We start from the raw sequence: 115,343 nt of genomic DNA, 5'->3' as shown, positions 1-115,343 counted from the left end.
ATAAATTATCAGATAATTAAATTATTTAGCGGTGGAAGGTTTAAACTTTCTTGTAGGTGGAATAATAATACTACCAATCAATCATAAGGAGTGTTGATAATGAGTTTACAAGAATATATTGAATCGATTAATGAGATGTTAGAGAATGCAAAAGAAGAAACGGTTGAAAAGTTATCTTAAATCTATGTATCTATAAATTAAAAAGACTAGAATGAAACTCCCTTTAGCGAATAATTCATTAAAGGGAGAATTTTTTGTCTAACGATCACATGAATTTTGGGTGGGGAAGTTCTTTATGGCTTGTTTGTATTGAAGGTGGTATGTTGATTAAACAAGTGATAAAATAACGTAAGCAAATGGAAACTATAGAAGGTGACGATATTGAAGTATTCGATTAAAGCCCCAGCGAAAATTAATTTGACGCTTGATACATTGAAAAAACGCTCAGATGGTTATCATGAAGTAGAGATGATTATGACAACGGTTGATTTAGCTGATCGACTTGATTTATCCGATCGAGAGGATGGAAAGATTGTCATTGATGTGTCTGAAGGTTTTGTTCCGAATGATCATCGTAACTTAGCCTATCAAGCAGCTGATATATTAAGAAAGCACTGTAACATTACTCGTGGTGTTTCGATCTATATTACAAAAAGGATCCCTGTATCTGCTGGATTAGCAGGTGGAAGTAGTGATGCGGCGGCTACTCTAAAAGGTCTCAACCAACTGTGGTCTCTAGGTCTTAGTTTAGATGAACTTGCAGAGCTAGGAGCAAAAATTGGTTCTGATATTCCTTTTTGTATTTATGGTGGTACCGCTTTGGCTACAGGAAGAGGAGAGAAAATTGAAAAGATTGCCTCGCCTCCACCATGTTGGGTAATATTAGCTAAACCGCCTATCGGTGTATCCACAGCAGACATATACAATCGTTTAAACGTGGGTGAGATTGTACACCCTAATACACCAGAAATGATACAAGCGATAGAAAATCAAGACTTTCAAAGCATCTGTGCGGGGCTTCATAATACATTAGAAAGTGTGACCCTTGATTTATATCCAGAGGTGAGAAAGATCAAAGAGCAAATGCTTAAATTCGGGGCTGATGGTGTCTTGATGAGTGGAAGTGGACCAACTGTTTTTGGGCTTGTGCAAAAAGAGTCTCGTTTAAATCGTGTATACAATGGATTAAAAGGATTTTGTAGTGATGTGTATGCGGTTCGTCTACTTGGCTAAAAGACTTGATAAAATCCGTACATTAATGGTATGTTTATTATAAATATTCGGATTTCGTGGAGGTATTATGAAAAAACTGAAAAGAAGTGGAAGATTAGTGGACATGACCTATTTTCTTCTACAACATCCACACGAGGTAATTTCACTTACTCATTTTGCGGAGCGTTATCAGTCGGCGAAGTCTTCGATCAGTGAAGATCTAGTAATCGTCAAAGATATATTTGAAGATGAAGGTTATGGCTCTTTATTAACGATCCCAGGAGCAAGTGGGGGAGTAAAGTATATTCCTAAAGTAGGCAAGGAGGAAGCGGTTGAATTAGTCAATACAATCATTGAACAATTGGCTGTTTCTGATCGAATTTTACCTGGTGGATACTTGTATATGATGGATGTGTTAGGAAGTCCACGATTTAATAAGGCGGTTGGTCGCTTATTTGCCGGGGCTCTTGCTAATAAAAAAATCGACGCCGTTTTAACAGTCGCAACGAAAGGAATTCCTCTCGCTTATGCGGTAGCAGACTATTTAAATGTTCCTGTAAGTATCATTCGTAGAGACCATCGAGTTACAGAGGGATCAATGGTTAGTATTAACTATGTTTCTGGCTCTTCTAATCGAATTCAAACGATGACTTTAGCAAGAAGAAGTATTGCTCCTGGAGCTAGGGTTTTTATTGTTGATGATTTTATGAAGGCTGGTGGTACGATCCGTGGTATGATCGATTTATTAGCTGAATTTGAAGCGGAATTAGTTGGAATCGGTGTTCTCGTTGAATCAGTAGAGGTAGAAGAAAAATTAGTTGATGAATATATTTCGTTAACTAGAATTTCTGATATAAATGTACAAGAAAAAATGATTAAAGTTGAGGCAGGCAATGTATTGGACCAGCTTGCTTCTATACCAAAGGGGGATAATCACTCATGAAGAAAGTTTATACGAAAGAAGCACCAGATGCGATTGGACCATACTCACAAGGAATTGTCGTCAATAATTTATTTTTTAGTTCAGGTCAAATTCCGTTAAAGGCAGATGGCGATTTGGTAAATGGCGATGTCCAAGAACAAACTCATCAAGTATTCCAAAATTTAAAAGCAGTTTTAAAAGAAGCGGGTTCTTCACTTGAACAAGTAGTGAAGGCGACTGTGTTTATTAAAAATATGGATGAGTTTCCGTTAATTAATGAAGTGTACGGAGAATATTTTTCAGAGCATAAACCTGCCCGCTCTTGTGTAGAAGTGGCAAGACTCCCTAAAGATGTGCTAGTGGAGATTGAGGTTATTGCACTTGTGACAACATAAATTATCATAATTAGGCTGTGCTAAGGTCATTAAATGGACTTTAGCACAGCTTTTTTTGGTTATTAGTCCATATTGATTAGGTCCAAAAATAAAAAATTGATAAAAAAGGAGAATTTTTCTCATTTTTAAGAAGGATTTCCTAAATTGATCTCGAAATGTAATTACAAGAATAATCAAAATATAGGTGGTGGCCCCAACATGCAAGTAACTGACGTGAGATTACGTAGAGTCAACACAGAAGGCAGAATGCGTGCAATTGCCTCGATTACGATAGACCATGAGTTTGTTGTCCATGATATTCGTGTTATTGACGGCAATAATGGATTATTTGTGGCAATGCCTAGTAAACGTACTCCAGATGGAGAATTTCGTGATATTGCTCACCCAATTTCTTCTCAAACACGTGAGAAAATTCAAACAGCTGTGTTAGAAGAGTATGAAAGAGTTGGAGAGTTTGATGGAATTGAATATGAAGAAGCCGGTGCTTCTTAAACAATAAGTCTCACTATTTACAGTGAGGCTTTTTTTTGCTTAGTAATATGTGGTAGTGGGATACCGGAAGACTCCTGTAGAAATAGTGATATACTAGAAGGAGTTTTCAGTGGTTTATCCTAGTTTGGTATAAATTCAAATTATTAGAAGAGTTACTTAAATTAACCCTATATATGTATTTTGCGTGACACTGTACTCACCAAAAAAAATCAGGTTCGCTTTCACCTTGAAATAGAAGCGATTTTGAGATATATTCGTAATGGAAAAAAAGGTTCGTTTGGGAGGATGCAATGAGTAATCGATATGCTATTATATTAGCAGCAGGTCAAGGTACACGTATGAAATCGAAGCTGTACAAAGTCCTTCATCCTGTTTGTGGAAAACCAATGGTTCAGCATGTAGTGGATCAAGTAAATCGTGTAGGCTTTGACGAAAAGATAGCCATTGTAGGTCATGGTGCAGAAGTCGTTCAAGAAGTGCTTGGTGATCAAGTTTCTTATGTTGTTCAAGAGAAGCAATTAGGGACCGGTCATGCTGTGATGCAAGCGGAACAATTATTAGCGGATAAAAAAGGTACAACAGTTGTTTTATGTGGAGATACACCACTTTTAACAGAAGAGACGATTGACCAGTTACTACAAGCTCATGAAAAGGAATCAGCAAAAATTACTGTATTAACGGCCATTGCTGATGAGCCTACTGGGTATGGAAGGGTCATCCGAAATCAAAAAGGATTTGTTGAACGAATTGTTGAACATAAAGATGCGTCAGAAGCAGAAAGAAAAGTGAACGAAATCAATACAGGGACTTACTGTTTTGATAATGAAACATTGTTTGCGGCCTTACAAAAAGTGGGGAATAACAATGCTCAAGGTGAATATTATTTGCCAGACGTCATTGAGATTGTTCAATCAAATGGTGGTAAAGTTGCCGCTTATCAAGCCAACACGATGGAAGAAACAATGGGTATTAATGACCGTGTCGCTCTCAGTGCGGCAGAAGCGGTTATGAAAAAAAGAACAAATGAAAAATGGATGAGAGCTGGGGTTACGATTATCGACCCAAATCAAACGTATATTTCAACAGATGCTATGATTGGTGCAGACACGGTTATTTATCCAGGAACGATGATTGATGGTGAGACGATTATTGGTGCGGACTGTGTAATTGGACCTAATAGTGAATTAAAAAATAGCCGTATTGGAAATAGGACGGTCATAAGACAATCCGTTGTTTCGGATAGTGAGATTGGTGAAGAAGTACAAGTTGGTCCTTTTGCCCATATTAGACCTCAATCTATTTTGAAAGATGAGGTAAAAATAGGGAATTTTGTTGAGGTGAAAAAAGCAACCATCGGTAAAGGAAGTAAAGCCTCCCATTTGAGCTATATTGGTGATGCCGAAATCGGTGAAGATGTGAACTTTGGTTGTGGAGCGATTACGGTTAACTATGATGGAAAAAGCAAGTATTTAACCAAGGTTGAAGATAGAGCATTTATTGGTTGTAATGCTAATTTAATTGCACCCGTTACAGTTGGGGCGGATACATTAGTTGCTGCAGGATCAACGATTACGGATGACGTACCAAGTCATGCGTTATCGATTGCGCGTGCACGACAAACAAACAAAGAAAATTATCAGAAATAACTTTATCTGAACGAAAATTGTGGAGGGAACGACATGCCTAAATATAGCGATCCAAGTTTAAAGGTTTTTACGTTAAATTCTAATAAAGGGTTAGCCCATGAAATAACTGAACATATTGGTGTGACAATGGGTAAAAGTTCAGTTATGCGTTTTAGTGATGGGGAAGTTCAAATCAACATTGAAGAAAGTATTCGTGGTTGTGATGTTTATTTAATCCAATCGACGTCAGCTCCGGCAAATGAGCATATTATGGAACTATTAATTATGATTGACGCATTGAAGAGAGCATCGGCTAAAACGATTAATATCGTCATGCCTTATTATGGATATGCACGTCAAGATCGTAAAGCTCGTGCTCGTGAGCCAATTACTTCTAAACTTGTAGCGAACTTATTAGAGACGGCTGGTGCGACTCGTGTTTTAACTTTGGATTTACATGCCACTCAAATTCAAGGATTCTTTGATATTCCAGTTGATCAATTAATGGGTGTTCCTATTTTATCTGATTACTTTAAAGCAAAACAATTAGAAGATGTTGTAATCGTTTCTCCTGACCACGGTGGTGTAGTACGTGCTCGTAAAATGGCGGACCGTTTAAAAGCACCGATTGCGATTATTGATAAGCGTCGTCCGAAACCGAATGTATCTGAAGTTATGAATATCGTTGGTCACATTGAAGGAAAAACCGCGATTATAATTGATGATATTATTGATACAGCTGGAACGATTACTTTAGCTGCAAATGCTTTAATTGAGCATGGGGCAAAAGAAGTATATGCTTGCTGTACACACCCTGTTTTATCAGGTCCAGCAATTGAACGTATTAAAAACTCTAAAATTAAAGAGCTAGTCGTGACTAATTCAATTGTTTTACCAGAAGATAAACAAATCGATAAAATCACACCGTTATCGGTTGGGCCACTTATGGCAGAGGCGATTATTCGTGTCCATGAACATGCTTCAGTCAGTACATTATTTGATTAAGCACTAGAAACTTCCAGTATTTTTTTGAAAACGGGTTTGAATCTCATTGATTAGGGGAACACATATGTAGAGAGAATATTTGTGTAAATCTAACTTGAGGTGATAAAAATGGCTACAGTATTAAAAGCAAATCGACGTGAAAACTTACAAGGTTCTACGACAAGAAAGTTACGTACAGAAGGCTTTTTACCAGGTGTTTTATATGGAAATAAAATTGATAGTCAACCCGTATCCGTCGAGTCTGTTGAATTTTTAAAAACAGTTCGTGAAGTGGGGAAAAACGGAATTTTCTCATTGGACGTAGATGGAGGCAAAAAACATCAAGTCATGCTATATGATTTACAGACGGATCCTATCAAAAATGAGTTTGTTCATGCTGATTTTTTTGAAGTCGATATGACATCTGAAATTGAAGCTGAGGTTTCCATTCATTTAATAGGAGACTCACCTGGAGCAAATGCAGGTGGAATCGTTGCTCATATGATGCATACTGTTGTTGTACATTGTTTACCTTCAGACATTCCAGAAAACATCGAAGTCGATATTTCATCTTTACATATCGGTGATGCCATCCAAATTGCCGATATCCGTGATCGAGTTTCTGTCGACATTAAAAATGAAGATGAGGAAACGATCGTAACCGTCCAGGCTCCTGCAGCAGAAGTCGATCCAGACGAACCAGTAGAGGCTGAGGCAGAACCAGAAGTAATTAATGAAAAATCTGACGATGAATAAGTAACATTTACTTAAAAACATGATAAAATAAATCGTAAAAGGTATAGTCTTCTGACTATACCTTTTACTGAATGAACGAGTGTTAGGGGCGGTATTCAATGAAGTTAATCGTTGGGCTAGGAAATCCAGGCGAAAAATATGCAGGAACAAGGCATAATATTGGTTTTGATATCATTGATTCGTGTGCGAAAACATTAGGGATTGAACTGAATCAAGCAAAATTTAAAGGGATCTATGGTACCGGTGTCGTTAATGGCGAGAAGGTGTACTTATTAAAACCGCTTACATATATGAATTTATCAGGTGAATCGGTTAGACCTTTAATGGATTATTTTCAGATTCCACTAGAAGATCTAGTGGTTATATATGATGACTTAGATTTACCTGCTGGAAAAATTCGTTTAAGAAAAAAAGGAAGTGCTGGTGGGCATAATGGTATTAAATCATTAATCCAACATTTGGGAACACAGGAATTTAACCGAATTCGTGTTGGGGTAGATCGACCGAAAAACGGGGAACCAATTGTTCAGTATGTTTTAGGGAAGTATCATCCAGATGAACGTCAAGCCATCGCTGAATCGATTGAACAAGCAACTAAGGCGGTTGAAGCTTGGACGAGTGCTTCTTTTTTAGAAGTGATGAATAAGTTTAATTAAGTGGTCGAATAGCCTCCGTAAAACTAGTTCATACTAATCATAAAAAAACTTCTTTCAAAAAAAGAGACAGTAATAATGTTTACTGGATTCATTCGTCTAACCATCTATTTGCGAATAATAAACGTACAGATGGAAGATTCACTTTATTTGCAAGGGGGAACTAGTTATAATCAAAGGAGGGTTGCCAATGGCGATCTTTTACCAATGCCGCCATTGTGAGATGAAAATTGGCCAAATTGATGAGAAAAAAGTGGATAGTTTAACTCTTGGTTTTGATCAGCTAAATCCAGAAGAACGAGAGAACGTGTTAGCTTATCAAACAAATGGAGATATACAAGTGAAAACGATTTGTGAAGATTGTTTTGATGCGTTAACGATTAATCCAACCTTCCATGAAATCGATTCATTTATTCAATAATCTGTAACGATTCTAACTTTTTCGTCATGTACGGGAATAAGTAGAAGAGCAGAGAAGCTTTGGCAAACAAGCCAAAGCGTTTTTCTGTTCATTTGTCGCACTATTCATTCTTTGATAATAAAAGGGTTTATCTAAGCAAAAAGGAATATATATAAGCTTTAAAGAGTACGTTTTATGTATCAGCACAGGTTAAAAAAGTGTAAAAAAATGTTTGTTTTTCTAGTGTTGAAAAGGAATGTTAGTAGGGAATGTGGATGTCTTTTTATAAAGCGATCGAATCTAAAGATTGAGGAATCATGTTGAAAGCAGGGGGAAAAGGATGTTAGGATTGCAAAATTATATTAGGAATAATGAGGAGATTAGAGCGGTTGTAGATGGAATCGATTCTAGCTTAAGAGAACAGTTGCTTTCAGGGCTATCTGGTTCGGCAAGAACAGTTGTCATGGCAACGCTTTATCGAGAAACAAAGCGTTCTCAATTAGTTGTGACCCATAATCTATACCAAGCTCAAAAGTTATATGAGGATTTAGTGGAGCTTATGTCAGAAGAAGAAGTTCTGCTCTATCCAGTTAATGAATTAATATCAGCTGAAATCGCGATCGCCAGTCCAGAGATGAAAGCTCAGCGAATCGATGTTTTAAATAAATTAATAAGTGGTTTTAAAGGAATCGTCATCGTGCCTCTTGCAGGGATGAGGCGTTTATTACCTCCGGCTTCATACTGGCGTCTGAGCCAGCTTCATTTAAAAAGAGCTGATGATATTGGTGAAATTCATACTTTGTTAGAAAAGTTAATTACCATAGGTTTTGAACGTGTTGATATGGTGAGTTCCCCAGGTGAAGTCAGTGTTCGTGGTGGGATTGTTGATATATATCCTTTAACGGAAAGTGATCCGATTCGATTGGAGTTATTTGATACAGAGATTGACTCAATTCGAACATTTTCCATTGATGATCAGCGTTCAAAAGAAGAACTTGCAGAAATCACAATTGGTCCGGCTGAAGAAATCTTATTATACAAAGATGATTATGAGCGTGCGAGTGTAGCCTTATCGGAATTAATGCATGCAAGTATTAAAAAAGTAAGAAAAACGGAAACAAAAGAAAAGATCTCTCGTCATATTTCGTATGAAATTGGACAGTTAAAACAACAGACTCCATTTCAAGGTATGTATAAATATATGGCTATTTATTACGATGCCATTCATTCGATTATTTCGTATATGGAAGAGGATACGGTCGTCTTTGTGGACGAGATGAGTCGGGTCAAAGAAATGGCAGAATCCTTACAAAAAGAAGAAGCGGGGTGGAGTACCGCTTTATTAGAGCAAGGAGAAATTGTTCATGGTGTAACATTATCAGTCGATGCCATTGAAGAATTAAGAAAGTCAACTTTTCCACTTAATTATTTATCGTTATTTATTAAACATGTGCCATCAACGAATCCACAAAATATTGTTAATTTTAATTGTAAATCGATGCAGCATTTTCATGGACAGATGCAATTGCTCGAATCGGAATTAAAAAGGTGGCAAGTGGCAGGATATGCGATTGTTTTTATGGCCGGAACAAAAGAGCGAGTGAATCGTTTATCCTTGAATTTAGAGGAAGAAGGAATAGACGTTCGAGTCGTTGAGCAAAAAACAGAGCTCACAAATGGTATGGTTCATGTTATGACGGGAACGTTGCATAGCGGATTTGAACTCCCTCTTCAAAAGCTGATTGTCATAACAGAGGAAGAAGTGTTTACAAAACAGACGAAAAGGGCCCCAAGAAAACAAAAAATCTCCAATGCCGAACGTATTAAGAGCTATTCAGAGTTAAAAGTTGGTGATTTAATCGTTCATACTAATCATGGGATCGGAAAATATTTAGGGGTCGAAACATTAGAGTTTAATGGTTTGCATAAAGATTATTTGCATTTACGTTATGCAGGTAACGATAAGCTCTATGTTCCAGTTGAACAAATTGACCAAGTTCAAAAATATGTCGGCTCGGAAGAAAAGGAGCCGAAAATTTATGCTCTTGGTGGGAGTGACTGGAAAAAGGTTAAGAAGAAGGTCCAATCCTCTGTTGAAGATATTGCCGATGATTTAATTAAACTATATGCGGAAAGGGAAGCGAGTAAAGGATACGCTTTTAGTAAAGATGGTCCTGAACAAGCGGAATTTGAATCGTCCTTCCAATATAGGGAAACCGAAGATCAGTCAAGAACGATCGAAGAAATTAAAGAGGATATGGAAAAAGAAAGACCAATGGATCGTCTTTTATGTGGCGATGTAGGGTATGGAAAAACGGAAGTCGCAATTCGAGCGGCTTTTAAAGCAATTAATGATGGGAAACAAGTCGCGATTCTTGTTCCAACAACGATCTTGGCTCAACAGCATTATGAAACAATTAAGGAACGTTTTTCGGAGTACGCAATTAACATTGGCGTCTTAAGTCGTTTCCGTTCAAGAAAAGAACAAACAACGACATTAAAAGGCTTAAAGGCTGGTTCAATCGATCTCGTCGTTGGGACGCACCGACTTTTATCCAAGGACGTCGTATTTAAAGATTTAGGTTTATTAATCGTCGATGAGGAACAACGATTTGGCGTTACGCATAAAGAGAAAATTAAAACGTTGAAGGCGAATATTGATGTTTTAACATTAACGGCGACGCCAATCCCAAGAACATTGCATATGTCGATGTTAGGAGTACGTGATTTATCTGTTATAGAAACACCTCCAGAAAATCGTTTTCCCGTCCAAACATACGTTGTTGAAAATAATGCAGCCCTTATTCGAGAGGCGATTGAACGAGAGTTGACACGTGGTGGCCAAATCTATTTCTTATATAACCGAGTGGAAGACATTGAGCGAATGACGGAGCAAATCTCAAGCTTAGTCCCAGATGCCAAGGTTAGTTATGCTCATGGTCAAATGAATGAGCGTGAGTTAGAAGCAGTGATCCTTGATTTCTTAGAAGGAAATAGTGATGTGCTCGTGACGACGACGATCATTGAGACAGGTGTAGACATTCCGAATGTAAATACGTTGATTATTCATGATGCTGATAAAATGGGACTATCACAGCTTTATCAAATTCGTGGACGAGTTGGACGATCTAATCGGGTCGCGTATGCTTATTTTACGTATCAACGGGATAAGGTTTTATCTGAAGTCGCCGAAAAAAGATTACAGGCGATCAAGGAGTTTACGGAGCTCGGCTCAGGATTTAAGATTGCGATGCGTGACTTAACGATTCGGGGAGCGGGTAACTTGTTAGGTTCCCAGCAACATGGCTTTATTGAGTCGGTTGGTTTTGATTTGTATTCTCAAATGCTCAAAGAAGCGATTGAAGAACGTAAAGGCGATAAACCAAAGGAAAAACCATTCCATGTAGAGCTCGATGTCAAAATAGACGCTTATATTCCAGAGTCGTATATAAAAGATGCGAAACAAAAAATTGAGATGTATAAACGTGTAAAAGGAATCGAGGAAATAAAAGAACTTCAAGATTTACAAGATGAAATGATTGACCGCTTTGGCGACTATCCGAAAAACGTCGAATACTTATTACGTTTAACAAAAATTAAGCTGTTATCAAACGATTTAAAAGTAGAACAAATTGTAGAGAGCAAAGATTCGATTCAGATGTTATTAGCGGAAGAGAGCTCAAGTATGATTGATGGAACGAAATTGTTTGAGATCGTCAATAAATTAGGTCGAGAGGTTTCATTAGGAACATCTGGTCAGAAAATTAAATTTGCGATTAAAACGAAGACGTTAAATGATGACCAGATTGTCGACTATCTTGAACAAATTGTCGTTGGAATTCAAAAGGCTCGTAAAAGAAAAGTACAGCAATCGTCCTAAAGTTTCTGTTTAGAGCACTAAATGATGTTGGTGTTTCCTAGTTTTGTAAGAAAATGTGGTTAAAAAACGCAAAATAAGAAAACAAATTCATAAATTGGTGAATAGTTCTTCCGAGTAGAAAGATAATAAAGGCAAGAACTGAAAAGATTCACATATTTATATTTGACAGCTAGGACATTACATCTTTAGAAAGCGAGGCATTGTTGCATGAAAGCTACAGGAATTGTACGACGCATTGACGATTTAGGTCGAGTGGTTATTCCAAAAGAAATCCGTCGCACTTTAAGGATTAGAGAAGGCGACCCTCTTGAGATATTTGTTGATCGAGACGGAGAAGTCATTTTAAAAAAATACTCCCCCATTTCGGAACTGGGTGATTTTGCAAAAGAATATGCAGAAGCCCTTTATGATAGCTTAAAGCATAATGTATTAATTGCTGATCGTGATACATATATTGCGGTAGCTGGGGCATCCAAAAAAGAATATGCTAATAAAAGCATAGGTGAGGTTGTTGAAAAAGTTCTAGAAGATCGACAATCCAAATTAGAGACGAACAGTGGAGAATATCAACTCGTTGGAGAAAATACAGAATCATTAAAGGGTTATGTCATTGCTCCGATTATTGCGAGTGGCGATCCAATCGGTGCCGTCGTTATTTTCAGCAAGGAACAAGCCTTTTCCGGTGCTGTTGAGCAAAAGTTAGCAGAAACGGCTGCCAGTTTCTTAGCTCGACAAATGGAACAATAATCGTAGGTCTCCTAGAAAGACCTTAAGTCAAGTAGATGAGGAATGTGCGAGAGCCTCATCTACTTTTTATTATGGCTATTTAAATATGCGTTATGAGGTGGTTTGGTGTTGTGTCGTGTCGTAAAGGGTGAATAGCGTCCTGGTTTCGATGACAATTACATAAATGATGTCGTGAAGGGTGAGAAGTGACCGAATTTGGATGAGGATTCCATAATTGATGTCGTAAAGGGTGAGAAGTGACCGAATTTGGATGAGGATTACATAATTGATGTCGTAAAGGGTGAATAGCGTCTTGATTTGGATGAGAATTACATAATTGATGTCGTAAGGGTGAGAAGTGACTGAATTTGGATGAGGATTACATAATTGATGTCATAAAGGGTGAATAGCGTCCTGATTTGGATGAGGATTACATAATTGATGTCGTAAAGGGTGAGAAGTGACCGAATTTGGATGAGGATTACATAATTGATGTCGTAAGGGTGAGAAGTGACTGAATTTCGATGAGAATTCCATAATTGATGTCATAAAGGAAGAATAGCGACCCAATTTAAAAGAGAATTACATAATAGCCGTCGCATCTAGTGATTTGTACGGCGATTTCCTGCTTCTATCAAAAGTTTTACGTCAAATCGTCCATCCTTAGGAAGTCAAAGAGAGACTTCCACGGCTGGCCTTATTTTTCCTCGCTTCTAGGCACGCGCCCTCCGCCTTTCGGTGTCTAGCTGCGGGCGTTACAAGTTCGAGAAAAATCGTCCCATATCATAAAGTCAAAAAGCGACTTCCAAGGCTGCCCTTATTTTTCCTCGCTTCTAAGCACACGCCCTCCGCTTTTCGGTGTATGATAGGGGGGAGTGTTTGTTAGGGGGATTTGGAGTGCGAGGTGTTAGACAGGCTGATAAGGGTGAGGATTTTTTGCGTGGAGCCCTGTTGTTATCAATTGCGGCGATTGTGGCGAAAATATTAAGTGCGGCTTACCGGATTCCTTATCAAAATATCGCCGGTGATTTAGGTTTTTATGTGTATCAACAAATATATCCGTTTTATGGGTTAATGGTGACCTTGTCTATGTATGGATTTCCGGTGGTTTTATCAAAACAAATTGCGGAATATAGAGCGAGTGGGGAGCGAGAGGGACTAAAGGCTTTTGTATCGCTGGCTTTTTATGGATTACTTTTAGTGGCCGTTTTAGCAACAATTTGTCTTTATTTTTTTGCACCGGCAATTGCTCATCTAATGGGGGATGTGGCGTTAACGGAACCATTACGTGCGGTTAGTTTCGTTTTTTTATTAATGCCGTTTTTAAGTATAGGGCGTGGTATTACGCAGGGACAGCAGAATATGCTACCAACTGCTTTGTCTCAAGTAAGTGAGCAGTTTGTCAGGGTTGTTGGGATACTTATTTTTGCGATTATTTTATTATCATTAGACTATGGACCTTATGGAGCGGGAGTGGGAGCTGCATATGGGTCATTGGTTGGCGGAGTTGCGGCGATTGTTGTTCTTTTCTTTTGTTCAAGGAAGATTGTGTGGTCGGATTGGTTTCAATTGAAAGAGATTCGATTTGGAGTGTTCTTAAAACAAAGTATCTCCTTTTTTAAGCAAAGCTTTTTTATTTGTATGGGGGCGTTGACGTTTATCTTTTTTCAATTTGTCGACGTATTTTCAATGATTCGTTTGCTAGAAGGGTATGGATTAGATTCGGCTGCAGCTTATTATACAAAATCTTTATATGATCGGGGTCAGCCTATTTTACAGTTGGGAACGATTGTGACGACAACGTTCGCTCTTGCTTTAGTTCCACTATTGTCAAAAGCACGCTCGGAAAAAAATCAGAAACAAATGGTCTTTTACCGAAATTTGACGTTAAGAGTGACGATTTTAATAGCAGGGGTGGCGACTCTTGGATTAATCGTTATTATGGAGCCGTTGAACAGCATGCTTTTTACTGATCGGATCGGCAGTGATGTCCTTAAGGTCTTTTCGCTTGCTGTTTTTACGAGCGCTATATATATGACGGGCGCAGCGATTTTACAAGGGTATGGTCAGGTTCATTTACCGGCCATTGCGGTTGTGATTGGTGTTGGGTTAAAACTCTTATTAAACCTTATGTTTATTCCATTGTACGGTTCTTATGGTGCTGCTTATGCCACGGTCTTTTCTTTTGTGGTAATGGCAAGTAGTATGCTGTATGGAATATATAAGCATGATCAGTCGTTGTGGGGAAAAGGCAAACCGTATGCGGCTGTCCTCTTAACATTCGTTGCCCTTTATGCGACAACCACCATTTGGGGAACCTTTTTAGGCGGTTTACTTGAGCCAAGTCGATTACATGATACAATATTAGCACTCAGTACTGTTGTGATCGGTGCAGTGACTGTATCTATAAGTGTAATTGTTTTACCCGTTTTTAATGATAAGGAATGGGAATCAATCCCGAAATTAAATAAAATGAGAGCTCGGTTTCGTAAAATTTAGCTACGCCTGTTAGAAGCTCGAGAAAAATCGGTTCGTCTTATGAAGACAAAAAAGCGACTTTTTAGTCAGCCCTGCCCACAGGATGTGGGTACAAGGCGTTGCGACAGGACGTCGCGAACTTAGCGTTGTTCCTTAGTGTACTCACTTCTGAGCAAACGGACTTCGCTTTTTAAATAAGGAGTGATTAGATGAATAAAATTAGGGTATTAGGATTAGGGGCAGGAGACCTTGAGCAAATGCCGTTAGGGTTATATCGTCAATTAGTAAAGGCTAAAAAAGTCTATGTCCGGACAGAAGATCATCCGGCTGTGCAGCAATTAAAAGAAGAAGGTCTTGAAATGATTTCGTTTGATGCTATTTATCAAAAGCACGATCAATTTGAGCAAGTATATGAGGAGATTGTTGCGACTCTTTTAACAAAAGCTGCCGAGGAGGAAGTGTTGTATGCCGTTCCAGGCCATCCGTTTGTCGCAGAGCGAACCGTGCAGTTACTCGTCAATAAGGCAGAGAGCGGAAAAATAGAAGTTGAATTTTTAGGTGGACAAAGCTTCTTGGATCCAATGTATAATGCGTTAAAAATAGATCCGATTGAAGGGTTACAAATTGTCGATGGTACGGCGCTGCATCGTGATGAATTGCAAATTAGACATCATCTCATTATCGTCCAAGTGTATGATGCTTTTATCGCCTCAGAAGTGAAATTAACTTTAATGGAGCTTCTACCAGATGATTATCCAGTCTATATAGCAACGGCTGTTGGTTCAAGTGAAGAAGTCATTCAAGAGGTGCCTCTATATGAGCTTGACCATGTAACGACTTTAAATAATTTAACGGCTGTCTATGTACCACCTGTGCAGGATGCGGCACTGTTGTCGAAAGAATTTAGCCAATTACGTACAGTGATTGCAACATTACGGGGTCCTGGTGGATGTCCGTGGGATCAAAAGCAAACACATGAGTCGTTAAAAAAGTATTTACTTGAAGAGGCATATGAGCTTCTTGAAGCCATTGATGAACAAGATGATGAACATATGATTGAGGAACTTGGTGACGTCCTTTTGCAAGTAATGCTCCATGCTCAAATTGGTGAGGATGACGGCTTATTTTCGATTCAGGATGTGATTCAATCGCTTACGGAAAAAATGATTCGCCGGCACCCACATGTATTTGCTGATACAATCGTGCAAGATGAAGAAGAGGTCTTATCCAATTGGGAAGACATTAAACGTTCAGAAAAAAGCGATGAAGAGGCGAATGCTTCGATTATGATAGAAAAACCTGCCGGGCTGCCTGCGCTTATGACAGCATTAAGTATTCAAAAGGCTGCGGCGAAAGTGGGCTTTGACTGGGCCGATCCCAAACCAATGTGGGAGAAGCTGCAAGAAGAAATCGATGAATTTTTAATTGAGGTGAAGCAGGAAAATAAGGAAGAGATGCTGAAGGAATTAGGGGACATTCTTTTTGTTATCGTTAATTTATCGAGATATTATCAATTAGACCCTGAGGATGCGCTGCGTCTAGCTAATCAAAAGTTTGTCAATCGATTTAAAGAGATTGAAAAAGAGTTGGTTCAAAGAGGAAAAACGTTAGAAGAAGTAACATTAGAAGAAATGGATGAAATTTGGGAGCAGAGTAAAGCAAAATTTAAATAGAAGGTGATAGCATGAGGTTAGATAAGTTTCTAAAAGTATCAAGATTAATTAAAAGGCGGACATTGGCAAAGGAAGTATGTGATAAAGGAAGAATTGCTGTAAATGGTCAAGTCGCTAAAGCCGGTACAAACGTTAAACCAGGGGACGAGCTTGAAGTGAGGTTTGGACAAAAAATCGTAACGGTAAAAGTGGATGCGATTAAAGAAATGGTCAGAAAAGATGAAGCGGCCATGATGTACACCATTATTAAAGAAGAGCAAGTTAATCCATCTTAAAATGAAGTCCGAGTGGCATGAAACTAAGCCCGTTTGAATACCTTTTCTTCAAAGTGATAAAATTGTCCGTCCGAAGTTAAAACGATTTTATCTCAACTATTTCTATTTAATCTAGCTGCGTCCGTTAGAAGCTCGAGAAAAATCGTCCGACCTCTAAAGTCAAAAAGCGATTTCAAAAGCCGCCTGCCCACAAGGCATTGCTCCTTAATATTCTCACTTCTAGGCAAACGGACTCCGCTTTATATTAAAGGGGGGGTATTGTTGACGGTTGCTTATCCGTTTTTTAATCATTTGCCACAGCTAACGACATTACGGACAAGATTAAGAAAAGTAGAAGCCGCGGACCGACTCGATCTCATTTCATTAAGTTTAGAGCGGCAATCTAGCTTTGTGTCAGCCGAGCAAATTGTCAGAATGAAACATGAGTCAAATGAATATGTAGATTATCTACTAAATTGTTATAAGAAGGGCCAACCTGCACCTTGGGGAATTTTTGCTAAGGAATCAAATCGCCTAATTGGCGTATGTGGGTATGTGAATTGGCTGCCTAAGGAAGGCGCTGCAGAGATTGGCTATCAACTTGATCCAAATTATTGGAAACGAGGGCTCATGTCTGAAGTTGTGCAGGAAGTGATTGATTTTAGCTTTAACCAACTCGGCCTTTGCCGGATTGATGCCAAATGTTTGGCGAGCAATTTAGCATCGATTAAATTATTACATAAAGTCGGGATGATAAAACAGGAACAAAAACCGTCCTATGTTTGGTCCAAAGGGCACTATGAAATGGTTGAATTTTATTCAATTGGAAAAGATGTATTTAGAAGCAAAAATGGGGTATAATCTTCATTTTAATTATCTTTGTAAGTAAGGAAGGTTCTAATATGTGGAAAGAGTTTAAGGAATTTGCGATTAAAGGAAATGTAGTCGATTTAGCGGTGGCTGTTGTAATAGCAACAGCATTTGGAAGTATTGTTTCGGCGTTAGTAGATAATATTATTATGCCATTTGTCGGAGTGCTTGGTGGCGGAGTTGATTTCTCTAACTTAAGTTATTTGGTAGGAGATGCTGTCATTCAATACGGCCTCTTCATTCAGGCGATTGTTGATTTCTTTATCATCGCTCTTGCGTTATTTGTTTTTGTAAAAGTGATTAATCGTTTAAAACGCAAAGAAGAGGAAATAGAAGAGGAAGAAGTGGACCCTCAAGTAGAACTTTTAACAGAAATTCGAGATTTGTTAAAAAAAGAACAGAGTCATTAATTAGTTAGAAAGGGCACAAAGTTTACCGATGGGTAGGTTTTGTGCTTTTCAAGTTTTTGCAGGCGTGAGTGCTATTAACTTGCAGCGGTAATACTTTATGCTTTTTAGTCTTTGTCGTTTGATATACTCCTCTCACTGCGTACCCTAGGCTTTCCGCGGATGATTATGAGTCACTTAGGGGCACGTTCCCTATTATTGAGTTCACCGGAAAATATCTATCTCTTAGAGAAGATGTATCATTTAGTCTACTCCGCCAGCTACATACCCAACGCGTTCCGCGGGTGAACCGGGAGCCTCCTGATATGAACGAAACTGTCAAGGGCCCTCCTCATAACCAAGGTTTTATCCGTTTTTGGCCAATCTTAACTAGAGAAGCGGTATTTGCTTCTTAAAAATGGATGGCTTGGAGCCTTTTAGGCTTTCAATGTCCTTTCTTTAGCCTAACTACTCCACTTCAACTCTTAGGAGGTCTGTCAAGCGGGTTCCTTGACTGGCCTTCTAAGTAGTTGAGACACTTAAGGTTAGCTAAAGATAATCGTCTTTTATTCCCTCCTAAAAGTCGGATCTTTGTGAAGAAAAGGACACGGCACGAAGGCAAAAACGTTAACGACGATTTTCATCCTGATATCCGTGGGTTTTCACATAGTATCTTTCCGTATAAAGGCCATTCCACTAACTCGCGGCGTGCGTTCTCCCTAAAACGGGATAGCACAGAGGAGGCACGTGGATTTTCCTTCCCGGTGTTACTCTTTGCCTTCGAGCCCTATCCTTCTTATCTAGTTGATATTGATTTCTCTATTTTGTTGATTTCTTATACTTTGTTTAGTTGGCTTTGAGCGGCGGTGCTAGGCACATGTCGGCTAACAGCCCAAATAAATCCTGCTAACTCTCTTGCCACCGCTGTTATGACTTTCCCACTTTCTTTTCCACGCGATAATAAACGATAGTAGCGCTGGTTCAGTCGATTCTGTGCTTTCCACGATAGAGCTTGTATGGACGGATCAAGCTTCTCCAACCTCTTTTTCAAACGACCTTTTACCGCTGGTTGGTAACGATAACTCCAGGCCGATTCTACTAATAAGCGACGGACATGACGATTTCCCGTTTTGGTAATCTTCCCTTGGTACCTTCTATCTCCGCTTGAAGATTCACTCGGTACTAAACCGACATAGGACATGAATTGCCTTGGGGTGGCAAAGCGTTCAAAAGATCCTATTTCTGCCACGAGACTCGCAGCCGTGATTAAAGCAACCCCTCTGAGAGATTGTAACGTTTGAATAGCTGATGCATGAACGCCTTCTTCTGCTTCTTGTTCGATTCCTTCCTCATATCGTTTCAATCTTTGTTCCAACTCTTTTAACTGATGGTAATACTCTTGAAAAACGAGATTTAAGTTTGGGTGCTCAAATGTCAAAGCATCTAACCAAGCGTAATACTTCTTCGTCCACTTTTTCACCCCTTCAGGTGGACGCTTTTCATTACGCAAGAGAAACTTTGTTAAGCGATGTTTGGAACGTAATTCATCTTCTTTGGCATCTTCACGTGCTCGAACTAAATCACGTAACGCTTCATCTTCAGGCGTCGGAATGTAGATGTTCGTTAGTTCTCCCGCACGATAAAGTTGGGCGAGCCTTAAAGAATCCCTTTTGTCCGTTTTGACTCGGTCTCCTGCTTTTTGGGGGATCAAGGAGGGAGCGATCACCTCACAATAGACCCCTAAAGATACACATAAGCGATACAGCCCATATCCAGTCGGTCCCGCTTCGTAACAAAAACGGAGCGTGTCGACCTCTCCTAATTTTTTGATAAGCTTTTTAATCGCCTCTGGTGTATGCGGAATCATCCCCATATAACGAGGGGCATCCCGACCTTCTTCCGCCACCGCTACCGCAATTTTTTCTTTTGATACGTCTAAACCAACGTATTTTATGGTATCCTTCATAATAACTAGCTCCTTTCGTAATGTAGCTCTGATTTGGTTTGGTTAATTCTTCTGTTAATCATTCTAACCAAATTAACCTACGCTGTTACGAGTAAGGGGCTAGTTTCGTTCATGATAACTCGCTTATCGCTGCGGGGTCTCCCGTCCTTCACTATTCCCGCAGGATTCTCCGGGTGTTACATTGCCTCCGTTTTGCCTACTGAACTTGTTATTGTTTTTTAACAGATAACTCAACTTTCGCAGCGTATAATTGACCCTTAACCGTTGATAGAGATTAACTTTAGGGAGATACAAGACTCAAATTGACTTTACATGAACGGTTCAATCGTTGACAGTCTGAACACATCATCTCTTCGTAGGCTGTTGAAGGAAACTGTGCAGTAAAATTAAGTGCTTCGGCGGTCGCTCCCAAAACCGTGTCTGTTTGGTAGCGACCGCCGGAGGGCATATTTTTTTTCTTACTGCGCAATTTATCCGTTTTGTGTGATAGTACGTTCTCGCTTTTCAAACATGTCAAGGGCATTTGTTTAAGAGCTTCCCTTTCGCTCTGCCAACTAGTTGAACGGATTTTCTCGATGCGAAAGTTGAGCAGATAAGAATAAGACTGCAAGGAACGTGCGGTTGAGTCAATTGGTTAAATCGAATTAAAAAGGAAGGCTTGTTCTATTTTATTCTTCTTGCTCATAAAGTGTAACAAATGCATGTACGAGGAGGAGATAACGTGGATCAATATCAATTTGGCTCACCGATGGGACAAGAAAGACAGTCAAATGATCATGATATTATTTTAAAAAGCAGAAAGCATTTAGATATTACAGGGGTAAAGCAAGTAGAAAGCTTCGATAATGAAGAGTTTTTACTTGAAACCGTTATGGGCTTTTTATCGGTCAGAGGTCAAAATCTTCATATGAAAAACTTGAATGTGGAACAGGGGATCGTTTCAATAGAAGGAAAGATTTTTGACTTTGTTTATTTGGATCAAAACAGTCAAGATAAATCTAAAGGTTTTTTTGGGAAGTTATTTAAGTGAGTTTAACGGTCCAATTTTATACGATGCTATCGATGTTTGCTTTTGGCCTTTGGGTCGGAGCATCCATTGATACGTATCGCCGATTTTCTAAGGAAAGGTCCTCCTTCCATTGGCTGACTGCCTTAAATGATTTAGTGTTTTGGCTACTGCAAGGCTTTTTACTCTTTTATGTTCTTTTACAAGTGAACAATGGAGAAATCCGTTTTTATGTATTTTTAGCGATCTTATGTGGTTATGCAGCCTATCAAGCTTTATGCCGTCAGCTCTACTTAAAAGTATTAGAATGGTTGATTCAAGCATTCATTTCCATATACAAATTTATGACAAAACTCTTAACGATCTTATTGATTAACCCGATAAAATACGTATTGAAACTCCTTTATTCCTTATGTATGATGATAATAACTACATGTCTAACCATTATATTCTTTATTTTAAAAACGGTTTGGAAAATAATTAAATGGGTATTAAATAGTATCTTAAAAGTGACGATGCTATACAAATTAACAGATAAACTCCAAATTTGGCTCAAACCGTATGTAAACAAAATAAAGGATTTATGGGAAGCGATGGGGAAGAAGTTGAAGAAGAAGAAGGATTAGGGGGTGATTGAGTGATCTCAAATCAGAAGTCAACCATTCGTGAAATTGATTCAGCTTATAAGCAACAACGGGAACAGGAGCTAGCGATTCAACAAAAAAAACGTCGAGGTTTAATGAAGCGCCTAACTGCTATTGGGATCCTGGGGGCACTATTTGCTGCTATTGGTGGGATCTTACTTTATAATCAAATGGTTTTAACTACCGAAAAAAATGAGGAAAAAGCTGCACTTGAGCTTGAATTGGAACAGTTGAAAGCAGAGCAGCAATACTTAGAACAGGAAATCGTCAATTATAATGACTTAGATTATATTGCTGAGATTGCCCGCAGAGATTATTTCTTCACGAAAAAAGGTGAAACTCTTTTTACTCTGCCAAATACATCCTCGGATTGACACCTTTTTTTCTCATCGGGTATAATATATTCAAATGAACATTTCTAGATTTCTTAAGGAGGATCTATTTTTTCATGTCAATTGAAGTAGGCAGCAAATTACAGGGTAAGGTTACAGGGATCACTCATTTTGGAGCATTTGTCGAGCTGCCGGGTGGTTCAACAGGCCTTGTACACATCAGTGAAGTAGCTGATAATTATGTCAAGGATATTAACGAGTTTTTAAAGGTAGGCGACGAAGTACAGGTTAAGGTCGTAAACGTCGAAAAGGATGGAAAAATTGGTTTGTCAATTCGTAAGGCGATAGAGCGACCAGAAGGTTCAGAACGTCCAGAAAGACCAGCCCGTTCAGAACGGCCAGCTCGTCCGCAAAGACCAGCTCGTCCAAGTCGTCCTTATCAATCTTCACAACGCTCACAAGGTCAAGGGGCACGTAACAATCATCGTCCAGGTCCATCTTTTGAAGATAAGGTGAGTCGCTTCTTAAAGGATAGCGAAGAACGCCTAACGACATTGAAACGTCAAACTGACTCCAAGCGTGGTGGTCGAGGCGCTCGTAGGGGGTAATTTGTTGCCAGATCCTATTGAACGATAAATGAACGGGAGCCTAGATGGGCTCCTGTTTTTTTTGTGTGAAAAAAGATGGAGAGTGAAGGAAGGTACAGACTTAAGGCTAGCCATTTTATATTATCTTAAAAATACTATTGACTTCCTCGTTTAAAGGATGTATATTAATACTTGTCGCAAATGACATTAACAAATATGGCGGTGTAGCTCAGCTGGCTAGAGCGTACGGTTCATACCCGTGAGGTCGGGGGTTCGATCCCCTCCGCCGCTACCAAATATAACAAGTACACTTCATCATAATAGTGATGAGGTTTTTTTGTGTCTAAATCGGTCTATTATATTATGGTCGACTCTAAAAAAATGAAACCTTGAACAATATAGCTAAACGCCGCTCTCCTTCGACAAAGAAACTTCCGCTTTTACCAATCTAGAGCTAGTAAAAAACCTTTGTCTACCCCCATTATTAAAAAATCAACCATTAATTTTAAAAGTATTCATTTTTTCTCTCCACAGCATTCATCAGTAAACGTACAAATCCATCAATAAATTTTCTGATTTCTTTGACATTTGTGTGTTGTCTTGCGAATTAAGATGAAAACAAGCCGAAAGGAGTCGAACACTTTTTTGATTCGACTTTGTCATTTTGACAAAAAATGAGAGTTTCATCTGTTTATAATAAAACCACATTTCAAAAAGGATGGTGGTTCGTAATGATGAAACGAATGACAAAAGGTTGGTTGGCATTAAATAAGAGTTCGATGGTCTATGATAGAGTGGCAAATGGAATGGGAATCGTGGCGGAGAAAACAGAAAATATCATTCATAAACTATTTTACCAGTGGGGATTGTTAGTGGTGATAGTAGGTTTTTTATTAGGACGAGCCATGATTTTATCCGAACTAACCCCTTTTGTGCTCCCTTTTTTAGCAGCGGTTTTTATGATAAAGCGGGAACGGGCGGGGGTGGCATCTATCTCATTGCTAGCAGGGGCCCTCCTCAGTTATCATGGTGAATTTATATTCGTCCTCTGTGCAATAATCGGGTACGTCCTCATTCAGAAACTAGTCACGAAATTTTCTGATGACCCAGTTAAACTCCTTCCTTATACCGTGTTTGTGACTAGTATCTCGACAAGGTTACTGCTTGTCTTTATCATAGATGGTTCGATTACAAACTATGCCCTCATGATGGCTACTGTAGAAGCGGGATTAAGTTTTATTCTCACGATGATTTTTATGCAAAGTGTACCGCTTGTTACTTCTAAAAAGCTTCAACATCCGTTGCGTAACGAAGAGATTATATGTCTCATTATTCTCCTAGCTTCTGTTATGACAGGAACAGTCGGCTGGTCCTTTTATGAGATGTCGGTTGAACATGTATTAGCACGTTATCTAGTCTTGATCTTTGCCTTTATTGGGGGGGCAGCGATTGGATCAACTGTAGGGGTGGTGACAGGACTTATCTTAAGTTTGGCTAGTGTCGCTAGCTTGTACCAAATGAGTTTGCTTGCATTTGCCGGGCTACTCGGTGGTTTATTAAAAGAAGGAAAAAAGGTAGGGGTTGCCCTTGGTTTATTAGTTGGAACTCTTTTAATAGGAATGTATGGTGACGGAGCGGCCGATATAACCGTGACGTTATTAGAGTCTTTAGTGGCCATTCTCATCTTTATGATGACGCCAAAAGAAATGATCTCTAAATTAGCCCGCTATATTCCTGGTACAACTGAATATTCAAAAGAACAGCAGCAGTATCTGAGGAAAATTAGAGATGTGACTGCTGGGAAAGTCGAACAGTTTTCGACCCTTTTTCAAACGTTATCACAAAGCTTTCAGACTGGAGCGAATGACGCTGTTTCTTTAGAGGATGAAGAACGTCAATTTGATTATTTCCTCAGTCAAGTCACCGAAAAAACGTGTCAAACATGCTTTAAAAAGGATCGTTGTTGGGTGCAGAATTTTTCTAAAACGTATGATTCGATGCAAAATTTGATGCTCGAAACAGAGAAAAATGGACATGTCAAAGACAAGGTGTTACAAGCTGAGTGGAAAAAATATTGTATTCGTCCTGAAAAGGTGATCGATACAATAAAGCAGGAACATAGCTCTTATATGGTTAATCAGAAGCTTAGAAAGCAGGTGATGGAAAGTCAAAAACTTGTAGCGGATCAACTACTAGGTGTATCACGAGTGATGGGTGATTTTGCAAAAGAAATTCAAAAGGAGAAGCAGGCGTTTCATAATCAAGAGGAAAGCATTTTAGAAGCGTTACGAAGTGTGGATTTAGAAGTAGGGCATGTGGATGTATATAGTTTAGAGAAGGGGGCTGTTGAAATTGAGATGAGTGTCGCTTTTGACGAAGGGCACGGTCAATATGAAAAGGTTATTGCTCCGATGTTATCGGATTTATTATCAGAAACGGTAATGGTAAATAGTGAAGAAAGGGCGGTATATCCGAACGGCTATAGCCATGTTACGTTTGTATCAGCAAGGAGGTTTGTTGTGGAGACCGGGGTTTCCCATGTGGCAAAAGGAGGTGCTTGGATATCGGGTGATAGTTATTCGACGATTGATTTAGGTTCTGGAAAGCATGCAATTGCGATCAGTGACGGAATGGGCAATGGCGAGCGTGCTCATTTTGAAAGCAATGAAACATTACAGCTTCTTCAGAAAATCTTACAATCTGGAATTGAAGAGACAGTGGCCATTAAATCTGTGAATTCGGTTTTATCGATTCGAAATAATGATGAAATGTTTTCAACTTTAGATTTAGCGATGATTGATTTATATGATGCTCATGCGAAATTTTTAAAAATTGGATCGATTCCAAGCTTTATTAAGCGAGGTTCACAAGTGATTAAAATTGAAGCGAGTAACTTGCCGATGGGCATTATTCAGGAGTTTGACGTTGAAGTTGTTTCGGAGCAGTTGAAGCCAGGTGATTTATTAATTATGATGAGTGATGGTATTTTTGAAGCTCCTAAACACGTTGAAAATAAGGATGCATGGATGAAGAGGCTCATTAATGAATTGACGACACATGATCCACAAGAGGTGGCGGATGTCATTTTAGAAAAGGTGATTCGTTCTGGTAGGGGGGCGATAGAAGATGATATGACAATCGTTGTATCAGAAATAAAGAGCAATACACCAAAATGGGCTTCGATCCCGATTTATAAACAAACGAGAACGATGAGGAAAAAAGCTCAGTAAAGGTTCTTACTAATATAAAAGCGGTAAAGGTGGTGGTTTGTTTCATTGCTTTATTACAGGTCAAAATGGTCAGCATAAGGTATATTTCCTTTACTAGTGGTTAAGGATGGTAACAACGATCCACTAGGGAGGGAAAAAACGAGATGTCAAAGGGCACATTAAGACAAATATTACTACTAACGGATGGTCATTCAAATGATGGAGAAGATCCAGTGGCTATAGCGGCGCTTGCACGAGAACAAGGCATAACGGTTAATGTTATTGGGATTGTCGACAATAACCATTTAAACGAGCAAGGGATGCAGGAAATAGAGGCCATTTCAGACGCAGGTGGTGGCGTTAGTCAAATCGTTTATGCTAAGCAGTTAGCGAAGACTGTTCAAATGGTTACGAGAAAAGCAATGACACAAACACTCCATGGAGTAATCAACAAAGAGCTTAGTCAAATATTAGGGAAATCACAAGAGATGGAAGACTTACCTCCTGAAAAAAGGGGCGAAGTCATGGAGGTAGTTGATGAACTTGGTGAAACGATTAATCTTGAGGTTCTAATTCTCGTAGATACGAGTGCTAGTATGAGAGAGAAACTTCCGATGGTGCAAGAAGCCTTAACTGATTTATCGATTAGTTTAACGTCAAGAATGGGAGAAAATCAATTTTCGCTGTATTCATTTCCTGGGAAACGAAAAGAAATTGATCGTCTAATGGATTGGACTCCGAGGCTCGGTGCTCTAACGGGTATTTTTCACAAATTATCATCTGGTGGGATTACACCGACTGGACCAGCTTTAAAAGAAGCAATGGGTCATTTTAGAAAAGGACGTTCAAGAAGGAGTTTGATGGAGAGTGAAGAGCAACTCTTTGAAGAACCGGGCAGCTAATTTACCATCAGGCTTTACTCTTGTCGGCAAATGGCACTCGAATCCATATACAATTAGACGGAAGCTTGGGTCAGGTGCGACAGGTACCGTTTATTTGGCGGAAGACGGGCTGTCGCAAATGGTTGCTCTCAAAATTGCTGTTGATAATATGGCGATTACATCGGAAGTAAATGTGTTAAAGCACTTTTCAAAAGTTGATGGAAAAAAACTTGGTCCAAAATTGTTAGATGTTGATGACATGATGACCGCAGATGGTACGTTGCCTTTTTATGTGATGGAATATTTAAAAGGCGATTCTATTATCCAATATTTAAATGGGAAAGGAGCTGAATGGCTAGGTTTATTTGTTGTTCAGCTTTTAGGTGATCTAGAAGATTTACATGTCGAAGGTTGGGTTTTTGGCGATTTAAAACCAGATAATTTAATGATTGTTGGACCACCACCGCGTGTACGCTGGATTGATGTCGGTGGAACGACCTTGCTTGGGCGTTCAATTAAAGAATATACGGAGTTTTACGATCGTGGTTATTGGGGACTTGGTACGAGAAAAGCAGAGCCAAGTTATGATTTATTTGCTGTTGCGATGATTATGATCAATTGTGATTATTCGAGTCGTTTTGATAAAGGCACGGATGCCAATCTTGAATTATTAGAAAAAAAAATTAACCAAAAGGAAAGGTTACAACTTTTTAAACCGATACTGTTGAGGGCATTGACAGGGAAATATCAACGAGCAAGTGAAATGAAGCAGGAAGTGGTTGAGCTTCTAGCTGCACCTAATAAAGAGAAGAGAATGACGCATAAAAAAAAGGTGAAAACGGTTAAACCCCAACAGGTAAAAAAGAAAAAAAGAAGAAAATCCAAAGGTTCCTCTTATATCGTTGAAATCTTTTTAATCATCTCTTTAATTATTTTAGTTTATATCCTATACTTATTTGGACAAACGATGTAAAGAGTAGGATGGAGGGACCCTTTACATGAAAGCAGATCGGATGATGGATATATGCTTGTTGGCCGGAGAGATTATGCTCACATACGGAGCAGAAACATATCGAGTCGAGGAAACATTAGAAAGAATGGCCAAAGCGTGCCATTTTAAAAATGTTCATTGCTTTGTCATGACGACCGGTATTTTCTTATCTTTTGAAGAAGAAGGTAAAGATGATGTGATGCAAATGGTTCGGGTCGATGATAGGCTGCAGGACTTAAATAAAATTTCGTTAGTCAATCAAGTTTCTAGGGAGCTTGTAGCAGGAGAGATTGATGGCGAGAAAGCGTGGAAGCAGCTTCAGAATATTGCGAAGAGCTCGATTAGCTACCCTCCATATTTAATTCATATTGCTTCGGGTGTCGCTGGCGGCACTTTTTCCTATTTATTTGGAGGGAATGTTTACGATACATTACCGGCTTTTATTGCTGGTTTTACGGCGAGCTGGAGTTTGCTTTTATTGCAGGAGTATTTTCAGGTTCGCTTCTTTGCTGAATTTATGGCAGCTTTTCTCGGTGGAGTGGTCGCTATTCTTCTTGTGATAGTTGGAATCGGAGAAAATGTAGACCAAGTGATCATCGGTACTTTAATGCCACTTGTTCCAGGGATTCCGTTAACGAATGCTGTTCGTGATCTCATGTCAGGTGATCTAATCGCAGGCTTATCGCGCGGAGCAGAGACATTTATAACAGCTTTATCAATTGCAACGGGGATTGCCCTTGCTATTGCTTTGTTGGTTTAGCTGCCCTGCGCATTTCGTGTCTAGCTGCGGGCGTTAGAAGTTCGAGAAAAATTGGTCTGTCTATAAAGTCAAAGAGCGACTTTTTAGCCATCCCTGTATTTTTTCTCACTTCTGAGCAAACGCCCTGCGCATTTCGTGTGTCTAGCTGCGGGCGTTAGAAGTTCGAGAAAAATTGGTCTGTCTATAAAGTCAAAGAGCGACTTTTTAGCCATCCCTGTATTTTTTCTCACTTCTGAGCAAACGCCCTGCGCATTTCGTGTGTCTAGCTGCGGTCAGTAGGAACTTGGGAAAGGAGTGGGATGAATGATTATTGAATTAATTGTTTGTTATTTTGCGACAGTGGCATTTGGGATTATTTTTAATGGTCCGCTACGAATTATATGGATTGGTGGAGTCATTGGTGCGATGTCATGGTTTATTTATTCCACTTTGCCGACTTTTGGAATTTCTTTCGTATTTGCAACAGCGGTCGCTGCATTGGTAGCAGCAACCTGCTCGCATTTGCTCGCGAAATGGTTTCGAGTGCCGGTTACTATGTTTAGTATTCAAGGAATTATTCCCCTTGTCCCAGGGAGCAAAGCTTATTATACGATGCTTTCCTTTTTAGATGGGGATTACATAGAAGGGATTCAAATTGGTATAGATACGATGCTTCAAGCGGGAGCTATTGCTGCAGGGTTAGTTTTTGCTTTAGCGGTCTTTTCATTTGGCAAAGGAGGGATTGGTCAGCGTTATGAAGCAAAGCGTTCATGATTTTGTAGCAAAGAACCAACTTTTTACACATATTGATCAAGTCATTGTTGCGACTTCGGGTGGTCCAGATTCGATGGCCTTGCTGCATTATTTATGGGAAAGACAGACCTTGTTTTCGATTAAGGTAAAAGCTGTTCATGCCCATCACCAGTTAAGGGGAGAAGAAGCCGATCAAGATGAACAAATGGTCTCTAAATTTTGTCAGGAAAAAGAAATTCCTTTTGAGACGAAAAGGTTAGAAGTGACTTGCTATGCAAAAGCCGAGGGTATCGCCACACAACTTGCAGCTAGACAGTTAAGATATCAATGGTTACAAGAGTTTGTTACGGCCGAGGATAGAGCGATAGTGACGGCCCATCATGCAGACGATCAAATTGAAACCATTTTAATGAAACAAATTCGTGGCTATATCCCATTACAGTCACTGGGGATTAAAAAGAAGCGACCATTTGGAAATGGATATCTTATCCGTCCTTTTTTAGGAATAACAAAGGAGGAAATTGAGAACTATTGTAAGGAAGAGCAGATTCCTTTTCGAGTCGATTCTAGTAATTATTCGTCCAAATATACACGTAATCGATATCGAAAAGAAATTCTTCCATTTATTAAAGCTGAAAATTCACAAGCTCATTTCCATATTCAAAGGCAAAGTGACTGGTCAGAGGATGATCATCACTATTTACAAGACCTTGCAAAGGACGCTTTTCATACGGTTGTGAGTAAAAAAGAAGAAGGTTTTGTCACGATTTCTCAAGAACGTTTTCAAGTGTTACGCATCTCTTTACAAAGAAGAGTGATTCATCTAATATTAAGTTATCTTTATGGGAAAAACTCACCATTTATATCCTCTATACATATTGAGCAAATAATTGAATTGTTCAATTCTAAAGAACCTTCTAAGCAAATTGACGTAGGACAAGGTTTAATTGTTTATCGAGACTATCTGGTGTGTCATTTTTCAAGGAAAGATACATATCATGTTGAGGCAGGCTCTTATTACAATCTAGAGGTACCTGGAAATGTACATACACAATTAGGTGATATTTTTGCTTATGAGTTACGAGAAGGGGAGCAAGATATAGTGCGGGATAAGTACTTTTTACAACTCCCGGCGAATATTCCAACCCCATTTTGTATTCGTACAAGGCGACCTGGTGATCGGATTGAAGCTAGAGGGATGAGTGGAACGAAAAAGCTTAATCGATTGTTTATTGATCGAAAAATTAGTCAATCATTACGAGACAGATGGCCGATTGTTTTAGATGCACATGGTCAAATCATTTGGGTTCCACTTTTGATGACAAGTCGGGTAGCTGATCTTGATAGTGAAGGAACGAAAAAAATTGGATTAATGTATAAACCAACGGATGAAATATTATCTCTGTTCGGTCGTAATTAACGGGAGGGTCATAAGAAATTGATGAAAGACGAGATTAAAGAGATTTTAATAACGGAAGAAGAGATTCAAGAAAGAGTTAAAGAATTAGGTCAAGCTATTACCGAGGAATACAAGGATAAGTTTCCTTTAATGATTGGTGTTTTAAAAGGTGCTATGCCGTTTATGGCCGATTTATCGAAACGAATCGACACCCATCTTGAAATGGACTTTATGGACGTATCAAGCTATGGAAAAGGAACAGTTTCTACAGGTGAAGTAAAAATAATTAAGGATTTAGATGCTTCTGTAGAAGGAAGAGATATTTTGATTGTAGAAGATATTATTGATAGTGGTTTAACTTTAAGTTATTTGATTAAACTATTTCTTTATCGGAAGGCAAAGTCTGTTAAGGTTGTGACTTTGTTGGATAAACCAGAAGGTCGTAAAGTTGATTTAGTACCTGATATTACTGGATTTACGGTTCCTGATGCGTTTGTGGTTGGTTATGGACTTGATTATGCTGAACGTTATCGTAACCTCCCTTACATTGGCGTCTTAAAACCTGAAATTTACGAGAGTTAATATTTGTGAATGAAATAACAAATGTGATACGATAAACGAAGCTTTATTGCACGCGGGAGGAGGTCAAACATGAATCGAATTTTTCGTAATACGATCTTCTATTTACTCATTTTCCTAGTCATTATTGGGATTGTCGGGTTATTTAGTGGTGATCAAACAAAAACGGAAGCTATTTCGTTCGATGAATTTACAAACCATTTAGAACAAGGGAATGTGACATCGCTCACAGCCAAACCAGAAAGACAGGTTTTATTAATTACTGGACAACTTGCTGGTGCTGATGAAGATGAATTTTTCCAAACATACGCATTGCCAACAGAGCAAAATGCGGAGTTATTAACGAGTGCCCCAGATTATGAGGTACAACCGGCTGACGAAACTAGCGGTTGGGTGACATTCTTTACGGGAATTATTCCGTTTATTATCATCTTTATTTTATTCTTCTTCCTACTTAGCCAAGCTCAAGGTGGCGGTAGCCGAGTGATGAACTTTGGTAAGAGTAAGGCGAAAATGGTAAGTGATGATAAGAAAAAAGCAAAATTTAAAGACGTAGCCGGAGCTGATGAAGAAAAAGCCGAGCTTGTTGAGGTCGTAGAATTCTTAAAAGACCCAAGGAAATTCTCAGCGATAGGAGCTCGTATTCCTAAAGGGGTTCTTTTAGTAGGTCCTCCAGGTACAGGTAAAACATTACTAGCTCGTGCCGTTTCTGGGGAAGCTGGTGTACCATTCTTCTCAATCAGTGGTTCGGACTTTGTTGAAATGTTTGTCGGTGTCGGGGCTTCGCGTGTTCGTGACTTATTCGAAAATGCGAAAAAGAACGCACCATGTATTATCTTTATTGATGAGATTGATGCTGTAGGTAGACAACGTGGAGCAGGTCTTGGTGGTGGTCACGACGAACGTGAACAAACATTAAACCAATTACTCGTTGAAATGGATGGATTTAGTGCAAACGAAGGTATTATCATTATTGCGGCAACAAACCGTGCTGATATTCTTGACCCTGCCTTATTACGTCCAGGTCGATTCGATAGACAAATTCAAGTTAACCGTCCAGATGTACGCGGACGTGAAGATGTTTTAAAGGTTCATGCTCGTAATAAACCTTTAAATGATGATGTTAACTTAAAAACGATTGCGAATCGTACACCAGGTTTCTCAGGTGCCGATTTAGAAAATCTTTTAAACGAAGCCGCTTTAGTTGCTGCTCGTGACGATCAAAAGAAAATTAGTATGATTCATATTGAAGAAGCAATTGACCGTGTCATTGCTGGTCCTGCTAAGAAAAGTCGTGTGATCTCTAAAAAAGAGAAAAACATCGTTGCTTGGCATGAGGCTGGTCATACTGTTGTAGGTGTTAAGTTAGAAAATGCGGATATGGTCCATAAGGTAACGATTGTTCCTCGTGGAATGGCTGGTGGTTATGCGGTCATGTTACCGAAGGAAGACCGCTATTTCATGACAAAACCTGAGTTGCTTGATAAAATCATTGGGTTACTTGGTGGTCGTGTCGCCGAGGAAGTTCAATTTGGTGAAGTGAGTACAGGTGCTCATAACGATTTCCAAAGAGCAACTGCAATTGCCCGTAAAATGGTGACAGAGTACGGTATGAGTGAAAAACTAGGACCGTTACAATTTGTTTCTGGTTCAGGTGGTCAAGTATTCTTGGGCCGTGACATTCAAAATGAACAAAGCTATAGTGATAAGATTGCTTATGAAATTGATTTAGAAGTGCAGCGTATCATTAAAGAATGTTATGCGCGTTGTAAAGAGATTTTGATTGAGAACAAAGCAAGCCTAGATTTAGTGGCTGAAACCTTATTAGAACTTGAAACGCTTGATGCTGAGCAAATCCAATCATTAATTAATGAAGGGAAGCTGCCGGAAAATCATCATTCCAATACAGTTCTTGATTCAGCTGATGATGAAGATTCGACATCAAAAGATAATGAATCAGATGTAAAAGTGAATATTCACTCGAAAAAAGAAGAGGCAGAAGAAAACGTTGAAAGCGACGAAAAACGCTCTTCTGATGATTCAAAAAAAGGTGAATAAACGATAAGCTGAGAGAGGGTGTCAAATTCGACAACCTCTCTTTTTTCATTCATAATAGGAAAAGGAAATGCGATGCCCCATGATTTTTTAAACATTATTTTATAAAAATGCGGTGATACGTAAATGATTTTAGTAATGGACATAGGGAATTCTAATATTGGGCTTGGAGTTTATCGGCAGGATAAGCTTGTCTTTAATTGGCGGATGGCTACAAATCGCCAAAAAACAGAGGATGAGTATGCGGTCACTTTAAAAAGTTTGTTTGACCAAGCAGAAATAACATTCCGTGATGTTGAAGGGATTATTATTGCATCGGTTGTTCCGCCGATTATGTATACGATGCAGCAAATGTGCAAAAAGTACTTTGCTCTTGAACCATTAATCATTGGACCTGGTATTAAGACAGGTTTAAATATAAAGTATGATAATCCAAAGGAAGTCGGGGCTGATCGAATTGTTAATGCGGTCGCAGCGATTGAAAAGTATGGGTCCCCACTAATCATTGTCGACTTTGGTACGGCTACGACCTATTGTTATATAAATGAGCATAATCAATATTTAGGTGGAGCGATTGCACCTGGCATTTCAATTTCCACCGAGGCGTTATTTAGTAAGGCGGCAAAATTACCGAGAATCGAAATATCAAAACCGCCCCATGTATTAGGAAAAAATACTGTACATGCAATGCAGTCTGGCATTTTTTATGGGTATGTTGGACAAGTAGATGGGATTGTGAACCGAATAAAAGCTGAATCTAAGTCAGTACCTAAAGTGATCGCAACAGGAGGTTTAGCAGAATTAATTTCGGAACAATCAAAGTCAATTGACATTGTTGATAAATATTTAACTTTAAGCGGTTTGCATAAGGTATATAAGAAAAATATAAAGTAAGGAGTTATTAGTATGAGTGATTATTTAGTAAAAGCAACAGCATTTGAAGGGAAAGTGAGAGCGTACAGCCTTGTAGCGACAGAAATGGTTAATATAGCTGTAACGAAACAAGATACGTGGCCAACAGCATCGGCTGCTTTAGGGAGAGCGATGATGGCTGGAACGATGATGGCAACGATGCTTAAGGGGGAGTCAAAGTTAACGGTTAAAATCGAGGGTGGCGGACCAATTGGAGCGATTATTGTCGATAGTAATGCCAAAGGACAAACGCGTGGTTATGTTACGAACCCTCATGTACATTTTGATCTAAATGATCATGGCAAACTTGATGTTGCTCGTGCGGTTGGTACAAACGGCTCGTTATCTGTCGTCAAAGATATTGGGATGAAGGAGCCTTTTACAGGAAGTGTTCCGCTTGTGTCAGGGGAGCTTGGAGAAGATTTTACGTACTATTTTGTTTCATCCGAACAAACACCATCTTCAGTTGGAGTGGGCGTACTTGTAAATCCTGATAAAAGTGTATTAGCTGCAGGTGGTTTTGTCATTCAATTAATGCCCGGTGCGGATGATGAGGTCATCACTGAAATTGAAAAGCGTTTGAGTACGATCCCACCAATTTCCAAATTAGTGGAGCTTGGAATGCCACCAGAAGAAATTTTGTATTCCTTATTAGGTGAAAATAACGTAAAAGTATTAGAAACAATGCCAGTAGAATTTTCTTGTTCTTGCTCACATGAACGTATTGCTAATGCCATTATTAGTTTAGGGAAGCAAGAAATTCGTGATATGATTGATGTCGATGGCGGGGCTGAAACTTCCTGTCATTTCTGTAATGATGTATATCAGTTTAGTAAAGAAGATTTAGAAGAGCTTTATCAAGAAGCCAATAAATAAGAGAATCATTACAGGGTTGTCCGAGCATTTGCAAAGGGATGACCCTCTTTATTATGGTGAAAAGGGAAAGGTTCATTTTGTAAGATGAATTTAGAAAAAAATGGGCGGAAAACGGGTATTTATTAATTGACTTATCAGAAAACGTTTGCTATCATTATGTTAATAAAACCAATAAATTTACTTGGAATTAGGAGGCGTATTTATGAAAGTTGTTAATTCAGTAACAGAATTAATCGGTCAAACTCCCTTAGTGAAATTAAATCGTCTTGTGTCAGACAAACATGCAGATGTTTATTTAAAATTAGAATTTATGAACCCTGGAAGTAGTGTTAAGGATCGTATCGGTTTAGCGATGATCGAAGCGGCTATTAAGTCAGGGGATTTAAAAGAAGGAGATACAATCGTTGAGCCAACTAGTGGGAACACAGGAATTGGTCTTGCGATGGTTGCAGCGGCAAAAGGATTAAAAGCGAAACTTGTTATGCCTGAAACGATGAGTTTAGAGCGCCGTAACTTACTTCGTGCATATGGTGCCGAGCTTGTATTAACGCCTGGTCCAGAAGGGATGGGCGGTGCGATTCGTAAAGCGACTGAGCTTGCAAAAGAAGAAGGCTACTTTATGCCGCAACAATTTGAAAACGAAGCAAACCCAGCGATTCACCGTGAAACAACAGGTAAAGAGCTACTTGAACAAGTGGATGGTCAAATCGATGGTTTTGTATCAGGTATCGGTACAGGTGGTACGATTACCGGTGCAGGTGGTTATTTAAAAGAGCACTTCCCTAACTTAGTCATTGCAGCTGTTGAGCCAAAGGATTCTCCAGTTTTATCTGGTGGAAAACCAGGTCCACATAAAATCCAAGGGATTGGAGCAGGGTTTGTTCCGAAGATTTTAGATACAGAAGTGTATGATGAAGTGATTCAAATTTCAACCGAAGAAGCATTTGATTATGCTCGTCGTGCCGCAAAAGAAGAAGGAATTTTAGGTGGAATTTCATCTGGAGCAGCAATCGGTGCCGCCCTTCAATTAGCGGAGAAGCTTGGAGCGGGTAAAAAGGTGGTTGTCGTAATTCCATCAAACGGTGAGCGTTATTTAAGTACACCATTATATAATTTCGAAGACTAATTGATATCAAAAGGGGGCTGTCCCAAAGTCATGAAAATGATCTTTGAGGGTTCAGCCCCTTTTTGAATGCATATAAAGTGTGATGGAGGCAAGCACCTACAGGCTGGATTTCTATCTTCCCTTTCCTGAGGCAACTGAAAAACGGTCTATTCGTTAAAATGTAGTTACATTAGTTAGCCGACTCCTCGAGCTGCATCCCTACGCGTTCCGCGGGTGAATCGGGAGTCTCCGGGCATTCCGCTCGCTCCGTTTTAGATCATAAAAAAACAGTTTGCTCCTATGAATGACTTTTCACATAAAAACCTAATAACTTTTGATTTTTTAAAGGAAATGCTGGTGTTGAGACTTTTCCAGTGGCCACCTGTAAAATGAATAGAAGTGGAATCCTGTCTAGTTCGGCGTATAAGAATAACTAGTCTTTACCAATACTTTTTGCAAAGCCTGTTAATCGACGAGTTTACTTTATGGCTTTCTATCATGTAAAATAGAGCAAAAGAAGAGGGCAGGAGTTGGTCCGGTGAATCAAAAATGGTCGACATCATCAACTTCTTTTCATATAGAAGAAAAGAATTGGTTTGAACGATATAAGCAATTAAGTAAAGACGAGCCACATCATGTTTTATTAGAAAGTGGACGTAATGGCACATATAGCATTATCGGATTACGTCCTTTTGCTATTATAAGTGGCAAAGGAAATACATTAACCATTGAACAAGATGGGAAAATAAGAACTAAACAAGGCGAACTATTGCCATTAATGAAAGAAGAGCTTGCACCATATCAAACGAATTATCTTGAAGGATTACCACCTTTTCAAGGGGGAGCAATCGGATATTTAAGCTACGACATTGTGCGTGAGTTTGAAAAGCTTCCTATAGAGGCCGAGGATGATTTGAAAATTCCTGAACTGTATTTTATGCTGTTTCATGAAGTTTTTGTGTACGAACATCAAGCGGAAAAAATGTGGGTGATCGTAACAGGTAAGGAAGAGGAGAAAGCAAAGTTACAAGAGCGGGTGGCCTTTTACGAAGAGGAGTGGCAGAAGCTTGGTTCGTTTCGTCCATGGGTCATGACGGGCGATTTAACAAAGGATAGACCAGTAAGTTCGTCGTTAAATGAAGAGAACTTTGCTGAAGCAGTGGAGAAAATAAAAGCATATATTGCAGCGGGTGACGTATTCCAAGTGAATTTATCGGTCAGACATGATCAAGAGATGGTCACAGAACCGATGCACGTATATAATGTACTTAGAGAAATTAATCCATCCCCATATATGTCTTATTTTCAAACGCCCGATTTTCAGTTTGTTAGTGCATCTCCAGAGTTGCTTGTTAAAAAGCATAATCAGGAAATAAGTACAAGACCGATTGCTGGTACTCGTTCTAGAGGAAAAGATGAGGAAGAGGATCAAAGATTAGTAAATGAATTATTAGCGAATGAAAAGGAAAGAGCCGAGCATGTAATGTTAGTCGATTTGGAACGGAATGACTTAGGTCGAGTTTCAGAATATGGGAGTGTGGAAGTGAATGAGCTTTTAGTGATCGAAAAGTATTCCCATGTGATGCATTTAGTTTCCAATGTTCGCGGGAAATTAAGAGAAGGACATGATCTTTATGAAGTGATTAGAGCGACGTTTCCGGGCGGGACGATCACGGGTGCTCCGAAGATTAGAACGATGGAAATCATTGAAGAACTTGAGCCGGTTCGCCGGGCGGTCTATACGGGCTCGATTGGCTGGATCGGATTTAACGATGAAATGGAATTGAATATTACGATTCGAACAATTGTTTGTAAAGATAATAAAGCGTATATCCAAGCAGGTGCTGGAATTGTTATTGATTCTAATCCTGTCTTTGAATATAAAGAATCACTAAAAAAAGCGAAAGCCTTATGGCGAGCGCTAGAGTTGAGCGAAGCAGAGTTAAGAGAAAAAAAAGTACAGATGAGCTGAGGAGGAAAAAAGATGATTTTAATGATTGATAACTATGATTCTTTTACGTACAATTTGGTCCAGTATTTAGGGGAAATGGGTGAGGAGCTCATAGTCAAACGGAATGACCAAATAACGATAGCGGAGATTGAGGAACTTGCACCAGACTACTTAATGATTTCGCCTGGTCCTTGTAGTCCGAATGAGGCCGGGATTAGTATGGAGGCAATTCGATATTTTGCGGGGCGCATTCCGATTTTTGGTGTGTGTTTAGGTCATCAATCGATTGCTCAAGTGTTTGGGGGCGATGTGATTAGAGCCGAGCGTTTAATGCACGGGAAGACATCCGAAGTGACTCATAACGGAAAAACCGTATTTACAGATATTCCAAGTCCGTTTGTTGCGACACGTTATCATTCGTTAATTGTCAAAAAAGAAACCTTACCTGATTGTTTTGAAGTGACGGCCGAAACGGCGGAAGGAGAGATCATGGCGATTCGCCATAAGGAGCTCGCTGTAGAGGGTGTTCAATTTCACCCGGAGTCGATTATGACGAATGAAGGCAAGCGATTATTAAAGAACTTCCTTGAAGCCTATCCAAAGGAGTCTCAATCATGTACATCTATTTAAATGACCAAATTATTGACTCCAAGGAAGCAAAGATTTCTGTGTTTGATCACGGTTATCTTTACGGAGTCGGATTATTTGAGACATTTGCCATCTATGATGGTCATCCATTTTTATTGGATGACCATTTTCTCCGTTTACAAGAAGGGTTAAAACATATAGGCATTGACTGGTTTATGGAAAAGGAAGAGGCTGTTAGCATTCTGCAACAATTATTAAAGGCGAATCGATTAAAAGATGCTTATGTGCGGTGGAATGTGTCAGCTGGTCCGCAAGAAGTTGGGCTTTTTACAGGCGTATATAAGGAGCCGACTTTAACAGTATTGGTAAAACCTTTGCCAGCAAAAAGAGCAACACCAAAAAAAGTAGAGATTTTATCGCTTAGAAGAAATACACCTGAGGGAAGATTTCGTTTAAAGTCGCATCATTACTTAAATAACCTTTTAGCGAAAAGAGAAATGGCTCATAATAGCCCTGATGTTGAAGGGGTTTTTCTAACGGAAGAAGGTTATGTGGCCGAGGGGCTAGTGTCGAATCTTTTTTGGGTAAAGGATGGACAAGTATACACACCAACTGTTGAGACAGGCATATTAAACGGGGTAACGCGGCAATTTGTGATAACATTGTTAAGAAAAGCAAACATTAAAGTTAAAGAAGGCTTTTATCAATTACATGAGCTAGAAGCAGCAGATGAAATCTTTATGACGAATTCAATTCAGGAACTTGTACCATTGAATTTAGAGTTTAACAAAATAGATGACTCTCTCGTGTTTGAACTGCTCGAGCGGGAATACCAATTAAGCAAACAAAAGAAGCTGTGGAGTCGTTATGAGCTGTAAGGGGTGTGAGGAAATTTGGATACTTTATTAAAAAGGAATCGTTCGTTATTAGCGGAAGACCGAACATATGTGATGGGAATATTAAATGCGACACCAGATTCTTTTTCTGATGGCGGTAAATACAATGGGATTGAACGAGCGGTAGCAAGAGCAAAACAACTGGTCTCAGAAGGGGCCGATATGTTAGACATCGGTGGTGAATCGACACGACCTGGTTTTGAATATGTGGAGATTGAAGAGGAAATTAAGCGCGTCGTCCCTGTTATTAAAGCCGTAGCTGCTGAAGTCGATGTGCCCATTTCGATTGATACTTATAAATCAGAAGTAGCTAAGGCGGCATTAGAAGCAGGGGCATCCGTTATTAATGATATATGGGGAGCTAAAAAAGACCCAAAAATGGCTGAGTTAGCGGTCCAATATAATGTTCCGATTATTCTTATGCATAACCGGGAAGATGGTATATACCAGGAACTTATTTTAGATATGATAAAAGATTTACAAGAAAGTATTGATATTTGTTTGCAAGCGGGTGTACCAAAAGAACATATTATTCTTGATCCGGGCATTGGTTTTGCCAAAACATATGAGGAGAATTTGAAGACGATGCGTCACCTTAGTGAGTTCGTAGCGATGGGCTATCCTGTCTTATTAGGAACATCAAAAAAGTCACTCATCGCCCAAACCTTAAACTTACCCGTTGACGAAAGAATGGAAGGGACAGGAGCTACTGTCTGCTATGGGGTGGCACAAGGTTGTCAAATTGTAAGAGTGCATGATGTGAAAGAAATGATGAGAATGACCAAAATGATGGATGCGATGCTTGCAAAAGGAGATGCTCGAATTGGATAAAATCTATTTAAATGAATTATCGTTTTATGGATACCATGGGGTCTTTAAAGAAGAGCAAGTGCTCGGACAACGGTTTCAAGTCGACCTTATTTTAGAATTAGATTTAAAAAAAGCAGGCGAAGAAGATGACTTAGAATTATCGATTAATTATGCGGATGCTTATAACATAGTAAAAGAAGTTGTGGAGGGGAAACCATATAAGTTGGTAGAAGCAGTCGCTGAAAATATTGCCCAGTCTTTATTAGCGGTCTTTTCGCACCTTCACTCTTGTACAGTGAAAGTGATTAAACCAGATCCACCGATTCCTGGACACTACAAATCAGTCGCCATTGAAATTATGAGGGAGCGTGAAAATGGATAATAAAGTTTTGCTTGCTCTTGGTTCTAATATTGGCAATAGACAAGAGTATCTAAAACAGGCTCTTGCTTTACTTCAGGAGCACACGCATATTCAACTAAACAATCAATCACCTATTTATGAAACTGAGCCAGTTGGTTATGTCGATCAACAGCCTTTTTTGAATATGGTCGTCGAAATTTCAACGAGTTTAGAGCCATTGAAATTATTGGAAGTAACTCAGTCGATAGAATTAGAGTGTGGACGCAAGCGTGATGTGAGGTGGGGACCCCGAACATTGGATCTTGACATTCTACTATATGATGAAGAGAATATGGAAGTGGAGAACTTATCAATTCCTCACCCTAGAATGTTTGAACGTGCATTTGTTATGATACCATTATCTGATTTGCAACCTGATCGTATTATATGTAATCAACAAAAAACGGTGGGAGAGATTGCTCAATCTTTACCTGATAAAGAGGGTGTTAAGCGTTGGATTCCGAACTTTTAGGAAGAAAAATACGAGCCTTTCGTAAGTTGAAGGGGTATACACAAAAAAGCTTCGCAAAAGAATTAGGTATATCTGTCTCTGTTCTTGGTGAAATTGAAAGAGGAAACCGTGTTCCAGATGATTATTTGATAGAACGTATTGTTGTGACGTTAAATATAACAGAAGAAGATATAAAGATTGATTCATGATGGAGGTGAATCTATTATGTTAAAAATCGGCGATATTGAAATGAAAAACCAAGTCGTACTAGCTCCAATGGCGGGCGTATGTAATCCGGCCTTTCGTCTGATTGCCAAGGAGTTCGGTGCTGGATTAGTATGTGCGGAAATGGTTAGTGATAAAGCGATTTTGCATAAAAATGCGAGATCATTAAGTATGTTATATGTAGACGAGCGTGAAAAACCATTAAGTTTACAAATCTTTGGTGGTGAAAAAGAAACATTAGTAGAAGCAGCAAAATTTGTAGATGAAAATACGAATGCTGACATTATCGATATTAATATGGGCTGTCCTGTACCTAAAATTACAAAATGTGATGCAGGTGCGAGGTGGTTACTTGACCCAAATAAAATATATGAAATGGTTGCGGCAACCGTTGATGCGGTTAAAAAGCCCGTAACGGTTAAAATGAGAATTGGTTGGGACGAGGATCATATTTTTGCGGTTGAAAATGCTCGTGCAGTTGAGCGTGCAGGAGGGAGTGCGGTTGCCGTTCATGGCCGTACCCGTGTTCAAATGTACGAAGGAGTAGCGGATTGGAATATTATTAAAGAAGTAAAAGACGCCATTAATATTCCTGTCATCGGTAATGGGGATGTAAAAACACCACAAGATGCTCGTCGTATGCTTGATGAAGTTGGAGTGGATGGGGTAATGATTGGTCGTGCGGCACTCGGGAACCCTTGGATGTTATACCGTACGATTCAGTATTTGGAAAAGGGTGTATTGCACCCAGAGCCAGGAGCCCGTGAGAAGATCGATGTTTGTATGTTGCACCTAGATCGTCTGATTGATTTAAAAGGTGAGTCAGTAGCGGTTCGAGAAATGAGAAAACATGCAGCGTGGTATTTAAAAGGGCTTAAAGGAAGCGGAAGAGTACGGGACAAAATCAATCAATTTGAAACAAGAGATCATGTAGCCGAGACGTTATATGCTTTTGTTGAAGAGGTTGAAGAACAAATGGCTCAGCAAGAAATGAGTGCTGTTTGACTTTTTCTGTAGACTTCACTATAATCCGTGTGAGATCATTAGACTGCTGGTATCAACTAGCAGTCTTTCTACATAGCAGTGGCAAATGCTATTGAATATATAGAAGGTGTATAACTTTTTTCATATTGAGCAATAGTGTTTTTAATAAAGTATTTTAGTAGTAAGTATGTGAGTTAAAAGAGGAGATGAAGAGTCGTGAGTCAAGAACTGGAATTAAATGATCAATTGAAAGTACGTAGAGAGAAATTAAGACAACTTGAAGAGCAAGGGCTTGAACCATTTGGTGGGAAGTTTGAGCGTACACATACAGCCGTTGAAATGGCTAATCAATTCTCAGAAAAAACAAAAGAAGAGCTAGAAGAAGAATCGCATGAAGTGATCTTAGCTGGTCGTGTAATGACTAAGCGAGGAAAAGGAAAGGCAGGATTTGCTCATATTCAAGATTTAACGGGCCAAATCCAAATCTATGTACGAAAAGATGCAATTGGTGAAGAACAATACGCGATCTTCAATACAATTGATATTGGTGATATTGTTGGAATTAAAGGTGCTGCTTTTAAAACTAAAGTAGGTGAGCTGTCGATTAAAGTGACCAACTTTGATTTATTATCTAAATCATTGCGTCCACTTCCAGATAAATTCCACGGTTTAAAGGATGTTGAACAGCGCTATCGTCAACGATATGTAGATTTAATTGTCAACCCTCATGTGCGTGAGACGTTTATTTTAAGAAGTAAAATTTTACAATCTATGCGCCGATATTTAGATGGAGAAGGCTTCTTAGAGGTGGAGACACCAACGATGCACTCCATTGCTGGTGGAGCATCTGCCCGTCCGTTTATGACTCATCATAATGCATTAGATATGCAGCTGTATATGCGTATCGCGATTGAGCTTCATTTAAAACGTTTAATTGTAGGGGGATTGGAAAAGGTGTATGAGATTGGTCGTGTCTTCCGAAATGAAGGTGTATCAACTCGTCATAACCCTGAATTTACGATGATTGAACTTTACGAAGCGTATGCAGATTATAAAGACATTATGCGATTAACGGAAAATGTGATTGCTCATATTGCCGAAGAGGTTCTTGGAATGACAACGGTGACTTATGGTGAATATCAAATTGACTTAAAACCAGAATGGAAAAGAGTTCATATGGTTGATGCAGTTAAGGAAGCATCGGGTGTTGACTTCTGGCAAGAAATGAGCGACGAGGAAGCTAGAGCCTTAGCGAAAAAACATGGGGTACATGTAAAAGAAACGATGACTTATGGTCATGTTGTTAATGAATTCTTTGAGCATTTTGTTGAGGAGAATTTAATTCAACCAACTTTTATTTATGGACATCCAGTCGCGATTTCTCCATTAGCGAAGAAAAATCTTGAAGATCCACGTTTTACGGATCGCTTTGAGTTGTTTATTGTGGGCCGTGAGCATGCCAATGCTTTCTCAGAATTAAATGACCCAATTGATCAAAGACAACGTTTTGAGCAACAATTAGTAGAACGTGAACAAGGTGATGATGAAGCCCATATGATGGATGAAGACTTTGTTGAAGCGTTAGAGTATGGCATGCCTCCAACGGGTGGCTTAGGGATCGGTATCGACCGTCTTGTTATGCTTTTAACTAACTCACCGTCGATTCGAGACGTTCTTCTATTCCCGCAAATGCGCGGAAAAGACGTAACGGAATAAATTTAATGCAATTGAAAGAGGGTACTGTCCCATAAGGTCATGAGAATGACCTTATGAGGGCGGTCTTTTTTTGCTTTCTAATGAGAAAGAAGAGTCACGCAGGAAATTTTTTTGCTCTAAAGCAAAAAGAAAAGTGAAACTTAGCGGACGGGATAGGGACGACTTCAATAGGAAGGATAGAATAGACTGAAATCCACGGGTCAGCTAGTTAGTTAAGTGCCCACCTTTCCTCTTGCTTTATTGGATAGAAAGAGGGGGGGCCAAAAGCTATACTTATGATCTTGTGGGCCGCTACTTTTTTATGTTTAGATAGGCACGAGAAGGTGAATGAACAGTAGTGAAGAGCTGATGGATAATTGAACAATTTTTCTTTAGATTAGTTTGGATAATAGGAGCGATAAAAGGAAATTATAATTTTTATGAGAAACAAGGCTAGTCTTAAGGGCTAAAAAGAGTTAATATAGATAACATGGATTTCTTATGTTCAGTACAATTTATCACTAGATGGTTTCCGATTTCATTTTGAAAAATGTTTTCTAAATAAGTAGTGAATGGTATCTTGACTGTCGTTTGATATATTCCGTTTTGATAGAGTAACGTCGAGATAAAACTTTTTTCGATTTTTATGTAAAAAGGTATTGATCCTATCTAATAATAATGGTATATTATTTCTTGTCGCTAAAACGAAAACAACTTAGTTAAAAAATAAAATTAAAAAAGTTGTTGACGAGAGTGATTGAGAAATGTTAAGATAATCAAGTCGCTATTAAAGCGAAACGAGTTCTTTGAAAACTGAACAAAAGCCAAGCGAATTAAAGAGATACAAGGTATCTCGTCAATGTTAGTCATTGAGAAATCAATGCGAAATGGAACTTCAGTGAAAGCTGAAGCTAGCCAGCAAAAATGAGCGAATCAGCTTATCCTTTAACGGAGAGTTTGATCCTGGCTCAGGACGAACGCTGGCGGCGTGCCTAATACATGCAAGTCGAGCGAATCAAAGGGAGCTTGCTCCCAGAGGTTAGCGGCGGACGGGTGAGTAACACGTGGGCAACCTGCCCTGTAGACTGGGATAACATCGAGAAATCGGTGCTAATACCGGATAATCAAAGGAATCACATGGTTTCTTTGTAAAAGATGGCTCCGGCTATCACTACGGGATGGGCCCGCGGCGCATTAGCTAGTTGGTAAGGTAATGGCTTACCAAGGCGACGATGCGTAGCCGACCTGAGAGGGTGATCGGCCACACTGGGACTGAGACACGGCCCAGACTCCTACGGGAGGCAGCAGTAGGGAATCTTCCGCAATGGACGAAAGTCTGACGGAGCAACGCCGCGTGAGTGATGAAGGTTTTCGGATCGTAAAGCTCTGTTGTTAGGGAAGAACAAGTGCCGTTCGAATAGGTCGGCACCTTGACGGTACCTAACCAGAAAGCCACGGCTAACTACGTGCCAGCAGCCGCGGTAATACGTAGGTGGCAAGCGTTGTCCGGAATTATTGGGCGTAAAGCGCGCGCAGGCGGTCTTTTAAGTCTGATGTGAAATATCGGGGCTCAACCCCGAGGGGTCATTGGAAACTGGGAGACTTGAGTACAGAAGAGGAGAGTGGAATTCCACGTGTAGCGGTGAAATGCGTAGATATGTGGAGGAACACCAGTGGCGAAGGCGACTCTCTGGTCTGTAACTGACGCTGAGGCGCGAAAGCGTGGGGAGCAAACAGGATTAGATACCCTGGTAGTCCACGCCGTAAACGATGAGTGCTAGGTGTTAGGGGTTTCGATGCCCTTAGTGCCGAAGTTAACACATTAAGCACTCCGCCTGGGGAGTACGGCCGCAAGGCTGAAACTCAAAGGAATTGACGGGGGCCCGCACAAGCAGTGGAGCATGTGGTTTAATTCGAAGCAACGCGAAGAACCTTACCAGGTCTTGACATCCTTTGACCACTCTAGAGATAGAGCTTTCCCCTTCGGGGGACAAAGTGACAGGTGGTGCATGGTTGTCGTCAGCTCGTGTCGTGAGATGTTGGGTTAAGTCCCGCAACGAGCGCAACCCTTGATCTTAGTTGCCAGCATTAAGTTGGGCACTCTAAGGTGACTGCCGGTGACAAACCGGAGGAAGGTGGGGATGACGTCAAATCATCATGCCCCTTATGACCTGGGCTACACACGTGCTACAATGGATGGTACAAAGGGCAGCAAAACCGCGAGGTCGAGCCAATCCCATAAAGCCATTCTCAGTTCGGATTGTAGGCTGCAACTCGCCTACATGAAGCCGGAATTGCTAGTAATCGCGGATCAGCATGCCGCGGTGAATACGTTCCCGGGCCTTGTACACACCGCCCGTCACACCACGAGAGTTTGTAACACCCGAAGTCGGTGGGGTAACCTTTTGGAGCCAGCCGCCTAAGGTGGGACAGATGATTGGGGTGAAGTCGTAACAAGGTAGCCGTATCGGAAGGTGCGGCTGGATCACCTCCTTTCTATGGAGTATTTAACTCTAGTCGAACTTATACATCTTTGATGTGTAAGGCGCTTCGGTCTTTTTGTTCAGTTTTGAAAGAGCTAATCTTTCAAATTTAAAACAGCTAAGACGTTTGAGAATATCGAACATCTAAGTCTGTTGGCAAGAAGCAACAAGGAGTTCGAGGACATGAAATTCTGGAGAATCGGAGCGTGCTTTAGCACGTGAGAATCGGAAGAAGGAAATGGACGAAGAAATCCGCCGTTGATTCGCAGCCAAGTGGTTCTTTGAAAACTAGATAATAAGATAAACATGATTAATTCATCGGAGTCTATAACGATAGACGAACGAGAATGTCAAGAATTCATATCAAACCTTTGATAATACGACCAACGAGATTCGATTCATCGAAAATCGCAAGTCAAATTTGGCCAAAAGCAACGGTAAATTTATTTTTACGTTGATTTGCAACCAAAATGGTTAAGTTAGAAAGGGCGCACGGTGAATGCCTTGGCACTAGGAGCCGAAGAAGGACGCGACGAACGGCGAAACGCCTCGGGGAGCTGTAAGTAAGCTTTGAACCGGGGATATCCGAATGGGGGAACCCACCATCTTTAATAGGATGGTATCCATATCTGAATACATAGGGTATGAGAAGGCAGACCTGGGGAACTGAAACATCTAAGTACCCAGAGGAAGAGAAAGCAAATGCGATTTCCTGAGTAGCGGCGAGCGAAACGGAATCAGCCCAAACCAAGAGGCTTGCCTCTTGGGGTTGTAGGACACTCTATACGGAGTCAAAAAGAAACGAAGTAGGTGAAGCGACCTGGAAAGGTCCGTCGAAGAGGGTAACAACCCCGTAGCCGAAACTTCGTTTCCTCCAGAGTGGATCCTGAGTACGGCGGGACACGTGAAACCCCGTCGGAATCCGGGAGGACCATCTCCCAAGGCTAAATACTCCCTAGTGACCGATAGTGAACCAGTACCGTGAGGGAAAGGTGAAAAGCACCCCGGAAGGGGAGTGAAAGAGATCCTGAAACCGTGTGCCTACAACTAGTTGGAGCCCGTTAATGGGTGACAGCGTGCCTTTTGTAGAATGAACCGGCGAGTTACGATGTCGTGCAAGGTTAAGCTGATAAAGCGGAGCCGTAGCGAAAGCGAGTCTGAATAGGGCGAATGAGTACGCCGTCGTAGACCCGAAACCGTGTGATCTACCCATGTCCAGGGTGAAGTTCAGGTAACACTGAATGGAGGCCCGAACCCACGCATGTTGAAAAATGCGGGGATGAGGTGTGGGTAGGGGTGAAATGCCAATCGAACTCGGAAATAGCTGGTTCTCCCCGAAATAGCTTTAGGGCTAGCCTCGAGGTGAGAGTATTGGAGGTAGAGCACTGATTGGACTAGGGGTCCCCACAGGATTACCGAATTCAGTCAAACTCCGAATGCCAATTACTTATCCTCGGGAGTCAGACTGCGAGTGCTAAGATCCGTAGTCAAGAGGGAAACAGCCCAGACCATCAGCTAAGGTCCCCAAGTATACGTTAAGTGGAAAAGGATGTGGAGTTGCTTAGACAACCAGGATGTTGGCTTAGAAGCAGCCACCATTTAAAGAGTGCGTAATAGCTCACTGGTCGAGTGACTCTGCGCCGAAAATGTACCGGGGCTAAACGTATCACCGAAGCTATGGATTTACACCTTCAGGTGTAAGTGGTAGGGGAGCGTTCTAAATGCAGCGAAGTCAGATCGTGAGGACTGGTGGAGCGTTTAGAAGTGAGAATGCCGGTATGAGTAGCGAAAAGAGGGGTGAGAATCCCCTCCGTCGAAAGCCCAAGGTTTCCTGAGGAAGGCTCGTCCGCTCAGGGTTAGTCGGGACCTAAGCCGAGGCTGAAAAGCGTAGGCGATGGACAACAGGTTGAAATTCCTGTACCACCTCCTCACCGTTTGAGTAATGGGGGGACGCAGAAAGATAGGGTAAGCGCACTGATGGATATGTGCGTCCAAGCAGTTAGGCTGAGAAGTAGGCAAATCCGCTTCTCGCGAAGGCTGAGCTGTGATGGCGAGGGAAATTTAGTACCGAAGTTCCTGATTCTACACTGCCAAGAAAAGCCTCTAGCGAGGTGAGAGGTGCCCGTACCGTAAACCGACACAGGTAGGCGAGAAGAGAATTCTAAGACGCTCGGGAGAACTCTCGTTAAGGAACTCGGCAAAATGACCCCGTAACTTCGGGAGAAGGGGTGCTCTATTAAGGTGAATAGCCTGAGAGAGCCGCAGTGAAAAGATCCAAGCGACTGTTTAGCAAAAACACAGGTCTCTGCGAAGCCGCAAGGCGAAGTATAGGGGCTGACACCTGCCCGGTGCTGGAAGGTTAAGAGGAGGGGTTATCCCTTACGGGAGAAGCTCTGAATTGAAGCCCCAGTAAACGGCGGCCGTAACTATAACGGTCCTAAGGTAGCGAAATTCCTTGTCGGGTAAGTTCCGACCCGCACGAATGGTGTAACGATTTGGATACTGTCTCAACGAGAGACCCGGTGAAATTATAGTACCTGTGAAGATGCAGGTTACCCGCGACAGGACGGAAAGACCCCATGGAGCTTTACTGTAGCTTGATATTGGATGTTGGTACAGTTTGTACAGGATAGGTAGGAGCCTTGGAAGCCGGAGCGCTAGCTTCGGTGGAGGCGTCGGTGGGATACTACCCTGACTGTGCTGACATTCTAACCTCGGACCGTGATCCGGTTCAGGGACAGTGTCAGGTGGGCAGTTTGACTGGGGCGGTCGCCTCCTAAACAGTAACGGAGGCGCCCAAAGGTTCCCTCAGAATGGTTGGAAATCATTCGTAGAGTGCAAAGGCAAAAGGGAGCTTGACTGCGAGACCTACAAGTCGAGCAGGGACGAAAGTCGGGCTTAGTGATCCGGTGGTTCCGCATGGAAGGGCCATCGCTCAACGGATAAAAGCTACCCTGGGGATAACAGGCTTATCTCCCCCAAGAGTCCACATCGACGGGGAGGTTTGGCACCTCGATGTCGGCTCATCGCATCCTGGGGCTGAAGTAGGTCCCAAGGGTTGGGCTGTTCGCCCATTAAAGCGGTACGCGAGCTGGGTTCAGAACGTCGTGAGACAGTTCGGTCCCTATCCGTCGCGGGCGCAGGAAATTTGAGAGGAGCTGTCCTTAGTACGAGAGGACCGGGATGGACACACCGCTGGTGTACCAGTTGTTCCGCCAGGAGCATCGCTGGGTAGCTACGTGTGGAAGGGATAAGTGCTGAAAGCATCTAAGCATGAAGCCCCCCTCAAGATGAGATTTCCCATGGAGTTAATCCAGTAAGACCCCTTAGAGATGATGAGGTTGATAGGTCTGGTGTGGAAGCGTGGCGACACGTGGAGCTGACAGATACTAATCGGTCGAGGACTTATCCATTATTATTCTTGACATCATGTTTTATCGATTATCTAGTTTTGAGAGAATCCTCTCAACAATTCAATAGACATCACGTCTATTTGACGAAGAGACCCTTCATAGGGGATCGGACGTCAAAAGTCTGGTGGCGATAGCGAAGAGGTCACACCCGTTCCCATGCCGAACACGGCCGTTAAGCTCTTCAGCGCCGATGGTAGTTGGGGGCTTCCCCCTGCAAGAGTAGGACGTTGCCAGGCAGATATATTTGGAGGATTAGCTCAGCTGGGAGAGCACCTGCCTTACAAGCAGGGGGTCGGCGGTTCGATCCCGTCATCCTCCACCATTTAATTTTGCCGGCCTAGCTCAATTGGTAGAGCAACTGACTTGTAATCAGTAGGTTGGGGGTTCAAGTCCTCTGGCCGGCATCGTAAGATGAGCCATTAGCTCAGTCGGTAGAGCATCTGACTTTTAATCAGAGGGTCGAAGGTTCAAGTCCTTCATGGCTCACCATTTTACAATTTGCGGGTGTGGCGGAATTGGCAGACGCGCTAGACTTAGGATCTAGTGTCTTATGACGTGGGGGTTCAAGTCCCTTCACCCGCATTTATATACGAGCGGAAGTAGTTCAGTGGTAGAACACCACCTTGCCAAGGTGGGGGTCGCGGGTTCGAATCCCGTCTTCCGCTCCATAGGTTGTCAATAGCCGGGGTGGTGGAATTGGCAGACACACAGGACTTAAAATCCTGCGGTAGGTGACTACCGTGCCGGTTCAAGTCCGGCCCTCGGCACCATTTAAAATATATAAGCGCCCTTAGCTCAGCTGGATAGAGTGTTTGACTACGAATCAAAAGGTCGGGAGTTCGAATCTCTCAGGGCGCGCCATTATATTTTAAAACGAATAAAACGGGAAGTGGCTCAGCTTGGTAGAGCACCTGGTTTGGGACCAGGGGGTCGCAGGTTCAAATCCTGTCTTCCCGACCATCTAAAATGGGGCCTTAGCTCAGCTGGGAGAGCGCCTGCTTTGCACGCAGGAGGTCAGCGGTTCGATCCCGCTAGGCTCCACCAAAAAAAATTAAAAAAGTTGTTGACAAAACAAAGATGATTTTGTTACACTAATCAAGTCGCTATTAAAGCGAAACGAGTTCTTTGAAAACTGAACAAAAGCCAAGCGAATTAAAGAGATACAAGGTATCTCGTCAATGTTAGTCATTGAGAAATCAATGCAAATGGAACTTCAGTGAAAACTGAAGCTAGCCAGCAAAAATGAGCGAATCAGCTTATCCTTTAACGGAGAGTTTGATCCTGGCTCAGGACGAACGCTGGCGGCGTGCCTAATACATGCAAGTCGAGCGAACCAAAGGGAGCTTGCTCCCAGAGGTTAGCGGCGGACGGGTGAGTAACACGTGGGCAACCTGCCCTGTAGACTGGGATAACATCGAGAAATCGGTGCTAATACCGGATAATCAAAGGAATCACATGGTTCTTTTGTAAAAGATGGCTCCGGCTATCACTACGGGATGGGCCCGCGGCGCATTAGCTAGTTGGTAAGGTAATGGCTTACCAAGGCGACGATGCGTAGCCGACCTGAGAGGGTGATCGGCCACACTGGGACTGAGACACGGCCCAGACTCCTACGGGAGGCAGCAGTAGGGAATCTTCCGCAATGGACGAAAGTCTGACGGAGCAACGCCGCGTGAGTGATGAAGGTTTTCGGATCGTAAAGCTCTGTTGTTAGGGAAGAACAAGTGCCGTTCGAATAGGTCGGCACCTTGACGGTACCTAACCAGAAAGCCACGGCTAACTACGTGCCAGCAGCCGCGGTAATACGTAGGTGGCAAGCGTTGTCCGGAATTATTGGGCGTAAAGCGCGCGCAGGCGGTCTTTTAAGTCTGATGTGAAATATCGGGGCTCAACCCCGAGGGGTCATTGGAAACTGGGAGACTTGAGTACAGAAGAGGAGAGTGGAATTCCACGTGTAGCGGTGAAATGCGTAGATATGTGGAGGAACACCAGTGGCGAAGGCGACTCTCTGGTCTGTAACTGACGCTGAGGCGCGAAAGCGTGGGGAGCAAACAGGATTAGATACCCTGGTAGTCCACGCCGTAAACGATGAGTGCTAGGTGTTAGGGGTTTCGATGCCCTTAGTGCCGAAGTTAACACATTAAGCACTCCGCCTGGGGAGTACGGCCGCAAGGCTGAAACTCAAAGGAATTGACGGGGGCCCGCACAAGCAGTGGAGCATGTGGTTTAATTCGAAGCAACGCGAAGAACCTTACCAGGTCTTGACATCCTTTGACCACTCTAGAGATAGAGCTTTCCCCTTCGGGGGACAAAGTGACAGGTGGTGCATGGTTGTCGTCAGCTCGTGTCGTGAGATGTTGGGTTAAGTCCCGCAACGAGCGCAACCCTTGATCTTAGTTGCCAGCATTAAGTTGGGCACTCTAAGGTGACTGCCGGTGACAAACCGGAGGAAGGTGGGGATGACGTCAAATCATCATGCCCCTTATGACCTGGGCTACACACGTGCTACAATGGATGGTACAAAGGGCAGCAAAACCGCGAGGTCGAGCCAATCCCATAAAGCCATTCTCAGTTCGGATTGTAGGCTGCAACTCGCCTACATGAAGCCGGAATTGCTAGTAATCGCGGATCAGCATGCCGCGGTGAATACGTTCCCGGGCCTTGTACACACCGCCCGTCACACCACGAGAGTTTGTAACACCCGAAGTCGGTGGGGTAACCTTTTGGAGCCAGCCGCCTAAGGTGGGACAGATGATTGGGGTGAAGTCGTAACAAGGTAGCCGTATCGGAAGGTGCGGCTGGATCACCTCCTTTCTATGGAGTATTTAACTCTAGTCGAACTTATACATCTTTGATGTGTAAGGCGCTTCGGTCTTTTTGTTCAGTTTTGAAAGAGCTAATCTTTCAAATTTAAAACAGCTAAGACGTTTGAGAATATCGAACATCTAAGTCTGTTGGCAAGAAGCAACAAGGAGTTCGAGGACATGAAATTCTGGAGAATCGGAGCGTGCTTTAGCACGTGAGAATCGGAAGAAGGAAATGGACGAAGAAATCCGCCGTTGATTCGCAGCCAAGTGGTTCTTTGAAAACTAGATAATAAGATAAACATGATTAATTCATCGGAGTCTATAACGATAGACGAACGAGAATGTCAAGAATTCATATCAAACCTTTGATAATACGACCAACGAGATTCGATTCATCGAAAATCGCAAGTCAAATTTGGCCAAAAGCAACGGTAAATTTATTTTTACGTTGATTTGCAACCAAAATGGTTAAGTTAGAAAGGGCGCACGGTGAATGCCTTGGCACTAGGAGCCGAAGAAGGACGCGACGAACGGCGAAACGCCTCGGGGAGCTGTAAGTAAGCTTTGAACCGGGGATATCCGAATGGGGGAACCCACCATCTTTAATAGGATGGTATCCATATCTGAATACATAGGGTATGAGAAGGCAGACCTGGGGAACTGAAACATCTAAGTACCCAGAGGAAGAGAAAGCAAATGCGATTTCCTGAGTAGCGGCGAGCGAAACGGAATCAGCCCAAACCAAGAGGCTTGCCTCTTGGGGTTGTAGGACACTCTATACGGAGTCAAAAAGAAACGAAGTAGGTGAAGCGACCTGGAAAGGTCCGTCGAAGAGGGTAACAACCCCGTAGCCGAAACTTCGTTTCCTCCAGAGTGGATCCTGAGTACGGCGGGACACGTGAAACCCCGTCGGAATCCGGGAGGACCATCTCCCAAGGCTAAATACTCCCTAGTGACCGATAGTGAACCAGTACCGTGAGGGAAAGGTGAAAAGCACCCCGGAAGGGGAGTGAAAGAGATCCTGAAACCGTGTGCCTACAACTAGTTGGAGCCCGTTAATGGGTGACAGCGTGCCTTTTGTAGAATGAACCGGCGAGTTACGATGTCGTGCAAGGTTAAGCTGATAAAGCGGAGCCGTAGCGAAAGCGAGTCTGAATAGGGCGAATGAGTACGCCGTCGTAGACCCGAAACCGTGTGATCTACCCATGTCCAGGGTGAAGTTCAGGTAACACTGAATGGAGGCCCGAACCCACGCATGTTGAAAAATGCGGGGATGAGGTGTGGGTAGGGGTGAAATGCCAATCGAACTCGGAAATAGCTGGTTCTCCCCGAAATAGCTTTAGGGCTAGCCTCGAGGTGAGAGTATTGGAGGTAGAGCACTGATTGGACTAGGGGTCCCCACAGGATTACCGAATTCAGTCAAACTCCGAATGCCAATTACTTATCCTCGGGAGTCAGACTGCGAGTGCTAAGATCCGTAGTCAAGAGGGAAACAGCCCAGACCATCAGCTAAGGTCCCCAAGTATACGTTAAGTGGAAAAGGATGTGGAGTTGCTTAGACAACCAGGATGTTGGCTTAGAAGCAGCCACCATTTAAAGAGTGCGTAATAGCTCACTGGTCGAGTGACTCTGCGCCGAAAATGTACCGGGGCTAAACGTATCACCGAAGCTATGGATTTACACCTTCAGGTGTAAGTGGTAGGGGAGCGTTCTAAATGCAGCGAAGTCAGATCGTGAGGACTGGTGGAGCGTTTAGAAGTGAGAATGCCGGTATGAGTAGCGAAAAGAGGGGTGAGAATCCCCTCCGTCGAAAGCCCAAGGTTTCCTGAGGAAGGCTCGTCCGCTCAGGGTTAGTCGGGACCTAAGCCGAGGCTGAAAAGCGTAGGCGATGGACAACAGGTTGAAATTCCTGTACCACCTCCTCACCGTTTGAGTAATGGGGGGACGCAGAAAGATAGGGTAAGCGCACTGATGGATATGTGCGTCCAAGCAGTTAGGCTGAGAAGTAGGCAAATCCGCTTCTCGCGAAGGCTGAGCTGTGATGGCGAGGGAAATTTAGTACCGAAGTTCCTGATTCTACACTGCCAAGAAAAGCCTCTAGCGAGGTGAGAGGTGCCCGTACCGTAAACCGACACAGGTAGGCGAGAAGAGAATTCTAAGACGCTCGGGAGAACTCTCGTTAAGGAACTCGGCAAAATGACCCCGTAACTTCGGGAGAAGGGGTGCTCTATTAAGGTGAATAGCCTGAGAGAGCCGCAGTGAAAAGATCCAAGCGACTGTTTAGCAAAAACACAGGTCTCTGCGAAGCCGCAAGGCGAAGTATAGGGGCTGACACCTGCCCGGTGCTGGAAGGTTAAGAGGAGGGGTTATCCCTTACGGGAGAAGCTCTGAATTGAAGCCCCAGTAAACGGCGGCCGTAACTATAACGGTCCTAAGGTAGCGAAATTCCTTGTCGGGTAAGTTCCGACCCGCACGAATGGTGTAACGATTTGGATACTGTCTCAACGAGAGACCCGGTGAAATTATAGTACCTGTGAAGATGCAGGTTACCCGCGACAGGACGGAAAGACCCCATGGAGCTTTACTGTAGCTTGATATTGGATGTTGGTACAGTTTGTACAGGATAGGTAGGAGCCTTGGAAGCCGGAGCGCTAGCTTCGGTGGAGGCGTCGGTGGGATACTACCCTGACTGTGCTGACATTCTAACCTCGGACCGTGATCCGGTTCAGGGACAGTGTCAGGTGGGCAGTTTGACTGGGGCGGTCGCCTCCTAAACAGTAACGGAGGCGCCCAAAGGTTCCCTCAGAATGGTTGGAAATCATTCGTAGAGTGCAAAGGCAAAAGGGAGCTTGACTGCGAGACCTACAAGTCGAGCAGGGACGAAAGTCGGGCTTAGTGATCCGGTGGTTCCGCATGGAAGGGCCATCGCTCAACGGATAAAAGCTACCCTGGGGATAACAGGCTTATCTCCCCCAAGAGTCCACATCGACGGGGAGGTTTGGCACCTCGATGTCGGCTCATCGCATCCTGGGGCTGAAGTAGGTCCCAAGGGTTGGGCTGTTCGCCCATTAAAGCGGTACGCGAGCTGGGTTCAGAACGTCGTGAGACAGTTCGGTCCCTATCCGTCGCGGGCGCAGGAAATTTGAGAGGAGCTGTCCTTAGTACGAGAGGACCGGGATGGACACACCGCTGGTGTACCAGTTGTTCCGCCAGGAGCATCGCTGGGTAGCTACGTGTGGAAGGGATAAGTGCTGAAAGCATCTAAGCATGAAGCCCCCCTCAAGATGAGATTTCCCATGGAGTTAATCCAGTAAGACCCCTTAGAGATGATGAGGTTGATAGGTCTGGTGTGGAAGCGTGGCGACACGTGGAGCTGACAGATACTAATCGGTCGAGGACTTATCCATTATTATTCTTGACATCATGTTTTATCGATTATCTAGTTTTGAGAGAATCCTCTCAACAATTCAATAGACATCACGTCTATTTGACGAAGAGACCCTTCATAGGGGATCGGACGTCAAAAGTCTGGTGGCGATAGCGAAGAGGTCACACCCGTTCCCATGCCGAACACGGCCGTTAAGCTCTTCAGCGCCGATGGTAGTTGGGGGCTTCCCCCTGCAAGAGTAGGACGTTGCCAGGCAGATAAAGCACATTCCAATAGGGATGTGCTTTTTTTATGCATAAAGAGAACGCTCAGGCGCTGAAGAGTTCTGCCTCGACTAAAACAATAAATTAGGGGGATGAGAACTAAAAGAAACCATATTAAAAGATAAAATCAGCCTTCAGACTGAGCCAATTAGAAAATTTTATAGACTATAATTATAAGTAGAAAAGATCGAAAATTGAATAATTTATATTTTCTGATCAATGCAAATTTGGAAAGATGTTGTTGATAAAAGCAAATTAAATAGTAAAGTTTATATCGGAAAGGGAAAATATTCTAACCATGTTGATAAAAAATCTTAATACTAGAATAGATTCATTAGATATCATAAGAGGTATCGCTTTATTTGGAATTTTATTAGTAAATATGCCTTTGTTTCAAACACCAAAATTAATAGCTGATCTTAATTTTGTAACCTTTCCATTATCAACTACTGATCAGTGGCTGCGAATATTATTAGATGTATTTATTGAAACAAAGTTCTTTTCGATCTTTTCAATATTATTTGGTTTAGGCTTTTATATATTTATGAAAAACGGGGAAGAAAAGGGAAAACCTTATGTTAGGATGTATGTTCGAAGATTACTTTTCCTAGCGATAATAGGGTTCATTCATATTATTTTACTATGGTATGGAGATATTTTGCTTACATACGCATTAGCGGGTTTTCTTCTAATCATTTTTTATAAACAAAGCTCCAAAGCTTTGCTTATTACATGGTGGGTTCTTACGGTAGTTTTAATAAGTCTGTTATCATTGAATTTCTTTGCATCTCCAGTGGAAGTAGAGAAAGAATTACTCGTTTTACAAGCAGAGGGTACTGAAAAGGTAGAGCGGGCGATTGACTATTACCAGGATTCGAACTATATGGAGTGGATAAAGTATCGATTTCATCATGAGTTTATACCGATTTTAGAGAATTTACCCTTTTCTATCTTATCAGCTTTTTATATGTTTCTTGTTGGACTTTATATTGGTAAACGAAATCTCATTAGTAATTTCCAGACGAATAAACGTTTTCTTAAGTATGTCTGGTGGATTACTTTAATTATTAGTTTGCCGATTTCAATTTTTATTGTTTTATTACACTTAGATTTGTTTAACTTGGGTGTTTTGACTCATATCTATTTACAAACTATGATAACGATTAGTGGGCTAAGTGTATCCTTGTTTTATCTTACTAGCTTATTATTCCTACTGCAACATAGGTTTTGGGCAAAGAGCCTAAGTCCATTTAAGTATGTTGGCCGTATGGCTTTAACTAATTATTTAATACAGTCTATAATAGGAATTTCAATTTTTGTGGGTGCTGGGTTGTTTGGTGAAATCAATCTAAGAATAGGAATAGGGCTGAGTGTCATGATCTTCTCTCTTCAGCTTATCAATAGTTATGTATGGTTAAAATACTTTCAATATGGACCGTTAGAATGGTTATGGCGTTCCTTTACTTATGGGAAGTTACAGCGTTTAAAGTAATTGCATAGTTAGCCAAAAAACCAGTTATTTAGTAATTACTGGTTTTTTTGTTATGTAGAGTTGTTAAAGAATGTTTCCAAAAACGTATGGCTATACTAGGTGGTGTAAGTTTGTTGCACTTTTTTTGGCTGTTGCTTATAATGTACATATAGTCAAAGATAGTCAAAGTCAAAAAATGTAGGTTTATGTCAATTGTTGTATAGAGGGGAGGGGTGAAGTTGAAAAATATTTCAGATATTATTGAGGGCTATTTAAAGAAAATTCTCTTAAATAGTGATGGAGATATTGTCGAAATAAAGCGAAGTGAGTTGGCTCGTCAATTTCAATGTGTACCTTCCCAAATTAATTATGTGATCGGCACTCGTTTTACGATTGAAAAAGGGTATTTAGTTGAAAGTAAACGAGGGGGCGGCGGTTATATTAGAATCATTAAAGTCCGTCCTCATAACGAGATGGCCTTGTTTGATCAAATTATTCAATTAATTGGTAGAGGGATTGATCAGCAAGCGGCTGAAAATATCATTATTCGTTTGTATGAAGAGCAGGCGATTACCAAAAGAGAAAGTAACTTAATGTTAAGTGTTATGGAGAGAACGAATTTTCAGACGTCGATTCAACATAGAGATGAAATTCGGGCTAATTTATTAAGGGCGATGCTAAACACATTAAAGTATATTGATACCGAAGACTGATGTGAGGTGGTGATGAGTGGTGAAGTGCCAAGATTGTCAAGAAAGACCGGCTACATTACATTTTACGAAGATTATTAACGGTGAAAAAACAGAATTCCATATATGTGAGCAATGTGCTCGTGAAAAAGGGGAGCAATTCCCTGGAACGAATAGCTTCTCTATTCATCAATTATTATCAGGATTATTAAATTTTGAGCAACCTGTACAAGGGAAGGCAGCCCAGATTCATAATTTAACTTGTGAAAACTGTGGGATGACTTATGAGCAGTTTACAAGAATCGGTAGGTTTGGATGTGCGAATTGTTACGAAAGCTTTCAAAGCAAATTAGAGCCTATTTTAAAAAGGGTTCATAGCGGCAACAAAGCACATACAGGGAAAATACCTAATCGAATTGGTGGAAGTATTCAGCTTAAACGAAAAATCAATGCATTAAAAGAAGAGATGAAAAAACATATTGAACATGAAGAGTTTGAACAGGCAGCCCATATTCGTGATGAAATGAAAAAAATAACGGCCCAATTAAATAATCAAGAGGAGGGATGAGCTAATGTCACTCCAACGTTTTATTTCTGAAGCCATTAGTCCTTGGATGAAAGAGTCTGGATGTGAATCTGAAATTGTGTTAAGCAGTAGAATGCGCTTAGCGAGAAACTTAAAGCAATTTAAATTTCCTTTATTAGCGTCGACAGAAGAGTCTCACGCGATTGTGAAGTATGTGGAGCAGGCATTACAAGAGAAAGAAAATGAAAAAATTGGTCCTGTTGAGCTTTTATTAATGGATGAACTACGGGTAAATGAAAAGCGAGTCCTTGTAGAAAAACATTTGATCAGTCCTAGTTTAGCGGAACAATCTAAGTGTGGAGCCGTATTATTAAGTGAAGATGAATCGGTAAGTATTATGTTGAATGAAGAGGATCATCTTCGAATACAATGTTTATTTCCTGGGTTTCAGCTATTAAAGGGGTTAGAAACGGCAAGTTCTATCGATGATTGGTTGGAAGGGCAATTAACTTATGCATTTGACGAGACACATGGTTATTTAACGAGTTGCCCAACAAATGTAGGGACAGGGTTACGAGCATCTGTGATGATGCACTTACCGGCTTTAGCTATGACCCAACAATTAAATAGAATTTTACCAGCAATTAATCAATTAGGTTTAGTTGTTAGAGGAATTTATGGGGAAGGTAGCGAAGCTTTAGGTAACCTATTTCAAGTTTCCAATCAGTTGACGTTAGGAAAATCCGAAAAAGATATCGTGGAAGACTTACGGGGAGTCGTTTTACAACTGATCCATCAGGAGAAATCGGCTCGGCAGTATTTAATGGAAAATTCTAAGCTTCAGCTTGAAGATCGAGTTTATCGCTCATATGGGATTTTATCTAATAGCCGGATCATAGAATCTAAAGAAGCAACCCAACGATTATCAGATGTCAGATTAGGAATTGATTTAGGGTTAATCGAAGGGATTTCAGGGAATATACTCAACGAGTTAATGATTTTAACCCAACCCGGCTTCTTACAACAGTTTGCAGGGGATGTATTGAATGCTGATCAACGTGATGAGCGGCGAGCAGCATTAATACGCGAGCGATTATTGTTAGAGGAAAAGACAGATAATTAATGATGGAGGTGGACGTCAATGATGTTTGGACGTTTTACAGAGCGAGCACAGAAAGTATTAGCATTGGCACAAGAAGAAGCGATTCGCTTAGGGCACAATAATATTGGCACAGAGCATATTCTTCTTGGATTAATTCGTGAGGGAGAAGGAATTGCGGCAAAGGCCTTACAAGCTTTAGGGTTAGGTTCTGAAAAAATCCAAAAAGAAGTTGAGACTTTAATTGGCAAAGGCCAAGAAGGGTCCAAAACGATACATTATACACCTCGTGCGAAAAAAGTAATTGAATTATCGATGGATGAAGCTCGTAAGCTTGGTCATTCCTATGTTGGCACGGAGCATATCTTATTAGGGTTAATCCGTGAAGGCGAAGGGGTAGCAGCGCGAGTTTTAAATAATTTAGGAGTGAGCTTAAATAAAGCCCGTCAGCAAGTACTACAGCTATTAGGTAGTAACGAAGTAGGGAGCTCCTCTCAGCAAAGTGGGGCAGCAAGTCATGCAAGCACGCCTACTTTAGACAGTTTAGCCCGTGATTTAACGGCGATTGCACGAGAAGACGCATTAGACCCTGTTATCGGTCGTAGCAAAGAAATTGAGCGAGTGATTCAAGTTCTGAGCCGCCGTACCAAAAACAACCCCGTTTTAATTGGGGAGCCAGGTGTCGGTAAAACGGCGATTGCAGAAGGGTTAGCTCAATCGATTATTGCCAATGAAGTACCTGAGACGCTACGAAATAAACGAGTAATGACTCTTGATATGGGTACGGTTGTGGCGGGAACAAAATACCGTGGTGAGTTTGAAGACCGTTTGAAAAAAGTCATGGATGAAATTCGCCAAGCAGGCAATGTCATTTTATTCATTGATGAGCTTCATACATTAATCGGGGCTGGTGGGGCAGAAGGAGCGATTGATGCTTCCAATATTTTAAAACCTTCTTTAGCCCGTGGAGAATTACAATGTATTGGGGCCACGACTTTAGATGAGTATCGTAAATATATTGAAAAGGATGCGGCTCTTGAGCGCCGTTTCCAACCAATTCAAGTAAATGAACCAACTCTGGAAGAATCGATTCAAATTTTAACCGGATTGAGGGACCGTTATGAGGCCCACCATCGTGTGACGATTACAGATGATGCGATTTCTGAAGCTGTAAAACTATCAGATCGTTATATTACGGATCGTTTTTTACCAGATAAAGCGATTGATTTAATTGACGAAGCGGCATCGAAAGTGCGTTTACGTTCTTATACAGCACCACCTAACTTAAAAGAGTTAGAGCAAAGATTAGAAGAGACTCGTAAAGAAAAAGATGCTGCGGTTCAAAGCCAAGAGTTTGAGAAGGCTGCTTCATTAAGAGATTCTGAGCAACGTTTACGAGAAGAAGTCGATGAAATGAAAAATGAATGGAAGAAAAAGCAAGGCCAAGAAAATACAGAAGTAGTTGTCGATGATATCGCACAAGTTGTAGCGAGCTGGACAGGAGTACCTGTTTCGAAATTAGCTGAGGAAGAAACGGAGCGCTTACTACGAATGGAAGAAATTCTTCATGGTCGTGTGGTTGGGCAAGAAGAAGCAGTTGTTTCTATTTCAAAAGCCGTACGCCGTGCGAGAGCCGGGCTTAAAGATCCAAAACGACCGATTGGTTCCTTTATTTTCTTAGGGCCAACAGGAGTCGGAAAAACCGAATTAGCCCGTGCCGTTGCTGAAACACTGTTTGGTGATGAGGATTCTGTCATTCGAATTGATATGTCTGAGTATATGGAAAAACATGCGACAAGTCGTTTGGTTGGTTCTCCTCCTGGATATGTAGGTCATGAGGAAGGTGGCCAATTAACGGAGAAGGTTCGTCGTAAGCCTTATTCGGTTATCTTGTTAGATGAAATTGAAAAAGCCCACCCTGAAGTATTCAACATCTTGTTGCAAGTACTTGAGGATGGACGTTTAACGGATTCAAAAGGTCGTACAGTTGATTTTAGAAACACAGCGATTATTATGACTTCAAACGTTGGAGCAAGTGCTTTAAAACGTAATAAATACCTTGGCTTTGCGATTGAAAGTGAAGGTCAAGAGTATAAGGATATGAAAGATAAAGTAATGGGTGAATTAAAACGTAGCTTCCGTCCAGAATTTTTGAACCGTATCGACGAAATTATTGTTTTCCACTCATTAGAGAAAAAACATGTCCGTGAAATTACAAATTTAATGGCCGAACAATTAAAGAAACGTCTTTATGAACAAGGCATTGAATTAGAATTAACGGAAAAAGCATTAGATAAAATTACCGATATTGGCTATGACCCAGAGTACGGGGCCCGTCCATTACGTCGTGCCTTACAAAAACAAGTGGAAGATCGTCTTTCAGAAGAGCTTCTAAAAGGAACGATTTCTAAAGGGCAAAAAGCGGTAATTGATGTGAAGGATGATGCCTTATACGTTGTCACAAAAGAGGACGCAAAGGTTTAACAAGTAAATAGGTGGAGTCGAAAAAGTCGATTGGTTCAGTGAATGATAAGTGTGCATCAGTGAAAGAATAATAGCCCTAGTGTTCACTCACCTAAAGATGTACAAAAGTTATAATAAAAGCCAGGGGCTGTCATAATCTCCTGGCTTTTTGCCATAGACTAAAAGGTGTCATACATGATATTCGTTAAAAAGTAACATCATATGTAAAAAGAGTTATATATTGAACTTTTTTATAAAAATCTTTGCTACAATAAAGGCAAGTAATGTGCAAGGAAGTAGGTTGATTAAGTGGCAAAGAAGAAAACTAAATTTGTTTGTCAAGAATGTGGGTATGAATCGGCAAAATGGATGGGGAAATGTCCTGGTTGCCAAGGTTGGAATACGATGGTGGAAGAGTTTGACCAAACGGCAAAGCCCTCTAGTAGAAGCTATGTAACGTCGGCCAATCTAGGAACGGCAAAACCACAATCAATTACCAAAGTTGAAAGTGAAAAGGAACCTAGAATTAATACGACGATGGTGGAACTAAATCGAGTTCTAGGAGGAGGAGTCGTTCCTGGTTCACTTGTTTTAGTTGGGGGAGACCCGGGTATTGGTAAGTCAACCCTCCTTTTACAGCTTTCATCAAAATTAGCCGAACATAATCAGAGGGTTTTATATATATCGGGTGAGGAGTCGGTCAAGCAAACGAAGCTTAGGGCTGACAGATTGAATCTTAGCACAGCAGAATTATATGTATTAGCAGAGACTGATATTAGTTTTATTGAAAAAGCCATTGATGAGGTGAATCCAGTTTTAGTCGTCATTGACTCGATTCAAACGGTTTATCAAGAGGAAATTGCTTCAGCCCCGGGAAGTGTAGCCCAAGTTCGAGAATGTACAGCCGCATTTATGAAAATTGCTAAAACAAGAGGCATTTCTATTTTTATTGTCGGTCATGTTACGAAACAAGGTTCAATTGCGGGTCCGAAGTTGTTAGAACATATGGTGGATTCCGTGCTCTATTTCGAAGGGGAGCGACACCATACGTATCGAATTTTAAGAGCAGTCAAAAATCGTTTCGGTTCGACGAATGAGATGGGCATTTTTGAAATGAAGGAGCTCGGTTTAGAGGAAGTGTTAAACCCTTCTGAAATCTTTCTTGAAGAACGTTCCCAAGGGGTAGCAGGCTCAATTGTCGTTGCATCGATGGAAGGTACACGTCCTGTGTTAGTCGAGTTACAGGCTTTAATAAGCCCGACAAGCTTTGGGAATCCAAGAAGGATGGCAACAGGAATTGACCATAATCGTGTTTCTTTATTAATGGCTGTGTTAGAAAAAAGAGTTGGGTTATTATTACAAAATCAGGATGCCTATTTAAATGTTGCTGGTGGGGTCAGGTTAGATGAGCCGGCCATTGATTTAGCGGTAGCAATTAGCATTGCGTCTAGTTTCCGTAATCAAGTCACAAATCCTATGGATGTTGCCATTGGCGAGATAGGGCTAACGGGTGAGATAAGAAGGGTTTCGAGGATTGAACAACGAGTGAATGAAGCGGCCAAATTAGGTTTTAAACGAGCGATCATCCCAGAAAAAAATATCGGTGGATGGAGTGTTCCAAAAGGTATCAAAGTGATTGGAGTTTCAACATTAGAAGAAGCATTGGATGCAGTGTTAGGAGGGTAATTGGAGAATGGATGAGCGCAAGAAGGGAGATTTTATTCAAGGTGTCTTAAGACTTGTTGCACCAGGGACGGCGTTAAGAGCAGGAATTGATAATGTGTTAAGGGCGAACACAGGAGGTCTAATTGTTCTTGGTTATAACAACGAAATGATGAATATTGTGGATGGTGGTTTTTTTATCAATTGTGACTTCTCACCTGCTTATTTGTATGAATTAGCTAAAATGGATGGAGCCATCATATTAAATGAGGATGGGACGAGAATTTTATATGCTAATACACAGCTTGTTCCAAACAACGGAATTGAATCGAATGAAACTGGGATTCGCCACCGAACAGCAGAGCGTGTCGCTAAACAAACAGGGAATTTAGTGATTTCAATTTCGCAAAGACGAAATGTTATTACGTTGTATCAAGGTGAAAACCGTTATTCTTTAAAGGATATTGGTGTGATTTTAACGAAAGCAAATCAAGCAGTACAAACACTTGAGAAATATAAAGTTGTTTTAGATCAAGGCATTACAAATTTAGGGGCTCTAGAATTTGAACAACTTGTCACATTTCAAGAAGTGATTCAAGTGATCCATCGTGTTCAAATGGTTTTGAGAATCAAACGTGAAATTATTAATTATGTGAATGAATTAGGGGATGAAGGTCGCCTTATTACGATGCAGTTAAATGAGTTAGTATCAAATATTGAAAAAGAGGCTATTTACTTATTAAAGGATTATGTGAAAGAAAAGAAAACGGATGTCTATGACACGTTGCGTGAATTAACGAAAGTCGAATCACCCGAGTTACTAGACGATAACGAGATTGTCAAAACATTGGGTTATAGTCGAATGGCTAATGTGCAAGAGCAATCTGTTATGCCAAGAGGTTATCGAATTCTCCATCGAATTCCGCGCTTGCCTACACTCATTATTGAAAATTTGATCGATAAATACGGCGATTTGGCTAATATTATGTTTGCAAGTATTGATGAATTAGATGAAGTAGAAGGAATTGGGGAAGCAAGGGCTAAAATGATTAAAAATGGCTTAAATCGCATTCAAGAACAGTTGTTCGTTGACCGCCATATCTAATATTGAAGTGGCGTGATTTCCTTAAAAATGATGTCCTTTTCAAGAAAAAATGCCGATAAAGATGGAATTTTATGTGAAATGCAGTTTGCTAGGTTTTGATTTATGAAACTTGTCTATAATAGTTACAAGGAGGTGAAAAAGAAGTGTTGAGAAGGATAATTCAATTATGTTTTATATTAGTTGGTGGAACGTTAGGTTTTATCTATATCCCTGAAGTTATTCAATTATTGGATTTAGGTTCTGGTTGGGTGGCATCCCCATACGTAGGCGTCGTCATTGGTGCATTGCTATTATTTATAATTAGTTTATGGTTAGCCGATCATTTTGTTGGGTTTATTAAAGTTCTTGAAGAAGCAATTGTTAAAGCACCTGTAACAGACGTTCTTTTTGGTACGATGGGGTTAATTATTGGACTTATTGTGGCATTTCTTATTCCATTAAATGCAGTGGAAATCCCTGTAATTAGCACGATACTTCCAATCTTTCTAACGCTTTTGTTAGGGTATCTTGGGTTCCAAATTGGCTTTAAAAAACGTGATGAACTTGTTCAAGTTTTTACGGTGACAAAGCAGCTAGGTAAAGATAAGAAAAAAGATGATACGAAGACAGACTCTGATCTTAAAATATTGGATACCAGTGTCATTATCGATGGACGTATTGCCGATATTTGCAAAACTCGTTTTCTAGAGGGCACTTTAGTGATTCCTGGTTTTGTTCTAGAAGAATTACAACATATCGCTGATTCTTCTGATGTTTTAAAACGCAATCGAGGTCGTAGAGGTTTAGATATATTAAATAAAATTCAAAAAGAACTCCCTATCAATGTTGAAATTTATGAAGGGGATTTTGAAGAGATTCATGAAGTGGATAGCAAGTTAGTGAAATTAGCGAAGATCACTTCGGGTATTGTAGTGACAAACGACTTTAACTTAAATAAAGTGTGTGAGCTTCAAGGTGTATCAGTGCTAAATATAAATGATTTAGCAAATGCTGTTAAGCCAGTTGTTCTTCCTGGAGAAGAGTTAAATGTTCAAGTCATTAAAGACGGAAAAGAGCATCATCAAGGTGTTGCTTATTTAGATGATGGAACGATGATTGTTGTAGAAGGCGGAAGAGACTTTATTAGTAAACATATCGATGTAATCGTGACGAGCGTTTTACAAACGAGTGCGGGTCGTATGATTTTTGCTAAGCCTAAAGTATTGGAAAAAGCTCTATAAAAAGAGTCACAATAGAGTAGGGCTAACAAGATAAGTCTTATAATAAAGTAGGTGAGAAGCCCAGTGTGCTTTTTCATCTACTTTTTTTGATGGTTTTTATTGGATAATGATTACGTTCGTCAAACAAGTGAATATTTGGAGGCTGCAGGTTATTGTTACGAGCCATTTTTAGCAAGTAAGGTTTATTAAATCAATTTTTTCGTAATCATGCTAAAATAAGAGCAAGAAAATGTGAAATGGAGAGAATGTAATGAGGTATAGTCTCATTCTTTTGGCAGCTGGTCAGGGGAAACGGATGAAAGCAGGAAAGAATAAGTTATTAATTGAACTGCAAAATCGTCCACTTTTGTTACATACGTTGACGCTTTTTGAAGAAGATCCATGGTGTGATGAAGTCGTTTTGGTCGCTCATCAGGGTGAAGTAGAGCTTCTAGCCGATTTAATTGATGGGGATTGTTACGAAAAAACAAAAAAGATTATTCCTGGTGGGGCAGAGCGGCAAGATAGTGTAAAATGTGGATTAGATGAGATTGAAGATGGGAAAATGGTTTTAATCCATGATGGGGCAAGGCCATTTGTGAAGCGAACCGTTATTCATGAATTAGTCGAAACGGCCGCAAAGGATGGGGCGGCGATTGTAGCTGTTCCAGTAAAAGATACGATTAAAAAAGTCGAAAATCAACAAGTAGTAGACACACTCGAACGTTCAGAGTTATGGTCTGTCCAAACACCACAAGCTTTTCAAGTTGATTTAATCAAACAAGCCCACAACAAGGCATTTATAGAAAAGAAGTTAGGAACGGATGATGCGAGTCTTGTTGAATGGTATGGCAAGCCAGTAACAATTGTGGAAGGTGACTATTTTAATATAAAAATTACGACACAAGAAGATCTATTATTTGCTGAAGCAATCATTGGAATGGAAGTGAGGAATGAAGATGTTTAGAATAGGGCAAGGTTTTGATGTACATCAATTAGTAGAAGATAGACCACTTATTATAGGTGGGATTACGATTCCTTATGAACTAGGTTTATTAGGGCATTCAGATGCTGATGTTTTACTACATACAATTGCGGATGCTGCACTTGGGGCGATTGGGGAAGGTGACATCGGCAAACATTTCCCAGATACATCAGCAGAATTTAAAGATGCCGATTCAGCGAAGTTATTAATCGATGTATGGCAAATCGTGAAGGAAAAAGGGTATGAGCTAGGCAATTTAGATTGTACGATTATTGCTCAACGACCAAAGATGGCTCCTCACATTGAGTCAATGAGACATCGAATCGCTGAACTACTGGAGGCCGGTGTTTCGCAAATCAATGTAAAGGCGACAACGACAGAAAAACTTGGGTTTACAGGCCGTGGTGAAGGAATTGCTTCACAAGCCGTCATTTTATTACAAGCAAAACAAGGGTAAAATAGTTAGTGCTAAAAGGGTAAGGAAGAAAGATGTTATCCAATGCTTCGCTTCGGTTGCGCTCCGCGGAACGCGTAGGGTATGCAGCTTGAGGAGTAAGCTAAAGTGTCGACTGTTTTTCAGCCGCCTCTAAAGAAAGATCGACACTTGACGATTGCCCTTTAGTTGGTGCTAAAATAAGAAAAGTAAAATGAGTACATGTTGCTCATATAATTAGAAACGGAGAGTGTAGAAAGATGACAAAAGATATTCGCGTACGTTTTGCCCCAAGTCCGACTGGGCATTTACATATTGGTGGTGCACGCTCAGCCCTATTTAACTATTTATATGCGAAAAATCAAGGTGGACAATTCATTTTAAGAATTGAAGATACCGATCAAGCAAGAAATGTGGATAGTGCGACGGAGAAGTTATTGGAGAGCTTAAAGTGGCTTGGTATTCATTGGGATGAGAGCATTGATGTAGGGGGCCCTTATGGTCCTTATCGAAGCATGGAGCGTACGGACATTTATCAAGAGTATTTAGAAAAATTACTTGCTAAAGGCAATGCTTATTACTGTTATATGACGGAAGAGGAATTACAAGCAGAGCGCGAAGCACAGCTTGCTAAAGGTGAAACGCCAAAATACAGCGGACGCGATCGTGATTTAACCGACGAACAAAGAAAAGCTTATGAAGAGAAAGGGTTAAAACCAGTCATTCGTTTCCGTGTTCCTGAAGGAAAAGTGATTAAAATTGAAGATGCCGTTCGTGGTGACGTTTCCTTTGAATCAGACGGAATTGGTGATTTTGTTATTGCCCGTAAAGATGGCGTACCAATGTATAATTTTGCGGTTGTTATCGATGATTATTTGATGAAAATTACCCATGTCATTCGTGGAGAAGAACATTTATCGAATACACCACGCCAAGTATTATTGTATGAAGCGTTAGGCTGGGAAGCCCCAACCTTTGCCCATGCTTCCTTAATTCTAAATGCTGATAGACAAAAAATGAGTAAACGTGATGAGTCAATTATTCAATTTGTTGAACAATATAAAGACCTTGGGTATCGTCCAGATGCGATCGTTAATTTCCTTGCTTTACTTGGCTGGTCTCCAGTTGGTGAAGAAGAAATTTTCTCATTAGAAGATCTTGAGAAGCAATTTAGCCTAGAGCGTGTCTTGAAATCACCAGCCGTCTTTGATACAGATAAATTAGCTTGGATGAATAATCAGTATATGAAAAAAGCTGATTTGGATGAAGTTCTAGAACTGACTGTGCCCCATTTAGTGAAAGCTGGTCGTCTTCCTGAGGCGATGAGCACTGAACAAGCTCAGTGGGTGAAACGTCTTGTCGGACTTTATCAAGAGCAACTTCACTATGGTGCTGAAATTGTAGAGTTGACAGAGTTGTTCTTTAAAGAGGAAATTGAGTATAATGAAGAAGCACAAGCTGTTCTTGATGAAGAGCAAGTTCCAGAAGTGATGCAAGCCTTTTTAAATGAGTTGGAACAATTAGAGGAATTTGTGGCTGCGAATATTAAGAGTTCGATCAAAGCAACCCAAAAAGCGACTGGGCAAAAAGGAAAAAAATTATTTATGCCAATTCGTGTCGCTACAACAGGTCAAACACATGGTCGTGAGCTTGATGATTCGATTGAACTTCTTGGCAAAGAAATAGTTGTAGCAAGATTGAAAAAATTAGTATAACATTGAATCAAAATGACATAGACTGTGATGATATGTCATTCTAGATTTTAATAGAACAACGTGTTGAGAGGGAAAAGTAAGAAGTCTTTTCTAACTTGAAAGAGAGAATCACCAATGGCTGAAAGTGATTTAAGTAGAAGCTTCTGAACATGCACCCTTGAGCCTTTTCTTGAAATGAAGTAGGGAAAAGCGTGTTGCGACGTTATACGCAAAGTTGAGAAAAATAATGCCGGAGATGTGGCATTATTGAAACAGAGTGGAACCGCGCGTTAGCGCCTCTGTGCACGAAATTGTGCATAGAGGTGCTTTTTGACTTTTAGAGGAGATAAGCGTCATCAAATAAACTAAACGCTTTGCTTATAATGGGGGATGAGTGGAGATGAAAAAAAAGTTTCAAACTCTATTAAATGATATAGATGTTGTTTTTGACCAAGATCCTGCCGCACGTAGTCGGTTTGAAGTAGTTTTCACTTATTCAGGAGTCCATGCGATTTGGATGCATCGTTTCGCTCACTGGCTATGGAAGAAAAAGTTTTATTTCATTGGTCGGTTGTTATCACAATTGAATCGTTTTATTACGGGGGTTGAAATTCATCCAGGAGCAGTCATTGGGCAACGAGTATTCATTGATCACGGTATGGGAGTTGTGATTGGCGAAACATGTGAAATTGGAAATAACGTCACCATTTATCAAGGTGTGACTTTAGGTGGTACAGGGAAAGAAAAAGGGAAGCGTCATCCAACTGTAGAGGATGGAGTGCTCATTGCCTCTGGCGCTAAAGTTCTTGGTTCTTTTACAATCGGAGAGAATGCACGAATTGGGGCTGGCTCAGTTGTGCTTAATGAAGTGCCGGCGAATTCAACAGTTGTGGGGATCCCAGGTAAGATTGTTGTTCAAGATGGAATCAAGGTCGAGAAAAGCTTAAATCATCATATGCTGCCAGACCCAGTCGCGGATAAATTGAAAGAGTTAGAAGACGAAATATCGAAATTGAAAAAAGAGTTAGGGCAAGAAAGAAAAAATAATTTTTAATGAGAACATAATAGGTAAGAAAGAATATATTATAGGCAAATGTCGAGGATGTATATAGGAGCCTGGCATTCTTAACCATTCATAAAGAGATAGGTATTTTAATTAAAAGGAGAAGGTCGTATGTCGATCAAACTTTATAATAGTTTAACAAAAAAGAAAGAAACATTTGTGCCGATGGAAGAGGGCAAGGTAAAAATGTATGTTTGTGGACCAACCGTTTACAATTATATTCATATCGGAAATGCAAGACCGCCGATCGTTTATGATGTTGTACGAAATTATTTGAAATATCGTGGTTATGACGTGCATTTTGTTTCAAATTTTACTGATGTGGATGATAAAATCATTCGAGCTGCTCATGAATTAGGTGAGGATGTATTTGAAGTAGCAAATCGTTTTATTCAAGCTTACCATGAAGATACATGTGCTTTAGGTGTAAAGGAAGCGGATGATCACCCGAGAGTAACGGAAACAATTCCTGAAATTATTGACTTCATTAAGCAGTTAGTTGATAAAGGGTACGCTTATGAGGCAGATGGGGATGTTTATTTTAGAACAAGAAAATTTAAAGGTTACGGAAAGCTTTCTTCCCAGTCGATTGAGGATTTACGTTCAGGTTCAAGAGTTGAAGTTGACGTGAGAAAAGAAGATCCGCTTGATTTTGCTTTATGGAAAGATGCAAAGGCAGGAGAAATTTCATGGGAGAGTCCGTGGGGGAAGGGTAGACCAGGGTGGCATATTGAATGCTCAGCGATGGTTAAAAAATATTTAGGTGACACGATCGATATTCATGCGGGTGGTCAGGATTTAACGTTTCCGCATCACGAAAATGAAATCGCTCAGTCAGAAGCTCTAACAGGAAAAACGATGGCCAATTATTGGTTACACAATGGATTTATTAATATTGATAATGAAAAAATGTCGAAATCACTAGGAAATTTTGTTTTGGCCCATGACATGATTCAACAGCATTCACCAGAAGTCATCCGATTTTTTATGCTAACTGCTCATTATCGTAGTCCAATTAATTTTAGTGATGAGCTTTTAGAGGGAGCGAAAAGAGGGTTAGAGCGTCTAAAAGGGGCCAGAAAAAGTTTAGAGCATCGTTTTAAACAATCAGCTGACTTTGGTGAAGCAGGGGATTGGACCGAAAAAATAGAAAAAGCAAAAGTGCGTTTTATTGAAGAAATGGATGACGACTTTAACTCGGCTAATGGGATTTCGGTTTTATTTGATTTAGCAAAGGAAGCCAATCGTTACTTACGAGAAGAGCAAACATCCAAAAACGTCTTGCGAGCCTTTATGGAAATGCTTGATGAATTATCATCTGTGTTAGGGATTAATTTGAAAGAAGAGGCAGAAATGCTTGATGCAGAAATTGATGCCTTAATTGAAGAGAGAAATGAGGCTCGTATCACACGAAACTTTGCTCGAGCAGATGAAATACGTGATTACTTAAAAGAAAAAGGGATCATTTTAGAAGATACGGCTCAAGGTGTACGATGGAAACGAGGATAATATGAAGTTAATTGAACCAAATATTGATTTAAAACAACTAAACCCGCTCGCCCTTGCTTATATGGGCGATGCGGTCTTAGAAATGTATATTCGCTACCACTTAATCGCTCAAGGGAAAGTACGTCCTCATCAGCTGCATAAGGAAGCTACGGGTTTTGTATCGGCAAAAGCCCAGGCGGCCGTTGTTCATCAAATGATCGATGATGGCTTTTTTTCAGAAGCTGAGCTTGCAGTGGTGCGGCGCGGTCGTAATGCAAAGTCGGGGTCGGTGCCAAAGAATACGGATGTACAAACTTATCGTTATGCAACGGCTTTTGAAGCGGTTCTTGGCTATTTATATTTACAAGATGAGTCAAGTCGACTAGATGAGATCATTGCGAAAATGTTAGTGTTACTGCAAGAAAAAGAAGGAGGTGCAGCCAAGTGAGTGAGGAATTTATTGTTGGGAAAAATCCCGTTATAGAAGCGTTACGTTCAGGCCATACAATTAATAAAATTTGGATTGCAGAAGGTTCTCAAAAAGGACAAATGACCAAAGTAATAGAGCTTGCCAAACAGAATGGAATACTTGTGCAGCAGGCACCTAAAAAAAAGTTAGAGCAGCTTGTTAGTGCAACGAACCACCAAGGAGTTGTCGCTTCGATTGCGGCTTATGAATATAAGGAGATCGATGATTTATTTGCTTTAGCAGAATCACGTAATGAAGAACCTTTTTTCTTATTACTAGATGAATTAGAGGACCCCCATAACTTAGGTTCTATTTTAAGAACAGCGGATGCTGTCGGTGCTCATGGTGTGATTATTCCGAAAAGACGTGCCGTTGGTTTAACTCAAACGGTTGCGAAAGCGTCGACTGGAGCGATTGAGTATATCCCGGTTGTTCGAGTGACGAATATGGCGAGAACGATGGAAGACTTAAAGAAGCGTGGTTTATGGTTTGTTGGTACAGATGCAAAAGGCAGCGAAGATTATAGACAAGCTTCCTATGATATGCCTGTAGGCCTTGTTATAGGTAGTGAAGGCAAAGGAATCAGTCGGTTGATTAAAGAGAAGTGTGACTTCTTGATTCAAATTCCGATGGTTGGTCAAGTCACATCATTGAATGCTTCTGTAGCTGCGAGCTTGTTAATGTATGAAGTATACAGAAAAAGAAACCCGCTAGGTCATTGAAGGCAATGAAAGATATTCTGTTAGTTGATGGTTATAATATGATAGGTGCGTGGCCGAAGCTGCGCACCTTAAAAGATAAAGACTTAGAACTTGCAAGGGATCAGTTGATCGAGGTAATGGCTGAATACCAAGCTTACACGGGTTATGAAGTGAAAGTAATCTTTGATGCTCATATGGTTGAAGGTGTTGGAAAAAAGTATAAAAATTACAGAGTTGATGTGATTTATACAGGGAAAAATGAAACGGCTGATGAACGGATCGAGAAGCTTGTTTCCGAATTAAATCGCCTTGATCGGACGATTCATGTGGCCACTTCGGATTTTACAGAGCAGTCGATCACATTTGGAAAAGGGGCTTTGCGTAAGTCGGCGCGAGAGCTTTTAACGGAAACAGAAATCATGCAAAAAGGCATTCATCTTGCTGTCGAAAAAACGAAGAAAAGCCAAGAATCAACAAATCTCACGCTTACTTCAGAAATGGCAGAAATTTTTGAAAAATGGCGTCGAGGGCTATAAAGAGGAGTTGACCTTCTAGAAAAGTGTGCTATATAATGTTTCTATAATTTAACAAGCACCTAGGTCGGGGGGATTGTTTTGAACATGGACCTTCAAGAAACTGTAGTAAAGCCGAATTTAGATCAGTTTGATGATGACCAATTAGTAGGACAAGCACGTTTAGGTAATGGAGCGGCACTTGAGTATTTAATCAACAAGTACAAAAATTTTGTAAGAGCTAAAGCACGTTCTTATTTTCTGATTGGTGCTGATCACGAAGACATTGTGCAAGAAGGAATGATCGGTCTCTACAAAGCAATTCGCGATTTTAATGGCGAGAAATTATCATCGTTTAAAGCTTTTGCAGAACTATGTGTAACAAGGCAAATAATTACGGCGATTAAAACGGCGACAAGACAAAAGCATATCCCGTTAAATTCGTATGTATCATTGGACAAGCCCCTTTATGACGAAGAATCCGACCGTACACTACTCGACGTAATTTGTGGAACACGTGTAACGAATCCAGAAGAGTTGCTTATCAATCAAGAGGAATTTGCTGACATTGAATTAAAAATGGGTGAGATCTTAAGTGATTTAGAACAACAGGTTTTGATGCTCTATTTAGACGGAAGAACTTATCAAGAAATTTCAGAAGATTTAAACCGACATGTCAAATCTATTGATAATGCCTTGCAAAGAGTAAAGAGGAAGCTAGAGCGATATGTTGAATTAAAAGGTGTTACTTTATAAGGATTAAGACCGGTACCTGCTAGATGTGCAGGTACTGTTTTTGTTACAGGCCCTCAGAATGAGAAGGGAGATCAAATAGACTTCTCTATCTTTTCGTTCATAGGCCACTGAAAAAACCTCCTGCTTATCCTTGACGAGAAAGAACCCGACTCACCCGCGATTGCTGCGGGCATGCAGCGAATGAAGTAAGCTAACTATGTAACCCTATTTTAATGCTCAGAGTGTTTCGGAGGTTTCTTTCCTCGCTACTTACAGGCTCTTAATTTGATAAAGGAAATCTCTATTAATTTGGAGATTGAATTGACACTCAATTTTAGCTGTGCTAGAGTGAAAATGTGTGTATGTACGATCTATTAGGAGGTGGCAGACGATGTCAACTAAAGTGGCACTTGCCTGCAGTATCTGTCAATCTCGTAATTATTCAACAAACAAAAATAAACAAACTCATATGAATCGAATTGAGATGAAGAAGTTTTGTAAAGTTTGTAATGAGCATACACTTCATCGCGAAACGAAGTAAGAGACATTTCTTTTTTAGAAATATTCTTCTTTATCTTGAAGCGTTTGTATGAGCCAGATATAGACTTATTTCTTTTTGAGGAGCATCTTAGCCCATTGAAGGTGGAGAGAAATAAGTCTCTTTTATACTAAAAAAAGCAAAAAACTATCACAATAAAAATATGCGTGAATCGGAATAGATGAGCTTTCTTTTGTCTATATTGATTGGTGTGCTGGAGGTGTCTCGTTTGGCAAGTGAGAAAAGTAGTGGCAATTTTTTTGGTGGTGTAGTTCGTGAAATGAAAAGAGTTTCTTGGCCAACAAGGAAGGAACTCACCCGTTATACGATTGTGGTTGTCACAACTGTATTGATTATGTCTATATTCTTTTGGCTTGTAGATTTAGGTATTTCAGCTATTGTGGAACAATTGGTTCGCTAATAAGGTGGTTTAAGAGTGATTGGACTCATTAGGGCTTTTCTTTTTGAGGAGCCAGTCTCTTTTAAACTTTATGAGGAGGGAAGGACACTACCGTCCTAAAAAGCATGGAAAAAAACTGGTATGTTGTTCATACGTACTCGGGGTATGAAAATAAAGTAAAAGCGAATTTAGAGAAGCGTCTTGAATCAATGGAGATGACGGACAAGATTTTTCGCGTTTTAGTTCCTGTGGAAGAAGAAACTGAAGTGAAGAACGGGAAAACTAAAACGGTTTCTCGTAAAGTATTCCCAGGATATGTCCTTGTTGAAATGGCAATGACAGATGATTCTTGGTATGTAGTGCGAAATACACCTGGTGTGACAGGATTTGTTGGTTCAGCGGGAGCTGGTTCAAAACCGACAGCTCTTATGCCGGATGAAGTTGATCGTATCTTACGACAAATGGGTGTCGATGAACCGAAAGCTGAAATTGACTTTGAGTTAAAAGAGTCTGTTAAAGTGAAAGAAGGTCCATTTGCGAACTTTGTTGGTTCTATTGAAGAAATTTTAGCGGACAAACAAAAGCTGAAAGTTCACGTGAATATGTTCGGTCGTGAAACACCGGTTGAACTTGAATTTAATCAAGTGGAAAAGATTTAATTTGAAAAAAACTTGAAATTAATCGGTGAAGGTGATAAAATCTTCATGGTTGATAGTGGTTTATTTACATGAGCCAATCGGGTGCTTGAATGCATCCGTTTTTTGAGTGGGAGGGTGAAACCCGGATACCACATCACGGACTAAGGAGGTGTGTCACGTGGCGAAAAAGGTAATTAAAATGGTTAAGTTACAAATTCCTGCTGGGAAAGCAAATCCAGCACCACCGGTTGGGCCTGCATTAGGTCAAGCAGGTGTTAATATCATGGGATTCTGTAAAGAGTTTAACGCTCGTACTTCAGATCAAGCTGGTCTAATTATTCCGGTTGAAATTACGGTATTTGAAGACCGTTCGTTTACATTTATTACGAAAACTCCACCAGCTGCAGTTCTACTTAAGAAAGCAGCAGGTATTGAGTCTGGTTCTGGTGAGCCAAACCGTAATAAGGTTGCAACAGTCAAGCGTGATAAGGTACGCGAGATTGCTGAAACAAAAATGCCTGATTTAAATGCAGCTGATGTTGAAGCAGCAATGCGCATGGTAGAAGGTACTGCGCGTAGCATGGGTATTGTGATTGAAGATTAATTGGTAAGACTCGTGAGGTTGCGATTGAGGGTCATCCTCATATCCTAATTTATTAGGTTCGCAACCTTTCATAGTGGGAGGTCCTACCGCTAAAACCACATTCGAGGAGGAAATTAGCATGGCTAAAAGTAGTAAAAAATATCAAGATGCTTTAAAGCTAGTTGATCGTGACGTATCTTACTTAGTTGAAGAAGCAGTTGAATTAGTTAAAAAAACAGCAACAGCTAAATTTGATGAAACAGTTGAAGTGGCTGTACGTCTAGGGGTAGATCCTAAAAAAGCGGATCAACAAATCCGTGGTGCTGTTGTACTTCCAAACGGAACAGGTAAAACTCAATCTGTATTAGTTTTCGCTAAAGGTGAAAAAGCCAAAGAAGCTGAAGCAGCTGGAGCAGATTATGTTGGAGACGAAGATTTCATTAACAAAATCAACCAAGGTTGGTTTGAGTTTGATGTAATCGTTGCAACTCCTGATATGATGGCTCAAGTTGGTAAGCTTGGTCGTGTTCTTGGACCAAAAGGTTTAATGCCAAACCCTAAAACAGGAACAGTTACATTTGATGTAACTAAAGCAATCAACGAAATTAAAGCAGGTAAAGTTGAATACCGTGTTGATAAAGCTGGTAACATTCACGTACCAATCGGTAAAGTGTCGTTCGAAACTGACAAATTAGTAGAGAACTTCAAAACAATCATTGATACATTAATGAAAGCTAAACCAGCAGCAGCAAAAGGTACTTACGTAAGAAACGTAACGGTTGCTTCAACAATGGGTCCTGGAGTTCGTGTTAATGCTACTGCGTTAACAAAATAATTGTTGACATTTTATTTGAGTCCAAGTATACTCTTAGGAGTGTGCTAAGGCATAATAAATAAATTTAAACATTCATACCGTAGACAGTAGGGGCGTTCACGCTTAATCATCCTACCGAGGTAAGCGATATAGATTCTTAATAAAAGAGTCCATAATGCCCTCATGTCTATACATGGGGGCTTTTTATAGCTTAAACGTAAAACGTCCGGGTATGGAATTACAAACTCTAGGAGGTGTAACAATGAGCGTACTAGAACAAAAACAACAAGTTGTAGCGGTTATTGCAGGGAAATTACGTGATAGCAAATCAACAGTTGTTGTTGACTATCGTGGATTAAACGTAGCGGAAGTAACTGAATTACGTAAGCAACTTCGTGAAGCAGGTATCGAGTTTAAAGTATACAAAAATTCATTAACTCGTCGTGCGGCTGAAGCAACTGAACTTACGGAATTAGACCAACATTTAGTAGGGCCAACAGCGATTGCTTTTGGTTCGGAGGATGTTATTGCTCCTGCGAAAATTATCAATGACTTCGCGAAAAAACACGAAGCTCTTGAAATTAAAGCGGGTGTTATCGAAGGTCAAGTTGCATCTGCGGAAGAAATCAAAGCGCTTGCGGAACTACCGTCACGCGATGGACTTCTTTCTATGCTTCTCAGCGTACTTCAAGCACCAATGCGCAACATGGCGCTTGCTACAAAAGCAGTTGCCGAGCAAAAAGAAGAGCAAGGAGCTTAATATTAGCTTCAGCTTAACTTAGAAATAAAACACTCAAAAACAATCTATAGGAGGACTATAAAATGAGCAAAGAGCAAATTATTGAAGCGATTAAAGAAATGACAGTTTTAGAGCTTAACGATCTTGTTAAAGCAATTGAAGAAGAATTTGGTGTTACTGCTGCTGCACCTGTAGCAGTAGCTGGTGGAGCTGCTGACGGTGGCGCTGCTGAGCAAACTGAGTTTGATGTAATTCTTACATCTGCTGGTTCTTCTAAAATCGGCGTAATTAAAGTGGTTCGTGAAATCACTGGTCTTGGTCTTAAAGAAGCGAAAGCCGTTGTTGACGGTGCTCCAGCTCCTGTTAAAGAAGGCGCAAGCAAAGACGAAGCTGAAGAAATCAAAGCTAAACTTGAAGAAGCTGGTGCTTCTGTAGAAGTTAAGTAATTTGATAAAGTGAAAAAGACTCGCGTCAAAGCGGGTCTTTTTTTCTCTCTATACCTTACTCAAACTATACTATTTTGAGGGAAGATGAAAGGAACGTTAATCATGTCAGAACATTATTATTCCAATAAACCAACTACAGAAAGTGAAGAGAAAAAGTGGGACACAACATTAAGTGGGTTTCATTTTGCCTTCACGACTGATCGAGGAGTATTTTCAAAAGGTGAGGTTGATTTTGGTAGTCGGTTTTTGCTAGAAGAATTAACAACACCGATGATAGAAGGAGATATTTTAGATGTTGGGTGTGGTTATGGACCGATTGGGTTGACGATTGCCAAAAAACATCCTACTCGAATTGTATGTATGGTCGATGTAAACGAGCGGGCTTTAGAGCTTGCCCGGCGTAATGCTATAAATAATCATGTCGATAATGTTTCGATTTTTGTAAGTGATTCTTTTTCGGCGGTTGAACCGACTGATTTTGCGATGATTGTAACAAATCCTCCGATACGAGCGGGAAAAAAAGTCGTTCATGATATTTTAGCAAGAGCGTATGAGCATTTAGCGACAAATGGAGAACTTTGGGTAGTTATTCAAAAAAAGCAAGGCGCTCCTTCGGCAGTTGAAAAATTAGAGCGAGTATTTGGTAATTGCTCTATTGTAAAAAAGAAAAAAGGCTACTATTTGTTAGTTGCAAAAAAAATTGACTGAGACTTTGTTTTGTGGTATTGTTATTTAATGCGTATAACTACCTATTTTTTGTTGAACAAAAAAATGAATTGTCAAGGTTTATTTTGATTAGAACAGGAATTTTTTGGTTATACTAGAATAATCAAATGTGAGAATGTCATTATGGTTTTATTTTCAAAGCCATATTTCTTTATGTAATCTTGTTATATGACGTAACAAGGTCTTTACTTGCCTTCTTTTATATTTGAAAGAAGATAAGATGTAAAAACTTTTAAAATTTTTCTCTTTATATGATAACTTCAATGATTGCGAAGCAGGAGAAGTGAGCAATTTAGAGAAGTCAATTTTAGATACTATAACGCTAGATTTGAGGGGTGAATCAGTTGACAGGTCAACTAGTTCAGTATGGACGCCACCGCCAACGAAGAAGCTATGCAAGAATTAATGAAGTTTTGGAGTTGCCGAACTTAATCGAGATTCAAACAGCTTCTTATCAATGGTTTCTTGATGAGGGACTTCGTGAAATGTTCCAAGACATTTCCCCGATTCAAGACTTCACAGGGAATTTGGTTTTAGAATTTATTGACTATAGCTTAGGGGAACCTAAATATCCAGTCGATGAGTCTAAAGAACGTGATGTTACATTTGCTGCACCTTTACGTGTAAAAGTCCGTCTTATTAATAAAGAGACTGGTGAAGTAAAGGAGCAAGAAGTATTTATGGGTGACTTCCCACTTATGACGGAAACAGGTACGTTTGTCATAAATGGGGCAGAACGTGTTATTGTCTCCCAGTTAGTTCGTTCGCCAAGTGTCTACTTTAGTGAAAAAACGGATAAGAACGGGAAGAAGGGCTTTACCGCAACTGTTATTCCAAACCGTGGAGCTTGGTTAGAGCTCGAAACAGATGCGAAGGATATTGTTTATGTACGTATTGACCGTACAAGAAAAATACCCGTAACGGTTCTTTTACGTGCATTAGGGTTTGGTTCTGATCAAGAGATCATTGATTTATTAGGGGAAGATGAGTATTTACGTAATTCCCTTGAAAAGGACAATACGGATAGCTCTGATAAAGCCTTATTAGAAATTTATGAGCGTTTACGTCCGGGAGAACCACCGACTGTTGAGAACGCCAAAAGTTTGTTAGATTCACGTTTCTTTGATCCAAAGAGATATGATCTAGCGAATGTTGGTCGTTATAAAATCAACAAAAAACTTCATATTAAAAACCGCTTATTTAATCAACGTTTAGCGGAGACGCTTATTGACCCTGAAACAGGGGAAGTGCTTGCTGAGAAAGGGACTGTGCTCGATCGTCGTACTTTAGATCGTATTATTCCTTACTTAGAAAACAACGTTGGTTTCAGAAAAGCTCGCACAACTGGTGGGGTAGTAGGTGATGAGGATATTGATCTTCAATCTATTCTTATTTATGCCCCAGACGATGTTGATGGTGAAATGCCGATTCGCGTAATGGGTAACGGTATGATTGATCGTGATACGAAGCATATTACACCAGCTGACATTATTGCTTCAATCAACTATTTCTTTAACTTATTGCATGGAGTAGGCGACACAGATGATATCGATCATTTAGGAAACCGTCGTTTACGTTCTGTTGGTGAGTTATTGCAAAATCAATTTAGAATTGGTTTATCTCGTATGGAGCGTGTTGTTCGTGAGCGTATGTCTATTCAAGACCCGAACATGATTACACCACAAGCTCTGATTAACATTCGTCCTGTAATTGCGTCGATTAAAGAGTTCTTTGGTTCTTCTCAATTATCGCAATTTATGGACCAGACGAACCCTCTAGCGGAATTAACACATAAGCGTCGTTTATCGGCATTAGGACCTGGTGGTTTAACACGTGAACGTGCTGGATTTGAAGTGCGTGACGTTCACTGGTCTCACTATGGCCGTATGTGTCCGATTGAAACACCAGAGGGTCCAAATATTGGGTTAATTAACTCCTTATCCTCATATGCAAAAGTGAATGAGTTTGGCTTTATGGAAACTCCTTATCGTCGTGTTGACTCTGAAACAGGTAAAGTAACCGCACGAATTGATTACTTAACTGCAGATGAAGAGGATAATTATGTAGTCGCTCAGGCGAATGCTCGTTTAAATGATGATGGTTCTTTTATTGATGATAATATTATTTCCCGCTTCCGTGGTGAGAATATTGTTGTTTCAAAAGACCGTATTGATTATATGGACGTTTCACCAAAACAAGTTGTTTCTGCGGCAACATCGTGTATTCCGTTCTTAGAGAACGATGACTCCAACCGTGCCTTAATGGGAGCGAACATGCAACGTCAAGCTGTACCGTTACTTGTACCAGAAGCACCGATTGTGGGTACAGGAATGGAGCATGTTTCTGCCAAGGATTCTGGGGCTGCGATTGTATCAAAACACCCTGGTGTTATAGAACGCGTAACAGCGAGAGAAATTTGGGTACGTCGTTTAGAAGAAATGGACGGCAAACAAGTAAAAGGTGACTTAGACAAATATCGTCTTCAAAAGTTTGTACGTTCTAACCAAGGAACAAGTTATAATCAGCGACCGATCGTACGTGAAGGTGACGTTATTGAAAAACGTGAAATCTTAGCTGATGGTCCTTCAATGGAACAAGGTGAGATGGCTTTAGGTCGTAACGTTATGGTTGGGTTTATGACTTGGGAAGGTTATAACTACGAGGATGCGATCATTTTAAGTGAGCGTCTTGTAAAAGATGATGTATATACGTCTGTTCATATTGAAGAATATGAGTCAGAATCTCGTGATACTAAGCTTGGACCTGAAGAAATTACACGTGATATTCCGAACGTTGGGGAAGATGCGCTTAAAAATCTTGACGACCGTGGAATTATTCGTGTTGGGGCAGAGGTAAAAGACGGTGACATCCTAGTTGGTAAAGTCACTCCTAAAGGGGTAACAGAATTAACGGCGGAAGAACGTCTATTACATGCTATTTTTGGTGAAAAAGCTCGAGAAGTTCGTGATACTTCATTACGTGCTCCTCACGGTGGCGATGGAATCGTACTTGACGTAAAAATCTTTAACCGTGAAGATGGCGATGAATTACCTCCTGGTGTAAACCAATTGGTCCGTGTATACATCGTTCAGAAGCGTAAAATTAATGAAGGCGATAAAATGGCTGGTCGTCACGGTAACAAAGGGGTTATCTCACGGATTTTACCGGAAGAGGATATGCCTTATTTACCAGACGGTACACCAATCGACATTATGTTAAACCCACTTGGGGTACCTTCACGAATGAATATCGGACAAGTGCTTGAGCTCCATTTAGGTATGGCAGCTCGTAAACTAGGCATCCATGTTGCTTCTCCAGTATTTGATGGAGCAAATGAAGAGGATGTTTGGGGAACACTTGAAGAAGCGGGTATGGCTCGTGACGGTAAAACGTTATTATACGATGGTCGTACAGGTGAACCTTTTGATAATCGTGTATCTGTTGGGATCATGTACATGATCAAACTAGCACACATGGTTGATGATAAGCTTCACGCACGTTCGACAGGACCTTACTCATTAGTAACGCAGCAGCCATTGGGTGGTAAAGCTCAATTTGGTGGACAGCGTTTTGGTGAGATGGAGGTTTGGGCACTTGAAGCTTATGGTGCAGCTTACACATTACAGGAAATTCTTACCGTTAAATCAGATGACGTTGTTGGTCGTGTGAAAACGTATGAAGCGATTGTAAAAGGTGAAAATGTTCCAGAACCAGGTGTACCAGAGTCGTTTAAAGTATTAATTAAAGAGTTGCAGTCACTTGGTATGGATGTGAAAATGCTCTCTAGTAACGAGGAAGAAATTGAGTTAATGGAACTTGATGATGAAGATGATCAAACAAGTGAGAAGTTAAATCTTAATTTCGAAGCGAATGAATCAAAAGCTTAAGTAAGAAAAGCGAAAAATGGCGTTTAGGAACGAGGTAATAGATACTCCTCCCTAACAGGTGGGTTGATATTACCCAAGTTCCTGTCATTTGCAGCTAGACCATAAGTACGCAGGGAGTGACTGTCTCACAACCTGTGGGCAAGGGACTAGTATCACTAGATCCCTTTTCCCTTCTTCTCATCGGTAGTTGGGGCTGAGAAGTTGCGGTATAAAATGTTCGTCAATTCCGTGTTTTGCACAAGACTTGGAAACTAAAAGGGAGGTTGGCCCCTTGTTAGATGTAAATAACTTCGAATATATGAAAATTGGTCTTGCTTCTCCAAACAAGATTCGTTCTTGGTCAAGAGGAGAAGTGAAAAAGCCAGAAACGATTAACTATCGTACATTAAAGCCTGAAAAAGATGGCCTTTTCTGTGAACGTATTTTTGGACCACAAAAAGACTGGGAATGTCATTGTGGAAAATACAAACGCGTTCGTTATAAAGGTGTAGTTTGTGACCGTTGTGGCGTAGAAGTTACACGTTCAAAAGTACGCCGTGAGCGCATGGGACATATTGAACTTGCTGCACCTGTTTCGCATATTTGGTATTTCAAAGGAATTCCAAGTCGTATGGGTCTTGTTTTAGATATGTCACCACGTTCCTTAGAAGAGGTTATTTACTTTGCTTCTTATGTTGTTACGGATAATGGTGATACACCATTAGAAAAGAAACAACTTCTATCTGAAAAAGAATATCGTGCTTATTACGATAAATATGGTCGTTCTTTTACTGCTCAAATGGGAGCGGAAGCGATTCGTAAGCTGCTAGCGGATATTGATTTAGAAAAAGAAGTGGATTCATTAAAAGAGGAACTTCTTACGGCTCAAGGGCAACGTCGTACTCGGGCGATTAAACGTCTTGAAGTATTAGAAGCATTCCGTAATTCTGGAAACGAACCATCTTGGATGATCTTAGATGTACTTCCTGTTATTCCACCTGAATTACGTCCGATGGTTCAGCTAGATGGTGGTCGATTTGCGACTTCAGATTTAAACGACCTTTACCGTCGAGTGATTAACCGTAATAATCGATTAAAGCGCCTATTAGACTTAGGAGCACCAAACATCATTGTTCAAAATGAAAAACGGATGCTTCAAGAAGCGGTTGATGCTTTAATTGATAATGGTCGTCGTGGTCGTCCGGTAACTGGACCAGGTAACCGTCCGTTAAAATCCCTTTCACATATGTTAAAAGGGAAACAAGGACGTTTCCGCCAAAATTTACTAGGTAAACGTGTTGACTACTCTGGACGTTCGGTTATCGTTGTAGGACCTAACTTAAAGATGTATCAATGTGGTTTACCGAAAGAAATGGCACTTGAGTTATTTAAACCTTTTGTTATGAAAGAGCTTGTTAGCAAAGGATTAGCACATAATATTAAGAGTGCAAAACGTAAAGTTGAGCGGGTCCAGCCTGAAGTTTGGGATGTCTTAGAAGAAGTTATTCGTGAACACCCAGTTTTACTTAACCGTGCACCAACGCTTCACCGTTTAGGGATTCAAGCGTTTGAGCCAATCCTTGTTGAAGGTCGAGCTATTCGTCTGCATCCTTTAGTATGTACGGCGTATAATGCCGACTTTGATGGAGACCAAATGGCCGTTCACGTACCTCTATCGGCAGAAGCTCAAGCAGAAGCTCGTATTCTAATGCTCGCTGCACAAAACATCCTAAACCCTAAAGATGGTAAACCGGTTGTTACACCGTCTCAGGATATGGTTTTAGGTAACTATTATTTAACAATGGAACGTGATGATGCAAAAGGTGAAGGGGCAACATTTAAAGATACGAATGAAGCGTTGCTAGCTTACCAAAATGGATATGTACACTTACATTCCCGTATTGCAGTTCCAGTTTCTTCTTTAAATAAACCAACATTTACAGAAGAGCAAAACAATTTGTTGTTATTAACAACAGTTGGTAAATTAATTTTTAATGAAATTTTGCCTGAAACATTCCCGTACATTAATGAGCCATCTGATACGAATCTTGAAGTGGAAACTCCAAGTAAGTATCTTGTGCCAAGTACAACTGATGTAAGGACAGAATTCTTAAATAGAGACGTTGTATCTCCATTTAAAAAAGGTTTCTTAGGTAATATTATTGCCGAAGTATTTAAGAAGTTTAAGATTACAGAAACTTCTAAGATGCTTGACCGTATGAAGGATTTAGGATTTAAATACTCAACGAAAGCTGGTATTACGGTAGGAGTTGCCGATATCGTCGTTCTTGCTGAGAAGAAAGAAATCTTAGCGGAAGCAGAAATAAAGGTAGACCGTATTACAAAACAATTCCGTCGCGGTTTAATTACGGAAGAAGAAAGATATGACCGAGTTATCTCTGTATGGAGTAAAGCCAAGGATGTTATTCAAGATAAGTTAATGCTTACACTAGATAAGCGTAACCCAATCTTTATGATGAGTGACTCTGGTGCCCGTGGTAACGCCTCTAACTTTACACAGTTAGCGGGTATGCGTGGATTAATGGCCAATCCATCTGGACGTATCATTGAGCTTCCAATCCGTTCAAGTTTCCGTGAGGGTCTTACGGTATTAGAATACTTCATCTCAACACATGGTGCTCGTAAAGGTCTTGCCGATACCGCCCTTAAGACAGCCGATTCAGGTTACTTAACTCGTCGTCTTGTTGATGTGGCTCAAGATGTTATCGTGCGTGAGACAGATTGTGGTACAGACCGAGGCCTAGAGGTAGCAGCGATTAAGGAAGGAAACGAAGTTATTGAAGATCTATACGATCGTTTAGTTGGTCGTGTCGCATTCAAGACAGTTCGCCATCCTGAAAGTTCTGAGGTTATTGTTAAGAAAAATGATTTAATTGATGAAGATGTCGCCAAAGCGATTCTCGATGCAGATATTGAGAAGCTTCATATCCGTTCTGTATTTACTTGTGATACGAGACATGGAGTATGTAAAAAATGTTACGGTCGTAACTTAGCGACTGGTAGCGATGTTGAGGTTGGAGAAGCGGTAGGAATTATCGCAGCTCAATCTATCGGTGAGCCAGGAACCCAGTTAACGATGCGTACTTTCCATACAGGTGGGGTAGCCGGAGATGATATTACACAAGGTCTTCCGCGTATTCAGGAGCTATTCGAAGCTCGTAATCCGAAAGGGCAAGCGGTTATTTCTGAATTTGAGGGAGAAGTTGTTGATATTAAGGAAGGCGACAAACGCGAAGTTACTTTAAAAGGTCCTATGGAAACAAAAGCATATGCTATTCCTTATGGTTCTCGTATTAAAGTATCCGTTGGTGATGTTATCGAACCAGGTGGAACATTAACTGAAGGTTCGATCGATCCGAAAGAGTTATTAAAAGTAAAAGGTGTTAATGGCGTACAAGAATACCTATTACGTGAAGTGCAAAAAGTATACCGTATGCAAGGGGTAGAAATTGGTGATAAGCACGTTGAGGTAATGGTTCGTCAAATGTTACGTAAAATCCGTGTTGTCGATGCTGGTGAAACGAAAGTATTACCAGGATCACTTATTGAAATCCAACATTTCAATGACGAAAACCGTGATGTATTAATTGGTGGAAAACGTCCGGCAACAGGTCGTCCTGTCTTACTTGGTATTACGAAAGCATCGCTTGAAACAGATTCATTCTTATCGGCTGCTTCGTTCCAAGAAACGACACGTGTCTTAACAGATGCGGCGATTAAAGGAAAACGTGATGGCCTTCTTGGACTTAAAGAGAATGTTATTATCGGTAAGCTTGTACCGGCTGGAACTGGTATGAACCGTTACCGTAATTTAAATATCCTTTCTAAATATGAGGAAATGGATGCTGTTAAGGAAGAGAATCAAGATTTAGAAGAGTTAATTACAAACGAATAAGTTTAATGTGACCTGTTGGATTCTAGTGAAGAATCCACGGTCACGACCTTATCTGATTTAAAAATTAGCTTCTTATGCTAGATACAGCAAATTTATTACAATAATAGGTTGACATGAAGATATCGACGGTGATAAGATATCAAAGTGTGCCAAAGGACGTATTGCTTTGGAGGATTATACATGTCTTATGAAAAAGTAATGCAGGCTAATCAACTAGTCATAGGTACGAAACAAACGTTAAGATCTTTAGACAATGAAGAAGTATCAGAAGTGTACATTGCCAAGGATGCTGAATACCGGATTATTCATAACGTAGAAGCATTGGCGAAAGCAAAAGAGATACCAATCATATATGTCGACTCAATGAAAATGCTTGGCAAAGCATGTAAAATTGAGGTAGGAGCAGCTACGGTTGCGATAAAGATATAATAATGTTTTTGCCAATCGGGGTCTACCGTTTGGCAAGAACTTTACTTTTGCCAAAATATGAACCACCAGGAACTGTGGTCTTATTTTATGAAAGGAAAGGAGGAACAAAAACATGCCTACAATTAACCAGTTAATTCGTAAAGGTCGCGTTGATAAAGTGAAGAAATCAGATTCACCTGCACTTAATAAAGGCTACAACAGCTTTAAGAAGTCTCAAACAAATCTATCTTCACCACAAAAGCGCGGAGTTTGTACTCGTGTTGGTACAATGACACCAAAGAAACCAAACTCAGCACTTCGTAAATATGCTCGTGTTCGCTTAACGAACCAAATCGAGGTTACTGCTTACATCCCGGGTATTGGACATAACTTACAAGAGCACAGTGTTGTGCTAATTCGTGGTGGTCGTGTAAAAGACTTACCAGGGGTACGTTATCACATCGTCCGTGGAGCATTGGATACAGCCGGTGTTCAAAACCGTATGCAAGGACGTTCGAAGTATGGTACAAAGCGTCCAAAAGAGAAAAAGTAATAAATTGATAATAAGTACTTTGTTGAAAGGAGGGGAATGATATGCCTCGTAAAGGACCCGTAGCTCGTCGTGATGTGTTACCTGATCCAATTTATAATTCAAAGCTAGTTACTCGTTTAATCAATCGCCTAATGGTAGATGGTAAGCGTGGTGTAGCTCAAACGATTTTATATAACGCGTTTGAACTAGTGAAAGAACGCAGTGGCAAAGATCCTATGGAAGTATTTGACCAAGCGTTAAAGAACATTATGCCTGTACTTGAGGTTAAAGCTCGTCGTGTTGGTGGTGCAAACTATCAAGTGCCGATCGAAGTTAAACCTGAGCGTCGTACAACTTTAGGTCTTCGTTGGTTAGTGAACTACTCTCGTCTTCGTGGAGAAAAAACGATGGAAGAGCGTTTAGCTAACGAAATTCTTGATGCTGCTAACAACGCTGGAGCATCAGTGAAGAAACGTGAAGATACGCATAAGATGGCTGAAGCGAACAAAGCGTTTGCTCACTATCGTTGGTAAGATTGGTTTTATTATAACTAATTCAATTGCAGGAAGGAGAAATACAATATGGCTAGAGAATTCTCCTTAAAAGATACGCGTAATATCGGCATCATGGCTCACATCGATGCCGGTAAAACGACGGCAACTGAACGTATTTTATACTACACAGGTCGTGTGCACAAAATTGGTGAAACACACGAAGGTGCTTCTCAAATGGACTGGATGGAGCAAGAGCAAGAGCGTGGTATTACAATCACGTCTGCTGCGACAACAGCACAATGGAAAGACCACCGTATCAATATCATTGATACTCCTGGACACGTAGACTTTACGGTTGAGGTTGAACGCTCATTACGTGTACTAGATGGAGCTGTGGCGGTACTTGATGCACAATCTGGTGTTGAACCGCAAACAGAAACGGTATGGCGTCAAGCAACTACTTATGGTGTTCCTCGTATTGTTTTCATTAACAAAATGGACAAAACAGGTGCAGACTTCATGTACTCTGTTGGAACATTACGCGATCGTTTACAAGCGAACGCACATCCAATTCAATTACCAATTGGAGCTGAAGATGAATTCACCGGCTACATTGATTTAATTGAAATGGTTGCTCATATTTCTAAAGATGACTTAGGTCAAGACTGGGAAATTACTGAGATTCCTGCTGATTTAAAAGATCAAGCAACTGAATTGCGTGAGTCTTTAGTAGAAGCAGTCGCTGAGTTAGATGAAGAACTTATGATGAAATATCTTGAGGGTGAAGAATTAACAAATGAAGAGCTTATGGCTGCAATCCGTAAAGGAACTTGTAATGTTGAGTTCTATCCAGTCATTTGTGGTTCTGCTTTCAAAAACAAAGGTGTTCAAGCACTTCTTGATGCAGTTCTTGCCTACCTACCATCACCGCTAGATGTAGCGGCGATTCGTGGACATGTGCCAGATTCTGAAGAAGAAGTAACTCGCGAACCTGGTGATGATCAACCATTTGCAGCACTTGCGTTTAAAGTAATGACAGATCCTTTCGTAGGAAAACTTACATTCTTCCGAGTGTACTCTGGAACGCTTAACTCTGGTTCTTATGTGCGTAATGCAACTAAAGACAAGCGTGAGCGTGTTGGTCGTATCCTTCAAATGCATGCTAATTCTCGTGAGGAAATCTCTACGGTTTACTCAGGTGACATTGCAGCGGCCGTTGGTTTAAAAGATACAACAACTGGTGATACTCTTTGTGATGAGAAAAACCTTGTTATCTTAGAGTCAATGCAGTTCCCGGAGCCTGTTATTCACTTATCTGTTGAGCCTAAGTCAAAAGCGGACCAAGATAAAATGGGTATCGCTCTTTCTAAACTTGCAGAGGAAGATCCAACATTTAAAACACATACTGATGAAGAAACAGGTCAAACAATTATCGGTGGTATGGGTGAACTTCACTTAGATATCATTGTTGATCGTATGAGACGTGAATTCAAAGTAGAAGCAAATGTTGGTGCTCCTCAAGTATCTTATCGTGAGACAATTCGTCAAACGGCACAAGTTGAAGGTAAGTTCGTTCGTCAATCGGGTGGACGCGGTCAATTTGGTCACGTTTGGGTTGAATTCTCACCTAACGAAGAGGGAGCAGGTTTTGAATTTGAAAATGCTGTTGTCGGTGGGGTAGTTCCGCGTGAATACATCAGTTCTGTTGAAGCGGGTATTTCAGAAGCTCTTGATAATGGTATGATCGCTGGTTTCCCAATCATCGATATCAAAGCAAAACTTTACGATGGTTCTTATCATGATGTCGATTCATCTGAGATGGCGTTTAAGATTGCCGCTTCTATGGCACTTAAGAATGCTAAATCAAAATGTAGCCCAGTTTTACTAGAGCCACTTATGAAAGTGGAAATCGTAATTCCTGAGGAGTACATGGGAGATATCATGGGAGATGTTACAGCTCGTCGTGGACGTGTTGAAGGTATGGACGCTCGTGGTAATGCACAAATTGTTAAAGCATTTGTTCCATTAGCTGAAATGTTCGGATATGCTACTTCACTTCGTTCTCGTACACAAGGCCGTGGTACTTACTCTATGTTCTTTGATCATTATGAAGAAGTGCCTAAGAGCGTTGCTGAAGAAATCATTAAGAAGCAAACAGGTCAATAAAAACCGTTAAGAATTGTTTCTTGTATCAATTTGTTGTATTCTAAGAAAGGTGTTATTCAACAATTAATGGGTAATTCACCTTTCTTATCCATAAAAAATTTAAATACTTATATTAAGGGAGGAATTGAATCATGGGTAAAGAAAAATTCGATCGTTCCAAAACACATGCCAATATTGGTACAATTGGACACGTTGACCATGGTAAAACAACACTAACTGCAGCAATCACTACTGTACTTGCTAAAAAGTCTGGTAAAGGAACTGCAATGGCATATGACGCAATCGACGGAGCTCCAGAGGAGCGTGAGCGTGGTATCACAATCTCAACTGCACACGTTGAGTACGAAACTGATTCTCGTCACTATGCACACGTTGACTGCCCAGGACACGCTGACTATGTTAAAAACATGATCACTGGTGCTGCACAAATGGACGGAGGAATCTTAGTAGTATCTGCTGCTGACGGTCCAATGCCACAAACTCGTGAGCACATCTTACTTTCTCGTCAAGTAGGTGTACCTTACCTTGTTGTATTCTTAAACAAATGTGACATGGTTGATGACGAAGAGTTATTAGAATTAGTAGAAATGGAAGTACGTGACCTTCTTTCTGAGTACGATTTCCCTGGTGATGACATTCCTGTTATCCAAGGTTCTGCTCTTAAAGCATTAGAAGGTGACGCTGCTTGGGAAGAAAAAATCGTTGAACTAATGAACGCAGTTGACGAGTATATCCCAACACCTCCACGTGACACTGAAAAGCCATTCATGATGCCAGTTGAGGATGTATTCTCAATCACTGGTCGTGGTACGGTTGCTACAGGTCGTGTAGAGCGTGGACAACTTAATGTTGGTGACGTTATCGACATCATTGGTCTTGCTGAGGAAAAATCTTCTACAACTGTAACTGGAGTAGAAATGTTCCGTAAGCTTCTTGACTATGCTGAAGCTGGCGACAACATTGGTGCATTACTACGTGGTGTATCTCGTGATGATATCCAACGTGGACAAGTTCTTGCTAAGCCAGGAACAATTACACCACACACAAACTTCCAAGCTGAAGTTTATGTTCTTTCAAAAGAAGAAGGTGGACGTCACACTCCATTCTTCTCTAACTACCGTCCTCAGTTCTACTTCCGTACAACTGACGTAACTGGAATTGTACATCTTCCAGAAGGCGTTGAGATGGTAATGCCTGGTGACAACATCGAAATGACTGTAGAATTAATTTCACCAATCGCGATTGAAGAAGGTACTAAATTCTCAATCCGTGAAGGTGGACGTACAGTTGGTGCTGGCGTTGTTGCAACAATTACAAAATAATTAACGGGTAACCGTTAAGTAAAGGAGCACTCTTAATAGGGTGCTCCTTTTATAATGGAGTAGGATATAAAAGGAAAAACTATTTTTAAAATAACCTTGCAAATATGTAGATGTATCTATATAATAGTAGAAGTGTGATTAACGAGATAAATACTTGATTTGTGCACTTCTTTCAAGTATAATGTTGAATGTTGGTCATTGACAGCGATGATGCGGAAGGTTGCTGACACACCAGGCCCCTTTGCCATGGCACGGTGTAGGAAATTTTCGCGGAGTATGTCTGTTTATAAAAATGGACGAAAAAGGAGGGGCTATTATGGCAAAGCAAAAGATTCGTATTCGTTTAAAAGCGTATGATCACCGTGTACTAGATCAATCAGCAGAAAAAATTGTAGAAACGGCAAAGCGTTCAGGTGCGCAAGTATCTGGTCCGATTCCGCTTCCAACTGAAAAATCAGTTTACACAGTTTTACGTGCGGTTCATAAGTACAAGGATTCTCGTGAACAATTCGAAATGCGCACGCATAAACGCCTAATTGACATTGTGAATCCAACTCCACAAACTGTGGATGCGCTAATGCGTTTGGACTTACCGTCAGGTGTAGATATCGAAATTAAATTGTAATTTTTAGACTGTAGATAGTCTTATATGAATAGAGAAAATGGCAAAATACATTATATTTTTATAGGAGGTGTTTCGGATGTCCAAAGGAATCTTAGGAAGAAAAATTGGTATGACTCAAGTATTTGCTGAAAATGGTGAAGTTATCCCAGTAACAGTAATTGAAGCTGAGCCAAATGTTGTTCTTCAAGTGAAAACTGTTGAGTCAGATGGTTATGAAGCGATTCAATTAGGATTTGCTGATCAGAAGAAGTCAAACATTAATAAGCCAGCTGAAGGTCATGCTGCAAAAGCAAGCACAACACCTAAGCGCTTCATTAAGGAAATCCGTAACGTAAGTCTTGCTGAGTATGAAGTAGGGCAAGAAGTTAAGGTAGATACATTTGCAATTGGTGAATCAATTGACGTAACAGGTATTTCTAAAGGGAAAGGTTTCCAAGGCGCAATCAAACGTCATAACCAATCTCGCGGACCAATGTCTCACGGTTCAAGATATCACCGTCGTCCTGGTTCAATGGGTCCTGTTGCTCCGAACCGTGTATTTAAAGGTAAATTATTACCTGGACGTATGGGTGGAGAACAAATTACGATCCAAAACTTAGAAGTCGTCAAAGTTGATACAGAACGTAATCTTCTATTAGTAAAAGGAAATGTTCCTGGAGCTAAGAAAAGTTATGTAACTGTTCAAAGTGCGGTTAAAGGAAACTAATTAACACTGTAAGAAAGGAGGCCACATCATGCCGAAAGTAGCATTATTTAATCAATCAGGTTCACAAGTTGGAGACATCGAGTTAGTTGAATCAATCTTTGGTTTAGAGCCAAATAAAGCTGTTTTACACGACGCTATCGTGATGCAACAAGCATCTTTACGTCAAGGAACTCACAAAACAAAAGGACGTTCTGAAGTACGCGGTGGAGGTCGTAAACCATGGCGTCAAAAAGGAACTGGTCGCGCTCGTCAAGGAACTATCCGTGCACCACAATGGGTTGGTGGAGGCGTAGTATTCGGACCAACTCCACGTAGCTACAGCTACAAATTACCGAAAAAAGTTCGTCGTTTAGCTATCAAATCTGCACTTTCAAGCAAAGTGAAAGCAGCGGAAATCGTTGTTTTAGAGGATCTTAAGTTTGATTCTATTAAAACAAAAGATATGGTTAATGTTTTAGCTGCATTATCTGTAGACTCAAAAGCATTAGTTGTTACAGCTAACTATGATGAAAAAGTTGCATTGTCTGCACGTAATATTCCTGGAGTAACAATCGTTACTGCGGAAGGTGTTAATGTATTAGATGTCATCAAGCATGATAAGCTAATCATCACCAAAGAAGCCGTTGAAAAGGTAGAGGAGGTGCTTGCGTAATGTCAAACGCTCGTGATATCATTAAGCGCCCAGTTATTACAGAACGTTCAGCTGATTTAATGAGTGAAAAAGTTTACACATTTGAAGTGGATGTTCGTGCGAATAAAACACAAATCAAAGATGCGGTTGAAGAAATCTTTGAAGTGAAAGTTTCTAAAGTGAACACGATGAATTACAAAGGTAAATCTAAGCGTTTTGGTCGTTACACTGGCTTTACAGCTCGTCGTAAAAAAGCTGTTGTCACTCTAACACCAGATAGCAAAGAACTTGAATTCTTCGAGGGAGTTTAATTTTTTAAAGAAGGAGGTAACTGAACATGGCTATTAAAAAGTACAAACCGACCAGTGCCGGTCGTCGTGGTATGTCTGTTCTAGATTTCAAGGAAATCACGACGGACAAACCAGAAAAATCATTGCTTGCACCGCTTCATAAAAAAGGCGGACGTAACAATCAAGGTAAATTAACTGTACGTCATCAAGGTGGCGGTCATAAGCGCCAATACCGTGTGATTGACTTTAAACGTAATAAAGATGGAATTCCAGGACGCGTTGCTACGATCGAATACGATCCGAACCGTTCGGCTAACATCGCTTTAGTCAACTATGCAGATGGTGAAAAGCGTTATATTTTAGCGCCTAAAGGTCTTAAAGTTGATATGATGATTGAGTCAGGCCCTAACTCTGATATTAAAGTTGGTAATGCTTTACCACTTATCAATATCCCTGTTGGTACTGTTATTCATAACATCGAATTAAAACCAGGTAAAGGCGGACAATTAGTTCGTTCTGCAGGAACAGAAGCTCAAGTTCTTGGTAAAGAAGAAAACTATGTTCTTGTACGTTTAAACTCTGGTGAAACTCGTTATATCTTAGCTACTTGCCGTGCTACAATTGGTCAAGTTGGTAATCTTGAGCACGAACTTGTGAATATCGGTAAAGCCGGTCGTTCTCGTTGGTTAGGCAAACGCCCAACTGTTCGTGGTTCTGTAATGAACCCTAACGATCACCCACACGGTGGTGGTGAAGGTAAATCACCTATCGGACGTAAATCTCCAATGTCACCATGGGGTAAACCAACTCTTGGTTACAAAACACGTAATAAAAACAAAGCGTCTGATAAGTATATTGTCCGTCGTCGTAAAAAATAACGGGATTAGTGCTGCGGTTCTAAGGTAGAACCGTGCGCCGATCACGAAGGGAGGATATCTCATGGGTCGTAGTTTAAAAAAGGGACCTTTTGTCGATGATCATTTAATGAAAAAAGTTGAAACGATGAACGAAGGAAATGACAAGCGCGTAATTAAAACTTGGTCACGTCGCTCAACAATTTTCCCTGACTTTATTGGTCACACGATTGCCGTTTATGATGGTCGTAAGCATGTTCCTGTATACATTTCTGAAGACATGGTAGGACACAAACTTGGAGAGTTTGCACCTACTCGTACGTATAAAGGTCACGCTGCTGATGATAAGAAAACAAGACGTTAAGGTGAGTTAGAGAGGAGGTCTTTAGTCTATGCAAGCTAAAGCTGTAGCCAAACAAATCCGTATTGCTCCTCGTAAAGTTCGTTTAGTTGTTGATCTTATTCGCGGCAAGCAAGTAGGTGAGGCGATTGCAATTCTTCGTCACACACCAAAAGCTGCTTCCACAGTAGTTGAGAAACTTCTTAACTCTGCGATTGCGAATGCTGAGCACAACTATGAAATGGAGCCAAATAATCTTGTAATTAGTGAAGTGTTTGTCGATGAGGGAGTAACGTTAAAACGTTTCCGTCCACGTGCACAAGGTCGTGCTAGTCGTATTAACAAGCGCACAAGCCACATCACACTAGTTGTAACAGAAAAGAAGGAGGGATAAAGCGTGGGTCAAAAGGTCAATCCTGTTGGACTTCGAGTAGGCGTTATTCGTGACTGGGAGTCAAAATGGTACGCTGATAAAGATTATGCTGATTTACTACACGAAGATATTAAAATTCGTGAGTACATCGAAAACCGTTTGAAAGATGCTTCAGTTTCTAAAGTTGAAATTGAGCGTGCTGCAAACCGCGTAAATGTAACTGTATCTACTGCTAAACCAGGAATGGTTATTGGTAAAGGTGGATCAGAAGTAGAAGCTTTACGTAAAGCTTTAAATGAACTAACTGGTAAAAGAGTTCATATTAACATTTTTGAAATTAAACATGCTGATTTAGATGCTAAATTAGTAGCTGAAAACATTGCTCGTCAATTAGAAAATCGTATTTCTTTCCGTCGTGCAATGAAACAAGCGATTCAACGCACAATGCGTTCAGGTGCAAAGGGTATTAAAACTCAAGTATCTGGTCGTTTAGGTGGTGCTGATATCGCTCGTGCTGAACATTATAGTGAAGGAACTGTTCCGCTTCACACTCTTCGTGCTGATATTGATTACGGTACAGCAGAAGCAGATACAACATACGGTAAACTAGGTGTGAAAATCTGGATCTATCGCGGTGAAGTTCTTCCAACGAAAGGGACGAACCAAAAGGAAGGAGGCAACTAATCATGTTAATGCCAAAACGTGTGAAATATCGTCGTGAACATCGTGGAAAAATGCGTGGTCGTGCCAAAGGCGGTACGGAAGTACATTTCGGTGAGTACGGTTTACAAGCTCAAGATGCTTCTTGGATTACAAACCGTCAAATCGAAGCGGCTCGTATTGCGATGACTCGTTATATGAAACGTGGTGGTAAAGTTTGGATTAAGATTTTCCCATCTAAACCTTACACTGCAAAACCTCTAGAAGTTCGAATGGGTTCAGGTAAAGGGGCTCCTGAAGGTTGGGTTGCTGTCGTTAAACCTGGAAAAGTTATGTTTGAAATCTCTGGAGTGTCAGAAGAGGTAGCTCGTGAAGCGTTACGTTTAGCTTCTCATAAATTACCTGTTAAATGTAAATTTGTAAAACGTGAAGAAGTGGGTGGTGACGCAAATGAAAGCTAATGATATTCGTAACTTAACCACTGCTGAAATTGAGCAAAAAACGAAATCACTTAAAGAAGAATTATTCAACCTTCGCTTTCAACTAGCGACTGGTCAATTAGATAATCCAGCCCGCATTCGTGAAGTTCGTAAAGCAATTGCTCGTGCAAAGACAGTTTTGCGTGAACGTGAGCTTGGAATTAACAACGGCTAAAAGGAGGTTTGCTAAAATATGGAACGCAACCAACGCAAAGTATATAATGGGCGCGTTGTTTCTGACAAAATGGATAAGACCATTACTGTTCTTGTCGAAACATACAAGAAAGACCGCCTTTACGGTAAGCGTGTAAAATATTCTAAGAAATTCAAAGCACATGATGAAGATAACAAAGCTAAAATTGGCGATATCGTTAAAATCATGGAAACTCGTCCATTATCAAAAGATAAACGTTTCCGTTTAATTGAAATCGTTGAAGAAGCGGTTATCATTTAATAGATGTTCTTTAGTTGAAGGGAGGTAAGATCGCATGATTCAACAAGAATCTCGTTTAAAAGTTGCTGATAACTCTGGTGCTCGTGAAGTGCTAGCTATCAAAGTTTTAGGTGGTTCTGGTCGCAAAACAGCTAATATTGGTGATGTTATCGTTTGTTCGGTGAAACAAGCAACACCAGGTGGCGTTGTCAAGAAAGGTGACGTTGTAAAAGCTGTTATTGTTCGTTCAAAAAGTGGTGCTCGTCGTAACGACGGTTCATATATCAAGTTTGATGAGAACGCAGTTGTAATTATTCGTGATGATAAGAGCCCTCGTGGAACTCGTATTTTTGGACCTGTAGCACGCGAACTTCGTGAAAATCAATTCATGAAGATTGTGTCTCTTGCTCCGGAAGTTCTTTAATCACTCATTAATGAGAAGGCCTGTCAAGGAGGTGCGAACATGGCAAATATGCATGTCAAAAAAGGTGACACTGTAAAAGTGATCTCTGGTAAAGACAAAGGTAAGCAGGGTGTTATTTTAGAAGCATTTCCGAAAAAGAATCGTGTCCTTGTTGAAGGCGTGAATTTCGTGAAAAAACACGCGAAACCGTCTCAAGATAACCCACAAGGTGGTATCTTAACGCAAGAAGCGCCGATTCATGCTTCAAATGTAATGCCAGTTGATCCTAAGTCTGGTGAACCTACTCGTGTAGGATATAAAGTAGTAGATGATAAAAAAGTACGTATTGCTAAAAAGTCTGGCGAAGTTCTAGATAAGTAGTCAGGTTGAAAGGAGGTTAATCCTGTGAATCGTTTAAAAGAAAAGTATTCAAATGAGATCGTCCCTTCTCTAGTAGAGAAGTTCAACTATACTTCAGTAATGGCTGTGCCTAAACTTGATAAAATTGTTGTCAACATGGGTATTGGTGATGCTGTTTCTAATGCAAAAGCTTTAGATAAAGCTGTTGAAGAGTTAGGACAAATCACTGGTCAAAAACCACTTGTAACAAAAGCGAAGAAATCAATCGCTGGTTTCAAACTTCGTGAAGGAATGCCTATCGGTGCGAAGGTTACTCTTCGTGGTGAGCGTATGTATGCATTCTTAGATAAATTAGTTACTGTTTCTTTACCACGTGTACGTGACTTCCGTGGTATCTCTAATAAAGCTTTTGATGGTCGTGGGAACTATACTCTTGGTGTTAAAGAGCAATTAATTTTCCCTGAAATTGATTATGATAAAGTGGATAAAGTACGTGGAATGGATGTTGTTATCGTAACAACAGCTAACACTGATGAAGAAGCTCGTGAATTATTAACACATATGGGAATGCCGTTCAAAAAATAATACGGTCACCTAATAAGAGGAGGGAAAACATTGGCAAAGAAATCAATGATTGCAAAGCAAAAACGTACACAAAAGTATAAAGTACAAGAATATACACGTTGTGAACGTTGCGGTCGTCCTCATTCAGTTATTCGTAAGTTTAAACTTTGCCGGATTTGCTTCAGAGAACTTGCGCATAAAGGGCAAATTCCTGGTGTGAAGAAAGCTAGCTGGTAAGCTCAAGAACGGGAAGGAGGTAAAAACAAATGGTCATGACAGATCCTATTGCAGATATGCTGACTCGTATTCGTAATGCGAACACAGTTCGTCACGAGAAGCTAGAATTGCCTGCTTCAAAGGTGAAGAAGGAAATCGCTGAAATCTTAAAACGTGAAGGTTTCATTCGTGATTACGAATATGTTGAAGATAATAAACAAGGAGTTATCCGTATCTTCTTAAAATACGGTCCAACAAACGAACGTGTAATTACTGGTTTAAAACGTATCAGTAAGCCTGGTCTTCGTGTATACGCAAAAGCCGGTGAGCTTCCTCGTGTACTTGGTGGACTTGGTATTGCTATCGTTTCTACTTCTAACGGAGTGTTAACTGATAAAGAAGCTCGCAGCCAACAAATCGGCGGAGAAGTTTTAGCATACGTTTGGTAAGAAGATTCTTTAATTGAACGGAGGTGTATTGTATGTCTCGTATTGGTAATAAACCAGTTGAAGTTCCAAGTGGTGTTACAGTTACTCTTGATGGTACAACTTTTACAGTTAAAGGACCTAAAGGTGAATTAACACGTGAACTTCATTCAGACATGAAAGTAAACGTTGAAGAAAAGCAAATTACAGTTGAACGACCATCTGATAAAAAGGAGCACAAAGCTCTTCATGGTACAACTGCTAGTTTGATTGGCAATATGGTAGAAGGAGTAACAAAAGGTTATGAGCGTGGTTTAGAATTAGTCGGTGTCGGTTACCGTGCTACTAAATCTGGCCAAAAGCTTGTACTTAACGTTGGTTACTCACATCCAGTTGAAATCGTTCCTGAAGCAGGAATCGAAATCGAAGTTCCTTCAAATACGAAAGTAATCGTAAAAGGTATTGATAAAGAACGTGTAGGTGCTGTTGCTTCTAACATTCGTTCTGTACGTCTACCTGAACCTTACAAAGGAAAAGGAATTCGCTACGAAGGTGAACACATCCGTCGTAAAGAAGGAAAAACTGGTAAATAATCATTAAATTACGGAAAGGACTGACGTTCAATGATTACGAAGCCTAATAAAAATACGGCACGTAAGAAAAGACACGCTCACGTTCGTCGCACAATTACAGGAACTCCTGAACGTCCGCGCTTAAATGTATTCCGTTCATCTAAACATATCTATGCTCAATTAATCGACGATGTAAATGGTGTTACTTTAGCATCTGCTTCATCTTTAGATAAAGAGTTAGGTTTAGAAAACGGTAGTAATACAGAAGCTGCTAAACAAGTAGGAGCACTTGTAGCAAAACGTGCAGTTGAGAATGGACATAAAGTCATTGTCTTTGATCGTGGCGGTTTTATATACCACGGACGTGTAGCAACTTTAGCAGACGCAGCTCGTGAAGCTGGTCTAGAATTTTAAACAAAAAAGGAGGGAAAACGAATGCGTCGTATTGACCCTAATACGTTGGAACTTGAAGAAAAAGTAGTAGCTGTCAATCGTGTAGCAAAGGTTGTTAAAGGTGGACGTCGTTTCCGCTTTGCTGCATTGGTTGTAGTTGGCGATAAAAACGGTCATGTCGGTTTCGGTATGGGTAAAGCTCAGGAAGTTCCTGAAGCTATCCGTAAAGCGGTAGAAGATGCGAAGAAAAACCTCATTGAAGTACCAGTTGTTGGTACAACAATTCCACATTTAGTAACAGGACATTTTGGAGCAGGTCGTGTATTATTAAAACCAGCTTCAGAGGGTACTGGAGTTATTGCAGGTGGACCTGTACGTGCGGTTCTTGACCTTGCAGGTGTAGGTGACATTCTTTCTAAATCACTTGGTTCAAATAATCCTATCAACATGGTACGTGCTACTATGCAAGGATTATCAAGCCTTAAGCGTGCTGAAGAAGTTGCGAAACTTCGCGGTAAATCAGTAGAAGAACTGTTAGGATAAGGAGGGACATTAAATGGCTAAGAAATTAGAAATTACCCTCACTCGTAGTCTTATCGGTCGTCCGAAAGACCAACGCGTTACAGTTAACACACTTGGGTTACGTAAAATGCATCAAACAGTAGTTCAAGAAGATAACGCAGCGATTCGCGGTATGGTAAATAAGGTTTCACACCTTTTAACAGTAACAGAGATCGAAGCATAATATCATTATTCTTATTAATGAGGAGGTGTCGACATGAAACTTCATGAGTTAAAACCTGCAGAAGGATCACGTAAAGTTCGTAACCGCGTAGGTCGTGGTATCGGTTCTGGAAACGGAAAAACATCAGGTAGAGGACACAAAGGTCAAAATTCACGTTCTGGTGGCGGTGTACGTCCAGGTTTTGAAGGTGGTCAAAATCCTCTGTACCGTCGTTTGCCAAAACGTGGTTTTACTAATCCAACTCGTAAGGAATTTACGGTTGTTAATTTAGATACTCTTAATCGTTTTGAGGAAGGTACTGAAGTAACACCTGAATTACTAATTGAGTCTGGTACTGTGAAAAACGTTAAATACGGTATTAAGATTTTGGGTAACGGTAAAATTGAAAAGAACTTAACGGTTAAAGCCAATAAGTTCTCGGCCTCAGCTGTAGCAGCAATCGAAGCTGCTGGCGGAAAAACAGAGGTGATTTAATGTTCCAAACGATCTCCAACATCATTAGGGTGGGTGATATCCGTCGTAAGGTCGTATTCACCCTTCTTATGCTCATTGTATTTAGGATTGGGAGCTTTATTCCTATACCAGGTTCTAATAGTGATGTACTAAACTTTGTAGACCAAGCTAATGCTTTTGGTTTTCTCAATACGTTTGGCGGGGGAGCATTAGGGAACTTTTCAATTTTTGCAATGGGGATTATGCCATATATTACTGCCTCGATCGTAGTGCAGTTATTACAAATGGATGTAGTTCCTAAGTTTGCAGAATGGGCAAAACAAGGAGAAGCTGGAAGACGTAAGTTAACTCAGTTTACTCGATATGGAACGATCGTTTTAGGATTCATTCAAGCGTTAGGAATGTCGGTTGGGTTTAATGCTATGTTCCCAGGATTAATTCCTAACCCATCAATTCCAATGTATATATTTATAGCTCTCGTTTTAACTGCTGGTACGGCATTCCTTATGTGGTTAGGTGAACAAATTACTGCATATGGTGTCGGAAATGGTATTTCTATCTTAATTTTTGCTGGTATTGCTGCTGGAATTCCAAATGCGGTTAACCAGATTTACGCACTTCAAATTGAAAATGCAGGTGACCAATTATTCCTAAGCATTGTAACCATTTTGTTATTATTGCTTGCGATTTTGGCAATTACAGTTGGAGTAATATTTATACAGCAAGCATTAAGAAAAATTCCAGTTCAGTATGCAAAGCGTCTAGCTGGTCGTAGCCCGGTTGGAGGACAGTCAACGCATTTACCAATTAAAGTAAATGCTGCAGGGGTAATTCCGGTTATCTTCGCATTATCGTTGTTTATGTTCCCACCAGTCGTTGCAGGATTTTTCGGTAGAGATAATGCTGTTTCAAACTGGATTATTACGTATTTCGATTATACTAACCCTGTTGGGATGATTGTTTATGCGGCATTAATTATTGGGTTTACGTATTTCTATACATTTGTTCAAGTTAACCCTGAGCAGATGGCTGAAAACCTTAAAAAACAAGGTGGCTATATCCCAGGCATTCGTCCAGGAAAATCAACACAAACTTACTTAACGCGCATTTTATATCGTTTAACGTTTGTTGGCGCAATCTTCTTAGCGGTTGTAGCAATTCTTCCGGTCTTTTTTACAAAGTTACTCGGGTTGCCACAAGCAATTCAAATTGGTGGAACTGGATTGTTAATCGTAGTTGGTGTAGCATTAGATACGATGAAACGTATTGAAAGTCAATTAATTAAACGTTCATATAAAGGGTTTATTAAGTAAAAAGGGGAGCAGGGTAAGAAGGCTTTCTCGTCCTGTTTCTCTTAGTTGTTATAATGGATATTGGAGGGATATTAGTGAATCTTATTTTAATGGGTTTACCAGGCGCTGGTAAGGGAACTCAAGCTGAGAGAATTGTAGAAAAATATCAAATTCCTCACATTTCAACTGGTGATATGTTTCGTGCGGCAATTAAAGGCCAAACTGATCTAGGTGTTAAAGCAAAATCTTTTATCGATGCGGGTGAGTTAGTTCCTGATGAAGTAACCATCGGTATTGTACGCGAACGTCTTAATGAAGATGATTGTAAAGATGGCTTTTTACTTGATGGTTTTCCTCGTACTGTTGCACAAGCAGAAGCATTAGAAGATATTCTGTCATCAATGGGACGTAAGATTGATTATGTTTTAAATGTTGATGTACCGGAGCAGCTGTTGATGGATCGATTAACAGGTCGACGGGTATCACCTACATCTGGAAAAACGTATCACGTGATTTTCAATCCACCTAAAGTGGAAGGTGTATGTGACCTAGATGGTAGTGAATTAATTCAACGTGACGATGACAAACCAGAAACGGTTAAGAAACGTCTTGAAGTGAATCAACAACAAGCACAACCTCTTATCGATTTTTACTCGGCAAAAGGTTATCTTGAAAATATTAAAGGTGACCAAGACATTAATGTTGTTTTTACTGATATTGATCAATTATTAAGAGGAATTCATGCATGATCATTTGTAAAACCGAGCGCGAGCTTGAGATAATGCGTGAAGCCGGTTCGATTGTTGCTCTTACACATCAAGCGTTACAAGAATATATCAAGCCTGGTGTAACAACAATTAAACTAGACAAAATAGCTGAAGAGTTTATTCGTTCTCACGATGCAACACCCTCTTTCAAAGGCTATAATGGATTCAAAGGTAGTATCTGTGCTTCAGTAAATGAAGAGTTAGTACATGGTATTCCAGGGAATCGCGTGCTGAAGGATGGCGACATCATCAGTATTGACATCGGGGCATATTACAACGGATATCATGGTGATTCTGCTTGGACATATGCAGTAGGGGATATTAGTGATGACGACAAGAAATTGCTTGAAGTCACGGAAGCTTCCCTTTTCAAAGGTCTAGAACAGGCACAGCCTGGTGGTCGGCTATCAGATATATCTCATGCGATTCAGTCATATGTAGAGCCTTTTGGTTTTTCGATTGTGCGTGAGTATGTTGGACATGGCGTTGGGCAAGACTTACATGAGGATCCACAAATCCCTCATTACGGTCCCCCTGGTAAAGGACCACGTTTAAAACCAGGAATGGTTTTAGCGATTGAACCGATGGTGAATGCTGGTTCGCGATATGTGCGAACTCTTGCAGACAACTGGACGGTTGAGACAGTTGACAAAAAGAATTGTGCCCACTTTGAGCACACTATTGCGATTACTGATTCAGGCTTTGAGATTTTAACAAAAGCTGATTAGATTTCGATAGTTTTGAAGTGATTAACATGTGACTAATTAAAGGTTGCATATAGGTGAGCAACTTTTTGTATATACAAGATTTACTGAAGGAAGGAGCGTGAATACCTATGGCGAAAGAGGATGTAATTGAAGTTGAAGGTACAGTAATTGAACCACTTCCTAATGCAATGTTTCGTGTAGAGTTAGAAAATGGACATAAAGTTTTAGCACACGTATCGGGAAAAATTAGAATGCACTTTATTCGAATTTTACCTGGTGATAAAGTGACTGTTGAACTTTCACCTTATGATTTAACTCGTGGACGAATTACTTATCGTTATAAATAAATAGCGTTCATCGTTAACAAAAAACGTTGTTCGTTTTTGAATTCGATCTGTTTAAGTCAATTTAAATCTCATGCACTCCGTACCATAAGGAGGTAACAAAAATGAAGGTTAGACCATCTGTCAAGCCGATTTGTGAAAAGTGCAAAGTCATCCGTCGTAAAGGGACGGTTATGGTTATTTGTGAAAACCCGAAACATAAACAAAAGCAAGGTTAATATAAGGAGGTGCTAATTAATGGCACGTATTGCTGGTGTTGATATTCCTCGTGACAAACGTGTAGTCATTGCACTTACGTATGTCTTCGGAATTGGAAAAGCTAAATCAACAGAAATTCTTGCACAAGCTGGTGTTTCAGAAAGTACACGCGTTCGTGACTTAACTGAAGAAGAGCTAGGTCGCATTCGTGAAGCTGTAGAAGCACACACAGTAGAAGGAGACCTTCGTCGTGAAGTTTCTCTTAACATTAAACGTCTAATTGAAATTGGTTCGTATCGTGGTATCCGCCACCGTCGTAGTCTACCAGTTCGTGGTCAAAACTCTAAAAACAATGCACGTACGCGTAAAGGTCCTCGTCGTACTGTAGCGAATAAGAAGAAATAAGTAAGGGAGGTCGTATAAGCAATGGCTAAGAAAACGAATACTCGTCCAAAGCGTCGTCAACGTAAAAATGTTGAATCGGGTGTTGCACATATTCGTTCAACATTCAACAACACTATCGTGACGATTACTGATGTACACGGTAATGCAATTTCATGGGCAAGTGCTGGAGCATTAGGCTTCAAGGGTTCTCGTAAGTCAACTCCATTTGCTGCTCAAATGGCGGCAGAAGCTGCGGCAAAAACAGCAATGGAAAACGGCATGAAAACAATCGAAGTATCTGTAAAAGGTCCTGGCGCGGGTCGTGAAGCTGCAATTCGTTCATTACAAGCTGTCGGACTAGAAGTCAACATGATCAAAGATGTGACTCCAGTTCCACATAACGGCTGCCGTCCGCCAAAACGTCGTAGAGTGTAACGGAATCAATCATTGTATAGATTTCCTGAATGTGTCAATAATGGATAAGACGGAAAAAAATCCAGTTGGCAAGTAAGGTGAAACGGTTGGGAACTGCCTAATGGGATGTCCGGTTAGGCTTTCCTAACAGTCTACCGGAGTTCGACGTTTTGAAGGAGGGTTTGTTTAATGATTGAAATCGAAAAGCCAATTATTGAAACGGTTGAAGTTAGTGAAGACGCAAAGTACGGAAAGTTTGTAGTAGAACCACTAGAACGTGGGTATGGTACAACTCTAGGAAACTCCTTACGTCGTATTCTTCTATCATCACTACCGGGTGCGGCGATTACTTCAGTACAAATTGATGGGGTTTTACATGAGTTTTCTACAATCGAAGGGGTTGTAGAAGACGTAACAACAATCATCTTAAACTTGAAGAAGCTAGCACTGAAGATATATTCAGATGAAGAAAAGACTTTGGAAATTGATGTACAAGGTGAAGGAGAAGTAAGAGCGGGAGATTTAACACATGATAGTGATATCGAAGTGTTGAACCCTGACTTATATATTGCTACCTTAGCAAAAGGTGCAAACCTTCGTATGCGTTTAACAGCCAAACGTGGCCGTGGTTATGTATTGGCTGTGGGAAATAAAAATGAAGATCAACCAATTGGTGTTCTTCCGATCGACTCGATTTACACACCAGTATCACGTGTAAACTATCAAATAGAAAATACTCGTGTCGGTCAAGTGACGAATTATGACAAACTTACTCTTGATGTGTGGACTGATGGAAGTATTCGACCTGAAGAAGCGGTTTCTTTAGGTGCGAAGATTTTAACAGAACACCTTAACATCTTCGTCGGTTTAACGGATCAAGCACAAAATGCGGAAATCATGGTCGAAAAAGAAGAGGATCAGAAAGAAAAAGTTCTTGAAATGACAATTGAAGAGCTTGATTTATCTGTTCGTTCTTATAACTGTTTAAAACGTGCGGGCATTAACACTGTACAAGAGCTTACACAAAAAACAGAAGAAGACATGATGAAAGTACGTAATCTTGGACGTAAATCTTTAGAAGAAGTTCAAGAGAAGCTTGGTGAACTAGGTCTTGGTCTTCGTAAAGAAGATTAAGTTTAGGCAGCAATGATTTACATCATGAATTGACTTTTATACTTGTTCTCTTTTAGGGAAAAGTATTGATTAAGGGAGGGAAACGAACTATGGCATACGCAAAATTAGGCCGTGACAGTGCTGGACGTAAAGCACTTTTTCGCGACTTAGCTACTGACCTTATTATTAATGAGCGTATCGAAACGACTGAGGCGAAAGCAAAAGAGCTTCGTTCAATCGTTGAGAAAATGATCACTCTTGGAAAGCGTGGCGACTTACATGCTCGTCGTCAAGCGGCAGCATTTATTCGTCGTGAGGTTGCAGATGAAGAGTCTGGTCAAGATGCAATCCAAAAACTTTTCTCTGATATCGCAACTCGTTATGAAGAGCGTCAAGGTGGATATACTCGTATTTTAAAACTTGGACCTCGTCGTGGAGACGGTGCTCCAATGGTCATTATTGAGCTTGTTTAACGTTTTTACGTTAGACGGCTCTCTATAAATGTTTACGATTAGGGCACGACAGAATGAGAGCACTTGCTGCTCTTACTGTGGAGCCCTTTTTTTGTTATACGAACTTATTCTATTGCCTTAAGGCATGGGGGTGGACTTTAGGTGAATCACCTCATCTTATTTGACAAAGTTACTTATCAATATGATGGTAGCGAGGAAGCCGCAATTAACGAACTGTCTATATCGATTCGAGCAAAGGAATGGGTATCGATTGTTGGACGGAATGGCTCGGGTAAATCGACGCTAGGTCGACTAATGAATGGACTTAATCAGCCAACAGAGGGCACCATTTTGATTGATGGTTTACAAACGAGTAAGCCCGACGATTTACGGGGGATCCGTCAAAAGGTCGGGATGATTTTCCAAAACCCTGAGCATCAATTTGTGGCGACAACCGTAAGAGATGACATTGCATTTGGATTAGAGAACCAAGGAATGCCACGTGAAATCATGGTCAAGAGGATAGCTCATTATGCCAAGTTGATCGGTGTTCATGAATTAATGGATATGGAACCACATCGCCTTTCAGGTGGACAAAAGCAACGTGTGGCCATCTGTGGTGTATTAGCCTTAGAACCAGAAGTTCTTATTTTTGATGAAGCTACTTCTATGCTCGATCCTAATGGAAGGGAAGAAGTACTAGAAATTATGCGGATGCTAAACGAGCAAGGCATCACGATTATCTCCATTACTCATGATATGAAAGAAGCAGCTGAAGCAGAGCGAATGATTGTACTTGAACAGGGAAAGATTATTGCTGACAAAAGCCCTCTTGCTCTTTTTCAAGATAAGAAGATTGTTCAAAAAGCTGGGTTACGACTTCCCTTTATTGTCGCTCTTCAAGAAAGACTACAAAGTTATGACCGTAGCGTGTATCCACCTGTATTAACCGAAGAGGAGTTGATTGAGGCATTATGGACATTAAGCTTGAACAAGTAGAGCACCTCTATATGGCTGGAACTCCTTTTGAAAAAAGGGCTTTAACTAATGTAAATGTTGAAATTCCATCTGGCTCTTTTACAGCCGTGATTGGGCATACAGGTTCAGGGAAATCGACCTTTATTCAGCATTTAAACGGATTGTTAAAACCAACTAAAGGCACGGTTCAGGTCGGATCGTTTGTTATAAAAACAGGTGAAAGGTTTACCGATTATAAGTCACTACGTCAAAAGGTCGGGATGGTCTTTCAATACCCTGAGCATCAGTTATTTGAAGAGACGGTCAGAAAAGACATATGTTTTGGACCGAGAAATTTTGGCATGAGTGAACAATTGGCAGAGGAACGAATGATGGAGATTTTACCTAAAGTCGGTTTAGACGAGAGTTTGTTGGATTCTTCTCCTTTTCAATTAAGTGGTGGGCAGATGAGGCGTGTCGCAATAGCGGGAGTACTCGTTAGTTTGCCAGAGGTTTTGGTTTTAGATGAGCCAACCGCTGGGCTTGATCCAGAAGGGCGTGAGACGATGCTTGATTTGTTTTCACGTTATCATCAGGAACATGACACGACGACGATATTGATTACCCATCAAATGGAGGACGCTGCCCGTTATGCCGACTATTTTATTGTGCTCGATCAAGGAAAAGTTGAAATGGTCGGTACTCGTGATGAAATCTTTCGCCAAGTGGATAAGCTAAGAAGTTTCGGTTTGTCTTTACCAGAGGAAGTCGAATTTCTGTATGCTTTTAAAGAAAAATTTTCACTCACAGACGATGAACTTTATTATGACCTCGATAAAGTGGTCGCTTATATTGACCGGCACTTAAGTGAAAGGGAGTCAACCTAATGTTTAGTCATGTCATTATTGGTCAATTTGTGCCAGTGGAGTCTTTTTTACACCGGTTAGACCCACGGACGAAAATTATTGCCGCTTTTTTGCTTATGTTGCTCGTTTTTTTGACGTCGAATTGGTATGGAATGTTTTTATTTGTTGGGTTTGCTATTTTTTTAATGTGGCTATCGCATATTCCGTTTTATTTTCTCTATCGAGGGCTGAAGCCGATTTTTATTCTTGTCGCCTTTACGTTTCTTTTGCATCTTTTTATGACAAAAGGGGGAGCTGTTTGGTTAGAGTTAGGGCCTTTATCGGTGCACGAGAATGGTTTTAACCAAGGGACCTTTATCGCGGTACGGCTAATATCGATTGTGGCGATTACATCTCTAGTGACGTTGACGACAAGTCCGATGCAATTAACAGATGGGTTAGAGCAGCTTTTAACGCCGTTAAAGAAAGTTCGATTGCCTGCCCATGAGTTTGCTTTAATGATCTCGATCGCTCTTCGGTTTATTCCGACCTTTTTACAGGAAGCGGAGAAAATATTAAAGGCTCAAATGGCTCGCGGTGTTGACTTAACGTCAGGGCCTTGGAAAGAACGAATTAAAGCATTAATGCCTTTATTAGTACCGTTATTTATGAGTGCCTTTAAGCGAGCAGAGGAACTTGCTTTGGCGATGGAAGCGAGAGGTTATCAAGGTGGCGAAGGTCGAACGAAATTAAGGGAGCTTGTTTGGAGCTGGCGGGATACGTTTAGTCTTTTGATCTGTATCGTTTTAGGAATAGTGATTATTTGGTTAAGAATGATATAAGGAGATACTTCCAATGAGAAAAATTGCTTGTAAAGTCGCCTACGAAGGCACTTATTTTGCAGGGTATCAAGTCCAGCCTGGAAAACGTACAATCCAAGGGGAAATCGAAGCCAACTTGAAAAAGATTCATAAAGGTGAGGAGCTTCGTATTCATTCTTCGGGGCGGACGGATTCAACGGTGCATGCGACCGGACAAGTGTTTCATTTTGAAACGAGTCTAGAGATCCCTGTCTCACGTTGGGCAAAAGCACTTAATGCCTTATTACCTAATGATATACGTATAATAGAGGCAGTAGCAGTCTCAGAAGATTTTCATGCTCGCTATTCGGCTATCTCCAAACAATATCGGTATCGGTTACTTCCAACTAAGGAAGGAGACCTTTTTAGAAGAAATCACTGCTATCATTTTAAGGAAACACTAGACATCGAGGCGATAAAAGAAGCAGCACAACATATAGTGGGCAGACATGACTTCAGTGCCTTCTGTGCGGCTAATACGAGCGTTGTTGACAAAATAAGGACGGTGACAAGGCTTGAGCTTCAACATGTGGGTGATGAGCTATTGTTTATCGTAGAGGGCGATGGATTCCTTTATAATATGGTCCGAATCATGGTCGGAACTTTGCTTGAGGTCGGCACCGGAAAACGCGATCCGCGTGAACTTCAGGCAATTATAGAAGGGTGCGATCGGACAAAAGCAGGCAAAACTGCACCTGGTCATGGACTGTATCTTCATCAAGTAAATTACTCGGAACCAATATTTTCTTGAATAGGATAAAAAAATAAGAATAAAAGCAACGAAGCCGTGTGTAACGTGTTGACATTGGGTTTCAGATATTATATGATGTTAGATGGTAATTCTAAAAACCCACTAGCCCCGGGTTGCGGAATGTTACAAGAGACAATGGTTTTAAGTAAAATAAAAAAGAAATGAACGCGAGCGTTTTTAGGAGGTAAAAAATCATGCGTACAACATATATGGCAAAGCCAAATGAAGTTGATCGTAAGTGGTATGTTGTTGATGCAGAAGGTCAAACACTTGGTCGTCTAGCTTCAGAAGTTGCTTCTATCCTACGTGGTAAGCACAAACCAACATTCACTCCACACGTTGATACTGGTGATCACGTAATCATCATCAATGCGGAGAAAATCGAATTAACAGGTAATAAATTAAAAGACAAAATTTACTACCGTCACACAAATCACCCAGGTGGTTTAAAACAAACAACAGCTGGCGACATGCGCGCAAACAAACCTGAGCGTATGCTTGAACTTGCAATCAAAGGGATGCTTCCAAAGAACACTCTTGGTCGTAAACAAGGCATGAAACTTCATGTATTTGCTGGTAGCGAACACAATCATCAAGCTCAAAAACCAGAAGCATACGAACTTCGTGGTTAATAGATAGGGAGGGTATTATTTTGGCACAAGTACAATATTATGGTACTGGTCGTCGTAAGCACTCTGTTGCTCGTGTACGTCTATTGCCTGGCGACGGTCGTGTAGTTATTAACGGCCGCGAAATGGATGAATATTTTAATCTTGAAACTTTAAAGCTTATCGTTAAGCAACCACTAGTTGAAACGGGCGTTGAAGGTCAATACGACATTCACGTTAACGTTAACGGTGGTGGTTACACTGGTCAAGCTGGTGCGATCCGTCACGGTATCTCACGTGCTCTACTTACTGTAGACCCAGATAACCGTCCAGCATTAAAAACAGCTGGATTCTTAACTCGTGATGCACGTATGAAAGAACGTAAAAAATACGGTCTTAAAGCAGCACGTCGTGCACCTCAGTTCTCGAAACGTTAATCTTTTCAATCAAAGAACTCTTTTCCCTGTTTGGGGAGAGGGTTCTTTTTTATGCTGTTTAAAACTTGCTGTGCTAAAGTCAGGTTTGAATGGTAAAGCTTTAAGGGGTGGATTATTGAACGAAAAGAGAGTTCTCTTTATCCAAAATCAATCCTGCTTATGAATCATTTCGACAACGCAAACTGCCTTGAAATTTAATCAAACATGAACCTATAAAAAATATCTTAAGCACTCCCCGTCCTTTTCCTCTAAATTAGTTACCTGCCCAAAACAATTCTAGACATATGCATATACTGTTACCATTAGTTAATCCAGCTGAGCCTGTGAGAAGCTCGAGAAAAATCGTTTCGTTTGAGTGAAGACAAAGAGCGTCTTCATCAGCCGACCCTGCCCACAGGACGTGGGTACAAGGCGTTGCGGCAGGATGCGCGAACTTAGCGTTGATCCTTAATGTTCTCGCTTCTGAGCGAACAGGCTTCGCTTTATATTCAATCTAGCTACGTCCGTTAGAAGCTCGAGAAAAATCGGTCGTCCTATAAAGTCAAAAAGCGACTTTTTAGTCCGCCCTGTATTTTTTCTCGCTTCTGAGCAAACGGGCTTCGCTTTATATTAAAGGAGGTAAATGATGATGAATAATCAACATGAACATACGTTTTATACGGGACAACAAATGCCGGTTACTCATTCAATTGACCATTCACTGGTGAGAAGACCTTGGGGTGGACGCCCCGGTCGTCGTCCTGGCGGTTGGGGAGGCAGACCTAGACCAGGAGGCTGGGGAGGGCGTCCTGGCTGGGGCGGTGGACCTGGTTTCGGCTTTGGATTTGGCGGACCATTTGTCGGAGGGTTATTAGGAGGATTAGCAGCTGGTACATTGCTGAATCCGTATTATGGACCTGGACCGTATTATTACCCACCGTATCCATATTACCCAGGTTTTTATTAAAAAATCTCGTCCGATTAGAAGATCGTAAATTATTGGAGGATATAGATAGGTAAATGCTTATTAGTTACTAAGGGATAAAAAAGGGCATATTACGAAAGCTCTATCTTAGCGACTTTTGAAAATAGCTAGAATAACTCTATTTTGATAAAACATATACATGGTAGAAAGCAGAAGAGAAATACCTCGACAAATTCGTTTATTTGTTGGTGGAAACATCTCTTCTCTTTTTTAGGGAAAAAAATGGACGAGAAGTGTTTTATTCATTTAGGGGGGATTTAAAGTGAGTCGTTTTCTTAGGGGAGCTATGTTATTAACGGTGGTATTCTTTTTAGTTGCTTGTGGTAACTCAGATGCTGAAGGTGGGGCGGTTTCGTTATATTCACCGGAAACACCAGATATGACGCGTGAAATTGCCGAAGCATTTGAAGCAGAAACAGGAATACCGGTCAATGTGAACTATGCAGGGACAAATGTATTAGTAAATCAAATGATTGCTGAAATGGATAACCCACAAGCGGACGTTTGGTATGGTGGGGGCGGCATTTTACCTTTTGAGTCTGCGATTGAAAGGGGTTTCATTGGAGCTTATACACCTGAACTTGCCCAAGATTGGGACGTTTACCAAGACGGAATTAAAATGAGGCATGAAGATTATCGTTGGGTTGGTCTAGAAGTATTTGTTCTGGGATTAATTTATAATACCGATTTAGTTGATGAATCCGAATTGCCGCAAACGTGGGACGAGTTATTAGATGAGAAGTGGGCAGGAGAAATTCAAATTCCAAACCCAGCCGCATCCGGTACAGCTACTTTGCTTGTATTAAGTCAGTTAATGGACAAAGGGGAAGAGGCTGGTTGGGAGTACTTTGATGCGTTAGTTGAGAATGTCAGCAGTTTCCCTGACTCTGGTGGAGCACCCGCACAAGCCGCCTCGACGGGGGAAGCGTCTATCGGTGTAGGGTTTGACTTTATGGCGTACCAAATGAAGGACCGTGGCGAGTCGGTTGATTTCCATATTCCTGAAAACACACCAGTACTCGTGAACCCTGTCGCGATTATTGAAAATGGTCCAAATCCAGAAGGGGCTCAACAGTTTATCGACTTTATGCTGTCGACAGAAGGACAACAAATTAAAGCCGATTGGTTCCATATTCCAGTTGATCCGGAAGTTGAAGGGAAATCCCCTCTAACGCTGGAGAGCTTAAAAGATCATGCGATGGATTTAGATATTGACTGGGTTGTAGACAACTATGATCGCATTCGAAATGAATGGAGAGAACGATATCAATAAGTCAATTGTTTGGAAAGTGAATCTAGGAGGGCAATTTTATGAGTGGTGTAGTGGTAAACAATCTAATCAAAAAATATAATAGCGATGTTACCGCGTTAAATCATGTAAATATTGATATTAAAGAAGGGGAGTTTTTTGCCCTTCTTGGCCCTTCGGGGTGTGGAAAGACGACTACGATGCGGTGTATCGCCGGATTTGAAACACCAACATCCGGTGAGATTTTTATTAATGGGCAAGTGGTCAATCATGTTCCCGCTAATAAACGAAATTGTGGAATGGTGTTCCAAAGTTACGCTTTATTTCCGCATTACAATGTTTTTGAAAATGTCGCTTATGGATTAACGATTCGGGATCTTTATCAAGGTGGATTTGGCACAAAAGTAAGTAGTTTTGCCCGCTTACTAAGCAGACGTTTAGCGAAACCACCAAAACATATAGTGAATAAAGTTTCGGAAGCACTCGATTATGTAGAATTAGGTCATTTAGCTGAGCGGGGTACGAGTGAACTATCTGGCGGACAGCAGCAGCGTGTTGCTTTAGCTAGAGCGCTTGTGATGGAGCCATCTGTTTTATTAATGGATGAGCCGTTATCTAACTTAGATAAAAAGTTAAGAAATACGATGAGAACGACGATTAGAAGAATCCAACAAGATGTCGGGATTACGACGATTTTTGTGACCCATGATCAAGAGGAAGCGATGAGTATGGCTGACCGTGTGGCGGTGATGAAGGACGGTGAAATTATTCAAAATGCGACACCAACTGAACTATATAGTCATCCAGTGAATCCCTTTGTTGCTGATTTTGTCGGTTCATCGAATCTATTCCAAGGAACGATTGTCGAAAGAACGACAACAGGAAGTGTCATTCAAGTAGATGGATTTGTCTTGCGATCCAGCTTTTCTAAGGAAGCCAACGATATGAACGTATTAATTCGTCCAGAAGGTATGAATGTCTACCACAAAGATACTGAAACAAATCATGTAAATATAATAGAAGGTCAGGTACTTATGCATACTTACCTGGGGCCAAACATTCGTTACGATGTAAAAGTCGGTGAACACGAAGTAGGAATCGAGAAAATCTATGTTCCTGGAGAACGTGTGCTAACGAATGGAGAGGATGTGAAAGTTACCGTTGATCCAGAGAGGGTGTTATTAATATGAGTAAAAAACGCCACTCTTCTAAAGGGCGGTTCTTCTCAAGATTTGATAGTTTATCGTTAATGAAATGGGTCGTCATTGCTTTTTTTGCTCTATTTCTCGTTTTGCCATTATTCTCCGTGTTCCTTGTTAGTTTTACCGGACAACCCGTTAATATTTTAGGTTCGCTTGTCAATCCGGATATTTTCAAAATAAATCTCGAAAGACTGGCCAATGCCTCTTTTGAACATTATGAGAAGTTACTGGTTGGAGGGACATACTCCAATGCTCTTTTGAACAGTTTGATGCTTTCGTTAGGTGTGTCTACCCTTGTGAT

113 protein-coding genes, 10 tRNA genes, 6 rRNA genes and 2 other annotated features (1 of these 131 cut by a window edge) are annotated in these 115,343 nt (G+C 40.6%); of the genes, 128 read left to right on the top strand and 1 reads right to left on the bottom strand.

Features of this window, described 5'->3' with window-relative positions; genetic code table 11:
• The first annotated feature begins 381 nt into the window (after positions 1–381).
• The 16 genes from ispE to mscL all read left to right on the top strand — a co-directional run bounded on the left by ispE (position 382) and on the right by mscL (position 17,730).
• Positions 382–1,233, top strand: coding sequence for a 4-(cytidine 5'-diphospho)-2-C-methyl-D-erythritol kinase (ispE, locus tag AA0017_RS19050; protein ID WP_413377010.1), 852 nt, complete (start codon positions 382–384; stop codon positions 1,231–1,233).
• A gap of 67 nt (positions 1,234–1,300) precedes the next feature.
• Entirely contained in the window at positions 1,301–2,155 is an 855-nt protein-coding gene (gene purR / locus AA0017_RS19045) for a pur operon repressor (RefSeq protein ID WP_413377008.1), read from the top strand.
• Positions 2,152–2,529, top strand: coding sequence for a RidA family protein (locus AA0017_RS19040; protein WP_413377006.1), 378 nt, complete (start codon positions 2,152–2,154; stop codon positions 2,527–2,529). The genes purR and AA0017_RS19040 overlap by 4 nt, the downstream gene beginning before the upstream one ends.
• 198 nt (positions 2,530–2,727) lie before the next feature.
• The gene (gene spoVG, locus AA0017_RS19035) at positions 2,728–3,021 is read left to right on the top strand and encodes a septation regulator SpoVG (RefSeq protein WP_045487693.1); all 294 of its coding nucleotides are present in this window, start codon (positions 2,728–2,730) and stop codon (positions 3,019–3,021) included.
• Positions 3,022–3,311: 290 nt separating this feature from the next.
• Positions 3,312–4,667 carry a bifunctional UDP-N-acetylglucosamine diphosphorylase/glucosamine-1-phosphate N-acetyltransferase GlmU gene (glmU, locus tag AA0017_RS19030; protein ID WP_413377004.1) on the top strand — a complete coding sequence of 452 codons (1,356 nt, stop codon included), beginning with the start codon at positions 3,312–3,314 and terminating at the stop codon, positions 4,665–4,667.
• Positions 4,668–4,700: 33 nt separating this feature from the next.
• Positions 4,701–5,651 carry a ribose-phosphate diphosphokinase gene (locus AA0017_RS19025; RefSeq protein WP_413377003.1) on the top strand — a complete coding sequence of 317 codons (951 nt, stop codon included), beginning with the start codon at positions 4,701–4,703 and terminating at the stop codon, positions 5,649–5,651.
• Positions 5,652–5,759: 108 nt separating this feature from the next.
• The gene (locus AA0017_RS19020) at positions 5,760–6,386 is read left to right on the top strand and encodes a 50S ribosomal protein L25/general stress protein Ctc (protein WP_413377001.1); all 627 of its coding nucleotides are present in this window, start codon (positions 5,760–5,762) and stop codon (positions 6,384–6,386) included.
• Between the two features lie 98 nt (positions 6,387–6,484).
• The gene (gene pth / locus AA0017_RS19015; RefSeq protein WP_413376999.1) at positions 6,485–7,042 is read left to right on the top strand and encodes an aminoacyl-tRNA hydrolase; all 558 of its coding nucleotides are present in this window, start codon (positions 6,485–6,487) and stop codon (positions 7,040–7,042) included.
• Positions 7,043–7,229: 187 nt separating this feature from the next.
• Complete coding sequence (locus AA0017_RS19010) at positions 7,230–7,460, top strand: anti-sigma-F factor Fin (protein WP_413376997.1); 231 nt, start codon at positions 7,230–7,232, stop codon at positions 7,458–7,460.
• Positions 7,461–7,779: 319 nt separating this feature from the next.
• A complete protein-coding gene (gene mfd / locus AA0017_RS19005; protein WP_413376995.1) occupies positions 7,780–11,319 on the top strand; it encodes a transcription-repair coupling factor in 3,540 nt (1,179 codons plus the stop codon).
• A gap of 207 nt (positions 11,320–11,526) precedes the next feature.
• Positions 11,527–12,066, top strand: coding sequence for a stage V sporulation protein T (spoVT, locus tag AA0017_RS19000; protein ID WP_413376993.1), 540 nt, complete (start codon positions 11,527–11,529; stop codon positions 12,064–12,066).
• An 876-nt stretch (positions 12,067–12,942) separates the two neighbouring features.
• On the top strand, positions 12,943–14,544 hold the full coding sequence (locus tag AA0017_RS18995) for a putative polysaccharide biosynthesis protein (protein WP_413376991.1): 1,602 nt from the start codon (positions 12,943–12,945) through the stop codon (positions 14,542–14,544).
• A gap of 188 nt (positions 14,545–14,732) precedes the next feature.
• Complete coding sequence (mazG, locus tag AA0017_RS18990) at positions 14,733–16,196, top strand: nucleoside triphosphate pyrophosphohydrolase (protein ID WP_413376989.1); 1,464 nt, start codon at positions 14,733–14,735, stop codon at positions 16,194–16,196.
• An 11-nt stretch (positions 16,197–16,207) separates the two neighbouring features.
• Positions 16,208–16,471 (top strand): RNA-binding S4 domain-containing protein, encoded by a 264-nt coding sequence (locus AA0017_RS18985; protein WP_413376987.1) that lies wholly within the window; start codon positions 16,208–16,210, stop codon positions 16,469–16,471.
• 261 nt (positions 16,472–16,732) lie between these two features.
• Positions 16,733–17,311, top strand: a complete 579-nt coding sequence (locus AA0017_RS18980) for a GNAT family N-acetyltransferase (RefSeq protein ID WP_413376985.1) — start codon at positions 16,733–16,735, stop codon at positions 17,309–17,311.
• Between the two features lie 41 nt (positions 17,312–17,352).
• Positions 17,353–17,730 (top strand): large conductance mechanosensitive channel protein MscL, encoded by a 378-nt coding sequence (mscL, locus tag AA0017_RS18975; protein ID WP_413376983.1) that lies wholly within the window; start codon positions 17,353–17,355, stop codon positions 17,728–17,730.
• Between the two features lie 811 nt (positions 17,731–18,541).
• Here mscL and AA0017_RS18970 read toward each other — a convergent pair.
• Positions 18,542–19,672: an IS110 family transposase gene (locus tag AA0017_RS18970; RefSeq protein ID WP_413374642.1), complete on the bottom strand. Its 1,131-nt coding sequence runs from the start codon at positions 19,670–19,672 to the stop codon at positions 18,542–18,544.
• 748 nt (positions 19,673–20,420) lie between these two features.
• On the opposite strand from AA0017_RS18970, the gene yabP reads away from it, so the two are divergent.
• The 112 genes from yabP to AA0017_RS18410 all read left to right on the top strand — a co-directional run.
• Entirely contained in the window at positions 20,421–20,702 is a 282-nt protein-coding gene (yabP, locus tag AA0017_RS18965; protein WP_040324166.1) for a sporulation protein YabP, read from the top strand.
• Positions 20,699–21,304, top strand: a complete 606-nt coding sequence (gene yabQ, locus AA0017_RS18960; protein WP_413376982.1) for a spore cortex biosynthesis protein YabQ — start codon at positions 20,699–20,701, stop codon at positions 21,302–21,304. The genes yabP and yabQ overlap by 4 nt, the downstream gene beginning before the upstream one ends.
• Positions 21,305–21,315: 11 nt before the next feature.
• Positions 21,316–21,696 (top strand): FtsB family cell division protein, encoded by a 381-nt coding sequence (locus tag AA0017_RS18955; RefSeq protein ID WP_413376980.1) that lies wholly within the window; start codon positions 21,316–21,318, stop codon positions 21,694–21,696.
• A 74-nt stretch (positions 21,697–21,770) separates the two neighbouring features.
• Positions 21,771–22,262, top strand: coding sequence for a S1 domain-containing RNA-binding protein (locus tag AA0017_RS18950; RefSeq protein ID WP_413376978.1), 492 nt, complete (start codon positions 21,771–21,773; stop codon positions 22,260–22,262).
• A 197-nt stretch (positions 22,263–22,459) separates the two neighbouring features.
• Positions 22,460–22,536: transfer RNA gene (locus AA0017_RS18945), tRNA-Met, on the top strand.
• A gap of 439 nt (positions 22,537–22,975) precedes the next feature.
• Complete coding sequence (gene spoIIE / locus AA0017_RS18940) at positions 22,976–25,471, top strand: stage II sporulation protein E (protein WP_413382720.1); 2,496 nt, start codon at positions 22,976–22,978, stop codon at positions 25,469–25,471.
• 143 nt (positions 25,472–25,614) lie between these two features.
• The gene (locus tag AA0017_RS18935; protein WP_413376976.1) at positions 25,615–26,352 is read left to right on the top strand and encodes a VWA domain-containing protein; all 738 of its coding nucleotides are present in this window, start codon (positions 25,615–25,617) and stop codon (positions 26,350–26,352) included.
• Entirely contained in the window at positions 26,318–27,304 is a 987-nt protein-coding gene (locus AA0017_RS18930) for a serine/threonine protein kinase (protein WP_413376971.1), read from the top strand. Before AA0017_RS18935 ends, AA0017_RS18930 begins: the two co-directional genes overlap by 35 nt.
• A gap of 25 nt (positions 27,305–27,329) precedes the next feature.
• A complete protein-coding gene (locus tag AA0017_RS18925) occupies positions 27,330–28,082 on the top strand; it encodes a threonine/serine exporter family protein (RefSeq protein WP_413376969.1) in 753 nt (250 codons plus the stop codon).
• Positions 28,083–28,385: 303 nt separating this feature from the next.
• Entirely contained in the window at positions 28,386–28,835 is a 450-nt protein-coding gene (locus AA0017_RS18920) for a threonine/serine exporter family protein (RefSeq protein WP_413376967.1), read from the top strand.
• Entirely contained in the window at positions 28,816–30,234 is a 1,419-nt protein-coding gene (tilS, locus tag AA0017_RS18915) for a tRNA lysidine(34) synthetase TilS (RefSeq protein WP_413376965.1), read from the top strand. Before AA0017_RS18920 ends, tilS begins: the two co-directional genes overlap by 20 nt.
• A gap of 21 nt (positions 30,235–30,255) precedes the next feature.
• Positions 30,256–30,795: a hypoxanthine phosphoribosyltransferase gene (gene hpt, locus AA0017_RS18910; protein WP_413376964.1), complete on the top strand. Its 540-nt coding sequence runs from the start codon at positions 30,256–30,258 to the stop codon at positions 30,793–30,795.
• A gap of 69 nt (positions 30,796–30,864) precedes the next feature.
• Entirely contained in the window at positions 30,865–32,850 is a 1,986-nt protein-coding gene (ftsH, locus tag AA0017_RS18905) for an ATP-dependent zinc metalloprotease FtsH (RefSeq protein WP_413376962.1), read from the top strand.
• A 123-nt stretch (positions 32,851–32,973) separates the two neighbouring features.
• Positions 32,974–33,741, top strand: a complete 768-nt coding sequence (locus AA0017_RS18900; protein ID WP_413376960.1) for a type III pantothenate kinase — start codon at positions 32,974–32,976, stop codon at positions 33,739–33,741.
• A gap of 12 nt (positions 33,742–33,753) precedes the next feature.
• Positions 33,754–34,635 (top strand): Hsp33 family molecular chaperone HslO, encoded by an 882-nt coding sequence (hslO, locus tag AA0017_RS18895; protein ID WP_413376958.1) that lies wholly within the window; start codon positions 33,754–33,756, stop codon positions 34,633–34,635.
• A gap of 202 nt (positions 34,636–34,837) precedes the next feature.
• Complete coding sequence (gene cysK / locus AA0017_RS18890; protein WP_413376956.1) at positions 34,838–35,761, top strand: cysteine synthase A; 924 nt, start codon at positions 34,838–34,840, stop codon at positions 35,759–35,761.
• Between the two features lie 517 nt (positions 35,762–36,278).
• Positions 36,279–37,712 (top strand): anthranilate synthase component I family protein, encoded by a 1,434-nt coding sequence (locus AA0017_RS18885; RefSeq protein ID WP_413376954.1) that lies wholly within the window; start codon positions 36,279–36,281, stop codon positions 37,710–37,712.
• Positions 37,713–37,724: 12 nt separating this feature from the next.
• Positions 37,725–38,321 (top strand): aminodeoxychorismate/anthranilate synthase component II, encoded by a 597-nt coding sequence (gene pabA, locus AA0017_RS18880; RefSeq protein ID WP_413376952.1) that lies wholly within the window; start codon positions 37,725–37,727, stop codon positions 38,319–38,321.
• On the top strand, positions 38,306–39,157 hold the full coding sequence (gene pabC / locus AA0017_RS18875; RefSeq protein WP_413376950.1) for an aminodeoxychorismate lyase: 852 nt from the start codon (positions 38,306–38,308) through the stop codon (positions 39,155–39,157). Before pabA ends, pabC begins: the two co-directional genes overlap by 16 nt.
• A gap of 72 nt (positions 39,158–39,229) precedes the next feature.
• Positions 39,230–40,006 carry a dihydropteroate synthase gene (gene folP / locus AA0017_RS18870; protein WP_413382717.1) on the top strand — a complete coding sequence of 259 codons (777 nt, stop codon included), beginning with the start codon at positions 39,230–39,232 and terminating at the stop codon, positions 40,004–40,006.
• Positions 39,999–40,367, top strand: coding sequence for a dihydroneopterin aldolase (folB, locus tag AA0017_RS18865; protein WP_413376948.1), 369 nt, complete (start codon positions 39,999–40,001; stop codon positions 40,365–40,367). The genes folP and folB overlap by 8 nt, the downstream gene beginning before the upstream one ends.
• Positions 40,360–40,857 (top strand): 2-amino-4-hydroxy-6-hydroxymethyldihydropteridine diphosphokinase, encoded by a 498-nt coding sequence (gene folK / locus AA0017_RS18860; protein ID WP_413376946.1) that lies wholly within the window; start codon positions 40,360–40,362, stop codon positions 40,855–40,857. The genes folB and folK overlap by 8 nt, the downstream gene beginning before the upstream one ends.
• Positions 40,839–41,045: a helix-turn-helix transcriptional regulator gene (locus AA0017_RS18855; RefSeq protein WP_413376944.1), complete on the top strand. Its 207-nt coding sequence runs from the start codon at positions 40,839–40,841 to the stop codon at positions 41,043–41,045. Before folK ends, AA0017_RS18855 begins: the two co-directional genes overlap by 19 nt.
• A 16-nt stretch (positions 41,046–41,061) precedes the next feature.
• Positions 41,062–42,066 carry a tRNA dihydrouridine synthase DusB gene (dusB, locus tag AA0017_RS18850; protein ID WP_413376942.1) on the top strand — a complete coding sequence of 335 codons (1,005 nt, stop codon included), beginning with the start codon at positions 41,062–41,064 and terminating at the stop codon, positions 42,064–42,066.
• A gap of 195 nt (positions 42,067–42,261) precedes the next feature.
• Positions 42,262–43,761 (top strand): lysine--tRNA ligase, encoded by a 1,500-nt coding sequence (gene lysS, locus AA0017_RS18845; protein ID WP_413376940.1) that lies wholly within the window; start codon positions 42,262–42,264, stop codon positions 43,759–43,761.
• Between the two features lie 924 nt (positions 43,762–44,685).
• A 16S ribosomal RNA gene (locus AA0017_RS18840) occupies positions 44,686–46,236 on the top strand.
• 459 nt (positions 46,237–46,695) lie between these two features.
• Positions 46,696–49,636: ribosomal RNA gene (locus AA0017_RS18835) — 23S ribosomal RNA — on the top strand.
• 120 nt (positions 49,637–49,756) lie between these two features.
• Positions 49,757–49,872 (top strand): 5S ribosomal RNA (rrf, locus tag AA0017_RS18830).
• Positions 49,873–49,882: 10 nt separating this feature from the next.
• Positions 49,883–49,958: transfer RNA gene (locus tag AA0017_RS18825), tRNA-Val, on the top strand.
• A gap of 9 nt (positions 49,959–49,967) precedes the next feature.
• Positions 49,968–50,040 (top strand) — tRNA-Thr (locus AA0017_RS18820).
• A gap of 9 nt (positions 50,041–50,049) precedes the next feature.
• Positions 50,050–50,125: transfer RNA gene (locus AA0017_RS18815), tRNA-Lys, on the top strand.
• Positions 50,126–50,136: 11 nt separating this feature from the next.
• Positions 50,137–50,218, top strand: a tRNA-Leu gene (locus tag AA0017_RS18810).
• Positions 50,219–50,229: 11 nt separating this feature from the next.
• A tRNA-Gly gene (locus tag AA0017_RS18805) sits at positions 50,230–50,304 on the top strand.
• A 13-nt stretch (positions 50,305–50,317) separates the two neighbouring features.
• A tRNA-Leu gene (locus AA0017_RS18800) sits at positions 50,318–50,406 on the top strand.
• 14 nt (positions 50,407–50,420) lie between these two features.
• A tRNA-Arg gene (locus tag AA0017_RS18795) sits at positions 50,421–50,497 on the top strand.
• Between the two features lie 22 nt (positions 50,498–50,519).
• Positions 50,520–50,596: transfer RNA gene (locus AA0017_RS18790), tRNA-Pro, on the top strand.
• 8 nt (positions 50,597–50,604) lie between these two features.
• Positions 50,605–50,680, top strand: a tRNA-Ala gene (locus tag AA0017_RS18785).
• A gap of 219 nt (positions 50,681–50,899) precedes the next feature.
• Positions 50,900–52,450 (top strand): 16S ribosomal RNA (locus AA0017_RS18780).
• Positions 52,451–52,909: 459 nt separating this feature from the next.
• Positions 52,910–55,850 (top strand): 23S ribosomal RNA (locus tag AA0017_RS18775).
• A 120-nt stretch (positions 55,851–55,970) separates the two neighbouring features.
• Positions 55,971–56,086 (top strand): 5S ribosomal RNA (gene rrf, locus AA0017_RS18770).
• Together the 16S, 23S and 5S rRNA genes with 9 tRNA genes alongside form the textbook arrangement of a ribosomal RNA operon.
• Positions 56,087–56,392: 306 nt before the next feature.
• Positions 56,393–57,586, top strand: coding sequence for a DUF418 domain-containing protein (locus AA0017_RS18765; protein WP_413376938.1), 1,194 nt, complete (start codon positions 56,393–56,395; stop codon positions 57,584–57,586).
• Positions 57,587–57,804: 218 nt separating this feature from the next.
• The gene (locus AA0017_RS18760) at positions 57,805–58,278 is read left to right on the top strand and encodes a CtsR family transcriptional regulator (protein ID WP_003322575.1); all 474 of its coding nucleotides are present in this window, start codon (positions 57,805–57,807) and stop codon (positions 58,276–58,278) included.
• A gap of 19 nt (positions 58,279–58,297) precedes the next feature.
• Positions 58,298–58,822 (top strand): UvrB/UvrC motif-containing protein, encoded by a 525-nt coding sequence (locus AA0017_RS18755; protein WP_413382714.1) that lies wholly within the window; start codon positions 58,298–58,300, stop codon positions 58,820–58,822.
• Positions 58,823–58,826: 4 nt separating this feature from the next.
• Entirely contained in the window at positions 58,827–59,903 is a 1,077-nt protein-coding gene (locus AA0017_RS18750; RefSeq protein WP_413376936.1) for a protein arginine kinase, read from the top strand.
• An 18-nt stretch (positions 59,904–59,921) separates the two neighbouring features.
• Positions 59,922–62,363: an ATP-dependent protease ATP-binding subunit ClpC gene (gene clpC, locus AA0017_RS18745; protein WP_413376934.1), complete on the top strand. Its 2,442-nt coding sequence runs from the start codon at positions 59,922–59,924 to the stop codon at positions 62,361–62,363.
• Positions 62,364–62,651: 288 nt separating this feature from the next.
• Positions 62,652–64,028 (top strand): DNA repair protein RadA, encoded by a 1,377-nt coding sequence (gene radA / locus AA0017_RS18740; protein WP_413376933.1) that lies wholly within the window; start codon positions 62,652–62,654, stop codon positions 64,026–64,028.
• Between the two features lie 7 nt (positions 64,029–64,035).
• Positions 64,036–65,109 carry a DNA integrity scanning diadenylate cyclase DisA gene (disA, locus tag AA0017_RS18735; protein WP_413376930.1) on the top strand — a complete coding sequence of 358 codons (1,074 nt, stop codon included), beginning with the start codon at positions 64,036–64,038 and terminating at the stop codon, positions 65,107–65,109.
• Positions 65,110–65,252: 143 nt separating this feature from the next.
• Positions 65,253–66,329 (top strand): PIN/TRAM domain-containing protein, encoded by a 1,077-nt coding sequence (locus AA0017_RS18730; protein WP_413376927.1) that lies wholly within the window; start codon positions 65,253–65,255, stop codon positions 66,327–66,329.
• Between the two features lie 250 nt (positions 66,330–66,579).
• Positions 66,580–67,275, top strand: a complete 696-nt coding sequence (ispD, locus tag AA0017_RS18725) for a 2-C-methyl-D-erythritol 4-phosphate cytidylyltransferase (RefSeq protein WP_413376925.1) — start codon at positions 66,580–66,582, stop codon at positions 67,273–67,275.
• Positions 67,268–67,750 (top strand): 2-C-methyl-D-erythritol 2,4-cyclodiphosphate synthase, encoded by a 483-nt coding sequence (ispF, locus tag AA0017_RS18720; protein WP_413376923.1) that lies wholly within the window; start codon positions 67,268–67,270, stop codon positions 67,748–67,750. Before ispD ends, ispF begins: the two co-directional genes overlap by 8 nt.
• A 236-nt stretch (positions 67,751–67,986) precedes the next feature.
• Positions 67,987–69,441 (top strand): glutamate--tRNA ligase, encoded by a 1,455-nt coding sequence (gene gltX, locus AA0017_RS18715; protein WP_413376921.1) that lies wholly within the window; start codon positions 67,987–67,989, stop codon positions 69,439–69,441.
• A gap of 54 nt (positions 69,442–69,495) precedes the next feature.
• Positions 69,496–69,724: a binding site (T-box leader), on the top strand.
• A 96-nt stretch (positions 69,725–69,820) separates the two neighbouring features.
• Entirely contained in the window at positions 69,821–70,474 is a 654-nt protein-coding gene (gene cysE, locus AA0017_RS18710; RefSeq protein WP_413376919.1) for a serine O-acetyltransferase, read from the top strand.
• 120 nt (positions 70,475–70,594) lie between these two features.
• Positions 70,595–71,992 (top strand): cysteine--tRNA ligase, encoded by a 1,398-nt coding sequence (gene cysS, locus AA0017_RS18705; RefSeq protein WP_413376917.1) that lies wholly within the window; start codon positions 70,595–70,597, stop codon positions 71,990–71,992.
• 1 nt (position 71,993) lies between these two features.
• Positions 71,994–72,419, top strand: coding sequence for a Mini-ribonuclease 3 (locus AA0017_RS18700; RefSeq protein WP_413376916.1), 426 nt, complete (start codon positions 71,994–71,996; stop codon positions 72,417–72,419).
• On the top strand, positions 72,416–73,162 hold the full coding sequence (rlmB, locus tag AA0017_RS18695) for a 23S rRNA (guanosine(2251)-2'-O)-methyltransferase RlmB (RefSeq protein WP_413376914.1): 747 nt from the start codon (positions 72,416–72,418) through the stop codon (positions 73,160–73,162). The genes AA0017_RS18700 and rlmB overlap by 4 nt, the downstream gene beginning before the upstream one ends.
• A gap of 5 nt (positions 73,163–73,167) precedes the next feature.
• Complete coding sequence (locus AA0017_RS18690; RefSeq protein ID WP_413376912.1) at positions 73,168–73,677, top strand: NYN domain-containing protein; 510 nt, start codon at positions 73,168–73,170, stop codon at positions 73,675–73,677.
• Between the two features lie 84 nt (positions 73,678–73,761).
• On the top strand, positions 73,762–74,409 hold the full coding sequence (sigH, locus tag AA0017_RS18685) for an RNA polymerase sporulation sigma factor SigH (RefSeq protein ID WP_413382711.1): 648 nt from the start codon (positions 73,762–73,764) through the stop codon (positions 74,407–74,409).
• A gap of 370 nt (positions 74,410–74,779) precedes the next feature.
• Complete coding sequence (gene rpmG, locus AA0017_RS18680) at positions 74,780–74,929, top strand: 50S ribosomal protein L33 (RefSeq protein ID WP_413376910.1); 150 nt, start codon at positions 74,780–74,782, stop codon at positions 74,927–74,929.
• 226 nt (positions 74,930–75,155) lie between these two features.
• Entirely contained in the window at positions 75,156–75,347 is a 192-nt protein-coding gene (gene secE / locus AA0017_RS18675; protein WP_003322593.1) for a preprotein translocase subunit SecE, read from the top strand.
• A gap of 104 nt (positions 75,348–75,451) precedes the next feature.
• Entirely contained in the window at positions 75,452–75,985 is a 534-nt protein-coding gene (nusG, locus tag AA0017_RS18670) for a transcription termination/antitermination protein NusG (protein WP_413376908.1), read from the top strand.
• A gap of 157 nt (positions 75,986–76,142) precedes the next feature.
• The gene (gene rplK / locus AA0017_RS18665; RefSeq protein ID WP_003322595.1) at positions 76,143–76,568 is read left to right on the top strand and encodes a 50S ribosomal protein L11; all 426 of its coding nucleotides are present in this window, start codon (positions 76,143–76,145) and stop codon (positions 76,566–76,568) included.
• A 73-nt stretch (positions 76,569–76,641) separates the two neighbouring features.
• Positions 76,642–77,382 carry a 50S ribosomal protein L1 gene (gene rplA / locus AA0017_RS18660; protein WP_413376906.1) on the top strand — a complete coding sequence of 247 codons (741 nt, stop codon included), beginning with the start codon at positions 76,642–76,644 and terminating at the stop codon, positions 77,380–77,382.
• A gap of 59 nt (positions 77,383–77,441) precedes the next feature.
• Positions 77,442–77,577, top strand: a sequence feature (ribosomal protein L10 leader region).
• A 46-nt stretch (positions 77,578–77,623) separates the two neighbouring features.
• Positions 77,624–78,121 carry a 50S ribosomal protein L10 gene (gene rplJ / locus AA0017_RS18655; protein ID WP_413376904.1) on the top strand — a complete coding sequence of 166 codons (498 nt, stop codon included), beginning with the start codon at positions 77,624–77,626 and terminating at the stop codon, positions 78,119–78,121.
• 62 nt (positions 78,122–78,183) lie between these two features.
• A complete protein-coding gene (gene rplL / locus AA0017_RS18650) occupies positions 78,184–78,546 on the top strand; it encodes a 50S ribosomal protein L7/L12 (RefSeq protein WP_003322599.1) in 363 nt (120 codons plus the stop codon).
• 102 nt (positions 78,547–78,648) lie between these two features.
• Positions 78,649–79,254: a class I SAM-dependent methyltransferase gene (locus AA0017_RS18645; RefSeq protein WP_413376902.1), complete on the top strand. Its 606-nt coding sequence runs from the start codon at positions 78,649–78,651 to the stop codon at positions 79,252–79,254.
• Between the two features lie 362 nt (positions 79,255–79,616).
• Complete coding sequence (gene rpoB / locus AA0017_RS18640) at positions 79,617–83,159, top strand: DNA-directed RNA polymerase subunit beta (protein WP_413376900.1); 3,543 nt, start codon at positions 79,617–79,619, stop codon at positions 83,157–83,159.
• A 271-nt stretch (positions 83,160–83,430) separates the two neighbouring features.
• Positions 83,431–87,054: a DNA-directed RNA polymerase subunit beta' gene (gene rpoC / locus AA0017_RS18635; protein ID WP_413376899.1), complete on the top strand. Its 3,624-nt coding sequence runs from the start codon at positions 83,431–83,433 to the stop codon at positions 87,052–87,054.
• Between the two features lie 180 nt (positions 87,055–87,234).
• Positions 87,235–87,483 (top strand): 50S ribosomal protein L7ae-like protein, encoded by a 249-nt coding sequence (locus tag AA0017_RS18630; RefSeq protein WP_413376897.1) that lies wholly within the window; start codon positions 87,235–87,237, stop codon positions 87,481–87,483.
• A gap of 112 nt (positions 87,484–87,595) precedes the next feature.
• Entirely contained in the window at positions 87,596–88,015 is a 420-nt protein-coding gene (gene rpsL / locus AA0017_RS18625) for a 30S ribosomal protein S12 (protein ID WP_003322604.1), read from the top strand.
• 41 nt (positions 88,016–88,056) lie between these two features.
• The gene (gene rpsG / locus AA0017_RS18620) at positions 88,057–88,527 is read left to right on the top strand and encodes a 30S ribosomal protein S7 (protein WP_413376895.1); all 471 of its coding nucleotides are present in this window, start codon (positions 88,057–88,059) and stop codon (positions 88,525–88,527) included.
• A 48-nt stretch (positions 88,528–88,575) separates the two neighbouring features.
• On the top strand, positions 88,576–90,654 hold the full coding sequence (gene fusA / locus AA0017_RS18615; RefSeq protein ID WP_413376893.1) for an elongation factor G: 2,079 nt from the start codon (positions 88,576–88,578) through the stop codon (positions 90,652–90,654).
• A gap of 131 nt (positions 90,655–90,785) precedes the next feature.
• On the top strand, positions 90,786–91,976 hold the full coding sequence (gene tuf / locus AA0017_RS18610) for an elongation factor Tu (protein ID WP_413376892.1): 1,191 nt from the start codon (positions 90,786–90,788) through the stop codon (positions 91,974–91,976).
• A gap of 316 nt (positions 91,977–92,292) precedes the next feature.
• A complete protein-coding gene (gene rpsJ, locus AA0017_RS18605; protein WP_045486734.1) occupies positions 92,293–92,601 on the top strand; it encodes a 30S ribosomal protein S10 in 309 nt (102 codons plus the stop codon).
• Between the two features lie 76 nt (positions 92,602–92,677).
• Complete coding sequence (gene rplC / locus AA0017_RS18600; protein ID WP_413376890.1) at positions 92,678–93,307, top strand: 50S ribosomal protein L3; 630 nt, start codon at positions 92,678–92,680, stop codon at positions 93,305–93,307.
• Between the two features lie 28 nt (positions 93,308–93,335).
• Positions 93,336–93,959 (top strand): 50S ribosomal protein L4, encoded by a 624-nt coding sequence (rplD, locus tag AA0017_RS18595; RefSeq protein ID WP_413376888.1) that lies wholly within the window; start codon positions 93,336–93,338, stop codon positions 93,957–93,959.
• Positions 93,959–94,249 carry a 50S ribosomal protein L23 gene (gene rplW, locus AA0017_RS18590; protein ID WP_413376886.1) on the top strand — a complete coding sequence of 97 codons (291 nt, stop codon included), beginning with the start codon at positions 93,959–93,961 and terminating at the stop codon, positions 94,247–94,249. Before rplD ends, rplW begins: the two co-directional genes overlap by 1 nt.
• 26 nt (positions 94,250–94,275) lie before the next feature.
• Positions 94,276–95,106: a 50S ribosomal protein L2 gene (rplB, locus tag AA0017_RS18585; RefSeq protein WP_413376884.1), complete on the top strand. Its 831-nt coding sequence runs from the start codon at positions 94,276–94,278 to the stop codon at positions 95,104–95,106.
• Positions 95,107–95,167: 61 nt separating this feature from the next.
• Complete coding sequence (rpsS, locus tag AA0017_RS18580) at positions 95,168–95,446, top strand: 30S ribosomal protein S19 (protein WP_003322614.1); 279 nt, start codon at positions 95,168–95,170, stop codon at positions 95,444–95,446.
• 28 nt (positions 95,447–95,474) lie between these two features.
• Positions 95,475–95,816, top strand: coding sequence for a 50S ribosomal protein L22 (gene rplV, locus AA0017_RS18575; protein WP_413376882.1), 342 nt, complete (start codon positions 95,475–95,477; stop codon positions 95,814–95,816).
• Between the two features lie 3 nt (positions 95,817–95,819).
• Positions 95,820–96,479, top strand: coding sequence for a 30S ribosomal protein S3 (gene rpsC, locus AA0017_RS18570; protein WP_003322616.1), 660 nt, complete (start codon positions 95,820–95,822; stop codon positions 96,477–96,479).
• 2 nt (positions 96,480–96,481) lie between these two features.
• Positions 96,482–96,916 (top strand): 50S ribosomal protein L16, encoded by a 435-nt coding sequence (gene rplP, locus AA0017_RS18565; RefSeq protein ID WP_003322617.1) that lies wholly within the window; start codon positions 96,482–96,484, stop codon positions 96,914–96,916.
• Entirely contained in the window at positions 96,906–97,109 is a 204-nt protein-coding gene (gene rpmC, locus AA0017_RS18560; protein ID WP_003322618.1) for a 50S ribosomal protein L29, read from the top strand. Before rplP ends, rpmC begins: the two co-directional genes overlap by 11 nt.
• Positions 97,110–97,127: 18 nt before the next feature.
• Positions 97,128–97,388, top strand: a complete 261-nt coding sequence (gene rpsQ, locus AA0017_RS18555) for a 30S ribosomal protein S17 (RefSeq protein WP_003322619.1) — start codon at positions 97,128–97,130, stop codon at positions 97,386–97,388.
• A 34-nt stretch (positions 97,389–97,422) separates the two neighbouring features.
• Entirely contained in the window at positions 97,423–97,791 is a 369-nt protein-coding gene (gene rplN / locus AA0017_RS18550; RefSeq protein WP_003322621.1) for a 50S ribosomal protein L14, read from the top strand.
• 48 nt (positions 97,792–97,839) lie between these two features.
• The gene (gene rplX / locus AA0017_RS18545) at positions 97,840–98,151 is read left to right on the top strand and encodes a 50S ribosomal protein L24 (protein WP_003322622.1); all 312 of its coding nucleotides are present in this window, start codon (positions 97,840–97,842) and stop codon (positions 98,149–98,151) included.
• Between the two features lie 24 nt (positions 98,152–98,175).
• Positions 98,176–98,715 (top strand): 50S ribosomal protein L5, encoded by a 540-nt coding sequence (gene rplE, locus AA0017_RS18540; RefSeq protein ID WP_413376879.1) that lies wholly within the window; start codon positions 98,176–98,178, stop codon positions 98,713–98,715.
• 30 nt (positions 98,716–98,745) lie between these two features.
• Positions 98,746–98,931 (top strand): type Z 30S ribosomal protein S14, encoded by a 186-nt coding sequence (locus AA0017_RS18535; protein WP_003322624.1) that lies wholly within the window; start codon positions 98,746–98,748, stop codon positions 98,929–98,931.
• Positions 98,932–98,960: 29 nt separating this feature from the next.
• Positions 98,961–99,359 (top strand): 30S ribosomal protein S8, encoded by a 399-nt coding sequence (gene rpsH / locus AA0017_RS18530; protein WP_003322625.1) that lies wholly within the window; start codon positions 98,961–98,963, stop codon positions 99,357–99,359.
• Between the two features lie 32 nt (positions 99,360–99,391).
• A complete protein-coding gene (rplF, locus tag AA0017_RS18525; protein ID WP_413376877.1) occupies positions 99,392–99,928 on the top strand; it encodes a 50S ribosomal protein L6 in 537 nt (178 codons plus the stop codon).
• 30 nt (positions 99,929–99,958) lie between these two features.
• Positions 99,959–100,321 (top strand): 50S ribosomal protein L18, encoded by a 363-nt coding sequence (gene rplR / locus AA0017_RS18520; RefSeq protein ID WP_413376875.1) that lies wholly within the window; start codon positions 99,959–99,961, stop codon positions 100,319–100,321.
• 21 nt (positions 100,322–100,342) lie between these two features.
• Positions 100,343–100,843, top strand: a complete 501-nt coding sequence (rpsE, locus tag AA0017_RS18515) for a 30S ribosomal protein S5 (protein ID WP_003322628.1) — start codon at positions 100,343–100,345, stop codon at positions 100,841–100,843.
• A 13-nt stretch (positions 100,844–100,856) separates the two neighbouring features.
• Positions 100,857–101,045 (top strand): 50S ribosomal protein L30, encoded by a 189-nt coding sequence (rpmD, locus tag AA0017_RS18510; protein ID WP_003322629.1) that lies wholly within the window; start codon positions 100,857–100,859, stop codon positions 101,043–101,045.
• A 33-nt stretch (positions 101,046–101,078) separates the two neighbouring features.
• Positions 101,079–101,519, top strand: coding sequence for a 50S ribosomal protein L15 (gene rplO, locus AA0017_RS18505; RefSeq protein ID WP_003322630.1), 441 nt, complete (start codon positions 101,079–101,081; stop codon positions 101,517–101,519).
• Positions 101,519–102,811: a preprotein translocase subunit SecY gene (gene secY / locus AA0017_RS18500; RefSeq protein WP_413376873.1), complete on the top strand. Its 1,293-nt coding sequence runs from the start codon at positions 101,519–101,521 to the stop codon at positions 102,809–102,811. The genes rplO and secY overlap by 1 nt, the downstream gene beginning before the upstream one ends.
• 74 nt (positions 102,812–102,885) lie before the next feature.
• Positions 102,886–103,539 (top strand): adenylate kinase, encoded by a 654-nt coding sequence (locus tag AA0017_RS18495; protein ID WP_413376871.1) that lies wholly within the window; start codon positions 102,886–102,888, stop codon positions 103,537–103,539.
• Positions 103,536–104,285, top strand: a complete 750-nt coding sequence (gene map, locus AA0017_RS18490; protein WP_413376870.1) for a type I methionyl aminopeptidase — start codon at positions 103,536–103,538, stop codon at positions 104,283–104,285. The genes AA0017_RS18495 and map overlap by 4 nt, the downstream gene beginning before the upstream one ends.
• A 107-nt stretch (positions 104,286–104,392) precedes the next feature.
• Positions 104,393–104,611: a translation initiation factor IF-1 gene (gene infA / locus AA0017_RS18485; RefSeq protein ID WP_003322635.1), complete on the top strand. Its 219-nt coding sequence runs from the start codon at positions 104,393–104,395 to the stop codon at positions 104,609–104,611.
• Between the two features lie 101 nt (positions 104,612–104,712).
• Positions 104,713–104,826 (top strand): 50S ribosomal protein L36, encoded by a 114-nt coding sequence (gene rpmJ, locus AA0017_RS18480; protein WP_003322638.1) that lies wholly within the window; start codon positions 104,713–104,715, stop codon positions 104,824–104,826.
• Between the two features lie 19 nt (positions 104,827–104,845).
• The gene (rpsM, locus tag AA0017_RS18475; RefSeq protein ID WP_413376867.1) at positions 104,846–105,211 is read left to right on the top strand and encodes a 30S ribosomal protein S13; all 366 of its coding nucleotides are present in this window, start codon (positions 104,846–104,848) and stop codon (positions 105,209–105,211) included.
• Between the two features lie 21 nt (positions 105,212–105,232).
• The gene (rpsK, locus tag AA0017_RS18470; RefSeq protein WP_413376865.1) at positions 105,233–105,625 is read left to right on the top strand and encodes a 30S ribosomal protein S11; all 393 of its coding nucleotides are present in this window, start codon (positions 105,233–105,235) and stop codon (positions 105,623–105,625) included.
• Positions 105,626–105,793: 168 nt separating this feature from the next.
• Positions 105,794–106,738, top strand: a complete 945-nt coding sequence (locus AA0017_RS18465; RefSeq protein ID WP_413376863.1) for a DNA-directed RNA polymerase subunit alpha — start codon at positions 105,794–105,796, stop codon at positions 106,736–106,738.
• 89 nt (positions 106,739–106,827) lie between these two features.
• A complete protein-coding gene (rplQ, locus tag AA0017_RS18460; RefSeq protein WP_003322642.1) occupies positions 106,828–107,190 on the top strand; it encodes a 50S ribosomal protein L17 in 363 nt (120 codons plus the stop codon).
• A 141-nt stretch (positions 107,191–107,331) separates the two neighbouring features.
• Positions 107,332–108,168 carry an energy-coupling factor transporter ATPase gene (locus AA0017_RS18455; RefSeq protein WP_413376861.1) on the top strand — a complete coding sequence of 279 codons (837 nt, stop codon included), beginning with the start codon at positions 107,332–107,334 and terminating at the stop codon, positions 108,166–108,168.
• Positions 108,144–109,013, top strand: coding sequence for an energy-coupling factor transporter ATPase (locus tag AA0017_RS18450; RefSeq protein ID WP_413376859.1), 870 nt, complete (start codon positions 108,144–108,146; stop codon positions 109,011–109,013). The genes AA0017_RS18455 and AA0017_RS18450 overlap by 25 nt, the downstream gene beginning before the upstream one ends.
• Complete coding sequence (locus AA0017_RS18445; RefSeq protein WP_413376857.1) at positions 109,013–109,813, top strand: energy-coupling factor transporter transmembrane component T family protein; 801 nt, start codon at positions 109,013–109,015, stop codon at positions 109,811–109,813. Before AA0017_RS18450 ends, AA0017_RS18445 begins: the two co-directional genes overlap by 1 nt.
• 13 nt (positions 109,814–109,826) lie before the next feature.
• Positions 109,827–110,582 (top strand): tRNA pseudouridine(38-40) synthase TruA, encoded by a 756-nt coding sequence (truA, locus tag AA0017_RS18440; RefSeq protein ID WP_413376855.1) that lies wholly within the window; start codon positions 109,827–109,829, stop codon positions 110,580–110,582.
• A 194-nt stretch (positions 110,583–110,776) separates the two neighbouring features.
• Positions 110,777–111,214, top strand: a complete 438-nt coding sequence (gene rplM, locus AA0017_RS18435; protein WP_413376854.1) for a 50S ribosomal protein L13 — start codon at positions 110,777–110,779, stop codon at positions 111,212–111,214.
• A 20-nt stretch (positions 111,215–111,234) separates the two neighbouring features.
• A complete protein-coding gene (rpsI, locus tag AA0017_RS18430) occupies positions 111,235–111,627 on the top strand; it encodes a 30S ribosomal protein S9 (protein ID WP_413376852.1) in 393 nt (130 codons plus the stop codon).
• Between the two features lie 628 nt (positions 111,628–112,255).
• On the top strand, positions 112,256–112,573 hold the full coding sequence (locus AA0017_RS18425; RefSeq protein ID WP_413376851.1) for a hypothetical protein: 318 nt from the start codon (positions 112,256–112,258) through the stop codon (positions 112,571–112,573).
• A 280-nt stretch (positions 112,574–112,853) separates the two neighbouring features.
• On the top strand, positions 112,854–113,864 hold the full coding sequence (locus AA0017_RS18420; protein ID WP_413376849.1) for an ABC transporter substrate-binding protein: 1,011 nt from the start codon (positions 112,854–112,856) through the stop codon (positions 113,862–113,864).
• 38 nt (positions 113,865–113,902) lie between these two features.
• A complete protein-coding gene (locus AA0017_RS18415; protein ID WP_413376847.1) occupies positions 113,903–115,030 on the top strand; it encodes an ABC transporter ATP-binding protein in 1,128 nt (375 codons plus the stop codon).
• Positions 115,027–115,343: the 5' portion of a hypothetical protein gene (locus AA0017_RS18410; protein ID WP_413376845.1), read on the top strand. It continues 283 nt past the right edge of the window; the window shows 317 of its 600 coding nt (coding positions 1–317); it begins with the start codon at positions 115,027–115,029; its stop codon lies off the right edge, out of view. The genes AA0017_RS18415 and AA0017_RS18410 overlap by 4 nt, the downstream gene beginning before the upstream one ends.

The sequence above is a fragment of the Alkalihalobacillus phoenicis genome, assembly GCF_047302405.1.
In the GTDB taxonomy this organism is placed as follows: Bacteria; Bacillota; Bacilli; order Bacillales; family Bacillaceae_D; genus Alkalihalobacillus.
The sequence above is the reverse complement of the archived record's forward strand: the minus strand, read 5'-3'. Positions and strand labels throughout refer to the sequence as shown.

Coding starts and splice junctions, on each gene's coding strand:
- purR (WP_413377008.1), top strand. CDS start 1,301: ATGAAAAAACTGAAAAGAAGTGGAAGATTAGTGGACATGACCTATTTT.
- AA0017_RS19040 (WP_413377006.1), top strand. CDS start 2,152: ATGAAGAAAGTTTATACGAAAGAAGCACCAGATGCGATTGGACCATAC.
- spoVG (WP_045487693.1), top strand. CDS start 2,728: ATGCAAGTAACTGACGTGAGATTACGTAGAGTCAACACAGAAGGCAGA.
- glmU (WP_413377004.1), top strand. CDS start 3,312: ATGAGTAATCGATATGCTATTATATTAGCAGCAGGTCAAGGTACACGT.
- AA0017_RS19025 (WP_413377003.1), top strand. CDS start 4,701: ATGCCTAAATATAGCGATCCAAGTTTAAAGGTTTTTACGTTAAATTCT.
- AA0017_RS19020 (WP_413377001.1), top strand. CDS start 5,760: ATGGCTACAGTATTAAAAGCAAATCGACGTGAAAACTTACAAGGTTCT.
- pth (WP_413376999.1), top strand. CDS start 6,485: ATGAAGTTAATCGTTGGGCTAGGAAATCCAGGCGAAAAATATGCAGGA.
- AA0017_RS19010 (WP_413376997.1), top strand. CDS start 7,230: ATGGCGATCTTTTACCAATGCCGCCATTGTGAGATGAAAATTGGCCAA.
- mfd (WP_413376995.1), top strand. CDS start 7,780: ATGTTAGGATTGCAAAATTATATTAGGAATAATGAGGAGATTAGAGCG.
- spoVT (WP_413376993.1), top strand. CDS start 11,527: ATGAAAGCTACAGGAATTGTACGACGCATTGACGATTTAGGTCGAGTG.
- mazG (WP_413376989.1), top strand. CDS start 14,733: ATGAATAAAATTAGGGTATTAGGATTAGGGGCAGGAGACCTTGAGCAA.
- AA0017_RS18985 (WP_413376987.1), top strand. CDS start 16,208: ATGAGGTTAGATAAGTTTCTAAAAGTATCAAGATTAATTAAAAGGCGG.
- mscL (WP_413376983.1), top strand. CDS start 17,353: ATGTGGAAAGAGTTTAAGGAATTTGCGATTAAAGGAAATGTAGTCGAT.
- AA0017_RS18970 (WP_413374642.1), bottom strand. CDS start 19,672: ATGAAGGATACCATAAAATACGTTGGTTTAGACGTATCAAAAGAAAAA.
- yabP (WP_040324166.1), top strand. CDS start 20,421: ATGGGACAAGAAAGACAGTCAAATGATCATGATATTATTTTAAAAAGC.
- AA0017_RS18950 (WP_413376978.1), top strand. CDS start 21,771: ATGTCAATTGAAGTAGGCAGCAAATTACAGGGTAAGGTTACAGGGATC.
- spoIIE (WP_413382720.1), top strand. CDS start 22,976: ATGAAACGAATGACAAAAGGTTGGTTGGCATTAAATAAGAGTTCGATG.
- AA0017_RS18935 (WP_413376976.1), top strand. CDS start 25,615: ATGTCAAAGGGCACATTAAGACAAATATTACTACTAACGGATGGTCAT.
- AA0017_RS18925 (WP_413376969.1), top strand. CDS start 27,330: ATGAAAGCAGATCGGATGATGGATATATGCTTGTTGGCCGGAGAGATT.
- AA0017_RS18920 (WP_413376967.1), top strand. CDS start 28,386: ATGATTATTGAATTAATTGTTTGTTATTTTGCGACAGTGGCATTTGGG.
- tilS (WP_413376965.1), top strand. CDS start 28,816: ATGAAGCAAAGCGTTCATGATTTTGTAGCAAAGAACCAACTTTTTACA.
- hpt (WP_413376964.1), top strand. CDS start 30,256: ATGAAAGACGAGATTAAAGAGATTTTAATAACGGAAGAAGAGATTCAA.
- ftsH (WP_413376962.1), top strand. CDS start 30,865: ATGAATCGAATTTTTCGTAATACGATCTTCTATTTACTCATTTTCCTA.
- AA0017_RS18900 (WP_413376960.1), top strand. CDS start 32,974: ATGATTTTAGTAATGGACATAGGGAATTCTAATATTGGGCTTGGAGTT.
- hslO (WP_413376958.1), top strand. CDS start 33,754: ATGAGTGATTATTTAGTAAAAGCAACAGCATTTGAAGGGAAAGTGAGA.
- cysK (WP_413376956.1), top strand. CDS start 34,838: ATGAAAGTTGTTAATTCAGTAACAGAATTAATCGGTCAAACTCCCTTA.
- pabA (WP_413376952.1), top strand. CDS start 37,725: ATGATTTTAATGATTGATAACTATGATTCTTTTACGTACAATTTGGTC.
- pabC (WP_413376950.1), top strand. CDS start 38,306: ATGTACATCTATTTAAATGACCAAATTATTGACTCCAAGGAAGCAAAG.
- folP (WP_413382717.1), top strand. CDS start 39,230: ATGGGAATATTAAATGCGACACCAGATTCTTTTTCTGATGGCGGTAAA.
- folK (WP_413376946.1), top strand. CDS start 40,360: ATGGATAATAAAGTTTTGCTTGCTCTTGGTTCTAATATTGGCAATAGA.
- dusB (WP_413376942.1), top strand. CDS start 41,062: ATGTTAAAAATCGGCGATATTGAAATGAAAAACCAAGTCGTACTAGCT.
- AA0017_RS18765 (WP_413376938.1), top strand. CDS start 56,393: ATGTTGATAAAAAATCTTAATACTAGAATAGATTCATTAGATATCATA.
- AA0017_RS18750 (WP_413376936.1), top strand. CDS start 58,827: ATGTCACTCCAACGTTTTATTTCTGAAGCCATTAGTCCTTGGATGAAA.
- clpC (WP_413376934.1), top strand. CDS start 59,922: ATGATGTTTGGACGTTTTACAGAGCGAGCACAGAAAGTATTAGCATTG.
- disA (WP_413376930.1), top strand. CDS start 64,036: ATGGATGAGCGCAAGAAGGGAGATTTTATTCAAGGTGTCTTAAGACTT.
- ispD (WP_413376925.1), top strand. CDS start 66,580: ATGAGGTATAGTCTCATTCTTTTGGCAGCTGGTCAGGGGAAACGGATG.
- ispF (WP_413376923.1), top strand. CDS start 67,268: ATGTTTAGAATAGGGCAAGGTTTTGATGTACATCAATTAGTAGAAGAT.
- gltX (WP_413376921.1), top strand. CDS start 67,987: ATGACAAAAGATATTCGCGTACGTTTTGCCCCAAGTCCGACTGGGCAT.
- cysE (WP_413376919.1), top strand. CDS start 69,821: ATGAAAAAAAAGTTTCAAACTCTATTAAATGATATAGATGTTGTTTTT.
- cysS (WP_413376917.1), top strand. CDS start 70,595: ATGTCGATCAAACTTTATAATAGTTTAACAAAAAAGAAAGAAACATTT.
- AA0017_RS18700 (WP_413376916.1), top strand. CDS start 71,994: ATGAAGTTAATTGAACCAAATATTGATTTAAAACAACTAAACCCGCTC.
- AA0017_RS18690 (WP_413376912.1), top strand. CDS start 73,168: ATGAAAGATATTCTGTTAGTTGATGGTTATAATATGATAGGTGCGTGG.
- sigH (WP_413382711.1), top strand. CDS start 73,762: ATGGACCTTCAAGAAACTGTAGTAAAGCCGAATTTAGATCAGTTTGAT.
- rpmG (WP_413376910.1), top strand. CDS start 74,780: ATGTCAACTAAAGTGGCACTTGCCTGCAGTATCTGTCAATCTCGTAAT.
- nusG (WP_413376908.1), top strand. CDS start 75,452: ATGGAAAAAAACTGGTATGTTGTTCATACGTACTCGGGGTATGAAAAT.
- rplJ (WP_413376904.1), top strand. CDS start 77,624: ATGAGCGTACTAGAACAAAAACAACAAGTTGTAGCGGTTATTGCAGGG.
- rplL (WP_003322599.1), top strand. CDS start 78,184: ATGAGCAAAGAGCAAATTATTGAAGCGATTAAAGAAATGACAGTTTTA.
- AA0017_RS18645 (WP_413376902.1), top strand. CDS start 78,649: ATGTCAGAACATTATTATTCCAATAAACCAACTACAGAAAGTGAAGAG.
- AA0017_RS18630 (WP_413376897.1), top strand. CDS start 87,235: ATGTCTTATGAAAAAGTAATGCAGGCTAATCAACTAGTCATAGGTACG.
- rpsL (WP_003322604.1), top strand. CDS start 87,596: ATGCCTACAATTAACCAGTTAATTCGTAAAGGTCGCGTTGATAAAGTG.
- rpsG (WP_413376895.1), top strand. CDS start 88,057: ATGCCTCGTAAAGGACCCGTAGCTCGTCGTGATGTGTTACCTGATCCA.
- fusA (WP_413376893.1), top strand. CDS start 88,576: ATGGCTAGAGAATTCTCCTTAAAAGATACGCGTAATATCGGCATCATG.
- tuf (WP_413376892.1), top strand. CDS start 90,786: ATGGGTAAAGAAAAATTCGATCGTTCCAAAACACATGCCAATATTGGT.
- rpsJ (WP_045486734.1), top strand. CDS start 92,293: ATGGCAAAGCAAAAGATTCGTATTCGTTTAAAAGCGTATGATCACCGT.
- rplC (WP_413376890.1), top strand. CDS start 92,678: ATGTCCAAAGGAATCTTAGGAAGAAAAATTGGTATGACTCAAGTATTT.
- rplD (WP_413376888.1), top strand. CDS start 93,336: ATGCCGAAAGTAGCATTATTTAATCAATCAGGTTCACAAGTTGGAGAC.
- rplW (WP_413376886.1), top strand. CDS start 93,959: ATGTCAAACGCTCGTGATATCATTAAGCGCCCAGTTATTACAGAACGT.
- rplB (WP_413376884.1), top strand. CDS start 94,276: ATGGCTATTAAAAAGTACAAACCGACCAGTGCCGGTCGTCGTGGTATG.
- rpsS (WP_003322614.1), top strand. CDS start 95,168: ATGGGTCGTAGTTTAAAAAAGGGACCTTTTGTCGATGATCATTTAATG.
- rplV (WP_413376882.1), top strand. CDS start 95,475: ATGCAAGCTAAAGCTGTAGCCAAACAAATCCGTATTGCTCCTCGTAAA.
- rplP (WP_003322617.1), top strand. CDS start 96,482: ATGTTAATGCCAAAACGTGTGAAATATCGTCGTGAACATCGTGGAAAA.
- rpmC (WP_003322618.1), top strand. CDS start 96,906: ATGAAAGCTAATGATATTCGTAACTTAACCACTGCTGAAATTGAGCAA.
- rpsQ (WP_003322619.1), top strand. CDS start 97,128: ATGGAACGCAACCAACGCAAAGTATATAATGGGCGCGTTGTTTCTGAC.
- rplN (WP_003322621.1), top strand. CDS start 97,423: ATGATTCAACAAGAATCTCGTTTAAAAGTTGCTGATAACTCTGGTGCT.
- rplX (WP_003322622.1), top strand. CDS start 97,840: ATGCATGTCAAAAAAGGTGACACTGTAAAAGTGATCTCTGGTAAAGAC.
- rpsH (WP_003322625.1), top strand. CDS start 98,961: ATGGTCATGACAGATCCTATTGCAGATATGCTGACTCGTATTCGTAAT.
- rplF (WP_413376877.1), top strand. CDS start 99,392: ATGTCTCGTATTGGTAATAAACCAGTTGAAGTTCCAAGTGGTGTTACA.
- rplR (WP_413376875.1), top strand. CDS start 99,959: ATGATTACGAAGCCTAATAAAAATACGGCACGTAAGAAAAGACACGCT.
- rpsE (WP_003322628.1), top strand. CDS start 100,343: ATGCGTCGTATTGACCCTAATACGTTGGAACTTGAAGAAAAAGTAGTA.
- rpmD (WP_003322629.1), top strand. CDS start 100,857: ATGGCTAAGAAATTAGAAATTACCCTCACTCGTAGTCTTATCGGTCGT.
- rplO (WP_003322630.1), top strand. CDS start 101,079: ATGAAACTTCATGAGTTAAAACCTGCAGAAGGATCACGTAAAGTTCGT.
- secY (WP_413376873.1), top strand. CDS start 101,519: ATGTTCCAAACGATCTCCAACATCATTAGGGTGGGTGATATCCGTCGT.
- map (WP_413376870.1), top strand. CDS start 103,536: ATGATCATTTGTAAAACCGAGCGCGAGCTTGAGATAATGCGTGAAGCC.
- infA (WP_003322635.1), top strand. CDS start 104,393: ATGGCGAAAGAGGATGTAATTGAAGTTGAAGGTACAGTAATTGAACCA.
- rpmJ (WP_003322638.1), top strand. CDS start 104,713: ATGAAGGTTAGACCATCTGTCAAGCCGATTTGTGAAAAGTGCAAAGTC.
- rpsM (WP_413376867.1), top strand. CDS start 104,846: ATGGCACGTATTGCTGGTGTTGATATTCCTCGTGACAAACGTGTAGTC.
- rpsK (WP_413376865.1), top strand. CDS start 105,233: ATGGCTAAGAAAACGAATACTCGTCCAAAGCGTCGTCAACGTAAAAAT.
- AA0017_RS18465 (WP_413376863.1), top strand. CDS start 105,794: ATGATTGAAATCGAAAAGCCAATTATTGAAACGGTTGAAGTTAGTGAA.
- rplQ (WP_003322642.1), top strand. CDS start 106,828: ATGGCATACGCAAAATTAGGCCGTGACAGTGCTGGACGTAAAGCACTT.
- AA0017_RS18450 (WP_413376859.1), top strand. CDS start 108,144: ATGGACATTAAGCTTGAACAAGTAGAGCACCTCTATATGGCTGGAACT.
- AA0017_RS18445 (WP_413376857.1), top strand. CDS start 109,013: ATGTTTAGTCATGTCATTATTGGTCAATTTGTGCCAGTGGAGTCTTTT.
- truA (WP_413376855.1), top strand. CDS start 109,827: ATGAGAAAAATTGCTTGTAAAGTCGCCTACGAAGGCACTTATTTTGCA.
- rplM (WP_413376854.1), top strand. CDS start 110,777: ATGCGTACAACATATATGGCAAAGCCAAATGAAGTTGATCGTAAGTGG.
- AA0017_RS18425 (WP_413376851.1), top strand. CDS start 112,256: ATGAATAATCAACATGAACATACGTTTTATACGGGACAACAAATGCCG.
- AA0017_RS18415 (WP_413376847.1), top strand. CDS start 113,903: ATGAGTGGTGTAGTGGTAAACAATCTAATCAAAAAATATAATAGCGAT.